The organism is Mucilaginibacter rubeus, assembly GCF_014643835.1.
Taxonomy (GTDB): domain Bacteria; phylum Bacteroidota; class Bacteroidia; order Sphingobacteriales; family Sphingobacteriaceae; genus Mucilaginibacter; species Mucilaginibacter rubeus.
In genome coordinates, this window is record NZ_BMKD01000001.1 from 57672 (window position 1) to 173014 (window position 115343).

A 115343-nucleotide genomic window follows, 5' to 3' on the forward strand; every position below is an offset into this window, starting at 1 on the left:
ATGCATATCAAGCGGTTCGCTCCAATGCTCGCCGTCGGTGCTGGTTTTGGCCCACAAATGGGTGTTATTGCGATGCTTGTCATAGTCGCCGTAATAGGCTACTAAGGTCCCTTCATATTGATAAAGCCCGGCGGCGGTGAGCACCGTGAGGGTATCGTTGATTTTGCCCGGAGTGGCTAATGTTTTTAACGTCGACCAGTGTTTAAAATCTTTAGAAGTGGCGTAAACCACCCTTTGCCCCGGCGAGTCCTCATCGATCATTCCGTTGCTCCATATTGCCACAAAGCGGTCTTTAAAATGAATGATAGATGCATGATGGTTATAGAGCCATTCTTTATCCGGCGAGTAGATCATTGATCGTTCGATGGTTAGCTTTGGCACTCCGGCTTCGGTTTGGTAATTGTTGCGAATAGTCGAGGTTTGAGCATGGGTATTAAGAACGGATAAAAAAAAGCAGGTAACAAAAAGGAGCTGGAATTTTGCAGACATGATCCTAATTAACGCAAATTATCCGGTAAGTGAAAGTGGAGTTGAGGTGCCCGCGTTTGTTTATCCAGAAAATCATCGTTATTAATATGCGAAAATTTTATAACAAAATCGTGGCAATCCTTTTATCCCATAAATCAAGGTTCTTTTACTAAATTACAGGCTCTATCAACATACATCATTTATGAAGCTAGCCTTATTCCTTATACTTACGCTTTCTGCCGCCGTTAATGTATCTGCCCAACAGAAAAAAGCTTTAAAACCTGCTGATGTTTATCGGATCCCAACGGTAAGCGATCCCCAGTTATCGCCCGATGGCAAGTGGGTGGCTTATAGTGTTTCTGAAGTTGATACTGCAAAAGACCGCCGTGTATCACACCTGTGGATGCAGAGTTTTGATGGCAAAGAGTCTATCGAACTGACCCATGGTGAGGAGGCTGCCTCGTCGCCGCGCTGGAGCCCGGATGGTAAGTATTTATCATTCCTTTCCTCGCGCGATTCAAAAACAGGCTCACAGGTTTGGCTCATCGATCGCCGGGGTGGCGAAGGAGTAAAACTGACCAATATTAAAGGCGATTTGAGTGACTACGCCTGGAGCCCTGATGGCAAGCGTTTGGTAATGGTGATAGGCGACCCGGAAAATAAAGGCAAGGAAGAACCTAAAACCCCCAAGCCCATAGTTATTGACCGTTATCATTTTAAACAGGATATAGTTGGGTACCTTCAGCACCTGCATAACCACCTGTATTTAATTGATGTAACCACAAAAAAACTGGATACATTAACCAGGGGCGATAAAGATGAAAGTTCGCCGGTATGGTCGCCTGATAGCAAAACCATTGCATTTGTGAGTAACCGCAGTGCCGATCCCGATAAAAATCAAAATACCGATATTTTTACCATTGATGCCCGGCCAGGCGCCAGCATGTTGCAGCTAACCACCTGGAAGGGGAGGGACGGTAACCCGCAATGGAGCCCAGATGGCAGGTATATTTCCTACCTGCGCTCAACCAGTGATGCGGATTATATGATGTACGATCAAAATGTGGTTTGCATAATGGATGTTGTGGGGCAAAATAACAAACCGCTTACGCTGCAGCTTGATCGCCCCGCCGGGGCGCAAACCTGGGCCAAAGACAGTAAGAACATCGTATTTATAGTAACGGACGATCGTACCCGCTATTTGGCTAATATCAACATCAACACTGGCAAAATCACGCCGATTAACAAGGGTGATTATGTTTTCAACGATATAAACACCAACCTTTCGGGCAACTGGGTAGTACAAAAAACAGACCCGTATACCCCCGCCGAATTATTCGCTTTGGAAGATAGGAAGCTTCGCAGGTTAACTTTCCACCATCAGGCCTGGTTAAACACTGTACAACTGGCTTATGTCAAAGGTTTTGAATCAACCAGTGTTGATGGTACAAAAGTATCTGGTATCATTTTAACGCCCGACAGCGTTCCCAATAAAAAATATCCGTTGATCCTTTTTATTCATGGCGGCCCGGTAGGACAGGATGAATTTGGTTTTGATGCTACAAGGCAAACGCTGGCTGCTGCCGGTTATGCTGTAGCTGCTGTGAACTACAGGGGCAGTAATGGCCGCGGGCTGGATTATTGTAAAGCCATTTATGCCGATTGGGGCAATAAGGAAGTAAAAGATTTGCTTGGAGCGGTCGATCAACTCGAGAAATTAGGCATCGCCGATCCTGATAAGCTGGGCATAGGTGGCTGGAGTTATGGCGGCATCCTTACCGATTATACAATAGCCTCCGATACCCGCTTTAAAGCAGCAGCCAGCGGAGCGGGCAGTGCGCTGCAGCTTTCGGTTTATGGTAGCGACCAATATGTGTTACAGTACGAAAACGAAATAGGCGTACCGTGGAAAAATGTTGATAAATGGATCCAGATTTCGTACCCGTTTTTTCATGCTGATAAAATAAAAACCCCGGTATTGTTTATGTCGGGCCTGAAGGACTTTAATGTGCCGACCATTGGCAGTGAGCAGATGTATGAAGCATTACGCACACAAGGTATCCCAACCGAATTGATATTATATCCCAATCAGTTTCACGGCCTTACCAAACCAAGCTACCAGGTTGACAGGTTGCAGCGCTATGTGGAATGGTATGATAGGTATTTAAAAAAATAATATTTTTATGCCCTCGAAACGGTTTTTTATCGTATTTTATGAAATATGTCCTGTTGATTTTAGGCGGATTGGCTTCTTTACCGTTGATTGCTCAAACTGCGAAAAAGCCACTTAAACCTACCGATCTGTATAAACAGCCAACGCTGATGGCGCCGCAGCTTTCTCCGGATGGTAAATGGGTGGTTTACGAATTATCTGAGGTGGATACAGCTAAGGATAAGCGTGTGTCGCACTTGTGGATGCAGAGTTTTGACGGCAAGCAATCCATTCAGCTTACTTATGGTGATGAGCCGGCATCCACTCCTAAATGGACGCCTGATGGTAAGTTTATTTCTTATCTGTCCGAAAAGGATTCAAAGAACGGCGGGCAGGTTTGGCTGATGGACAGGCGCGGTGGCGAGGGGCACAAGCTGACCGATATTAAAGGTGAACTAGAAGAGTATGTTTGGTCGCCGGATAGCAAAAGGCTGGCATTGATCATTAAAGATCCCGAAAACAAAGGAAAGGAAGCTCCTAAAACCACGCCTCCTATAAAAATAGACCGTTACCATTTTAAGCAGGATATTGAAGGGTATCTGCAACACCGGCATTCGCATTTGTATTTGTATGATGTGGCCGCAAAAAAGCTGGATACCCTGACCAGCGGTAATATGGACGATAGTTCCCCGCAGTGGAGCCCAGACGGAAAAACGATTGCCTACGTAAGTAATCATACAGTCGATCCGGATCGGAATGAAAACACAGACATCTTTACGATAGAAGCTAAGGCCGGTGCTGAGCCTAAGCAGCTTACTACTTTTACCGGCCATGATATTAACCCCATTTGGGGTCCTGATGGTAAGCATATTGCCTATCTCCGCTCAACAAGTGATGCTGATTATTTCATTTATCAGCATGATGTATTGTACCTGATGGATGCCGACGGGAAAAATAATCGTCCGTTAACAGATCAGTTGGACAGGCCGGTTAGCAATATTGCCTGGAGCAAGGACAGTAAAGACCTCGAGTACGTAGTAAGTAGCGACAGGATCCGCTATATCAACAGGTATAATTTACTTCTCCGCAAATCTGTGTTGGTTTATAAAGGAAACGAATGCAGTTTTTCTGATATAATGAGCCATTCGTTAGGTGTATGGGTAGGGAAGATGACCACGCCATACATGCCGCATGAGCTGGTGGCGATTGAAAACGGAAAAATCCGCCGTTTAACTTTTCACCAGGAAAAGTGGCTGAATGAAGTTAAGCTGGCCTATGTGAAAGGCTTTCAGTCGTTCAGCAGCGATGGCACACTGGTTTCGGGGATACTTTATACGCCCGATAGTGTAGTTACTAAGAAAATGCCCTTCATTCTTTACATTCACGGCGGCCCTACCGATCAGGACGAGTTTGAGTTTGATGAGATCAGGCAAACGCTGGCTTGTGCCGGGTATGCTGTAGCCGCTGTAAATTACCGCGGCAGTACAGGACGAGGCATTGAATATACCAAAGCTATTTATGCCGATTGGGGCAATAAGGAAGTGAAAGACTTACTGGGTGCTGTAGATGAACTGGTTAAACTTGGGATAGCCGATAAAGACCGTCTCGGCATTGGCGGTTGGAGTTACGGGGGCATCCTTACCGATTATACCATAGCTACTGATCCCCGCTTTAAAGCCGCATCAAGCGGGGCGGGCAGTGCCTTACAGTTAGCCATTTATGGATCAGATCAATGGGTGATGCAATACGATAATGAATTGGGCCCGCCCTGGAAAAATGCTGATAAGTACATTAAGCTATCGTACCCGTTTTTTCATGCCGATAAAATAAAAACGCCAACCCAGTTCATGTCGGGTTTAAAAGATTTTAACGTGCCCACTGGCGGAGGCGAACAAATGTATGAAGCGCTGAGATCGCAGGGTGTGCCAACGCAACTGATACTTTATCCAGGCCAATATCATGGCATCACCGTACCCAGTTACCAGGTTGACCGACTGAAGCGCTATATTGAATGGTTTGATAAATATTTGGCCCCCCAATCCCCTAAAGCGGGAGCTTTTTGATAGGCTAACTTAAAATTTGAAAAGGATCGAGCTGTTTAACCCGATCCTTTTTAAATTCTTCAATTCCTCAAATTCGGAGAAATTCGGGGTCAGACATTCTGATTTCAGACAACCAGCTTTCCCTCTACCGAATCATCAATAGTTTTGCCGATAGCAGCACCGGCTAGCCGTTTTACAAATGCAACGGCATTGCCATGTTTATTGTCCCAGTAATAGCCTTCAGTTGGTTCAACTTTAATAACGCTGATGCGCGGATCGTCGATACCTTCGGTAAACCACACTTTGAGTGTCGGTTCCCATAGTTCTTTGATCTTTTCTTTATCTTCGGTAATGGTGGCTATCCCATAAAGATTTAAAAAGTCAGAATATCCGGAACCCTGGAAAAGCAGATGAACAAAGGGGTCTTTAGCCAACTCCTCATTTTTATGGCTATCATTAGCGCTCAGAAACCAGAAATTGCCCTCATCGTCAATTTTCTGTGCCGACATTGGCCTCACTGAAGCGGGTACGCCTGTTTTAAGACTGCTCACAAAGAAGCAACTTTTTGCGCTTTCGGCAAGTTCTTTAATCTTGGCCAGGGCTTCAGGTCCATTCAAGTCCTTCATATTATCCTCGGGCTGTTGTTGATTGATACTATCCATTGTTTCAAGTTTTTGTTGGTAAATGTTATAAGAGTAACCAATCAAAAACTCAATTGTGTGGATTTATTTAACTTAGTAGATAATTATTTAGTTAGAAGTTTTTATTAGAGGGGATAGTCTACCCAAACACCACCATCCTGTCCGGATATTTGGAAGCATAAGTTGCTACAATATTTTTGATATAGTCATTCCCCGGATAAGGTGTGAGATAGCTTTTGAGTTGCTGTATATTATTGGCATCAAAATAATGGGAGATATAGCCCATGCCATAAAACTGGCCTTTTTCCACCAAAATACAGCTGTGTTCATCACCGGTACGGCCCTCATCCCTGATAGCGTACGTTGGTAAAGCTTGCTTAAGCTGATCGATGGCATTGTTAACCTTTTCGTTATAACTGTCGGGAGGTTCAACACCTTCGCAGGCACAGGTACTTCCTGCTGCACTGACGCAGGGCTCATTGTTTTTTTGTATAAAACAAAGCTTAGGGCACAGGTCAAATGCTTCTATCAGTTTGTTGAGCAGGTTATAGCCATCAAGCAGGGAATTGCAGGTGTATATCGGGTCGCTGTATTTGCGGTATTTATCAACTGCCAGGCGAATATACCCGCGTTGATCTTCAAAAGCGTAAAGACAGAAAGCATTTTCAAAGCGTTTTAACGAGCGATTATATTTGGGCCATAAGCGTTTGATCTCAATAGCTTCCAACACAAAGGCGATGAGCTCGGTGCCGCAAACCTGATAGCTGATCTGGTATATATTGCGTAAAAATTCCTGGCGCTGAAAGCCGGGGTTGTTGCCTGTAAAGTGGCTGCTTACCCTTTTTTTAACGTTTTTGGCTTTACCTACATATATCACTTTGCCTTTTTGATCATGAAAGTAATATACGCCCGGTGTATATGGCAACTGGTCAATGTCTTTTTTGGATAGGTTAGGTGGCAGCACCTGATCTTTTGAACCTTGCTTAAGGGATTGTTTAATGTGATTATCGGTATCACTGTTCAGCAGCAGGGTAAACAGTTCGGCTGTAGCTTCGGCATCGCCCATAGCCCTGTGGCGGTTTTGATTATCGATACCCAGATGTTTGCATAGCCTGCCCAGACTGTATGAGGGTAATCCCGGCAATATCTTTCGGCCAAGCCTTACAGTGCAAAGCTTATTGGTTTGCAGATCGTACCCGGCAGCGGCGAGGTGATATCGAACAAAAGAAAAATCAAAATTTACATTGTGCGCTACAAAGATTTTACCGTGAATGAGGTGGTAAATATCAGCTGCCACATCCTCAAAAGGGGGGGCATCCTTTACCATCTCGTTGGTAATACCTGTTAAGGCGCTGATGTAAATAGGGATCTCGCGCTGCGGGTTAACAAGTGTTTCAAACCGCTTTACTACTTTTTTTCCATCATGTATGCATATGGCTATTTCGGTGATACCATTAGCGCTGGCATGCCCCCCTGTAGTTTCTATATCGACAATTGCATACATGATATTTCAAATGTAATATAAATTTGCTAATTATTTTAGTGTTGTTTAAAAAAGTCGGGAAGTCGGAAAGTCTGCAGTCGGAAAGTCGGAAAGTTTTTTGTTTAAAAGGGATTGCCCAGCTTATAAAAACAGAAATAAGGCAAAAGAAAAAGCCCCTGAGAAACTTTCCCAGGGGCTTAAATATCTTTCGGACTTTCCGACTGCGGACTTCCGACTAAAGACTTAAGACTTCTTATTTTTATTAGCCTGTATCTGTTGTTGCTGGCGCATCATCTCCTCCATTTTGGCGCCAAAGCCTGATTTTTTCTTCTTAGTATCTTCAGGTTTCTTTTTGTTTTCCTGGATCTGGGCATGGATTTTTTTATCATCAACCATGAATTTGATCAGGTATTGCTGTAAAAAGGTGAACATGTTGGCCAAAAAGTAATAATAGTTCAAACCGGCAGGGTAGCTGTTCAGCGTGAAAAGGAAAATCAGCGGAGTAATGTAGCCAATGTATTTCATTTGCCCTGTAGCACCGGAGATCTGGTTGTTGAAATAAGTATAGATCAACGTTGAAATAGTCATCAGTAGACACATTAAGCTAATGTGGTTAACACCGCCAAGGAAAGCTATCGGAGCAAATTTAATAACCGAATCATAAGTTGAAAGGTCATGCATCCACAGGAAGCTTTCGCCCCTTAGCTCAAATAGGCTTGGGAAAAAGCGGAAGAACGCGATAACTATAGGCATCTGGATGAGCAATGGTAAACAGCCGCCCAATGGGTTAACACCTGCTTTTTTGTAAAGCTTAAGATACTCCTGTTGTAATAATGTAGGGTTATCCTCACCAACTTTAGCTTTGATCTCATCCATTTCGGGTTTCAGCACACGCATTTTGGCCATTGAAAGGTATGACTTGTAAGTAAGCGGTGATAACACCAGCTTAAGCAATACAGTCAATACCAGGATGATCAAACCATAGTTCCAGTTAAACTTGTTAAGAAAGTTAAATACCGGCAATACCGCGAAACGGTTGATGTATTTTAACGGTCCCCAGCCCAGGTTAACCAGTTTATCAAGGTCATGCCCCTGGTCTTTAAGCGTATTAAAACGGTTAGGTCCAAAGTAAAACTCCAACGGTAAAGAACCATCAGTGCCGCGGCTAAGCGACAGGTCGGCTTTCATTTGTTTTACATCGGTGGTATCGTTAAAATCAGTAGCAACAGCAATATCTGTTTTGGTAATGCCGCCTTTAGCTATCAGCACATTTGAAAAGAAGTGCTGTTTAAAAGCAACCCAGGCCATTTTTTTATCGCTGATGCTTTTTTGATCGTCTTTGCCTTCGCTTAGGTAATCAGCATCCCCATCGGTATTGTAATAGTACACCGTTGAATACTGACGCTCCATTTTGATGTCTTTTTCCTGTTTGCGCAGGCTGGTGGCCCAGTTAAGGTTAATGGTGCTGCTGTTGGCAATAACGCCGTCAAGGCCGGTAGGCTTAATGGTTAATCCAAGTTTAAAACCATCACCTTTTAAGCTGTATATATAATCAATATATTGGGTAGGGCTATAGCTTAAACGCATAGTAACCGAACCGGAATCTTTTTCGGCTATGTTAAGTTCTTTTGCACTTGGGGTAAAATAGTAATTGTTGGTATTGATATTGGCAACACCGGCGGCAAACTTCAATCCAAATTGGTTATTGTCGCCGCTGAAAAGGACCAGGGGCTTCTTATCAAAAGTTTTGTAGTTTTTTAACTCAACAGAAGCTACTTTGCCTCCATGGGTGCTTAATTTAATAAGCAACTCTTTATTACCAATGGTAACAAACTCTTCTTTACCAACAGATGCGGCGCCAAAAGGCATTTTTAACAAGGCCGAATCAACTTTGGCTGTTTTGGCGGTATCAAACTTGGGTGTGGTTTTAGCAGCAGCGGCAGCTACAGCGGCGCCGGCTTTTTTCAGCGAATCCTGGTGCTGTACCTCGCGCTCTTTTTTAAGGTCGGCTTCCGATGGCTTTAAAAAGTATATCGAGCCGGCAATGATCGCCATGATCAGGAATAATCCTGTAAACGTATTTTTATCCATTATCTAATTATCGTACAATTACTTATTTTTTGCGGGCATAAGCCAGCGAAGCGGCGACAAAGTTAATAAAAAGTGGGTGCGGATTAGCAACTGTTGATTTTAATTCGGGGTGAAATTGCGAACCGACAAAAAACGGGTGGTTTTTAAGCTCTACAATCTCCACCAGGCCATTGTCAGGATTAATGCCAGATGGGGTAAGGCCCGCAGCCTCATATTGCTTAAGGTACTCGTTATTAAACTCATAACGGTGACGGTGCCTTTCCGAAATATGGTTTTTTCCGTAAATAGCCGCCGCTTTAGTGCCTTTTTTAATATCGCAGGGATAAGCGCCTAAACGCATGGTACCGCCTTTGTTGGTGATATTTTTCTGATCTTCCATCATGCCGATAACCGGGTAAGGGGTTTCGGGGTTCATTTCGGTACTGTTGGCATTCTCAAATCCTAATACATTACGGCCAAACTCAACTACCGCACATTGCATACCTAAACAGATACCAAAGAAAGGGATATTATTTTCACGCACATGGCGGATAGCCTGGATCTTACCTTCAAAACCACGCTCGCCAAATCCTGGGGCAACCAGTACGCCGTGCATGCCCTTTAATTTTTCAACAGCGTTTTCGGGCGTAAGCTGTTCCGAAGGGATATATTCAATCCGCACTTTACATTCCTGTTTAGCACCTGCATGGATAAAGGCTTCGGTAATAGATTTATAAGCATCCGGCAGCTCCACATATTTACCAACCAGCGCAATACGTACATCGGCGGTCGGGTTTTTCAGGCGGCCAAGAAACTCTTTCCAGTTTTCGAGGTTTGGTTCGTTTTTGTGCGGAAGTTTTAATTTAGTCAATACGGTTTTGTCAAGCTGTTCTTTCAGCATTAACAGGGGTACATCGTAAATACTTGGTGCGTCAATCGACTCAATAACAGCATTGATATTCACGTTACAAAACAGCGCTATTTTTTTGCGGATATCGTTGGTAAGGTGGTGTTCGGTACGGCAAACCAGGATATCGGGCTGGATACCATACTCTAATAACATTTTTACCGAATGCTGCGTAGGTTTGGTTTTTAATTCGCCTGCTGCTGCAAGGAATGGTACCAGTGTAAGATGGATAACTAAAGAGTTAGCCGATCCAATTTCCCAGCGGAATTGCCTTACAGCCTCAATGTATGGTAATGATTCAATATCGCCTACAGTACCGCCAAGCTCGGTGATCACGATATCGTAATCGCCGCTTTCGCCCAATATGCGGAAGTTTCTTTTTATTTCATCGGTAATGTGGGGAACTACCTGTACAGTTTTTCCTAAAAAAGCTCCTTCACGTTCTTTATTAATTACATTTTGATAAATGCGGCCGGTAGTGATGTTGTTGGCCTTTGAGGTAGGAGTGTTCAGGAAACGCTCGTAGTGGCCAAGGTCAAGATCGGTTTCGGCACCATCTTCGGTAACATAGCATTCGCCGTGCTCATAAGGGTTAAGCGTTCCCGGATCAATATTGATATAAGGATCAAACTTTTGGATGGTTACGCGGTAACCGCGCGATTGAAGGAGTTTGGCTAAAGAAGCAGAGATTATACCTTTTCCTAACGATGAGGTAACACCGCCCGTAACAAAAATATATTTAGTCATGATTTTTTTTGAAAATGACCGGGCTTTTATACCGCGGCCAATTGTTTCTGTACGGGATACAAAAGTACGAAAATTTTCACGCTTCGGCGCATCTGTTTTTAAAAAAGGGAACTGTTAATGTAATTTATTTGTAAGTGTTTTATAGAGAGCGCTTTATGGGGATTTCTTGTTCCTTGTGGGCATACGCCCAGAGTTTTAACAGACTTCGGATACACGATAATCATCTCTCTTTGATTTAGCGACGAATATTTATAGATATATTATTAAATTTGTCGTCGATATATCAACCTAAACCGATGAAATACTTATCTAAACTATTTTCACTTTTAATTTTGTGGACTTTTTGCATGGGGTGTACCAAGCATGGAGAGTCTGATGTTCTTATACCAATTGTAGATACTATTGCGCCCAATGTGGGCTCCGCGGGAGATCAGATAAATATTATTGGTTCCAATTTCAGTACAAAAATCAAAGATAATGTCGTTATTTTTGGAGTCGGGCAACCTGCAGTGGTTACAGCAGCTACGCCTACACGGCTAACAGTAACGATACCAGAAGCATCAGACGGAGCCTGGGTTTTGATGCTCAGGGTTAAAAACAGCCAAACTATTAGAGCTGGATTGGTAACAATAGTATCCCTACCCACTATTACCAGCATGTCACCAGTTACTGGACCGGCCGGCACACAAATAACACTTAATGGTACGAACTTTAGCTCCACGATTTCTGATAACGTTGTGAAAATTAATGGAGTAGATGCCACTATACAGAAGGTTAGTGATACGCGTTTAACGGCTGTTATACCACCTGGGGCTACCAGTGGTCCGGTAACTCTTACCGTAAGGGGTAAAAATGCAACTATGATAGCCGGAAGTAACTTTAATAACTTCAAGATCGTTCCGGCTTCTGAATTTGGAACGCCAGGTCAGGCCTATGACATCAGTAGTACAGTATCATTTGATTATGCTAATGCAATTGACACCGATGGAAACTTATGGGGTATTAATTCGAAAGACGGCCAGATATACCAACTTTCATACAAAGACGGCAGTGTACTTAAAAAGGTTAGCATAGCTGATATTGGCTTTGATAATACATTAAGTAGTTATGGCGGCGTTGGTATAACCCGGGATTCCAACGGTAGGTTACATGCCTATATTGCTGGCGCTTCCTCAACAGGATCAAAAGCTTATGTTGTATCCATCACTAATACAGGTGTTGTAACTAAGGATTTTGCAACGGTGTTGTTAGGCAGTTCCGGGCTAACGGCACATGATTTTGTTATACTTAGCACGGGCGAGGTATTGACGACAAATGGTACAGGTTATTCAACGGATGATAATGACCTGGTTCGGCTAAATACAAACGGCACTTATGATATTTATTACGAAGGTGCTCGTGCAAGAGATTTGGTAGTTGAAGGTAAAGAATTGTATGTGTTAAGATATTTTAGAGGCGTCCCTACCCATGTGTTAATTGAATTTTATAAACTGGATCATAACAAAGTTAAAACAACAATAGGTTTCCCTTATTCTGCTCACAACGCCTCATCGGTTAATTATGTAAACGGTCCGCTAAATTCTGCCGTGTTTTGGCAGTTAGAGGCTTTTACAATGGCTAATGGTGATATTTACACGGGAGAATCCTATAATCAACTAATACGTAAGGTAGATTTACATACCAGCACACTTGAGGTAACCAAAATAGCTGGGATAGACCCATATACTCCCTTCCCGCGTCCTTTCCAGGTTTTTACCGGTTCATTTGATAATGTAACACTACCAATGATTACCAGCTTATTATATGACGATAAGCACAAAGTAATGTATGCTTTCGGTTTTGATGGAAAAATAACAAGATTGGCGCTTAATTAAGAGAATTTCCTTTAATTAAATTTAAGGGCATTGTATCTATGAAGTTAGTAAGTTGGCCTTACACACTTTCTCTTTGCCTGCTATACATATCTATCTTACGGTGCAACTCGTTAGGATTAAAAGGCTTGCTTACATAATCGTTCATACCTACGGTAAAGGCCATATCCTGGATATCAAGCATGGCAGATGCAGTAAGGGCTATAATGGGCAATTTTTTGTACTTATCATCAGGTAGTTCACGGATAGCGCGGGTAGCCTGGTAACCATCCATTTCGGGCATTTGCAGATCCATCAAAACCATGTCATAGTCATGGGTTTGCACCAGCATCAGGGCTATCTCGCCGTTTTCGGCAACATCACATTCAACTTCCCATTGTTTCATGAACTGTTTGGCCAGTATCACATTGATCTGGTTATCTTCGGCAATTAGCAGCCTTGTACCCTTAAGACTTTTTAAGCGATAAAACTCATCACTATCGGCTGTGCTGCTTAATTGTTTTTTGCTGTTTTTAAAGGTAAGGGTAAAATTAAATACCGAGCCTTTGCCATATTCGCTTTCAACGGTAATGTCACTACCAAGCAGTTGCAGCAGGCGTTTGGTAATAGTTAAACCCAAGCCTGTACCGCCGTATTTGCGGGTTGTATCTGAACTGGCCTGGTTAAAGCTTTCAAAAATATGATCAATTTTATCGGGCGTTATACCTATCCCGGTATCGGATATCTCAAAATCAATGGTTGATGAGTCAGTTGTGTTGCTTGCTAACGATGCGGTTACCGTTACTCTTCCTTTATGGGTAAATTTAACAGCATTGCTCATCAGGTTGGTGAGGATCTGGCCCAGGCGCACCGGATCACCAATGATGGCATTGGGCAAATCCTGGTCCATCATCAGTTTTATCTGGATGTTTTTTTCGTTTGCCTTTTGCAGCAGGGCAAGACGGATATTTTTGATCAGATCGGTAAGACTAAAGTCAACGCTTTCAAACTCAACTCCGCCAGCCTCTATCTTGCTGAAATCCAATATGTCATTGATGAGTACCAGCAGATTTTCGGCCGAAAACTTCAGGAAGTTCAGAAATTCCATTTGCTCGGGCTTGGGGTCCTGGTGTATGAGCAGGTGAGTAAAACCAATAACGGCGTTCATTGGCGTACGGATTTCGTGGCTCATAATACTCAGGAATTGCGCCTTAGCCATGGCCGCTTTTTCAGCAAGCTCTTTTGAGTGGATCAGGGCAACTTCCAGTTCTTTGGCTTTAGCTATGCGCTCGTGCAAAAAGCTGATGATATGGATCAGGTCATCGTCTGAGTCGGAGATGTTTAACTCCACATCGGGATTAAGTGCCCTGATGGCTTCTTTCAATTGTGAGATGGAGCGCTGTTTGATCTCATTTTGTAACCGCAGGTTATCAGTAACCGTTACATATTCACGCTCACTTACATTAAAGGCATGGTCTGCAAGCTTTATCGATTTTTCAAAGTTTTTGAAGCTATTGTTTACTGCATCTAAAAACTGCAAAATAGCGCCATCTTCCAGGCATTGTTCGGGGAGCAATTTTTTTATCTGCTTATCCAATAAGTGATGGTACTCCATAATCAGTGTTCGGTAAAGGTTGTGATGGTCATGGTTTGGTTATGCAACTCACAATTTGACCCCTTATTAAGGGGTGACAATTCTCCGTATGAATAAAAGCCCGCCATAATGGTTTTATTGCCGAAGATGTGTTTAGCTGCCATTAATTCTTCGTCTGTACGGTCGTTAAGTACCAGTTTTCGGCCCACGCAGCTAATCAATATAGCCAGATCAGTATGCTCCGGGCCGGTTACGGCATCGGTAGCGGCCGATGATGAAGCACCGATCAGTTTTTCAAAATTGGCTTTCATCAGGCGTACTTTACTTCCTTCGGGTAAATTGCCGGCAAAGGTCATTGATTTTTTGTCTTCGTTAACGCTCAATATGGTTCGCACCAGCTTTTTGTCAGAGCCTTCAATGCTTAATGATAAAGGGAACAGCAGGGCCGAACCGGGCAGTTCTTTAGCATACTCACCTAAATATTCTTTATAAAGATCGAGCGCGCTTTTCCCATCTATCTCAAAAAGTACATTTTTATCCGACCTGGTAATGCTTCGCTGAGGCCCAAACTCTTCCCAGCCCCCGCTTGAGCCGTGACTGATATGCAGGCTATCACCATAAAAGCCTATGGCTATCACATTTCCTTGAGCGGGAACGGCATTAAGACTGGTAAATGTGCTGTTAAACCGCGCTGCATCGCCGGCCAGGCCTCCGGTTACTGGAACCTTGCCCGGATTATCGCGGTTAAAGCCATCAACCAGTTCACTTCCGTTTATAAAAGTGCCATCGGATATAATGAATACACAATTTAAGCCTTTTTTATCCAATTGCGCCATCAGGAAGGCTCCTGTTTCGGCACTGTTGGCCTGTTTGTTTACATGGGTAGCAGTACAGGTTATGGATGATCTTTCTAACTCAACCGCGGTTACAACAATGCTGTCGTCATACACATCACTGCCTATGATTTCGCCAGCTGTGGAGGCAAAAACTACATTAGCATTAGGATAGCTCTTTTTAAGATAATCATAAATTTCAGGACCGGTAATTAACTTCGGTGCACCGAAAGCAAGTACCAACTGACATTTTTCAGCACTAAATTCAGGGTCTGTAAAGTAATTTACCCAACCCTTGTTTACAAAATGATGCTGCCTTATCTTCATGATGATTTTAGGTTAATAATATGGTGATGCTACAGATGAAGTTAATAAATTAAGAAACAAAAATTGCTTGAAATATGAAAGTATTAAACAGCTTATTGTTTACATAAAATTCATTAATTATAAATATTGGAATTGTGTTTTAATAGTTTAAATCGGACTTTAATACAGTACGCTTAATCTTATACGTATTAAGAATAACAAGGTTATCAGTACGGAAAGTGTTAATCTATTGGGAGAATTAAATCAGAAACTATATATCAAATTTCAACTTTTCCAGATCCTCCGGTACATCAACGGCATGGGTTTCCAGTTCGGTTTCGGCCACTTTGATACGGTAACCATTATCTATCCAGCGAAGCTGCTCCAGGCTTTCGGCCTTTTCAAGCGGGGATACCGGTAGTTTGGTAACTTCCTGCAATATATCTGCGCGATAACCGTAAATGCCAATGTGTTTAAAAAAGGTGTGAAATTCGAGCCAGTTTTCGGGCTCCTGGCCGCGGATATGGGGCAGGGTAGCACGGGAGAAATAAATAGCTTCGGATAATTTATTGATCACCACCTTGGGCGAATTGGTATTATGCAGTTCCTGTTCGGTCAGGATCCTTTTTATAAGAGTGGCCAGTTGGGTTTCCGGATCGTTAAAGCAGGCTGTTAATTTGGTGATCTGCTCAGGGTCAATAAAAGGCTCATCGCCCTGGATATTGATGATCACGTCATACCCGGGGTGCAGGCGGGCAACTTCGGCACAACGGTCGGTGCCGCTTTGGTGGTTGGCACCTGTCATTACCGCAACGCCGCCGAAACCGTTTACGTGGTTAAAGATCCGGTCGTCATCGGTAGCCACGACAACTTCGCTCAGGCTCCGGCATTTTTTTGCCTGCTCATATACGCGTTGGATCATAGTTTTACCGCCGATATCAACCAATGGTTTACCGGGAAAACGTGACGATGCGTAACGGGCTGGGATAATGCCTAAGATTTTCATTTAAAAAACTATTAAAACAACCCGTTAATCTCCCTTTCAATCAAGTTCACAATGGTAGCCATGTCCTCGGTATTGTTAGCAAAATCAAGATTGTCTTTATCAAGGATGAGGAGTTTGCCCAATTTATAATTGTTGATCCATTTATCATACTTTTCGTTCAGTTTTGAAAGATAATCTAAACGGATACCTATTTCATACTCACGGCCTCGGCGCTGAATATTGCTTACCAGGGTAGGCACGGATGCTTTAAGGTAAACCAACAGATCGGGCGGTTTAATAAACTCGGTGATATTTTGAAAAATTGATTCGTAGTTTTCGTAATCGCGCGTGGTCATCAGGCCCATATCATGCAGGTTTTCGGCAAAAATATAGGCATCCTCGTAAATGGTGCGGTCCTGTATAATATTATGCCCGCTTTTTTGGATATCGATGATCTGGCGGTAACGGCTATTCAGGAAGTAGATCTGAAGGTTAAAGCTCCAGCGCTTCATGTCGCTGTAAAAATCCTCTAAATAGGGGTTGTTATCTACTGCTTCATACAAAGGGTCCCATCCGTAATTTTTGGTCAGCATCTCGGTAAGGGTGGTCTTTCCGGCGCCTATATTTCCTACAATAGCTATGTGCATATATTTTAGTTCATGGGTTATAGTTCATGGTTCATAGCTGATGTTTTTGACGAAGAACACCCGCTGTTTTGAAATGAACTCCGACTAATATACACTATGAACTATGAACTATCAAAGCCCGCTATTTAAAATTTCCGGAAGCCGATGATCTCTCTAACTTCTCTTATCGTTCTTGACGCGCTTTCCCGGGCCTTTTCGGCACCCATTTCGGCTACTTTACGCAAGTAATCGGCGTCGCTGGCAATGGCGTTGATCCTGTCGCGGATAGGGGCTGTTGCAAGTACCATATCTTCGGCAAGCTGCTTCTTTAAATCGCCGTAACGGATAGCCATTTTATTATAAAGCCCGTCAAAGTGGGCAAGGGTATCAGGAGAGGAAACAACCTTCATTAAATCAAACAGGTTTTGGATCTCCTGTGGTTTTTGCTGGTTTTCAACGGTAGGGCCGCTATCGGTTACCGCGCGCATTACTTTTTTGCGGATGGCTTCGGGTGTATCGCCCAAAAATATGGCATTGCCTTCGCCCTCCGATTTGCCCATTTTCCCCTTTCCATCCAATCCCGGAATTTTTACCAAACTTTCGCCAAAGCTAAAGGCAAAAGGCTCGGGGAAATAATCATGGTTATATAGCCTGTTGAAACGGTTACCAAAAGTGCGGGCCATTTCAAGATGCTGCTCCTGATCTTTACCTACAGGCACTTTAGTAGCTTTGTGGATAATAATATCCGCAGCCATTAAAACCGGGTAGGTAAGCAGGCCGGCGTTCACATTTTCGGGATTGGCGCGCACTTTATCTTTAAAAGAAGTTGCGCGTTCCAGCTCGCCCAAATAAGCGTTCATGTTCAGGTACAAGTATAATTCGGTTACCTCCGGAACGTCGGATTGCACGTATATGGTAGCCTTTTCCGGGTCGATACCCGCGGCTAAATATTCTATCAGCACCTGTTTTACATTGCCATGTAAATTGGCAGGCGTAGGGTGTGTAGTTAACGAGTGGAGGTCGGCAATAAAGAAAAAGCAGTTGTATTCATCCTGCATTTTTATAAAGTTTTGCAACGCCCCGTAATAATTTCCTAAGTGTAAGTTTCCGGTCGAACGGATGCCACTAACAACAGTCTCCATAATGTGGCGAAAGTAAGGAATTTTTCTATTTTTGGTAATGATGAAAATGATATTGAGAAAAGTACACGTTTATCTTTATATCTTGAGCGTGGCCCTGGGCTACGTTATATTATGGCCTTTTTTCTATTATTTTTCGCGTAAGCCTGAACGCTATCATACGCTCAATTTATTCAGAAGGGTTTGGGGATTAGTGAGTTCTGCTTTTGCAGGCATATTTTACCATTTTGAATATGAACAACCGATTGACTGGAGCAGGCCTTATATCATTTGTCCTAATCACACCTCAAACCTTGATATTTCGGCTATGTGTATCCTGGTTAAAAGCAATTGCTGTTTTATGGGTAAACATGAGCTGGAAGATGGCCTGGTAACTGGTCTGTTTTTCCGTACGGTGGATATTCCTGTTAACCGTGATAGTAAAATGTCATCGTTCCGGGCGTTTAAAAAAGCATCCGAGAAATTACGGGAGGGCATTTCTCTTATCATTTTCCCCGAAGGCGGTATTTCGGATCATTATCCCCCGCAGCTTTGCCCGTTTAAAAATGGTCCTTTCAGGCTGGCTATTGAGCTGAATATACCTGTCATCCCGGTATCGTCGGCCAATACCTGGCAAATACTTTGGGATACCGGCATTAAGCACGGCAGCAGGCCAGGAATCTGTAAATTTAAGGTTCATAAGCCTATTGAAACGGCACACCTGAGTATTGACGATGCTGATGCTTTACGGGATGAGGTATTTGAAATTATGAACAATGATTTAAAGTTTGAAGGCGCTGTTTCTACCCTGGCTTAGGCAATAATATGACAGCAGACCGGGAATTTGTAATATATTTGTGCATAAACCCATTGAAGCGGCCCAGTTAAGCATAGATAATGCCGGCGCTTTGCGAGATGAGGATCACGCTATTATAAAATAAAAACAACAGGCATGACCATTGATAAAGAAACCGTTGAAAAAGTAGCCCACCTGGCCCGCCTTGAACTTACTGAAACCGAAGTGCAGGATGCGATGAAGGATATGAGCAAGATCCTTGATTTTATGGCTAAATTGAACGAGGTGGATACCACAGGTGTTGAACCGCTGGTTTATATGACCACCGGTGCCAACGTGCTGCGAGAGGATGTGGTGAAACAACAAATTACACACGAAGAAGCCTTGGAAAATGCCCCTAAGCACGACGAAGACTACTTTTTAGTAGCCAAGGTGATTGAGAAATAGTTTTTTGTCCGAAAGTCGGGAAAGTCGGTAAGTCGGAGAAGTCCGAAAGTTAAGACGGTAGTAAGTTAGACTAAAAACTTGCGGACATCGGACTTACGTACTACCGACCACTAAAAATAAAAACCACTGTAACATTCGGCACCCCAGTGCAGTCCAAACAAAAAATAATTCATGGAGCCAATAAATACTGCCAAGCCGTTAATAACCATAAAAGATATCGGGCGTAAATATGTAATAGGTGCCGAGGTAATCCACGCACTTAAATCAGTTTCGCTTTCTATTAACAAAGGCGAATTTGTGGCTTTAATGGGGCCTTCCGGCTCCGGCAAATCAACCCTCATGAATATTTTGGGCTGTTTGGATACCCCAACCAAAGGACAGTATATCCTTAACGGAATAGATGTGAGCCACATGACCGATAGCCAGCTTGCCGAAGTACGTAACTCGGAAATTGGTTTCGTGTTCCAGACTTTTAACCTGCTGCCCCGTAATACCGCTTTGGATAACGTAGCGCTGCCACTGATCTACGCTGGTGTCAATAAAGAAAAACGTAAGGAACGTGCCGGCAATGCATTGAAAAATGTTGGTCTTGGTCACCGTATGGATCACAAACCAAACGAGCTTTCGGGCGGGCAAAGACAGCGTGTTGCTGTGGCAAGGGCGCTGATCAATAATCCATCCATTATACTGGCCGATGAGCCTACAGGTAACCTTGATACCAAAACATCCATCGAGATCATGGGCCTTATCGAAGATATCCACGCCAAAGGTAACACCATTATCCTGGTAACACACGAAGAAGATATTGCCCTGCATGCCCACCGCATAGTGAGGATGCGCGATGGATTGATAGAGAATGACTACGTTAATACCAATGTTCAAACCGTTGACCGCAGGGTAGAGGAGGTGTAAGCCTAAGTTCTTTTTATATTGTATTTTTGTAGGTATGGATGCTAAAATATTGAACCTATATTTGGATACATCCGTATTTGGCGGATATCACGATATTGAATTTGAGGAAGAAACAAAAGTTCTTTTTGAAAAGATAAGATTAGGTCAATTTATTATAATGTATTCAGATATTACTGAATCGGAATTATCAATGGCTCCTAAAAAGGTACGTGAACTGTTAGCAGACTTACCGGATCATTTGAAAGTGAAGGTTGAGCTTACAGAGGAATGTGTTAATTTGGCCGATGCTTATCTTTCTGAAAATGTAGTTGGTAAAACAAGCAGAACGGATTGTTTTCATATTGCAATGTCTACAATCAATAATGCTGATATACTTGTAAGTTGGAATTTTAAGCATATAGTAAACGTAATCAGAATCAGAGGGTACAATGCTGTTAATCTTAAATTTGGTTATCAGCAGATAGATATTCGTTCACCTAAAGAAATTATTTACAATGAAAACTAAACAGATAACAACAAAAGATTTTGATGCTGTGAAGTTTATGCGTGATACCCGTGATAAAATTGATGCAGAAATTCAGCATATGGATTTTCAGGAGTTGAAGAAGTATTTTGAAAAGAAACAGCCAAAGTTGTCTAAATAAGTTAGAGTACTATCTCCGTGAAACAACTACAAACAGGCAGCTTCTACGGACAAACCAATCAAACAACGCATTTACATGGTATCACCATAACTGACACCGAATATACCCTTGATAAGGTGGACTGGCATTACCATGAAAATGCCTATTTTACTTTTATATTGGCCGGTAATGTTATTGAAGGCAATAAAAAGGAAGTTTATCATTGCCCGGCAGGCAGCCTGCTGTTTCATAACTGGCATGATCCGCACTATAACATCAAGCCCAAAGGCTTTACCCGCGGCTTTCATATTGAATTGCAAAAGCGCTGGTTCGATAACCTGGACTTGAAACAGGATAAACTGGAAGGCAGCTTTGCCATTCAGGACCCGGATGTGAAATTTCTTTTATACCGGATTTTTAAAGAATCAAAGATTTGTGACGAGCTGACCGCAATGACTGTAGAAATGTTATTGCTGCAAACGCTTAATAAAATGCAGGTAAACAACGCCGGCATGTCACGACAAATTCCTGCATGGGTTGGCAAGCTGAAAATGTTGCTGGCCGATGATCCTGCACGGAAGCATACGCTTTCCGAACTTTCCGGGCTATTACAGCTCCACCCAGTTCATTTATCCCGTGATTTTTCCAGGTATTTCAATTGTACTATGGGCGAATATATCCGCAAGCTCAGGATTGAAAAATCGTTCGCTTTATTGGCAGATGGCGGGTTATCCTTAACAGATATCGCCTTTACCTGCGGATTTGCCGATCAAAGCCATTTTTTACGTTGTTTTAAGCAATTTGGCTGTGATAGCCCGTCTGCATATCGTAAGCTTTTATTGAAAAAGCATGTTAATCCTGTTCTATTTTGAATGTATTAATTGGGGCAGTTTTGTAAATATCTAAACAGACAGCAATGAAACATTTTCTCCTTATATTCTTTATAATAACTGCAACCATTTGCAGGCTATCCGCTCAGGTGGGCAATATCATCGAACCTGACCCTATAACCTCCGCTCTTCAAAAAGCCAATATGGGTAAGGTTGTTTTTGAGGCGGATACAATCCCGCTTGAAAAACTGGAACAAACCGATCTGTTAACAAGCTATGAGGCTAAACCTGCCAATAATTTGTACATGCGGCTTTTGCTGGCCAATTCATTAACCAATTACCAGCATAGCTTAGCGCCGTCGTTAAGTGTTGAACAGCTGAACCAGGGTAATTTTCAGTTTGTTTTTTATATAGATGGCAGGCAGGTTTACCAGGAAAACCTGCATAAAGGGGCCAATTTGCCTATCGTAAAAAATACAAAGACCACCATTTTTGTTCCGCTCATTAGTAACCGGGGAGAAGATTCATGGGGGCGTTTTTTATGGGGAAGGTTTATGGCCCATGGCGGGGAAGATGCACTTACTACAGGTACGCACCGGCTCAAAATTGAAGTAAGGCCCTATGTTGCTGTCCCTGATTTGAAAGTAGGTGAGCTGATAGCACAGGGAGAGATCAGGGTTACCGTACCGGCAATTGATTTCAGAGACGCCGAACTGCAAAATATAAAACCGGGCAGCGGCTGGCAGGTATCAAAAGAAGATTTTGATAAAAAGAAGATCATGGAGATGAATGCCCTTATTGCCGGCAACAGGTTTAAACAGATCACCAGCGTGGTAGTGATCAGCAACGGAAAGTTGCTAATTGAGGAGTATTTTAAAGGTAGCGCGCGCGATTCATTGCACAATCCCCGTTCGGTTGGTAAAACATTTGCTTCAGCCGTGATGGGGATAGCAGTTCATGATGGCTATATCAAAAGCGTTGATCAAACCTTAAAGGAGTTCTATGACCTTAAAAAGTTCAGTAACTACTCACCTAAAAAAGAAAATGTAACACTAAAAAGCCTGCTTACCATGAGCTCTGTTTTTGACGCGGATGACAATCAAAGTGATTCGCCGGGGAATGAAGAAAATATGTACCCCACCGATGATTGGGTTAAATTTACGCTCAACCTTAAAACAGACAGCAATAAAAGGGCAGGTAAACAATGGAATTATTTTACAGCCGGCGTGGTGATATTGGGCGACATCCTGAATAAATCAGTGCCCGGCGGGCTTGATAAATATTCGGCCGAAAAGCTGTTCAAGCCATTGGGTATCAGTAATTATCGCTGGCAATACACGCCGCAGAATGTACCCAATACCGCGGGCGGCCTGCAAATGCGCTCGCTTGATTATGCTAAATTCGGGCAATTGTATAAAAATGGCGGTGTTTGGAATGGCAAACAGGTAATTTCGCAAAACTGGGTTAAGGAATCATTTACCAAACACCTTACGTTACCAAAAGATGTGGTAGGTGAGGGCTTTTACGGTTACCTGTTCTGGAACAAAACCTATTGGGTAAACAACGAAGCTTACGAAACTTACTACTGCTCAGGCAATGGCGGCAACAAGATCTTTGTTTTTACCGATGAGCCACTGGTAGTTGTTATAACCGCCGAGGCCTACAACACGCCCTACGCGCATTCGCAGGTTGATAGAATGATGAAAGATTATATTTTACCGGCGGTATTAAAATGATTTTCTGTTAGGGTGCATCACATGCGTCTCCGAATATGCAAATCAAAATTGTAACACAGGGAGGCGCATGTAATGCGCCTTTACCTTTTTATAGTTATTCAATCTTTAATCGAAATATCAAATTATCCCGTCTGCAATCGAAGTAATAGAAATCAAGATTTTTTAGATGATAATACGCTTTTGTGGCCATGATGTAATTTAGATAGACTTTTAGTGGCTGGTTTATTTTGACTGAAGTTATTGAGATCCGTTTTTTATCGTTACTTAATATATACAGTCCTTTATCACCCTCATAGCAAGGTGTGTCATTACCATATTCAACAGTTAATATATCTGTATCTTTTATTCGTTGCTTTTTGATAACAATTGGCTTTTTATCAAAAGCGGTATATTCAGCTATTATTTTATTGTTGTATTTAACATGCCAGTAATCAACAGTATCGGGTTTGAAATGAGCATGGGTGTTAACAGCGACAGCCAAAATTAGTGCGAATAGGCTCATATGGTATGGTTTAATATAGGTAAAGCAGGGCTAATAGCCTTACTCGCTCAATCGCAGGTGGTACACAGCCTCGAAACAAACTCTGCCAGGTGCATAGCTTTTTCTGCAGATATGGCGTGGGTATTACCGATAATGAGGGTATGCTCAACAATCTCTATTACAAAATCATCCAGCCTGATATCCATTACCACGTTGCGGAAATTACGGTCGGCACCGGTAATTGCTTTTTGGCGGTCGCTTACCAGCATATAAAAAGTGTCACTAAAGGCTTTGTCTTCGGCAAAATCAAGCTCAACCGGGTGGATCAGTTCAATGATCTTGTCAACCAATGTTTCGCGCCTGATGAGTATCCGGCCAAAATCATGCTTTAAATAAGCCAGTGCCCAGGTTTGATATGGCGTGTAGGTTACAGCCTTGCCGTGATGATGCCCGATATGTTTTGACTGGCATTCGGTGAACAGCATATAGCTATCGTTATTTTTATTTTTTATAGCGTATGATTCTTTTACACTAATGTTGAGATAGTCTTTGAAAATACTAAACTGCTCTAAATGAAAATCAATATGCCCGGTTTGCTCAATCCTGAATCTGTTTTTCAGGCTGTCCAGGATATCACCGAACTGGTCGGTAGCCGGGGGATACAAACCGGCGTTTTCAATAGTGGATTCCAAATGTTAAAGTTTAGTGTTGTATAATGCTAATACAATAATAACTTTTTTGCTTTGAAATTCAAAAATACAGCTGTTAATAATGATAAGGCTTCATTTTACCGCATGAACAAGCGCAATTAGCATCAGTAATCCCTAATTTCTTCAGGAAAAACTGGTAAAAGCCAATCCTGTCGTTCATATTATACATGTTTTCGCCCTTATTGCATTCTACTTCGCCGTTCACAATATTAATGGTCATACCAAAACCAGGCGTGCGGCCTGCGGCTTTATCTTCTGCATTGGGTTGCCATTTGCCTGTCATTACAGCATGCGCCGATGGTTTGTGGGTTTGAGGCGTCATCCAGAAATAGATGGCGGTTTTAAAAGCCATCACCGGGTCGGTTTCTACCATCTCGGGATTTTGGAGCAGTATTTTATCATCGCCTAAAATACAATCCGAAGCATAGCCGTAATTGCCGTTATAGCTCAATTGCATCGGCCCGCGGCCATAGTATTTTTTACCGGCCACAGGTGGGTATTCATCATTTTCGGCAACGTAAGGCAAGCTGGTATTGCTTTCGTGGATCAGCATTAGGCCATCGGTATATGTAGCATTCATGCCATGACGGGTTTCGTGCGCAATGTGCGCAAAAAAGGCAGCGAGTTCCTTTTTATTTACATCGGCACTGTATTCGGTGCAGAAATTGCCATAGTCAATGGTGTAGGTGCTATCTGGTTTGGCTTTGGCCCATTCTTCGTTCCAATCAACATCCTGGCGTACAACGGCCTTTTTGCCTGTTTTTTTATCGGTACGTATCAACTGGTAAACGGATGTTGCCCGGCGGGTTACTTTTATACTGATCATGCCGAGCTCATCGGCTGCTTTGATAAAGGCAGCATAAGTATAAAATTTATCACGTTGCGGAAAAAGATCATTAAATTGTTTTTCGCTTAATAAACTGGCCATGCTTACTTTAGGAGGGGCCGGTTTATCTGCCACCGCCTTGTTACTGTCGCTGCCACTGCTACTTTTACTGTTGCCGCCGCAGCTAAAGCCGGTTGAAAGCAGGATGATAAGCGATAAGGAGAGCAGCTTGGATGATAATATGATCGGTTTCATGAGTTTCACGCTAAGTATGTTTGATGATATCACGGATGCAAGTTTAAGCGAACATATTAAAAATTACACTTTATTGGCAAAAAATATGCTAAAGTGTTATGAAATACAAAATTTAAGATGATAGATTTGAAATAACACCAATCATGAAAAAAAGATTTATCGGGCTTGGTTTTAATTGCTTGATAATCAGAGTTGGCTTTTTTGTAGCCTGATTGTTGGCGGCTTATTTGTTAAATTAAGTATGAAAATATATACTAAAACGGGCGATAAAGGGTTTACCTCATTAATTGGCGGTACGCGCGTGCCCAAGCACCATATCCGCATTGAAAGCTATGGTACGGTTGATGAACTTAATTCGTACATCGGGCTTATTGGTGATCAGGATATTGATGCACATGATAAGGAGGTATTGAAGCAGATACAGGACAGGTTGTTTACAATTGGCTCTTCACTGGCAGCCGACCCTGAGCGGTCACGGATGATTATTCCGGACCTTCACATGAGTGATGTGGAAATGCTGGAAACGGAAATGGATACCATGAATGAAAGCCTGCCGGCGCTTAAACATTTTATTTTACCGGGTGGCAGTAATGTGATTTCATTTTGCCATATTGCAAGATGTGTTTGCCGCCGTGCCGAGAGGATAACCGTTCAGCTTGCCGAAGAAAGTACAGTTGATGAAAAAGTGAATATTTATCTGAACAGGTTGAGTGATTACCTGTTCACTTTGGCCCGCAAAATTGCTGATACTAATAAAATAGCTGAAAATCAGTGGATACCACGGGTTTAAAAAATTGAAAAAAAATATTGATATTCAATTTGAAAATGTTATACTTTTGCGAAAAAGTAAATTTTACTGATAATTATAAATATAAATAAAAACGATGTATTGGACACTTGAACTGGCATCGCACCTGGAAGATGCACCATGGCCCGCAACTAAAGATGAATTAATTGATTATGCTATCCGTTCAGGCGCTCCTGTTGAGGTTATCGAAAACCTTCAGGCACTTGAAGACGATGGCGAACCGTACGAAAACATAGAAGAGATCTGGCCGGATTATCCGACTAAAGACGACTTCTTCTTTAATGAAGACGAGTACTAAACACGATAATGAAACCCTTAGCAATGAGGGTTTTTTTATTAACCGCTAATTTTGGAATGGTTTTGGTATGGGTAATTACACATTTACTTAACTACTAAAAACATAACAAAATGAGAGGTTTATTGTACATTATCGCTGTTATCCTGGTTATAGGATGGCTGTTTGGAGCATTTATACACCCATTTGGGGGTGGTTTGATTCACATACTATTAGTAATAGCTATTATAGCTGTACTTTTAGGTGTAATCAGACGGGCATAACAAATTTAACCTTGTATTGCAAATCAAAAAAGCCGCAGACTTTATAGCTGTGGCTTTTTGCTTAAAAGCAGTTCGGCAATGGCGATATCTTCGGGGAAGGTGATCTTGATGTTGCTATGATCGCCTTCGGTAAGTTTTATTTCGGCGCCATATTGCTCAACAACGCTTGCATCATCTGTAAACCGGGTATCAAATGGTTGTTCATAAGCTTTTCTTAATAGCGAAGCCCTAAAGGTTTGCGGGGTTTGCACCAGGTAAATCTCATCCCTGACCAGGCTTACCGAGCGGCCTTCTTTTATCTGGCGTATCGAATCGCGGCTTTTAACGGCCACTACCGCCGTGCCATGCTTGGCGGCGCATTGGTAAGCTTCATCAATAATATAAGGTGAAGTAAGCGGCCGTACGGCATCCTGTACGGCAACCAGGGCTTCCTGATCGGTAATCAGGTCAAGCCCGTTTTTGACCGAATGAAAACGGGTTTCTCCGCCCGTAACCAACTGATGGGAAATGGTAAATGAATATTCCTGAATCAATTGCTGCCAGTAAGCATGGTAAGCTGCTGGTAAAACCAGTATAATGGCTGGTTTCGCCTCCGATTGCTCAAAGGCTTCAATGGTATGCATTAATACGGGTTTACCGTTAAGCAGTAAAAATTGTTTAGGTACCGCCGATCGCATCCGGCTGCCCGAACCTCCTGCTACTATGATAACGTAGTTTTTGTTTTGAGCTGTGAGATGTGAGATATGAGATGTGAGATTGGAGGCTGTCATGACTTTATTCGACTAATATCTAACAAAATTGCCTGCAAAAAAAATGAGATATTAGACTATTGTCTAACATCTCAAATCTCATATCCGCTATTCTAAATTTATCCTGTCAGATACTTAGAACGAAATGAACCTCAGGGTCCTCTGCGAGAGACCCTGAGGGGACATGAATATCTAACAAAATTGCTCGTAAAAAAATGAGATCTGAAAACAAATAGAATGTCTCAAATCTCACATCTAACGTCTCAGACCCAATAAACTACAAAAAAAATGAGATATGAAACCATAGCCTCATATCTCAAATCTTATATCTCAAATCTAAGAAGATTAGATGATCAGCATCGCATCCCCGTAGCTGTAAAAACGATATTTTTCTTTTACTGCAATTTCGTATGCATTCATTACGTGTTCGTAACCGCCAAATGCCGAAATCATCATCAACAGTGTTGACTCAGGGGTATGGAAGTTGGTGATCATTGAGTTGGCAATGCTGAAATCATACGGCGGGAAGATGAACTTGCTGGTCCAGTCGTTAGCAGCTTTCAAAGTTTTGTTTGCCGATACAGCCGATTCAATGGCACGCATTGAAGTTGTGCCAACTGCACAGATCCGTGCTTTGCGTTCAATACCGCGGTTTACAATATCAGCTTGTTTTTGTTCAATGATAAATTGCTCCGAATCCATTTTGTGTTTGGTTAAATCCTCAACCTCAACCGGGCGGAAGGTGCCTAAACCAACGTGCAAAGTAACTTCCGCAAAATCAACACCTTTTAATTCAAGGCGTTTCATAAGCTCACGGCTGAAGTGTAAACCTGCAGTAGGAGCAGCAACGGCGCCTTCATGCTTAGCAAAAATGGTTTGGTAACGCTCTTTATCTTCGGCGGTAGCTTTGCGTTTAATGTATTTAGGCAGTGGTGTTTCGCCTAAAATTTCAACGTTACGACGGAATTCTTCGTCGGTACCGTCAAATAAAAAGCGGATGGTACGGCCGCGTGAAGTGGTGTTGTCAACAACTTCAGCAATCAGCAAATCGTCATCGCCAAAATATAATTTATTACCTACGCGTATTTTACGGGCCGGATCAACCAGTACATCCCATAAACGCAATTCTTTATTCAATTCACGCAGCAAAAATACTTCGATGGTAGCACCGGTTTTTTCTTTGTTGCCATATAAACGGGCAGGGAAAACTTTAGTATTATTAAGGATCATTACATCCTTATCATCAAAATAATCCAGCACGTCTTTAAATATTTTATGCTCAATTTTGCCCGAATCTTTGTGTAAAACCATTAAACGTGATTCATCGCGGGTGGCAGAGGGTGTATGGGCGATAAGAGATTCAGGTAAGTTGAATTTAAATTGAGATAATTTCATGCTTGTTTTTATGAATTTTCAAGGGCGCAAATGTACGAATTTTTTTGTTAATTTAACGGATTTTTTTAAGAAGCAGTTTTATTACACTACCGTTATATTAATTGCAAAATACTGTAACTTAAATCATGTTCTGTTGTCTAAAAAAATATTGGCAGGCGGCTTAATGTATCAGTAATAAAAACGCCCGTTATATTATTATTACCTCCACGCTTTAACCGTGCAATTAAGATTGATTAACAAGTAAGATCAAAATAAGTTATATGCTTTTTTTAAAACTTTTAAGGGAAAGTTTTTTGTTTGCCGGCGATGCCCTGCGGCAGAACAAAACACGTACGTTGCTGTCATTGCTTGGGGTAACTATTGGTATATTTACTATCATAGCTGTACAATCGGCAGTTGATACCCTGCGTAATAATCTGCAAAATAGTGTTAATAAGCTGGGTAATAACAGTATATATGTGCAAAAGTGGCCCTGGGTAGGCGGTAGCGATTTCCCCTGGTGGAAATACCTGCAAAGGCCTGAATCTGACCTTCGCGATTTTAACGAACTTTCGCGCCGTATTACAACCGCCGAGGCATTATCATACGAAATAAATATTGATAACCGCACTATAAAGTATAAGAGCAACACGGTTGAAGGCGCCCAGGTAGACGCTGCATCACAGGATCATGACAAAACCTGGAATTTTGACCTTGAGAGTGGTCGTTACTTTACCGAAATGGAATCAAAAACCGGTGCGCCTATAACCGATATCGGTTATGATATAGCCCAGGCCCTTTTCCCCGATGGCGATGCCGTAGGTAAGCAGATTAAGGTGATGGGGCGGTATGTGACCATTGTAGGCGTGTTTTCAAAACAGGGTAAGGATATGCTTGGTATCTCTACAGATAAGGAGGTGCTGCTGCCCCTTAACTTTGCCCGCAACTTAATTGATATACAGAGTTCAAAATATGGTCCTTCAATTATTGTGCGTGGTAAGAAAGGCATCCCGACCGATGATGTTGAAAGCGAAATCAAAGGACTTATGCGTTCTATCAGGAGGCTGAGGCCCGGAGCCGATGATAATTTTTCGCTAAACCGTACAACCATGATCACCCAGCAGCTCGACGATCTTTTTAAAGTGGTTAACATTGCCGGTGCTATCATTGGCGGGTTCTCGATTTTAGTTGGTGGTTTTGGTATCGCTAATATCATGTTCGTATCGGTAAAGGAACGCACCAATATCATAGGGATACAAAAATCATTAGGGGCTAAAAACTATTTCATATTATTGCAGTTTTTAATTGAATCGGTTTTGCTTTGTTTTGTGGGCGGGATCATCGGGTTGTTTTTTGTATATCTGGCCACGTTTGCCGTAAAGGCCGCTTTAGATGTACAGGTAATACTTGATGCTGCTAACGTTACACGGGGCTTAAGCTATTCAATTATAATAGGGGTGATAGCTGGCATTATTCCCGCGTATTCGGCCTCGAGGCTGGACCCGGTAGAAGCTATCCGTACAAACTAATTGTAATATGAAAATAATTAAAGGATTTTGTTTTTTAGCGGCTTTAGCTGTTGCCGCTGCATGTAATCAACCTGCCAAACAACAGGATACTGCTAAAGTGGATACGACTGCTGCTGCCAAGCCTGCAGCCGAAGCCCAGGTTGCAGATACAGGTAACACCAGTGATGTTTTTAAGGCTTATATCGCTTTAAAGGATGAGTTTATTAAATCGGACCCCGCTGGCATAAAAACAGCCGCCACAGCTTTGGAAGGTAAGCTTTCGGGTATAAAAGGTTGCAGCGAGACAGCTGCTGTAGCACACCAGATAAGCAATGCAGCAGACATTAAAGCCCAGCGCGAGGCGTTTTTGGTATTAAGTAAAGATGTTATCGCTTTGGTAAAAGGTGCTAAATTCAAGTCGGCGCCAATTTATGTTGATTTTTGCCCGATGGCCGATGGGGGAAAAGGAGGGTACTGGCTTTCAGCAACAAAACCTATCGTAAACCCGTATTTTCCCGAGCACATGAAAGAGTGCGGAACGGTGAAGGAACAGATTAACTAAGACCGTTGATCCTTCTTGATTACGCTGATTGCGTTGATGATATTTTAAAGTACCAGGTGATACCTGTCGCTTTTTTATTTTGAACCATGATTTTGATGATAGAAGGATTTTATGATATTTTAAAGCGATTTGCATACTGATCGCTTCGCTGCCCGTAGACTTCGTCTACGGACGATTTATATATGTTATATATGTGGTTTGCAACCACATATATAGGCTATTGTGACATGATTTCATTAGTGTGTAGGGCAGTTACAAACTCCAGGCATAGTTTATTCGAAGTCATAGGCTTCGAATAGCGGGGACTTCGAATAGCGGAGGTTTTTAAACCTTTAGCCTTTTACCTTTCGCCTTTCGCCTCGACCCGAAATCGAACATCCGAACTCCGAAATTATACTGATTGCCTGATATGTTTTGCCAATTTGCTGTACAGTACTTCAGGAACAAAAGGTTTAGTCAGATAATCACACATACCCGCTTCCAGCGCTTGTTGGTAGGTTTCGGGCATGGCGTCGGCCGTGAGGGCTATGATAGGTAAATCGGGCTGGGTTTGTTTAATCACCGCCGTTGCTTCAAAGCCGTTCATAACCGGCATTTGCAGGTCCATAATAATAAGGTTATAAGAATTTTGGTTAGCCAGGTCTACAGCTATTTGCCCATTTGATGCTTCCTGAACCTGGGCATTCCAGCGCCTTAAGAATTTGCCTGCTATCATCAGGTTCATTTTGTTGTCATCAACAACTAAAATATTCATGCCCTGTAAGTTGTTGTCTGGAGCATTCGCCGTAACAGCAACCTGTTTCAGAGCGGCGGCTTCGGGAGCGAGAGCGAAATTTATAGCAAAACTAAATGTGGTGCCCTTACCCAGTTCGCTTGATACAGCAATTGTACCTTTATGCAGCTCAACCAGCCGTTTGGTAATAGCGAGGCCTAAACCGGTACCTCCATAGTCATTATCAATTACCTGTTGGTCCTGCATAAAAGGATCAAAAACAATGTTGAAACTTTCGGGCGAAATGCCTATGCCTGTATCGGTAACCGCAAATTTAATATTAACGGTGTTTGGGGTTATCACATCTTTATCCAACCGGATAATAACCTTACCCGTATGTGTAAATTTAATAGCGTTGCTGATCAGATTATTTAGTACCTGGCTCAGCCGCATGGCATCGCCCATTAAATCTCCGGGAATGGTATCATCTGTTATTAATTCAAGCGTTAGTTTTTTTTCGGCCGCCTTCGGCTCAAAAGATTGCTTTATTTTATGGATTAGCTGGTGAATGTTGAACCTTGAGTTATTCAGTTCCAGCTTGCCGGCCTCAATCTTATTATAATCTAAAATGTCATTGATAATGGCCAGCAGGTTTTCGCCCGAAAACTTGAGCGTATTGAGGTATTCCATCTGTTCGGGCCTCGGGTTTTCGTCAAGCAGCAGGTTGGTTGTGCCAATAACCGCGTTCATCGGCGTACGGATCTCATGGCTCATAATGGATAAAAATTCCGACTTGAACTTAGACGACTTTTCGGCCATTTCCTTAGCCCAGATCAGGTCCTGCCGTGCTTTCTCCTGGTCTGTTATATCTTCGCCAAGCGCTGTGGTCTCCTTAAAAACACCGTTATCATCATAAAACACCGTATTTTGCCAGCTTATGATCCGTTGTTCGCCGTTACGGCAAATAATAGGGTTAATATAATGCGGTAAAAAACTGTCATTTATAAACCAGCTCCTTAAAAAATCTTTCAGGTCATCGGGAATAAAATTGTCCATCCAATTCATGCCAATGATCTCGGCCTGGGTATATCCTACCAGGTTTGCCAGGTATTTATTGCAAAAGGTAACAATACCACTGTCGTTAATCGTTATAGCTATCATATTAACAGTTTCTAACACCCGCCGGTATTTGCTCTCGACGCTTCTGAAATCAAGCTCAGCCTGTTTGCGTTCTGTAATATCCTGCAGGGTGCCTATAATTTTACGCACACTTCCGTCTTCATTATACAAACGTTTGCCGGCTATAATACTCAGGTGCTTAATATTGCCGCCAGAAGTTATAATGCGGTATTCACAGGATGAATCCATGTTGCTTAACCTGTTACGCAATAAATTCCTGACAATAAACCTGTCGTTAGGATGTACATGCTTAAGCAGCAACTTTACAAAACAGCGCTGGCACGATAAGGTGCCCTGATCAAGCTCATAAATGCTGTTTAACTCTTCCGACCAGGAAAGGCGCCGCGCCGCCACATCATATTTCCAGTTGCCTATTTTAGCGATGGCCTGGGCTTCCATCAGTTCAAGCTGGCTTAGTTTAACCGCTTTATCGGCCAGGCGGGCCTCGGTAATATCCTGGATAATGCCAAATGTACGTGTAACTGTGTCTGTCGGTAATTTCTTTTCGCCTCGTTGGATCCTGATATATTTTAAGTTGCCTGCCGGTGTGATAAATTTATGCTCGAGTTGGTTTTGTGTTGTTGTACGGATGGATGCGAGGTATTCAAAAACGTTCTCCCTGTCGTCAGGATGTACCAGGCTCATGTAATATTGAAAGCGGTTCATGCCGGCAGGAATATCTTCAATCCCGAGCAGGTCATTGAGGTTGGCCGACCAAAATGTTTCCTTAGTCTCATGGTCGTACCACCAGTTGCCTATTTTTGCGATGTTTTGAGCTTCAAGTAACAAGCCTTCGTTTTCCTTAAGGGCCCGTTCATATTTCTTTTGCTCGGTTATATCCACCACCGAAGCCGAGGTCCGGCCGGTATAACCCGTTGTTTTATCAAAAACAGGAGTAAAGTTAGCTGTAAAGGAATGCCCGCTATCATAGTCAGATAAAAACTCTATTGATATGGGTTTGCGGTTTTCTATTACGTAGTTTAAAGCGCTGTCATACTTTTCGGCTTTTTGCGGGCCCACTACCTTATCGAGTGTTTTGCCAATCGCTATCCGCGGATCAACTATGCGCTCGGTCATTTCATTAAACCAAACATTAATACAGGTTTTGCTTTCATCAAACTCAAAAATGATGTCATTTAACGAGTTAATGAGCGCGTTGAGATGATTACGACTTTCACGCAGCTTGGCATCATTAACCATAAGGCTTTGGTTAAGCTTCATTACGTTATCAACAGCATTTTTTAGCTGATATTGATAAGCCATCACCACTAAAAATGAGACATAAGCTATTACAGTGAAAACCAAAATAAGTACTATCAGCACTGCGGGCGAAATGGCAAGCCTGGGCGCGGTAAAATAGGCGGTTATAATAGCTGCAAGGTTAGCTTCGCAGATAATTATGAATTCCCTGCTTTTTTTGCAAAAAAGGGTTAAGGCAATAAAAATGGTTATCGCGCTAAACAGGTACACATGTTCAAACCCGTTTTTGCCAAGTAAAATGCAGTTGTTTATGACCAGGAAAGACAATACGGTAGCAAAGATCCCTGCTTTATAAAAAACCTTATTGTTAATGAAAGAAAAAAATAGCGTAATAGCACAAAAAAAACAGTTTATAGCCCTTAGCCAAAAAGGATCATAAGAATTGTTGAGGCAAAGATAATGTAACGAGGGGCTTGCGATAAACAAGCCTATGAGTAAAAGGCGGTAAACGGTAGCTTCGTTTTGGATCATTACCAATGAGTTACCTTTTAACGACATGTTTTGCAGTAATTTTTTAATCAATTATTAACGTCTATAAGCACAAATACAGGTTGTAAAATAATAAATTTGGCCGAAAATTTTTACAAACAGTAAATTATATTAGCGGTTATTAATACGCAGATTTATTTACATTTGTTGCAGATACAAATTTCTATGGCGGAAACAGCACAACTAAAAATTGGTGATAAAACATTTGAGCTCCCGGTAATTGAGGGCACTGAAGGTGAAAAGGCAATCGATATTTCTAAGCTTCGCGATCAAACCGGTTATGTAACACTTGATATCGGGTACAAAAATACAGGCGCTACCAAAAGCGCCATTACTTTTTTAGATGGCGAGCAGGGAATACTTAAATATCGTGGTTATCCAATTGAGCAATTGGCCGAAAAATCATCATTTATTGAAGTTGCTTATTTGCTGATCTATGGCGAGCTGCCATCTGCCGAAAAGCTAAAATCATTCCAGTACGAGCTAAGCCGCCATACTTTGGTGCATGAGGATATGAAAAAGTTTTTTGATGGCTTTCCATCAAAATCGCACCCGATGGGGCAGCTGTCGTCATTGGTATCTGCATTATCGGCTTTTTATCCCGAATCATTAAAGCCATCACAAACCACCGAAGAGCTTAACCAGAGCATTATTAAAATGCTTGCTAAAATGGCTACCGTGGTTTCATGGATCTATAAAAAATCGTTAGGGCACCCGGTTATCTATCCTCAAAATAAATACGATTACGTTACCAACTTCCTGCACATGACCTTTGGTCAGCGTACAGAGGAGGTGGAGATTGATCCCGTGGTTATCGACGCTATGAACAAGCTGTTGATTTTACATGCCGATCATGAGCAAAACTGTTCTGCTTCTACCGTTCGCATCGTAGGTTCGTCCGATTCTAATATTTATGCTTCAGTATCTGCAGGTATTTCAGCGCTTTGGGGGCCGTTACATGGCGGCGCCAACCAGGCTGTAATTGAAATGCTGGAGAAGATCAAAGAAGATGGTGGCGATACTGATAAATGGATTGCTAAGGCGAAAGACAAAAACGATCCTTTCCGTTTAATGGGTTTTGGTCACCGCGTTTATAAAAACTTTGATCCGCGTGCAAGGATCATTAAAAAAGCCTGCGACGATATTTTAGAAAAGCTGGGGGTTAATGACGAGGTACTGGAAATAGCCAAAAAACTGGAAGAAGTTGCCCTGAAAGATCCATACTTTGTTGAGCGTAAACTTTATCCTAACGTTGATTTTTACTCCGGTATCATTTACCGCGCCTTAGGTTTCCCAACCGATATGTTCACTGTGTTGTTCGCCCTTGGCCGTTTACCGGGATGGATTGCTCAATGGAAAGAAATGAAAGAAAACAAAGAACCTATCGGTCGTCCGCGCCAGATTTATGTAGGTGCAACCTCTAAAGAATATGTTGATATAGCAAGTCGATAAGTATATGGTTCATAGTTGATGGATCATAGTTCATAGAAGAAATATTATATAAAATAGGAAGCGATGGGGGATGACCTCATCGCTTTTTTTACCGCTGATTTTTGATTTTGATTAATATGATTACGCTGATTTGCTAATCTTATTATTTAATAATACTAAACGGAGGAATCAGCGAAATCAGCGTAATCATTCGTCAAAAATTCAGCGGTCAAAAAGAAGCCCCGCCGGTTTTCACCATGCGGGGCCATATAAATAAATCAATCAACTGCAGTTTTTGTGCTTATAGCTTTGTAATAGTGAACGTGTTAGCCTTAGTATCTAATACTATTTTGTACGTACCGGCGGTTGTAATGGTGTAATTAGCTCCGCCTGGAGTGAGTGCACCTGGCGTACCGCCCAAGTTTAAATCCCAGCTGTGATTAAACCTGAATTTTATATCCTTGCCCCCAATTAAAGCAGCGGTAACGCTCCAGGTTTTGGTAGTAGCGTCATAAAGCATATCGGTGTCAGTGCTCCAGCCGCCCGGAGTAGCATCGCCAATAATGCTCCAGAACACAGGGGTAGCCGTAAATGTGCCTTTTGTTTTATCGTTTTGATCAATAACAGCATGCAATGCATAGTATCCTGCGGCAGGTACTGAAAGGTTACCGCCGGTAGTACTTATTTTTCCGCTGCCTGCATCTCCGTATGCAACGTCCCAAACCTTTTTAGGAGTAAGTTTAAATTCAAGCTTACCTGCAGGGAAACCGATATAACCATCATACACACCGTCATTATTTGGCGAAGTAAGACTGTCGGCAGTTTTGGGATCCCATCCCTGGTAAGCACCGGGAACATAAATATAGCCTGTACCCTGGTATGGTAATACAGTTAATGTAATAATGTTTGAGTAGGTAGCAGCCAGGTTTGGAGCCGCTGATGATTTAATGCGCACCTCAACTTGCGATGGGTTGTCATAAGATAGCTTCAATGCTGTTAACATATCGTTAAGCACACCCACTTTAAGCGTTTGGGTAAGCTTGTCGGTGCTTACTTCTCTTGCGTTTTTAAAACTATTACCTTTTACATCTAACTGTATAGTATAGGTAATGGGGGCATTGTAACCAGTTACCGGGGTTGCGGCCCAGCTAAAGGTAATAGCATCATTATTGGCATTGGGTTTAGATAGTGCGGGAGCGGTTGTTGTTGAAGTTAAAGCACCCACTTTGCCCACGTTTGCTACAACCTTTACTTCATCCTTTTTACATGACGCCAGCATCAGCAGCGCTATGCCACCGAATGCCAGGAGCGTGGTAAATATTTTTTTCATATCCTTTTTAGGTTTTATGGTTTTACGGGAGATACTTTAAGAGCATCTCCCGGTATATTATTAATATCCTGTATTTTGTTTCAGATTAGGGTTAGCTGTAACATCTGCCGATGGTAACGGATATACCGTGCGAAAGCTTTCAACGCCTTTTCCATCTTTTGAACCGCCTTTAAACGGCCACAAATAGGTAGCCTCTACAAACTTTTTGTAACGGATAAGATCCGTACGGCGGAAACCTTCCCAGTACAGCTCACGTCCTCTTTCATCAAGCAACAGATCGGTTGTTAAAGCGGTTAACTGGCCGGTGGTAGCACTTTGGTAGGCACGGGCCCTTAATTTGTTAACATAGCTTAAAGCAAGTGTGGCATCGCCGCCACCGCCGCGTGTAGTAGCTTCAGCATAGATCAAATACTGCTCGGCTAAACGGAAAATAGGAAGGTCCATATCTGCATAATCCAAACTTTGCGGGGGGGCACCGTTTATCTTAACATCTTTGAATTTACTGATAGCGTAGCCATCGGTAAAGCTACTTATGGTATTGATATCGATATTTTGGCCATCGGTATAAAACTGGGCACGTTTATCAGCACTCGAGGCGCCTCCCGGAAACAGGTTTACAAAAGCTTTGGTAGTACGTAAACCGGCCCAGCCGCCTGAAATACCATAATCAGCAGCAGGCATTGAGCCACCAACGGGGGCATGGGTCATAAATGTGGCACCACCATAGCTTTGGGTATGTAAGCCATCATAGTTAATGGTTAAAATAAACTCATTTTTATTGAGGTTGTTATCAGCGCGCATTAATTTGGAATAGTCACTAACTAATGAATAACCGGCATCAATCACCTTTTTTGAATAGGTTACCGCAGCTGCATAATTAGCTGTACCGGTATAAACCTCAGCATTAAGATAGATCCTGGCTAATAATGCCCATGCAGCCGCTTTATCTGCGCGGCCATATTCGTTAGTGCGAGCATCAGCAAGGCCTCCATCAATTGCTTTAAGCTCGCCTTCAATATAGGTAAACAGATCTTTACGGCTTATTTGCTTAGGCAAAGCACCACCCAAAGCATCGTTTTCGGTAACGAATGGAGGGTTTCCAAATAAATCCATTAAAATCGAATATTGATAGGCTCTTAAAAAGCGCGCCTCAGCAACATATTGATGAACTTTATCAGCATCGGCGCCGGTAATTCCCCTGCTGCTTAGTTTAGCATCAGACGACTGGCGGATAAAATCATTAGCCAATGTAATCTGATACATACAACGATAGTATAAACCTGTAAGGAACAGGTTGCTTGATGACCAGGTCATGCTGTGAAAATCCGGCAGCCCCACATCTCCCCAGCCAACAACAGCTTCGTCGGTCGGTAATTCCTGAGCACACCACATCAGGCGGAAAAAATCAGACGTGCCTTCGTCAATACCTTGTACGTCGCCGTTGCCGGCAGGCCCTGTATTACCGGTGAGCGCGTATGCTGCATAAACCTTGGCAAATGCTTGTTTGTAACCCTCGGGCGAGCTGTAAACCTGCTCCGCCGTTACATCATTGGTAGGAAGCAAATTAAGCTTCTTGGTGCACGATGTTAAACCCCCGGCTATCAAACCGGTTATTAATATATATTTTAATGAATTTCTTTTCATGTCAATCTTTTTTGCGTTATCAGCTTTATATTATAATGAAAGGTTTAAACCTAACACATAGGTACGCGGCCTTGGGTAAAAATTGTTATCAATGCCGCTGCTAACTTCGGGGTCAAGACCTTTATATTTGGTAATGGTAAATACGTTTTGTACGTTAGCACTTACGCGCAAATTGCCGGTGTTGCCAAACACTTTGCCAAAGTTATAGCCGAGGTTAATGTTATCCATTTTTATAAACGACGCGTTCTGTATGTAGTAATCGGATAGCCTCATCTTATCAGAAGAGCCCACTATACCAGTTTGAAGCAAACTTGTAGAAGCGTTGTTCAAAATTCCGATGCCGTTAAATACGCTTAATTGTGTGCCCGAGCTTGCAAGCACGTTGTTGTAAGCATAATTACCTACACTTGCCCTTGCTGAGAAGCCCGCCGACCATTTTTTATAATTGAAGTTTGAATTAAGACCGAAGTATGCCTTAGGATCTGAGCTTTTATATCTGTAAAGGTCGCTGCTATTGATAATGCCATCCTTATTGCGGTCAACAAAAACGCCGTCAAGCGGTCTGCCATCGGCACCGTAAACCTGTTGATAAACGTAAAAGGAAAGGCGGGGATAATTAACCGAATTGATTTGGATTGTATTACCGGTGCCGCCTGATATGCCCCCCGTTAACACACCGGGATAGCTTGGATCAGGAGCCAGGGTAAGCCGGGTAATTTTGTTGGTATTGTAGGTGGCGTTAAAGCCGATGCTCCAGTTCATATCCTGTGATCTGATCACATCTGCATTAAGGCTTAATTCAACACCCTTGCTGGTTAAATCGCCAATGTTGGCCACAATGGTATTTGAAAAGTTAGTACCTGCTGGCTGGGGTATGCTGTTAAGTAGTTTTGATGTTTTGCGGTAGTAAAAATCAAGGGTACCGGTAATGCGATTGTCAAGAAATCCAAAATCAAGCCCGGCATTTGATGATGCTGTTTGCTCCCAGGTACGTTGTGAATAATATCCGCCCGGACGGTACAGGTTGTATAAAATATCGCCTAATTGATATTGGGCGGCGTTACCACTAAGATTATAAAACGATATCACATCATAGTTACCAATGCCATCCTGCTGGCCGGTTATACCGTAACCCAGGCGTAATTTAAGATCAGATAACGCAGTTATTCCCTTAAACATTTGCTCTTGTTTTAATTTCCAGGCAAATGCTACAGAAGGGAAAGTACCAAATCTTCTATCGGGGTTAAATTTTGATGAACCATCGCGGCGTACAGTACCGGTTAGGATATATTTATCTTGAAATACGTAATTTAAACGACCATAAACGGATATTAACCTGTTTTCTGGTTCATCAAAATTAAAGTTTGGATTAGAGCCTGGTCTTTCGGTTCCGTCAAATGCATAGGATCCGTAAAAGTAATTTTTTGTGCTAAAATCCTGGTATGAGTAACCGGCAACCGCATCAATATGGCTTGCGATATTTTTTAGATCTTTAGCATAGCTGAAGTAACCTTCAAATATAGTATTTGATTGTGTGCCTCTATACGGGTTTCGCTGGCCGCGGTGAGTGATCCCTTTACCGTCCTGAAATCCGTTATAGTTTGAAGCCGCACTATCAGGAATGTTCACACTGCCCGAGCCTTTAGATACATCGTAGCCTAAGTTAACATTTGCATGCAATTCGGGCAAAAAGTGAAACTTATAATCCAATTGGAGGTTGCCTATACTACGATAAACATTACTGCGGTTGTCTTGCTCCTCAAGTAAGCCCAATGGATTAAGCGTGGCTAACCCTTTAAGCTGGCTTGTAGCCGGTTTTGATGGATCATTCAGCCATTCATAATAGCCACCAAAACGATTGCTGCCCGAGTAAACAGGTTTGGTAGGATCAAAGCTAACTGCCGCACCGATTGCCCCCTCATTGGCAAACCGTTGTTTCACCTGCGAGCCTTTAGCATTCAGGGTTACTTTCAAATGGTCCGTGAAAAAGCTTGGGCTTAAGTTAATTGCGCCGGTAAACCGCTGTAATGAACTGGTTTTTAAAATACCTGTCTGATCAAAATGCCCGGCAGAGATGCGATACGGCAGGTGTTTCGTTGCACCTGATATACTGATGTTATTGTCGGTAGTGATGCCTGTTTGGTAAATTTGCTTTTGCCAATTGGTATTTGCCGTGCCAAGCTGTGATTTTTGTATAGCTGTGCCATTGGCATTCACATAATCGCGTATTTGATCGCCTGTAAGTACGTCAACATATTTGTTAAGCTTGCTGGCCGAAAATTGAGTGCTGAAATCGATAACCGGTTTACCGCTTTTGCCCTTTTTAGTAGTGATCAATATAACGCCGTTTGAGGCCCTGTTACCATAAATAGCAGCAGCCGACGCATCTTTCAGAATGGAAAACGATTCAATATCATTTGGGTTAATCAAGCTCAACGGGTCTGCAACGCCCGGTATTTTCGATGTGCCATCACCGTTACGCGGACGATCGATAGGTACACCATCAATTACGATCAAAGGATCATTGCCTGCTGCCAGTGATACACCCGCACGCACGCGAATCGTACTACCTGCACCAGGCGCGCCGCTGTTTGATATTACGGATACACCTGCAACCTTACCGGCAATTAATTGCTCGGGGGTGGTAATAACGCCTTTTTGGAAATCTTTGGCGGTTACGTTGGTGATTGCGCCTGAAAGATCTTTTTTGCGCTGGGTACCGTAACCTATAACCACTACCTCGTTAAGGCTTTTGCTTTCGGGAGCGAGGCTGAAGTTTTCGACCGTTGCGCCGTTAACGGTTACTGTTTTTTTGATGGTAATATAACCGATAAATTTTATACTTAGGGTGTAAGTACCGGCTTTAACATTGTTAATGGCATAGTTACCATTAGGGTCGGTAGTTGAACCAATAGTGGTACCATCGACGGTAACCGTAGCACCGGGGAGGGGCTGGTTGGTTTCGTCAGATACCTTTCCTTTAATACTCCCGGTTTGTGAAAACGCCATGAATGACATCATCAGGAAAGCACAAAGAAGAACATACTTTTTTGAGTAATTTTTTCTCATTTACTTATTGATTTTTATGAATAAAAAAAGGCTTATTTTGCCGTCTATAATTGGTTTATTATTGTGGCCGAAACAGCATGCGACTAATTTACATTTACAAATATCAATTGCAAATTTTATATAAAAGATAATTTTAAAGCGTTTAATTAAGTCTTTTTTAACTGTAAAGAAATATTGAAATTTATTAAAAAAGTGGGGAAAAATTATTGTTTTTATGCGAAATTTGGATTTAAACACATATTTGTGAAATAAGTAAGTGTCATGTTTACACAATATGTGATTTTACTTTAATGCAACCCATTCCCGGGAACGTTCCCGGAAACGTTCCCGGTTTTTAGCTTTTTATGATGATGAAAAAAATAATTTTCTGCGCGTTTTTGCTTTTTGGCCGAAATTTTTTGCTTTTTAGCCAGGTGAAAATCTCCTTTTTTACCGGCAAAATAGCAGCGTTGAAAAGCCCGTCTGAACACCTGTTCCTGGCAGGTGATTTTAATGGCTGGAACCCTGCCGATAAGGCCTGGGAACTGGTTAAAAATGAGAAGGGAAATTACGTGATAAACAAAGACCTGCCGGCCGGGATTGTTCATTTTAAAGTGACCCGTGGCAGTTGGAGCACCGTTGAATGCGATGTTGCGGGTAAGGCCATTAATAACCGCAACCTAAAAATAACCGCAGATACAACTATTAAGCTGGATATTGAAGCCTGGCAGGATAACTTTGGCGTACCTGAAAAGAAACATACCGCTACAGCGAGGGTACATGTGATCAGCGAAAACTTTGAAATACCTCAATTAGGCAGGCAGCGGAGGGTTTGGATCTATTTACCGGCCGGTTATGAGGCAGACAAAAAGAAATACCCGGTAATTTACATGCACGATGGGCAAAACCTTTTTGACGATTACACCTCAAGTTATGGCGAATGGGGTATTGATGAATTGATGGATAAAATACCGGCCCGGCAGGAAAGTATTATAGTAGGTATCGATCATGGAGGTGGGTACCGCATAACCGAATATGACCCGTATAATTCAAAATATGGTGAAGGCAGGGGAGACGATTATGTTCAATTTTTGATTAAAGAGCTTAAGCCATATATTGATGGTCATTACCGTACCCAAACCGATGCCGCGCACACAACTATTGCGGGCAGCTCCATGGGCGGACTTATCTCGATGTATGCCGCGCTTAAATACCCCGGGGTGTTTGGAAATGCAGGGGTATTTTCGCCCGCATTCTGGATCGCGCCGCAGATTTATGACCAGGCGCAACAGGCTACAATAAATAAAATGAGCCGATTTTATTTTGTTTGCGGCGATGCAGAAAGCGCCAGTATGGTAGCCGATATGCAAAAAATGGCCAATTTGCTGAAATCAAGAGGGGTAAAACCCGAAAATGCCCCCGTTACTATAATCAAAGGCGCATCCCACAATGAAAAGCAATGGAACGGCGACTGGCCTGGGTTTTATAAATGGTTGATGGAGTTTTGAAGGAGTCGGAAAGTCTGAAGTCCGTAAGTCGGGAAGTCCGTGAGTCTGCAAAGGCAATTATCGAAAAAGCTTTAATGATCTTTCGGACTTACGGACTTCCCGACTTTCGGACTAAATTTGCGGACCTCCGACTTTCGGACTAAATTACACCCCATGACCATCGAAGAAATATTAAAACAATACTGGAACCATGACACCTTCAGGCCCATGCAGGCCGAGATCATCCAGTCTGTTTTATTAGGAAATGATACTTTGGCGCTGTTGCCTACCGGCGGCGGTAAATCAGTTTGTTTCCAGGTGCCGGCGTTGGCTAAAGAGGGGATCTGTATAGTGGTGTCGCCGCTTATTGCGCTCATGAAAGACCAGGTTGAAAACCTTCGGGCCAAAGGCATCAACGCGATATCCATAGTATCGGGAATGGGTCGCCGTGAGATAGACCTGGCGCTGGATAATTGCATTTATGGTTCGGTAAAGTTCCTGTACCTGTCGCCCGAGCGCCTGCTGAGCGAATTGGTGCGCGAGCGGGTGAAGTACATGAAAGTAAACCTCTTCGCTGTAGATGAAGCGCATTGTATTTCGCAATGGGGTTATGATTTCAGGCCGCCGTACCTGCATATTGCCGATCTGCGGGAGCTGCATCCCAACGTGCCCGTGCTTGCGCTTACAGCAACAGCTACCGCCGATGTTAAGGCCGATATTCAAGAAAAGCTGAAATTCAAAAATCCGGTAGTTTACCAGCAAAGTTTTGAGCGGCGCAATATCAGCTACGTGGTACAGCATGAGGAAGATAAGTTTCGTAAAATGCTCAATATCGTACGCGGTGTCAAGGGAAGCGGCATTGTATATGTACGGAGCAGGAAGGAAACTTTTGAGATAGCGAAGTTCCTGACGGATAACGGTATAAGGGCCGATTATTACAACGCAGGCCTGACTGTTGACCAGCGCGCCGAAAAGCAGGAGGCCTGGAAAAATAACCGGGTACGGGTGATCGTAGCTACCAATGCTTTTGGTATGGGGATAGATAAACCGGATGTACGGTTTGTGATCCACAAGGATATTCCCGAAAGTTTAGAAGCCTATTATCAGGAAGCCGGCCGGGGCGGCCGCGATGGTAATAAAGCTTTTGGCGTACTGCTATATAACCCTGCCGATAAGCTGAAACAGGAAAAGATGTATGAGCTTAATTTTCCATCGGTTGAGGAGATTAAGCAGGTGTACCATAGCCTGGCCAATTACTACCAGGTAGCTTATGAGGCCGGCGAGGGTTTAAGCTTTGATCTCGACCTTGGCGAATTTTGCAGCCGCTTCAAGCTCGATGCTATTAAAACGCTCAACGCCCTTAAGTTTTTAGAGCGTGACGAATACCTTGCTTTTAACGAAAGCGTATTTTTACCCTCGCGTTTTCAGTTTGAGGTAGTTAACGAGCAACTATACAACTTCCAGATCCAGAACGCCGGCTGGGACCCTTTTATCAAAACCCTGCTGCGCTCATACGGGGGGGCTTTTGAAAATTATGTGCGTATAAAGGAGTTTGATATCGCAAGGCGAACAGGTTTAAGCGTTCAGCAGGTTATTGAAGGGATGTTGCAATTGCAGCAGTATGGATTGCTTAGCTATATGCAACAAACTGATAAACCCCAGGTTACCTATTTAAAACCACGGGTACAGGGAAGCCACCTCATTATCGACAGGAAATATATAGAGCAGCGCAAAGAAGTGTACCGTCAAAAAATGGAAGCTGTTTTTGCCTACGCTATTCATAAACGCTGCCGGAGCCAAATGTTGCTGGCTTATTTTGATGAACCAAATGGCCGTAAATGCGGGATCTGCGATGTTTGCCTTGAGGAAAAACGCAGGGTAAATCAAGACGAAATTTTCGACAACATCACCACCGAAATAGTACAATTGCTCAGCATTAGCAACCCCGATATCGGCGGACTGATAACCGGGATCAACATCGGTACCGAAAAAGAAAAAATGGAGGCCGTACGCCTGCTGCTCGATGCAGGGAAGATTAAAACCGATGGCGAGGCTTATTATTTGAGTTGATAGGTTGTATAACAAGGGTTTTCACCCGTCCACCATGCCCAGAAACTCTAAAGGAGAAATAACAATATAAAAAAGGGGCCTGTCACCCTGAGCCTGTCGAAGGGTCGCGCGCAGAGGCCTGCCCACGATGCTTCGAGTGCCTCAGCATGACCCCATTTTTAATTGTGTCGTGCTTCGATCTAATTTATCTTTCTTTCCCTCAAATTCTCCACCCCATTTCACCGGGAAAAATCACCCCTTTACCGACAAAAACCTGCCCTACAGCTAATTAGCCCAAGCCTGCTGTAACGTTTTTTATTTGAGATCGTCATATGTATGTATTCAATGAAATAAAATAATAATCACTTGACAATCAAAATATTAATACCATGAAAACTACATTAACCGCCATCGCTACCGTACTGTTTATGGTACTTGGCTTCGCAAACATCGCATCTGCAAATACTGCTAAAACTGATGCAGGCATCATTTTAACCGACATCAGCAAAATCAACAAAATTGAAGTTTACGGCAATGTTGAACTTTATATATCAAGCGGCCCGACCGACCAGGTGAAAGTTTACAACCGTTACTATTCTGAAAACGCTCTGGTTCAGTCACAAAAAGGCGTATTGCGCATCTCATCATATAAAGCCGAAAAATTGGTAGTTTGGGTAACTGCAAACCAATTAAGCGCCATTAACGCCTATGATAATGCCGAGATCAAATCATTCGGTTGCCTTTCAGGTATCGAGCTTGATGTTAAATTGAACAACAATGCATCTGCAAATCTTAGCCTGGATACTTACAGCGCGAGCATCACCCTAAGCGGTAATGCAAAAGCCGAGCTTAAAGGTAACACCAACGAGTACAGCCTAACCCGCAACGCAACATCAAATGTAAACAGCAATGGTTTAGCATATGCCCACGCCACCGAAACTTTGAATAAAGAAACCAGGCCGAGGGTCAATGACTTTGCAACTTTATAAGCGCCATTTTTTTGAGTCAATTATATATAGTGTAGCCGCTCCGAAAGGGGCGGCTTTTTTGCGTGCTTTTGCGTTGCAAACGAGCGCGTGTTAAAAGATGCTTTACTATTATTACCAATAAGATAACTAAAAAGTTATTGTTATGTTGAACTTGTTTCAATAATCTGCAGCGTTTATTTCAGGCGATATTCGCCATCTGCAACACCTTTATTGTTGATCTCAACAAAGTCTTTCTGCTCTGCCTCGTTCAGCCTTTGGCGATGAACTGCCATGGTAATTTGAACTGACCTCAAATTGTTTTCTGGAGCGTCGTTGCCTTTAATAGGTTGGCGGCGTTTTTTGTTTTTTATTGCATAAAACTATTTTCAAAAAATACTTGCGCAAGTAAATGCTTGCATTTATATTTGCAAGTACTTACTTGCGCAATTATGAAAGCCAGACGAGATGTTTACCAGGCGATAGCCGACCCCACCCGAAGAGCGATCATCAATATGATTGCTGCACAGCCGCATAACGTGAATGCGATAGCTGCAAACTTTGATGTTACACGCCAGGCAATTTCACTGCATATCCAGATCCTGGCCGATTGCGGTTTGATTAATGTTAAACAACAGGGTCGCGATAGGGTCTGCGAGGCCCGGCTCGATCAGCTTAGTGAAATATCAGTTTGGGTTGATCAGTATCGCCAGCATTGGGAAAATAAATTGGATAACCTTGAGAAATATGTAGTAAACCTAAAAAATGAAAGAAATGGAAAACAATCAAAGTAGCACTACAGATCGCGAATTGCGCTTGACAAGAACATTGGACGCCCCGGTTGAGCTGGTATGGGAAGTTTGGACCCAACCCGAACATATTGCCCAGTGGTGGGGGCCCAACGGCTTCACCAATACCATTAGTAAAATGGAGATTAAACAGGGAGGGGAGTGGGATTTAGTGATGCATGGCCCGGATGGTACCGATTATAAAAATAAGAGCGTTTTTAGAGAGGTCATTCCGCTTAAAAAGATAGTATACGAGCATGTCAGCAGTCCAAAATTTGTTGCAACCATTGAGTTTGACGAACGGGGAGAGCAAACTTTCCTGAGCTGGCACATGCTTTTTGAAACGCATGAGCAGTTTGTACAGGTAGTAAAAACATTTAAAGCTGATGAAGGCTTAAAGCAAAACATCGAAAAGTTAAACCTGTATTTAAAAGATGTGAGGAAGGGATAAACTCTATCGAAGGTCACATAGATCTTCTTTTGTTAATGTATAAAGCGTTATTGAACAATAACGCTTTGTGCGTTTATAGCAGCCCCAATTAAAGAGGTTTCGAATGGCATTAATAGCATTGCCGTCATCACTTTTCATCTGCACATCTGAAATCTGCACATTTATAATCAAAAATTCTTCCGCTGTTTACCGATATAAATCCCCCGTTCGCCGACTAAAACCCGGTGTACATCTAATTTGCCCGAAACCGCTGTAACGTTTTAAAAATGGGGGCGTCTTATCTGTGTATTAAGTGAAATAGGAACACAAATAATTGACAATCAAAATATTAATCATCATGAAAACTACAATATTAACAATCGCAGCCTCTTTAGTTTTAGCACTTGGAGTATCAACTGCAGCTAACGCAGCAACCAAAAAAGATAACGGCGCAGCCGTAGTTTTAAACAACGTAAGCAAGATCAGCAAGATCGAAGTTCGCGGCAATGTTGAGGTATATGTATCAGCAGGGCAGAATGACAATGTTAAAGTTTATAACAAGTATTATTCAGAGAGCGCATTGGTACAAAACAACAACGGTACCCTACGTATCACCTCGTACAAAAACGAAAAACTGGTAGTTTGGGTAACTGCAAATGATTTGAAAGCCATCAATGCTTATGACAATGCCGAAGTTAAATCATTCGGAAAACTTGCAGCCCTTGAGCTTAACGTTAACCTTTACAACAATGCATCTGCTAAATTAAATGTTGAAGCTTACGCTGCCACAGTAAACGTTAATGACAAAGCTAAAGCCGAGTTTACCGGTACTGCCGATGTTTACACTCTGAACCATACCCGCGAATCATTTGTAAATAACAACGCTTTTGCAGCAGCAAACTTTACCGATAAGGTAACCAATGCCCCTGCTAAATACACCGTTGAAAACGAATTTGCAGGTCTTTAATAGTTCACTTTCTTAAAAGTCTCTTATATATTCAAAAGCTATCACTCAAAATGTGATAGCTTTTTTTAATTTTGATGTAACACTAAACTGCCAACCGGCGTCATAACAACCATACTATGAAAAAATACCTTTTTACCTTCACTATAGCAGGCGCGTTAATAACTACAGCCATATTATCATCATGTAATTACAGATGCGTACATGGTTCGGGAAACCAGACTACAGAGAAACGCAAAGCTGAAGACTTTAAAAAAGTTGAGATCTCGGGCGCGTTTAAAGTACACCTGAAACAGGATAGTTCGTTAACTATCGATATCAAAGCTGATGATAACCTGCTCAAATATATTTCAACTTCGGTTGAAGGTGGTGTATTACATATTAAATCAAAAAAGAATTTCTGCGATCCCGGTGATATGGTGATCAACATCGGCGTGAAAAACCTTGAAGAAATTAAAGCTTCGGGCGCGGTTGAAGTTAATTCTGACGGCAAGCTCAACGCTAAAGATTTCAAGCTTGATCTTTCAGGTGCTACTAAAGTAACACTTGACCTTAACGCGGCCAATGTTTCAACCGATGGCAGTGGCGCCACAGAAGTACATCTTACAGGCCAGGCCGCATCACACAAAATTGACCTGAGCGGAGCCGGTAAAGTAGATGCCTTTGATTTTGTTGTTGGTGACTATGATATCGAAACATCGGGCATTGGACATTGCAAAATCAATGTGCTTAAAACACTGAATGTACATACCAGTGGTGCTTCCGAAATTCAATATAAAGGCTCGCCATCTACTGTAAACAACGATAAATCGGGAGCCTCATCTATCAAAAAAGTTGACTGACCGACCTTATAATAATTAGCGAAGAGGCCGGGGATATAATTAATTCGCGGCTTTTTTTGATTCTATAACCTATCACTATTAAAAATTTGAATGAAAAAGTTTTTAAAATGGACGGCCTATGCAATTATAGCGCTTGTTCTTGTCGCTGTTGCCGGCATCTCCTACATAACCCTGGCATTGCCCAATGTGGGCCAACCCGAAGCTATTAAAGTTGATGCTACGCCACAACGCATTGCCCGCGGTAAGTATCTGGCCAATAATGTAACGGTTTGTCTGGATTGTCATTCTACCCGTAGTTGGGATAAATTTGCGGGCCCTTCAGATTCTACAGTTTCCGGTGCCGGCGGTGAAAAATTTGATGCTTCAGCAGGTTTCCCCGGTACTGTTTATTCACCTAACATTACCCCGTTAAATTTGAGTGGGTGGACAGACGGTGAGATCTTCAGGGCAATGACCACTGGTGTTAAAAAAGATGGGTCGGCTATATTTCCGATAATGCCATGGCCTTATTATGCAAAAATGGATAGGGAAGATCTTTATTCCATCATTGCATATATACGTGCATTAAAACCCAGCGGCAAAAATTATCCGGGCCACCAGCTCGATTTTCCGCTGAATGTTATTGTGCATACCATGCCGCAAAAGGCTGCGTTGGGTAATATCCCCAATCCGGCAGATACGGTAAAATATGGAGCTTATTTATTAAATGCAGCGGCCTGTAAAGAATGCCACACACAATCAGATAAAGGTAAATTGAATGAGGCAATGGCTTTTGCCGGCGGACAGGGTTATATAGTACCCGGTGGAAGCAAAGTGTTTTCGGCCAATATTACGCCCGATAAGGAAACAGGCATTGGCAGCTGGACAAAAGAGCAATTTGTAAGCCGCTTTACTCAATTTGCCAATGGTAAAATGCAGCCGACACCGGTAAAACCGGGCGAATTTCAAACCATTATGCCGTGGTGGAGATATGGCAGCATGAAAGTGTCCGATCTGGAAGCAATTTATGCTTATTTGAAAACAATAAAGCCCATCAGTAACCATGTTGTAAAATTTGAAAGGAATTGGAAATAGAGATTAGAGGTTGGTTGGGTTTAACGCCCGGTTTTACGGATAGTGCGTTAGCCGCGTTAGGGATTGAAGCGTAAAGCCCGCAGCGAGTGTTGGATTGCGGGCAAGAAAGGCGAGGACTTGCAGCGTAAAGCCCGGGCCGCAGGCAACGCCCATATTATTGTCTGAACCCGAATTTATTGAATTAAAGAATGTACCAGAAATGATATGCAAGTTCAATGTTTTCATCAACTTTAAAAAATTGTTTAATTCTGGTTCAGACAAACACAGGTTCAGACAAATATTTATGCTGTTATCATGTTGCCTTGCCGTTCAACCCGTTTAAAAGCTGCTTCATTTTCCTTGAAAACAATATAAAATCAAGCGCTAATTAAAAATAAATTCATACTTTTGCGCCTCGAATTTTGTATAGCACGGATTAGGTTTTAGGCTATATTTCAAAGGATTAAATTAAATACCCGGTAAAAAGATGAATATTACACAGGAAAAAATTAATGACCTGAACGCAGTTGTTAAAATTAACATCAACCCTGAAGATTACCAGCCACGTGTTGAAAAAGCTATAAAGGAAAACGCTAAAAAAGCAAAAATTCCTGGTTTTCGCCCGGGCATGGTGCCTGCATCGCACATCAAAAAAATGTACGGTAAAAGCATCCTTGTTGATGAGATCAACAACCTGTTACAAGATACTTTAAATAACTATATCGACGAGCAAAAACTGGCCGTATTGGGTCAGCCATTGCCTGCTGCAGATGATAACAAAGAATACAACTGGGATTTTGCCGATAACTTTGAGTTTAGCTATGAATTAGGTTTAGCTCCTGAGTTCAGCATCGACTTTTCATCAAAAGATAAATTAACCCAATACGTAATCAAAGTTGATGACGAAACGCTGGCTTCAAGGATCAAAAACATCCGCCGTAGCTATGGCAAAATGACAAATCCTGACGTATCGGCAGATGATGACGTTCTTTACAGCGAATTGGTTCAACTTTCGGCTGATGGTAGTGTTTTTGAGGGTGGGATAACCAACACGGCGTCTGTACGTTTAGATCAGATCAAAGATGAAGCAATCAAAGCTTCATTGATCGGTTTGAAAAAAGGCGATGTGTTAACATTCGATATTCGTAAAGCTTTTGATAACGACGCAGCTAAAATTGCCGGTTTATTGAAAATTGAAGAAGACGATGCAGCTGATTTAAGAGGCGATTTCCAATTAACTGTTAAAAACGTTAACCGTTTAGAAGAAAGTGACCTTAATCAGGAGTTCTTTGACAAATTATTTGGTGAAGGTACAGTGACTACCGAAGAGGAGTTCACAGCTAAAATTACTGAAGAACTTGAAAGCATGATGGTTCAGGATGCCGACCGCAAATTGCAGGACGACATGTACAAACTGGCTATCGCTAAAGTTGATTTCGCGCTTCCTGATGAATTTCTGAAACGTTGGTTAAAAGCAACTAACGAAAAACTGAGCGATGAGGAATTAGAAGGCGGTTACAACGATTTTGCTCAAAACCTGAAATGGACTTTGATTGAAAACAAGATCATTACTGATAACACAATCGAAATTAAATATGAAGATGTGTTTGAATTAGCTAAGATCCGTTTAGATCAGCAGTTCAGGATGTACAGCCCTACTGCTATCCCTGAGGATCAGTTGGGCCAGTACACTGTTCAGTACCTGCAAAACAAAGACAACGCTAACAAGATATTTGAAGAGGTAAAAGCATTAAAGGTATTTGACTATATCAAAAATGTGATCACTTTAGATAAGCAGGATATCCTTTACACTGATTTCAGTGCATTGGTATCTGCAGCACAGTAAGCTTCTTTCAATCGCCCTTATTAGGGTAGATTTTATAGTATATTCACCAAAAGCAACTCATCGGGTTGCTTTTGGTGTTTTATGAGGTCTTTACCGTATCGCATGCTATTTGCTCTCGCGCTCGTTTGTAACGAGTGCGTAACTGGGTTTGCGTTTATAACGCCTCCGGCCCGCGCGATACAATCGCGAAACCACTTTAAGCACTCGTTGTAAACGAGCGCAAGAAGCATAATCCTGGGTAATAGCCGTAAAATAAACCTTTGTGTAAGTATCATGTAACTTTCGGACTTTACTGACTTTCGGACGTCTGACTTAAAAGAGGCCTTATCAAAAAATTACGTAATAAAAACTATCTTGCAAAAAATCTATTGAACTAAAAACTATATTTATCGCGGGTAAGACGCCCGCATTTCCTAACGAACAACAAACAAAAACCATGAGCAGTAATATCGATAAAAACGAATTCAGAAAATATGCTGTTAAGCATCACCGTATTAACAGCCTTTATGTAGACAAATATATTGCAGGTGTTGAAAGAGGCAATATGCCAACAGGCGGTATTACAACCGTACCAACCGGCATGACACCATACATTCTTGAAGAACGCCAGCTTAACGTACAGGCCATGGACGTGTTTTCACGTTTGATGATGGATCGTATCATTTTCCTTGGCGATGCCATTTATGATAATATTGCAAACATTATCCAGGCTCAATTGCTTTTCTTACAATCGGCTGATGCTAAACGTGATATCCAGATCTACATTAACTCGCCAGGTGGTTCGGTTTATGCAGGTTTAGGTATCTATGATACCATGCAGTTTATATCAAATGACGTGGCTACCATCTGTACAGGTATGGCGGCGTCAATGGCTGCAGTACTGTTAGTAGCTGGTACTGAAGGTAAAAGGGCAGCGCTTCCGCATGCAAGGGTGATGATCCACCAGCCATCTGGCGGTGCACAGGGCCAGCAGTCAGATATAGAGATCACTTACCAGGAGATCACCAAATTGAAAAAAGAGCTGTACCAGATCATTGCAGATCACAGCGGTGCACCTTACCAAAAAGTTTGGGATGCATCTGACCGTGACTACTGGATGATTGCAGAAGAAGCCAAAGAATTTGGTATGGTTGACGAGATTTTAAGAGGTAACAAAGGAAAGTAATCTTGAGTCCGCAAGTCCGATAAGTCGGAAAGTCCGGAAGTAAGTATGTTAAAATCAGAAAGTATCGTTGCTTTCGGACTTTACGGACTTCCCGACTTACGGACAATACTTTGTTTTTTACCACTAATTTTTTAACTTTGAGTAAGAAGACAAATCAGATGAATAAAAACAGCAAAGAGATCAGGTGTTCATTTTGCGGTGCCGGTAAACAGGATTCCCTGATGTTAATAGCAGGACTTGATGCACACATTTGTGACAAATGTGTGAACCAGGCCAATGAAATATTGGCTGAGGAGTTGAAGGTACGTAAAGTGAAGTCATCGCCTCTGGCGCCGGCCCTGCTTAAGCCATCAGAAATGAAGGCACATCTTGATCAGTATGTTATTGGACAGGATGATGCCAAAAAGATACTTTCGGTAGCTGTATATAATCATTATAAACGCTTAAATCAGCGTATTGATAAAGATGAGGTTGAGATTGAAAAATCAAACATCATCATGGTAGGTGAAACAGGTACGGGCAAAACCCTGCTTGCTAAAACACTCGCCAAAGTACTTAACGTTCCGTTTTGCATTTGCGACGCTACTGTGCTAACCGAAGCAGGCTATGTAGGGGAGGACGTTGAAAGCATCCTGACCCGCTTACTGCAATCGGCCGATTATGATGTAACCCTTGCCGAAAAAGGTATTGTTTACATTGATGAGGTTGATAAAATAGCCCGTAAAAGCGATAATGCTTCTATCACCCGCGACGTATCTGGAGAAGGTGTACAACAAGCACTATTGAAGATATTAGAAGGTACCATGGTTAACGTACCACCACAAGGTGGCCGCAAACACCCGGATCAGAAAATGATCACGGTAAATACCAGTAACATCCTTTTCATTTGCGGAGGCGCCTTTGATGGTATTGAAAGGAAGATCGCCAATCGACTGCGTACCCAAACTGTTGGTTACAAGTTTAAGCACGATGAGGGCGATATCGATACTAAAAACTTCTATAAGTATATTACACCGCAGGATTTGAAATCATTTGGTTTAATCCCAGAGCTGATAGGCCGTTTGCCGGTGCTTACCTACCTCAACCCGCTTGATAGGGAAGCATTGCACAATATCCTTACCGAGCCTAAAAACTCATTATTGAAACAGTACAAAAAACTGTTTGAATATGAAGGTGTAAAGCTTGATTTTGAAGACGAAGTACTGGAGTTTATTGTTGATAAAGCAATGGAATTTAAACTTGGCGCGAGGGGCTTACGCTCAATATGCGAAGCTATCATGATTGATGCTATGTTCGAGTTTCCGTCTAAAAAGGATGTGAAACGGTTGAACGTAACATTGGATTACGCACGCGAGAAGTTTGAAAAATCGGATCTGAAAAAGTTAAAAGTAGCTTAACGCACAGTATATAAGCAAACACTTATATTTATTAAAAAATAAAGCGCGCCCTGGTTCTCATACCGGGGTTTGCTGTATAAAAAGAAATCATATGAACGAAGAATTAAACATTAAAAAGGACGGAGATGCCTTACCACCGCCGGTGAAAGAAGTGCAATCGCCCATAAAATCAGGATTAAAAACAAAAGAAGCAATTGTTGCTAACTGGTTACCGCGTTATACCGGCCGACCGCTTGAAGCATTTGGAGAGTATATTATCCTCACCAATTTTTCAAAGTATATCCAGCTGTTTTCGCAGTGGAATGATAACGCGCCTATTATGGGGCTTGAAAAACCAATGCAAAGCGTTACAGCAAACGGTATTACCATTATTAACTTTGGTATGGGCAGTTCGGTTGCGGCTACTGTTATGGACCTGCTCACAGCCATTCACCCCAAAGCTGTCATATTTTTGGGTAAATGCGGAGGCCTTAAGAAAAAGAACAACGTAGGCGACCTGATCCTGCCGATAGCCGCCATCCGTGGTGAAGGTACATCAAATGACTATTTACCGCCAGAGGTCCCTGCCTTGCCATCATTCGCACTGCAGAAAGCCATCTCAACTACCATCCGTGATTATTCACGTGATTACTGGACCGGTACCTGCTACACCACTAACCGCCGCGTTTGGGAGCATGATAAAGTTTTCAAAAAATACCTGAAAGATCTGCGTGCCATGGCCGTTGATATGGAAACAGCTACTATTTTTACCACCGGTTTTGCCAACAAGATTCCTACAGGTGCGTTGCTGTTAGTGTCAGATCAGCCGATGATTCCTGAAGGTGTAAAAACCGCCGAAAGCGATTCGTCAGTAACAGAGCAGTTTGTTGAAACACACCTGCACATAGGTATCGAATCGTTAAAGCAGTTGATCAATAACGGGTTAACGGTTAAGCATCTTAAATTTTAGTCATTTTATTCATTGAGTCATTTTGTCATTAGGTCATTTTTTTAATAGCTTAATGAATAAAAGACTTACGAAGTTTTTGAAACTTCGTAAGTCTGACAAAATGCAAAAATGACTTAATGACCTGATGCCCCAATGACCACTTGTTTCATCCCCTCTCTGCCGTAAAATACCGGAAAATACATCATTTCGGCTTTGGCCGGATTTAGGGTGTATTTACCGTTGTAACGGGGGATGAGATTTACGGTGAATGTATATTTGCCCTGTTTAAGGCTTCGGCAAAATATGCTTACTTTCTCTTTAAAATATTCGCGGTGTACTTCATTGTTGTCCCATTGCTGCTCCTTACTCTCGTACGAGCATCCGGCAGGTATCGGGATCTCTATCATCACAAAATCAGCATCGCCGCGGGCTGTTACTTCTGCTTTTAATAATACAGGTTCACCGCCTTTCAGGGTGGTTATTGTTTTTTCCTTGCGCTCAAACCAGGTATTTACTGTAAAATCTTTACTTACTTTTTCGGGCTTGTTGTTCCAAAACTGCTGATAGCCGGTAATGTATACAGGCAGGCTGCCTGTTTTACTGATACTGATTGTTTTATCAGTTAGCGTTGCCGAATAAGGGAATTTGTCGATCGTTTTTGTATCGGTGCCTGTAAGCCTGATCTGCGATGGTTGAACCTGTTTATTTTCTGTCAACAGATCTGGCAGAATAGTTTCCAGTATCAGCGCCGATTCATAAGTATTACGCCAATCTCCAAGACGGCGTTGTTCAAGGAAGTAGCCGCGGATCTTGGTTAATAGCTCGGGATGCCTGCCTTCGTTTTTGATAATGCGGTAGGCTAATACACTCAACTGTACCGAATTATCAAAAAAGCGATAACCGTCTTCGCCCCAATATAGGTTACCAAACATAGTATGTTTGCTTGTGTTGATTAAACTGTCCATTTTTATGGATAGGGCAGATTCCTGCCGCAATAACATCATTCTTAACTTATCATAACCCGACAACTTATAGTCGAAGTTTTTTTGTTCCTTAACCTGCTCTTTTTCAATGTCTGTTACATACTTCTGGTAATCAACTTTAGCTTTCAGTTTATGAAGTAACTCAAGGCAAAGTATTTTGTCCCTGCGTTTGTAACTTTCAAGCTGAAAGACGAGATAGTCGGTTAATTTTTGTTTATCCAGTTCAACAGCGTAACCCTCTTTTTGCACATCTATCAATGCTTCTACCACATGCAGGCTAATCCAGAGTTCTTCGTTACTATCCTTCCACCAGCCCCAGGTACCGTTACTTTTGCGGTTTTCCTGTAGCTTTTTAATTACGTCTTTTATATTTCTCTCGTATTTAAACTCTTCGCCCAAAAACTTTTTAATGTGTCGTTCCATGAGCAGGCCTTTCAATTTTGAAGCCAGCTGCTCATTGCACAGATACTTGTACTCCCTCAGCTTACGGGTTTCTTCAGTCAACGCAGGCAATACAGAAGCCTCTGCCCGGAAAGTGACAGGTCCCAAAGCCGGATCAAATTTCATGTTCACTGTGGTATCGCGGTCAAGTGCCTCAAAAACTCCTTTGGTTTCTTTAACACCCTGCGGCATTACCGGGATCCTGCGTTGCTCGCCGTCAAAATAGCCGTTATCCCGTTTAATGGTGTATTCAAAAGTGAGGCTGTCGGTAGGATTGGTAGAAGCAGCGGCAGTAGCAGTAATGGTAAGTGTGTCAATTTTAGAGTTTTTAACTTCCAGCTCGTCTTGTTTCAAAGTCTGGCCGTTGTATTTAAAAATTCGGGTAAGCTTCGCGGAGGTATTGTTGTAGTTCATTACCTTACCAATCAAGTTCATTTCGTCGCCGGCTATGGCAAATTGCGGTGCGACAAAATTTGCGCTTAATGGTTTATATGATTTGATACTGCTTTCGGTAAAGCCGGTTTGCTTGTTGCCCGTTATGCCGATGATAAATGTTCGCCAGTTGGTGATATCATCAGGGTAATTAACCATGAAACTTGCTTTGCCATGTTCGTCAGTAGTCAGTTTAGGTTGCCAGTAGGCATAATCAGAAAAGTTTTTACGCATGGTTTGCGAACTGCCGGTTTGTGTACTGTCGGCCCTTTGGCCTCCAGCCAAACCCGGTTTAGCTTTGGTCCGGATCACGATGACGCCATTTGCACCACGCGCACCATATATAGCAGTGGCGGCGGCGTCTTTCAATACACTAATTTCTGCAATGTCTTCTTTATTTACGTCAGATAGTTTATCAACAATCTCGCCATCCACCACAATCAGCGGCTGGGCCGACGGTGATGAACTAATGCCCCTAATCATGATATTGGCTTCGTTACCTACTGTCAGGCCAGCAAGCCCGCCTTCTAAGGAAGATACGGTTGCTATCGATCCGGTCATTTCCGCTTTTCGTTGCACGCCATACCCAATAACCACTACTTCCTGCAAGGATTTTGAGCTGGGTTTTAAGACTACCTTGATAGTTGCACCGGGTTGTATGCTTAACTCCTGTGTTTCGTGCCCTATAAAGCTTACAATGAGTTTGCCGGTTTTGGGTACTTTTAATTTAAAGCGCCCTGCTATGTCAGTTTGCGTACCTGTTGATGAACCCTTTACCCTTATGGTTACGCCGGGTACAACCAATTTATCATCGCTGGCGGTAACTATTCCGCTCATCATATCGCCGAAGTTGCCGGTATCAAGGTATTTATCATTAAACGCTTCTTTTATTTTCAGGGCATCGTTTTCTATTTCCCGGTCACCGTGATTATAGCCGCCCGTCCTGTTATTGATAATGTTGCTGATCCGGACACCTACCGAATCTTTGCCATGAGTGGGCAGTACCTCAAAGCTGTAAAAATTAGTACCGCCTGTTTTTATGGTTACATTTTCTTTAATATCATAACTATCGCCCTTAAGCAAAAATAAAAGCCTGTAGCTGCCGGCGTTTAGGTTGTTAATGTATGTGGTATTGCCGGGATAGATCAATAAAAAGTCCGGGTCATCATATTTATAAACGATCAGGTTTTTAACCAGCAGTTTTTTGCCCTTAGGTTGATCGATGCTCATACTTAGTTTACCTGTTTCGCCGGTGATGGTAGGGTTTACAAAAAGCGATTGCGTGTTGCTGCGCAGGTCAAGATATTGCTGCCAGATACTTTCGGCCTCGGGTTGGGTAAGTACCTGTTGTGTATAATCATCGGCCGGGCCCTGGTATGACGATAGTGTGGGGTTGAAGGGATAAGTAGTGGGGATACTTTTTTGTTTAATAAGGCCGGGCTCAAACTGAAATGAATAACCTGGTTCGGCAACAAAACGTCGTGATCCGCTGCCTTGTACATCTAAATTGGCAAAGTTTTCGGCCGACGGACCTATGAGTACGCTGTTGTTCCGGTAACCATAGTTCGGGTCGGGATTGATCATGAATACCTTTTCGTTTTGGGTAAGGAGGGCCATCTTCCAGCCAAAATTATTGATAACGGTAATCAGGTAACGGTTGATGAGATCGCATTCATAGGTACTCAATGTATCCAAAACCTTTGTTGAGTGCGCATTATCCGCATTAATGCTGAAGATCAGCTTTTTCGATTCTTGTACATCTACACTATCTACCCAAATGTTTTGATGGCTGGTCCTGAACCGGAACATGTGCCTGCCCGGCGATACTGCGAAGCTGTAGCGTTTAAGCTGCTGTGTTTGGTCGAAGTACACCGGCCGGTCATCAATATAAAGGATATGTACGGGCAGTACATCGCCGTTTTTAATCACAAAAGGCGCCACCTGGGTTAGCGAGTCTTTGGCGTCTTCTTCAACCCGGTAAATTTTGTTAGGGTGAGTAAACTGGTAGTAAGCAATACTGTCAAGCCCCATTTCCTTACTCCAGCGCTTCCAGTTGAGCTGTAATGACCCATCGCCATTTATATTGCCGGTATTAAAACCCATTTTTTGCTTGCGATACGGAAAACCTTTGCCAAGGTAGGGCACATACGGCGCCTTGTAGTCGGCAAACTTACTCGTCATTGACCAGGCCGTTAAATCAGCATTGGCTACAGGCTGGCCTTTGGCATCGGTAACCACGATGTCGGTTTTAGCTTGCTGCCCGGGATAAACGGACACCGGCTGACGAACGTTGATGGTCAGCAGCTTATCGCGGTACATGATATCGGTGGCTTCTGTTTTGCTTTCGCCTGCCCAGATATAATGCACCTGAAAGTTTACAAGGTTTTGATCATTGTAAGTACGTACATAAAACAGGTTATTGGCCTGCCCCGCATCAATTAATTTGTTGCCGCCAAATACCGAATACCAAAAATGGAGGTACCGCGGGTTTTCAACCTTTACAAACAGTGAATCGGCGGTGCGGTAGCCTGATAGCGAGATGTCTGCGCTATTATCTTTTAGGGCAAGATCGGCATAAGCGCTGTCTGTTTCAATGTCGTAGCTATCGGCATACGGGTTAATAATGGTTTTTGCCGGGAGCATTACCCTGACCCTGTTTATGATATCATACTTTGCGTTAAGGGTGCTGATGGTAGCCATAGTTTGTATGGCCTTGCCATTGTCAAAGGCGTTACTGATTAGTGTATCACCGTTTAATTTGGCGGTAATACTAAACCGGCTGTACCGATAACTCATATCGTTATTAGCTGATTGCTGTTCATTATTGCTGTTCAGAAATTCTGAATTAATGGTGTAAGTGACATCTGCCTTAGGAAAGATGGAATCGGGGATAACTAGCCTGGTTTCACCAACCGGGTCAAGCTGTAGCTGGTGTGTCCAAAGCTGGTCGGGCACAAAAGTGTAGCTTTGCCTGCGCGTGCCGGTGCCACGGGTATTGAATGTAACAGTAACCCTGCCATCCGTAACCGGCAGGTTATTTTCGTCAACTGCTTTTAAATATAATGTAGCCGGATTTCCGGGCCCGTGTTCTTCTTTATCAACCCTGGTGCTGAACGTAATTGATTTAAGCTCGTATTCTTCATATTTAAACTGGCCCGTCAGAAAAACCTTGCGTTTGGCTAAAAAGCCCTGATCGTCATCGCCGTCATAATCATCAAGTTTGTATTTTTCGCTCGACGGATCTTCGAGCGAGATGGTATAATCTTCATCAAGAGAAAGGTCAAGACTATCTGTGAGGGCGAAACTATATTCATAAGCTCCTTCGCGGTAACTGTTTACTTTGCCGATGATCTTACCGTCATCCTCATACCGTTCTTTGAGCCGTACTAAAAGCTGAGTTGTGGTTACAGGTTGTTTTGATTTTTTATTTAGGATGATCGCCTTGAATTTTACCGTATCATGTGGTTTATAAATGGCCTTGTTAAAAACCATGAAGCCTTCGTAATTATCTGCGGGCTGATGGCTGTAATATTTATCGTGCCCCTTAAACAGGTTTTTAAAGCGTTTCCAGGTAGCTTTAAAAAAACTCATATGGCGATACGGATTGTAATGATAATAAGATGAGCGCTGCTGTTTTTTTATAGCGTAGTAATTGGTTACGCCCGCGTAATCAACTTTTAGTATGGTATCCCTTTTTGAAGGGTTAGCTATATACAAGCCGGCTTTTGAATCATAAGTAACGGTATGATTGTTAAACTGCACTAAAGCGTTGTTAATGGCTTTACCTGTCTGATCAACTAAAATAAAGCGGAGGTCATAGTTATTAGCCAGCAGTTTTAAATTGGCCGAGCGGTTTTCGATAAGCGAATAGCTTAGCACGTTCTTTTTTGCAGCTACTTTCAAATAGTTACCGGGAGGGAGGGTATTGTTCCATTTATCGTTTGTTTTAAACGAATCAATGGGGTTGTGTAATATTTGCTCATCAGGTTTTTTACGTGGGTAGCGATAAAATTTAAGCACATCACCATCCGTTATTTTATATATGTAGGTATAATAACTGCTTTGCCGGCTTGGGGTAAGCGGCTTTTGCCCCAATGCGGCAGTTATACAAAAACTTAAGAAACTAAAAAATAATAACGATTTTTTTATTGGTGCCTGCATGTTTAGGTATATTTTGTGGTAATTGTCACCCGTTTAAATTTATTACATTTATGCTTGTGTGTTTATAGGATGCATATCTATTTACTATTCCATAAAAGAAATATCATTTAAGAAACTTATTTTTGAGGCGTAACCCTGCTTTATATACCGGGTTAGTAGAGATTTAAATTATGTGGTACAATAACATACTCGATACCATTGGCAACACGCCGCTGGTAAAACTGAATAAAGTAGCAAAAGACATCCCTGCTACCGTTTTAGCCAAGATAGAGACAACCAACCCCGGCAACTCCATAAAAGACCGTATGGCCCTTAAAATGATTGAGGACGCCGAAAAAAGCGGAAAACTTAAGCCCGGCGGAACCATTATTGAAGGCACATCGGGCAATACCGGTATGGGCCTGGCCATTGCAGCTGTGATAAAAGGCTACAAGTGTATTTTTACCAGCACCGATAAACAATCAAAAGAAAAATTTGATGCATTGCGCGCCTTTGGTGCGGAGGTAATTGTTTGCCCAACCAATGTGGAGCCTGAAGACCCGCGATCATACTATTCGGTATCATCACGCCTGGAGCGGGAAGTCCCTAACTCATGGAAGCCCAATCAGTATGATAACCTGAGCAACTCGCAGGCGCACTATGAAAGTACCGGTCCCGAAATTTGGGAGCAAACTGAGGGCAAGATCACGCACCTTATTGCCGGTGTTGGCACCGGTGGTACTATCTCGGGCATCGCCCGTTATCTGAAAGAGAAGAACCCTGCTATCCAGGTTTTGGGTATTGACACTTACGGGTCTGTATTTAAAAAATACAAAGAGACAGGTGTTTTTGATAAAAACGAGATCTATCCATATATCACCGAAGGTATCGGCGAAGATTTCCTACCGCAAAACGTTGATTTTAGCCTGATAGATCATTTTGAGAAGGTGACAGATAAGGACGCTGCCCTCATGACCCGCGAGATTGCACGTAAAGAAGGGATCTTCTCAGGTAACTCAACCGGCTCAGCCGTGGCGGGTTTGCTGCAGATGAAGGATAAGTTTAAAGAGGGCGACGTGGTGGTGATCATCTTCCCGGACCATGGTACCCGCTATCTTGGAAAAATGTATAATGACGACTGGCTGCGCGACCGCGGTTTCCTGAAAGACGAAAAACTAACCGCCCGCGATATCATCAGCAAAAAAGAGGTGCAGGAGATCATCACTATTGATTGTGAGAAGAGCGTGCTGGAAGCCATCAACACCATTAAATCGCTCAATATATCTCAGATCCCGGTTACGCAAAAAGGCATGGTAATTGGAAAGATCACCGAAAGCGATATCCTTGATTCGCTAATCGAAAACCCTTCGATCAAATCGCAGCCGATCAAAAACATTACCACTGCACCGTTCCCGTTTGTTGATCTGAACACTTCGATAGACAGGATCTCGGCCATGATCAATAAAGATAACATTGCTGTGTTGGTTGAAGACGGGCAGGGTAAAATCGAGATTATTACCCAGTATGATATTATAAACGCCATTTCTGCCTGATTTTAAGGCGAAAGGATAAAGGCGAAAGGTGTTATGTGATAAGCATGGCGCCTTTTTTTATATTTAGAGCATGAAACATTTTTTCGTTTTTACATCCATATTTCTGTTGCCGTTTATTAGTCATTCTCAAAAACACACTATACTCGGTGCCGAGGTAGCAAAGGAAGAACTAAAAAAAGCATTGACGGAGAAAAGGGAACGACAGGTAATTGTTGATAAGGTTATTACAGACAGACAAACTGCTATAGCTGTTGCCGAAGCGATTCTATTTAAAATATATGGGAGAGCGCAAATAGTTAATGAAAGGCCTTATGAGACTTATTTTATAAATGGCTATTGGGTATTAAATGGTACGTTGCCCGAAAAAATGTTGGGCGGCGGATTTTTAATTGTGCTCAATGCTAAAGACGGTCGAGTTGTTCGACTAACGCATTATAAATGATCAAAAACCTTTCGCCTTTAACCTTTTGCCTTTCACCTCAGAATTACTCCAACCTCTTCTTCGCTAACTCAGGAGAATACCGTTCATTTAACCGATAATTTGGCGTGATAATAAACACAGCCGTACCTTTTTCGCGGGCAAGCGGATTAGTTACTTCGCCTACTTTCGTAAAACTGCCTATCATTTTCCCTTCCACAAACTCCTTAATATTTTTTCCGCCGTTTTCATCTACATAAATCAGGTATTTGCTTTTGAGGCTATCTGGTGCCCAAAGGGTAAAGCTGCTGTTCAGTGATATTACATCGGGATAGCCGTATTGCTTGCGGTAATGGTGGATTGCACCGGCTTCACCGTAGTTATCGGCATAAACCATAGTCTGTTTTTGATCTTCAGGGTTTAAGCTTTTGTAAGCTTTATCAACCAATGCCGCCATATCATCCCATCCCAGCATGTCGGCATAATCCTGTGTGGTAGCATGTTTTTTACCGTCTTCCCAGGTCATCGAAAAACGGGCAGCCGGAAGGTGTTTATCGGCAAATCGAAAAAAAGCCAGGGTTTGGTCCATTGGTAAAATGGGCAATAAGATTGGCAGTAACAAAGCATTGGGCAACGTAAACAATATTACCAGGGCGGTACGCAAAACATAGCCAGTGGTTTTTAATAAACGCTCAAAACCAAAGGCCCCTGCTGCAAACAACATGGGGTAGGCTCCAAATATGTAATAGCTTTTACCATCCATCATCAGTAAAAAAAAGAAGATGAGCGCATAAGCCAATGCCAGAAACTGGAAATTACGCAGCCTGAATGAAAATATCAGGAACGCCAGTCCGTTAAGCCATACAAATAACGCTATGCCGTTGACCAGTAGTTGCTGCTTAATAAAGTCGGTTGGGGTTATGTAATCCAGCTGCTGCTCGCGCAGGGCTTTCATATGCGTAAATACAGGCATGTGATGTGTTATTTGCCAGATGAGGTTAGGCAGTACGATAACTATTGTTATCAAGGCAGCACCAAGAATATGCTTATTGAACAGTAATTTACGCTGCTTGCTAATAAGAATCCCAATAACCAGCGAAGCTGCGAAAAATAGCATGGTGTACTTGGTAAGTACGCCAAAGCCAACGGCTGCCCCCAGCCAGTACAGGTACCTTACATCGGTAGTGTTGAGGTATTTTACGAGCAGCCAAACGGTTAATACCCACCAAAACTGATCGAATACTACAGGCTGAAAAAGATAGTCACTTGCTGCAAAGGCAGGCGCAAAAATGAGTGATAAACACGCAAGGGTTATAGCAAACTTCTTTCCACCAAATTCTATTACTATAAGTCCGGTGAGCAGCACAATAAGCCCACCAAACAGGGTAGGGAACAATCGCGCCGCAAAAACCGAGTTGCCAAAACAAGTTATAGAAATTTTTGCCAGGATGGCTATAAATGGCGGTACTTCCTTATATCCCCAATCCAGGTGGTCGGCCAGTACAAGGTGCAAAAACTCATCCCTGTGGAAACCAAAATGCGATATGGCGAAAAGATTAAGAACAACTTTAATAAATACAAATATCAGTACAAAATAAACGTAGGTAGATTTCCGGTTTTTGTAAGGCATTGTTTATAGAATGGTTTTTTAAAGGTAGTATTTTTGAGGTGAAAGGTAAAAGGTTAAAGGCGAAAGGTCTTTAAAAAGTAAATTATTAATGCCGCTTTATACGCAACTATTTAAGTATTTCCCGGTTAAGTACTATATTTTGATAGAAAAAGTTCTAAAATAAAAAAAGGTTAAAGGCTTTGCTAAGTGCAGCTACCTTTAACCTTTAACCTTTCGCCTTTAACCTAAAACTTAGATCCGGGTTATATCAGCGCCCAAAGCTTTAAGCCTGGTATCAATATGCTGATAGCCGCGTTCAATTTGTTCAATGTTATAAATGGTTGACTGGCCTTGTGCCGAAAGTGCGGCGATCAATAAGGAAACCCCGGCGCGGATGTCCGGCGAGGTCATAGAGATACCGCGCAGTTTAACCTGGTTATCAAGGCCGATAACGGTTGCACGGTGCGGATCGCAAAGGATGATCTGCGCGCCCATATCCAACAGCTTATCCACGAAAAATAAGCGGCTTTCAAACATTTTCTGGTGGATTAGTACCGAACCTTTAGCCTGGATGGCGACAACCAGCACGATACTTAATAAATCGGGTGTAAAGCCCGGCCATGGCGCATCGGCAATGGTCATGATACTGCCGTCAATAAAAGTTTCTATTTCATAGTGTTCCTGGGCCGGGATAAAAATATCATCACCTCTAAGCTCCAGTTTAATGCCCAAACGCCTGAAAACATCAGGGATCATGCCCAATTCTTTGTATTGAACATCTTTAATGGTGATTTCAGAACCGGTCATGGCTGCAAGGCCGATAAATGAACCAATCTCGATCATATCGGGCAGTAAACGGTGTTCTGTACCGCCCAGTTTTTCAACACCTTCAATGGTTAACAGGTTTGAACCGATACCGCTGATTTTAGCACCCATACGGCTCAGCATTTTACAAAGCTGCTGCAGGTAAGGCTCGCAGGCGGCGTTGTAAATAGTGGTGGTGCCTTTAGCTAATACCGCGGCCATTACCACGTTGGCTGTTCCTGTTACAGAGGCTTCATCAAGCAGGATATAGGTACCTTGCAGGTTGGAGGCATCTACATTAAAGAAACCATTTTCGGGATTGTAATTAAATTGGGCCCCCAGTTTCTCGAAACCCAGGAAGTGGGTATCCAACCTGCGGCGACCAATTTTATCGCCACCCGGTTTAGGGATAGATGCTTTGCCAAAACGTGCCAGCAAGGGGCCAACTATCATGATAGAACCACGTAAGCCGCCGCCCTTTGATTTAAAAGCTTCAGACAAGAAAAAATCCTGGTTGATATCTTTGGCCTCAAAGGTGTAAGTATGCTCGTTGATACGTTCAACAATAACGCCCATATCGCCAAGCAGCTCTATCAGTTTGTTTACATCCTTTATATCGGGGATGTTGCTGATGGTTACTTTTTCTTCAGTAAGCAATACGGCAGATATAACCTGTAAAGCTTCGTTTTTTGCACCCTGCGGGGTTATTTCACCTTTTAGCGGTTTGCCGCCATTTATTACAAATGCGTTAGTCATGCGGAGTTTCGGATAATTGATATAATCACCAATGATAAACTGTAAAAGCTATGATCGGTTTTGCCAAATAATTTATATGGGGCAAAGATTAGAAAATTAATGGAAAAACCTTGCTAAATATCCTGTACCAAAAGATACTTTTATGAAAGAGGGAAAGCAGAAGAAAAGCAAAAGCCCTCCCCTGAAGGGGAGGGTTGGGTGGGGTTAATATTTTTTTGCGCCGCCGTTGTTACGGTTGCGGTTTTGGTTGTTGTTGCGGTTTTGATTATTGTTTTGCCTGCCGCCATTACCGCCGCCACGGTTTTGATTGTTTTGGTTATTGTTGCGGCCGCGGTTGTTATTATTGGTATTGTTTTGCTGAAAGTTATTAGGGCGGAAATCAACACGGTTAAGGTTGATGTTCTCTTCCAGTTTCAATGTACCGCCCGATAAAGCATACAGATCAGACAGGATGCTTTCGTCGCTCACGGAGTCTTTGTTCCATTGTACATAGGCCATTTTCATGAAATTGGCTATAGCCTGGATCATGTGGCGCTTACGTTCAGGTTCCTCAATGGCTTTAGCTTTTTCAATCATCAGCTCAATGGTTTTGCCATAGTGCTTGTATTTGATACGCTGATGAGGATAGTTTAACGGTGCTGGTTTAATATGCACAGCATCCGGCGATGGTTTGGGATACGGTGAATCCACATCAATCTGGTAATCAGATATGATATGCAGGTGGTCCCAAAGTTTGTGCTTAAAATCGGCTACATCGCGCAGGTGGGGGTTAAGGAAACCCATCAGGTCAATAACTACCTGTGCGTAGCGGTTACGTTCTTCTTTAGTTGGCAGCGCTACAATATATTTAACCATATTTTGTACGTTACGGCCATATTCAGACAGGATCAGTTTATTCCTGGTTGAGTTATAATCAAAATTTGCAGGCGTGTTTTCTTTAGCCATGGTAATAATTTTTTAAGAAAGTTGAAAGTTAGCCAGGCAAATTTCCCTGATTGGAAGGGCAAAAGAGGCTAAAATTGAATTGTTACTTGTATTGAAGTAGTGCAAATATAAACTAATACTTATAATACGCAAATTACGTTGGTTAATTGTTGCAAATATTTGTTTTATTTTAGCTTTTAAACATCTACAATTTGGAAAATCAGCAAATTACTATCACGCATACAGAGATCTACCGCTTCAGCATCCCGATGGAGCCCTTTACCATTGCCACCGGAACATTATCTCACGCCCAAAATGTTTTTATCCGTGTGCATACCGATGCCGGTTTTTACGGTGTAGGGGAATGCTCGGCTTTCCCGATGATTGTTGGCGAAACGCAGGATACCTGCCTGATTATGGCGCGTGAGTTTGCCCGCTTATGGAAAGGCAAAGATGCGCTTGATATCGAAGCCCGGCTTGGCGAACTTCACAGTTTTACTGCCGGTAATACCACTATAAAAAGCGCCTTTGATAACGCCCTGTTTGATATAGCAGCAAAAAACGCGGGCTCGCCATTATACCAGTTTTTGGGCGGCGAAAGACGTGTTGTTGAATCAGATATTACGATAGGGATTGCCGGGCATCATACCATGGCTTTAAAAGCGCTTGATTTTAAAGCTTCCGGGGCTAATATATTAAAGGTGAAGCTGGGCAAAAACGCCGTTGAGGATGTAGAGCGCATTAAACAGATCCGTGAAGCCGTTGGCCCGGGTATGAAGATCCGTATTGATGCCAACCAGGGCTGGACTTTTAACGAAGCGGTTTTTGCCTTGCAGTCAATTGCGCAATATGATATTGAATTTTGCGAGCAGCCTATACGTACCTGGTATGATGACCGGCTGCCTGAACTTATGCAGTTGTCGCCGGTTAAGATCATGGCCGACGAAAGTGTGTATAATCATCATGATGCCCGCAAACAAATCAACGCCGGGGCGTGCCATTATATCAATATTAAAATGGCCAAGTCTGGAGGTATTTATGAGGCTAAAAGGATTCACGACGTTGCTGCTTCATACGGGATACCCTGTATGATGGGAGGGATGCTGGAAAGCCGGATAGCATTAAGCGCCAAATTACACTTTGTATATGCCAGCCCCAATATCCGGTTTTATGACATGGATACCTGTAAACTGGGGCATTTGGTTGACCCGTGTGTTGGCGGGGCCATATATGATGGATATCATTTAACCATCGACGACGCGCCAGGCATAGGCGCCGATGCCGATGAAGTATTTTTGGCCGATTGCGAACGATTTACTATTTAACAAATATGCTGATCAGAAAAGCTACCATTGAAGACCTGCCCGTATTGCTTCAATTTGAGCAGGGTATAATTACTGCCGAACGCCCTTTTGATAGCACGCTTAAACCCGATCCTATCAGTTATTATGATTTGAAGGCGTTCATAACCTCAACAGATGTGCAGGTTTTGGTAGCCGAAATTGACGGGGAGATAGCGGGCAGCGGATATGCCCGAATTAAAAAGAACCCGGACGCGTACTATGACTTTGAAAAATATGCTTACCTGGGTTTTATGTATGTGCTGCCTGAATACCGGGGTATGGGAGTAAACCAGGCCATAATAGAAGAATTGAAGAAATGGACAGTTGAGCAGGGGTTGACCGAAATAAGGCTCGAGGTATATAATGATAATATTGGAGCCATTAAAGCCTATGAAAAGGCAGGATTTAAAAAACGTATGATCGAAATGCGGATAAGGCTGTAATTGAATTATATAAAACGAGCCGGTAAGTTTCCCTTGCCGGCTCGTGGGGGTGTTATACATATTTTATAACAGAGGCTTTCGCTTCATTTTATTTTCGCTTAAGGCTTTAGCTGTTTTTGTTTTTTCCTGTTTTGATGATTTTAGATCGCGCAACTGCTTAGATGCATCGGTCTTTTCTTTGTCCAATTCTTTAGTTGCCATGTTTTTGATTTTTGTATAGTTAGATAATATCATAAATATATTATTTGTTTTACCCAAATCAAAAAATAACTGCCGTTATCGCGCAAATTAAAGCTTCATGACATTAGTTTGATAACTCCGCAAAGTATTTGTGAAACAGCGGAATGGTTTCTATGCCTTTATAATAATTGTAAATATCATATTTCTCATTAGGCGAGTGCAGGGCATCGCTATCAAGCCCGAAACCCATCAATACAGTTTTTAAACCAAGCTCGGCTTCAAACAAAGCAACAATTGGGATACTACCCCCACCCCGGGTTGGGATAGGCTCTTTACCAAATGATTCGGCAATGGCTTTTTGAGCAGCACGGTAAGCCACACTGTCGGTTGGGGTTACAGCCGGTTCGCCGCCATGATGCGGGGTTACCTTAACCTTAACATAGGGAGGTGCAATACTTAAAAAATGGTCGGTAAAGAGTTTGGTTATAGCTTCTGACGTTTGGTTGGGCACTAAACGCATAGAGATTTTGGCATTGGCTTTTGAAGGCAACACTGTTTTGGCGCCTTCGCCTATATAGCCGCCCCAAATGCCGTTTAGCTCAAGAGTAGGACGGGTGCCTGTACGTTCAAAAGTACTGTAGCCCTTTTCGCCCCAAAGCTCGGCTACATCAAGGTCTTGTTTGTATCCGGCTTCATCATAAGGCGCTCTGTTAAGGGCTTTGCGTTCTGCTTCGCTAAGCGGTACCACATCGTTATAAAAACCGGGAATGGTGATATGATTGTTTTCATCATGCAGACTGGCAATCATCTGGGCCAGGATGGTGATAGGGTTAGCTACAGCGCCGCCGTAAACACCCGAATGCAGGTCGCGGTTAGGGCCGGTTACTTCTACCTCAAGATAGGAAAGGCCGCGTAAACCTGTTTCAAGTGAAGGATGTTCCATGCTGATCATCGAAGTATCAGAGATCAGCACCACATCGGCTTTCAACTTTTCCTTGTTGGCTTTCACAAAGATGCCCAGGTTGGATGAACCCACTTCTTCTTCGCCCTCAATCATAAACTTAATATTGCAAGGAAGTGTACCGGTTTGCATCATCAGCTCAAAGGCTTTTACATGCATGTAAAACTGTCCTTTATCATCGCAGGCACCGCGGGCGTATATTTTTCCATCCCGAACAGTTGGTTCAAAAGGAGGTGTTTTCCACAGTTCCAACGGATCTGGCGGTTGTACATCGTAGTGCCCATAAACCAATACGGTAGGTTTGGAAGCATCTATGATCTTTTCGCCGTATACAATAGGGTAGCCGGCGGTTTGGCATATTTCAACATTATCAGCTCCGGCATCGCGGAGCTTTGCTGCCACATAATCGGCAGTTTTTAATACTTCAGGTTTGTATTTTGGATCGGCACTAACCGATGCTAAACGTAACAGGTCAAATAACTCATCAAGTAAACGCTGTTTGTTTTGCTCAACATATTGCTTTATGTGCTGCATAATATTATTGTTTGCAGCAAATATAGTTAGTTCATTGGTTCACTCGTTCATTAGTTTATTGGTGAATGAAATTAACCGCGAAAACCAGTAATTCACCAATTCAATAATTCCCAAATTGATTATTAATCTGCCGAACCCAGATCTGATTTTGGTGTATTGACAGCCTTAGTGGCAAACTCAACTTTCTCGACTTTTATTTTAGCTTCTTGTTTAGGCGCTTTATGAGTTAATGATACAGCGGTAAGGCCTGTAGCTATTAAAACCGCTGCTGCAATGATGAATTTCTTCATGTTGTCAACTATTCAAATTTTAGTTTATAACATATGATTTTATAATAGAAGAGTTGTTGATTATGCCATAAAATCAGCAGAGCCTAAATCTCTTTTTGGACCAGGACCAGACATAGCAAAATCAGCAGAGCCTAAATCTCTTTTTGGACCAGGACCAGACATAGCGAAATCAGCAGAACCTAAGTCTCTTTTTGGACCAGGACCAGACATAGCAAAATCAGCAGAGCCTAAATCTCTTTTTGGACCAGGACCAGACATAGCAAAATCAGCAGAGCCTAAATCTCTTTTTGGACCAGGGCCAGACATAGCAAAATCAGCAGAGCCTAAATCTCTTTTTGGACCAGGACCAGACATAGCAAAATCAGCAGAGCCTAAATCTCTTTTTGGACCAGGACCAGACATAGCAAAATCAGCAGAACCTAAATCTCTTTTTGGACCAGGGCCAGACATAGCGAAGTCAGCAGAACCTAAGTCGCGTTTTGGCTGAGGACCGAAAGCGAAATCAGCAGAACCAAGATCACGTTTTGGCTGAGGACCGAAGGCGAAATCAGCAGAACCTAAGTCGCGTTTTGGCTGAGGACCGAAAGCGAAATCAGCAGAACCAAGATCACGTTTTGGTTGAGGACCGAAGGCGAAATCAGCAGAACCTAAGTCGCGTTTTGGCTGAGGACCGAAGGCGAAATCAGCAGAACCAAGATCACGTTTTGGCTGAGGGCCACAGGCGAAATCAGCGGAACCAAGATCACGTTTTGGTTGAGGACCGAAAGCAAAATCAGCAGAACCTAAGTCGCGTTTTGGCTGAGGACCGAAGGCGAAATCAGCAGAACCTAAGTCACGTTTTGGCTGAGGACCGAAAGCAAAATCAGCAGAACCAAGATCACGTTTTGGCTGAGGACCACGGGCAAAATCAGCGGAACCAAGATCTCGTTTTGGTTGAGGGCCACGAGCATCAGCAGAACCTAAGTCACGTTTTGGTTGAGGGCCGTTAGCGGCATTTGCTAATGTGGTGGCCGATAATATGGTGCTTAATGCTAAAGTTGCTATTAGTGTTAAATTTTTCATGATGTTTTTAATGTGGGGGTACGTAAATATTTTTTGTTTATTAAATCTCTTGTTCGTTAATGTCTTTTTTTAGTCGGCGCTGCCTAAGTCTCTTTTAAAACCGGTTGTCAGCGAGTTCACTGGTGCAATCACCATTTTGGTTTTGTTTTCATTTTTGTTTGTAGCTGATGATAATGCACCTGCACTAAGGGCTACTGTTGCTATGAGGATGAATTTTTTCATGTTGTTTTATGTTTTATTGATCTTGAATAGATAAATCAGTCCGCACTTCCCAGGTCTCTTTTGTAACCGGTTGCGAATAAGTGAAGGTTAGCAAACTCAGCTTTTGGTCTTTCCTTTTTGCAGGATGAAATGACCCCGGTGAACAGAATTGCTAAAGCGATGGTGATTATCTTTTTCATGATCGTGTTATATTATCGATGTGGAACTTCCTGTATGATTTAATTGGATTTCAGTCGGCGCTTCCCAGGTCGCGTTTAAAACCTGCCGGCGTTTTGTTGAAATTGACAGCTGTTGGCTGTACGTCTTTTTTTGCCGATGATGACAAAACTGATGACGATGAGAGCACTCCGGCGCCTATGGTAAGGAGTACAAAAAACACTGCTTTTTTCATATTGATTAATTATTGTATTTAATATTCTATTTTTTAAATTAATACGATATATAATATTTATTAAAATCCGTTAAGCTTATTTAAAGCTTATCACAAATATTTTAAAAGTTTGATTTTACTCTCTGTTTTTTAAAAACTCTGTTTTTCTAAAATTTTAAAAAAGATTCTCTGTTTCGTATTTTTATACTGTTAATTATGGCGTTAAATTACTAATTTTAAATGTAATATCATCTGGATTAATTACCGGTATGGTATACAATTTATTGCACGATTTTCACATTATTTCATTTATTTGATATACAAACTGTAATTATATTGTAAATCTCAGGATATATGTTGCAATATTATTGTAATTGCCTGCAATTTATTTGAAGTGATATTGTATAGGGTGTTTTTTTATTTAATATATTGTTTTTCAGATATTTAACAATGCAAATATAAATATGTTTTTAATAGGAGTAAAAAACATATGAAAATAATTTTCCACAATGTTTTTTATTCTTAACATTAAATATAATTCAGCATTATTTTATAACTTTCACCCCAACAGAACGTAGAAGTGTTTCAATGAAAAAAATCGGCACATTTATATTATTCTTTTTATTATCGCTGTCGGTATACGCGAATGATATAATTGATGTTGCTGCAAAAGACACTAATGAGGTAATAAGCCTGAATACCAGCGCTTATTCAAACAGGCTGACAAATCCGGAGCAAACCGTTGAAGATGCCACCAGGGCGCTGAAGCTATCTACCAAACTCAATTATATTAATGGTATTGCAGAAGCTTACCGTGTTATAGGTATTGGTAAATACTACCTTGATCAGCCTGAAAAGGCTATTGAAAATTATCTGAACTCCCTTTCATATTTTACCCGCAACAATAACCTGAGGGGCGAAGCCAAGGTTTATAATAATATCGGCATCCTGTTTCGTGACCACGACTACGAACGCTCCCTTACCTATCTTAACCGATCGCTGGAGATAGCACAAAAAATAAATGATACCAAGTTGGTGGGCTCATTGTATTTAAATATAGGCAACGTTTACACGCGTAAAAATAACCTGTATATGGCGCTTAAGTTTTATGATAAAAGCTTTCCTATATTTCAGAAACTGAGCGATTCGGTAAACCTGATCCAGTGTTTGCAAAATCGTGGTGTTATTTATTTTAAACTTAAAGATTACGATAAGGCCCTGGGTTTACTACTGGAGGCTAATACCGGTGCAAAAGCACGTGACCTGAACGAGTCAGTAGCCAGTGTTGACCTTACGCTGGCAGCGCTTTACATGACCAAAGGCGATTTTAAAAATGCGGAAAAGATGGTACGGGAGGGGACCGCTTATACACAATTAGTAAAGGACCCTAAGCTTGACTACGATTACAAATACACCACATACGAACTGGAGTACAACAAAAAGAATTTTGCCCGTGCGGTAAATTTACTAAGGGAAATATATACCCAGGATAGTGTTACCTATAAAACCAACGTATCGGCGCAAATGAACCTGGTTGAGGCCAAACGCAGGCAGGAAGAGCAACTGAAAGAAAACGAAAGGATTGCAGAACGGCAGGCTTACGACCGGTCGAAATTTTGGGCGGTAACGGTAGTTGCCGGTTTGATGCTTGTGGTAATTGGTTTGCTGATCAGCAATGTAAAACGTAAAGCCAAAACCAATGCACAGCTTACATTGCTAAACGGTGAGGTATCCCGGCAAAAAGATAACCTTGATAGGATCAATCATCATCTTGAAGAGATCATTGATGAACGTACCAAGGATCTGCAGTTAAAAAATAAAAAGCTTTCTGAGCATTCGTCATACCTGTCACATCAAATCAGGGGGCCTATAGCTACGTTACGCGGTTTGATCAACCTTGAAAAAGAAGGCCTGGTTGACCAGGCCGAATGTTTGGATATGATGGACAAATGTGTATCTGAAATTGATGAAAAGATCATCGAAATGAGCGACATGCTACATAACCCGCCAAGAGTTTAACCGGCGCCCGGTCCTCCTTCAGGTTTAACTAAAGTGTACAGGCAGGCTGGAGTGGATCTGTGCTTCTATAAGCCCCAGGTAAATACAATACCACGATATCATTTGTAAAACCAGCAGCTGCCTGTGTTTATTATAGCCCTGTGTTTCAAAAGCCAGTGTTGTTTCATCGCCGGCAGTTACAAAAAACCTTACTTCGCCTTTACTCGGTTTAAAACGTGCCCGCAGCAAATCAAACGCCTTAACTTTTAGCTTACTTTTAGGATCATGGATGATACCGTCGCTCGAGGTTTCGTTTTTTGATATGGAAATAAGATAATTTGACATACAATTTGCTTTAGTAATCTGCACGCCACAATTATTACTCCAAAATCGCTATAAAACGCTCATTATGGATAAATTAGCTAATACACCGGGAAGCTTTTTTGTCTGAATTTCCTTTTGTTAAATATTGTTAACTACTATTTAATGTAGTGGGTGGAACAGGCCACTGATGCGAAGCAAACAATGTACACTATCGGTAAATTGTAATGTTTACTGCACACCTTTAGATAGCTACACTTAGATAGCCACACTGGCCTTATTGCGCAGCTCTTCATAAAGTAATATTACCTTACGTTGTAAACTGGCTATTTCTGATTCGCGGTCTATCAATTTTTTCTGTGCAAGGCTTAAACTCGACGGCTTCATATCAGTTTCGTCAGTATCAAGGGCCAGTATGTTTACCACGTTTACATCAAAAATATTGGCAATTTGTTCAAGACGCGAGAGGTTTATATCGGTTACTCCTGTTTCAATTTTTGAAAACGCAGGAATAGAGATGCCCAAACGGTTAGCCACATCTTCCTGGCTCCATCCATGCTGATGGCGTAATGCCCGGATGTTTTTACCAACGGATTTGTTTGTTTGTTTTTTAATAGTATCGCTCATATCAATTAAATATTAATTAAGGAAAGGGGATACTTATGCAATCCAAATGGTATGCCATCATTAAATTACCTTTAAATTAGTGTTATTAAGGCGATTTAATGATGGACTGTGGCGAGGCTTGGGGAATCATTTCCTCAAAGTAGGGATTTTAACTCTTGGTTTATGTTTACTGAACTATGTAAAGTTTCGCAAATTTTAATAGCAACTGCTTTTGACCAATCTCCTTAAAGAAGATTGTGGCTTTTATATCGGGCTTATTACCCTCAAGAGCGAGTACTTTGCCAAAGCCAAAACGTTCGTGTTCAACCTCCATGCCCACTTGTAAACCGGATGTATCAGAAGGTTTGAAATTGGCCGAAGGTACATGCGCCTTGGCCAGTATCGAAGTGGTTTTTACCGGTGCTGCAGCTGCCGGTTTTGGTCGCGAAAATGTGTCGGGCTGCTTATCTCTGCTCCATGCTTTACGCTCATCATCAAAAAATGGATTATTGCCCGAAGCGGGTTTGGCAGTGTAGTCGAGCTCGAGATATTTTGCGTCAATTTCGTCCAAAAAGCGGCTTGGCTCGCAATTAATCAGTGTTCCAAACTTAAAACGCGAGGTGGCGTAACTGATATGGAGCTTACTTTCGGCACGCGTAACGGCTACATAAAACAGGCGTCGCTCTTCTTCAAGATCGCTGCGTGAGTTAAGCGACATCTGCGAAGGAAAAAGGTTTTCTTCCAGTCCTACAACATAAACCTGCGGAAACTCAAGCCCTTTTGACGAGTGGATGGTCATGAGCGATACCGTATCGGCATCTTTGTTTTTGTCATTATCATCGTTGGTTAACAGGGCCACATCCTGCATGAAAACATCAAGGCCTTTTTCTTCAATATCTTCCCGCTCTGAAAACTCTTTGATCCCGTTTAAAAGCTCCTGGATATTTTCGTAACGGTTAAGCCCCTCTACCGATTTATCTTCATAAAGGTCCTTCAATAAGCCCGAATGCTGCGCGATATACAAAGCCGACTCATAGGCAGACTTGGTTTTGGTAAGCACCTGGAAGCTTTGGATCATGGTAGCAAAAGTGGACACTGCCCCCGATATTTTACCCTCGAGGTATTTGCCCGGCTCAACAATAACTTCCCAGGGCGTTATACCATGCTGATCGGCAGCTACAATGATCTTATCAACCGAGGTATCGCCAATACCGCGTTTAGGATAATTGATAACGCGTTTTAAAGCTTCTTCATCATTAGGGTTAAAGGTGAGCCTGAAATAAGCTATCAGGTCCTTAATTTCCTTACGCTGATAAAACGAAAGCCCACCATATATTTTATAGGGGATGCCCAGCTTGCGCAAAGCCTCCTCCATAGAACGCGACTGCGCATTGGTGCGGTAAAGGATAGCAAATGCCGACCATTTAAGCCCGTTTGAGCTGCGGTCTTGCATAATAGCTTCGGCTACTATTTTGCCTTCCTCGTTATCGCTGAAAGCCCGCATCACCTTGATCTTATCGCCCGATTCTTTTTCGGAGAATACATTCTTTTTAAGCTGGTCTTTATTATTGCGGATGATGCTGTTGGCTACATTCACAATGTTTTGAGTTGAGCGATAATTTTGCTCCAGCTTAAACACCTTCAGGTCCGGGTAATCCTTCTCAAAGTTTAAGATGTTTTGAATGTTGGCACCGCGGAAAGCATAGATACTTTGGGCATCATCACCTACTACGCACAGGTTTTCGTTAACAGCGGCAAGCTTTTTAACAATCAGGTACTGCGAAAAGTTGGTATCCTGATACTCATCAACCATAAGGTATTTAAACTTGTGCTGGTATTTGTTGAGCACGTCGGGGTGCAGTTTCAGGAGCTCGTTGGTTTTATACAGCAAATCGTCAAAATCCATGGCACCGGCGCGGTAGCAGCGGGTGGCATACATCTCATAGATCTTACCCATTTGCCCGCGGCCGCTCGAAAAGTCGTCGGCCTGGATCTGCTCGTTCTTGTTATATTCCTGCCACGAGATCAGGTTATTTTTTGATGCCGAGATGCGGTTAAGTACAAAGTTTACATTGTACAGCTTATCATCAAGGTTCATCTCTTTTAAAATGGCCCTTAAAACGCTCTTGCTATCGTCGGTATCGTAGATGGTAAAGTTGCTTGGATAACCGATTTTTTCGGCCTCAACTCGTAATATTTTCGCAAACACCGAGTGGAAGGTACCCATCCAAATATTTTTAGCTTCGGTACCAACAACGTGGGTAATACGCTCGCGCATTTCACGGGCGGCCTTATTGGTAAAGGTAAGTACCAGTATGTTAAATGAATCAACACCCTTGCGTATCAAATGCGCCACGCGATAGGTAATAACCCGTGTTTTGCCCGATCCTGCACCGGCAATAATCATTACCGGCCCCTCAGTTTGTTCAACCGCTGCCCTTTGTTCGGGGTTTAATCCCTGTAAGTAATCCAAAATCTTTTCCTCTTTGCTATGAGCCAGCGAAATTAAGGTTTTGGGGCGAAAGGGTGAAAAATTTCGGATATCGAATTTGAGATTTCGGAATTGGATTCATTATAATTGAATAATGAAGTTTGATAATTTAAAATGGATTGTAGTTACAATAGTAGCGTTGTTTTGGGCTATTGTTTTAACCTGCGACGCACTGACTACTGATTTTAATGCGGATAACGTTGTTGTTAATGTTTTGCATCTGAGCGCTATAAAGAAAAATACTGGAGGGAGAGGGAGTTTAAATTATGACCTTTATGTGCAAGAAAATGATAAGCATTATAAAATTGGTGCCGATTGGACTGACTGTTTTTACTACGATATCTTTGTTGATAACGTAAAGCCAGGACATGTTATAAGATTGTCTGTTTTAAAGACCAATGGTTTGATTAAGAATAATGATTTGTTGGAGGTTGTAGGCATACAAGTAGATGGGGTAACTTACTTAAATCATGATTGTGTAATAAATAGTGTGAAGGATCAGAGAAAAATATTACCATTTGCATGGCTTTTGGTAATTGGCCTTGTTGCGTATTGGTATTTTAAAATATCTCGTATAAATAAAATAAAGTAAGTCATCCTGCAGTTAATACTGCAATTAAGGTTCTATAAACGTATAAAGATAGTATAATGTTAATTCAAAAACCTGTTAATGGTCTTTACCAGTTTATTCACATCAAAGGGCTTGGGTACAAAAGCGTCATAACCAAAGTTAACCAGGGCAATGGCCTGTTCATGGTAAGCCGAAATCAGGATCACCGGAATATGCCGGGTATCTTCGTTGCCTTTAATAAGCTGGCAAATGCGGCCGCCGTTGAGACCGGGCAGCATATAGTCGGTTAATACAAGATCGGGGTTGTACGCTTTTACAGCACCAATAATATCATCAGTACGGTCAAGACCGGTAACCTCAAAATCATGAAAGGTGAGCACTGTTTCAAGTACCCGCAAAATTTCAGCGTCATCTTCAATTATGAGTATATTTCTTGCCATAGTTAACATGCTAATTGTAATTTGCTATTAGCCTTTAATATTAAAAATAAACAAAATGTTTTATAATTAAAAATATTTTCCAGTGTTTAATTGAAGTCGATATAGGTTTGTATTAGTGGGTATATTGCTTATTAACAGTTGGATATAGTGTTTTTTTAAGGATATTTTATGGTTTTTTAAAGGGTGCATAATTTTACACTGACCGCGATAAAAACAACTCACAGTTAAGTAAACACAATCATCAAAAAAAGCGATGAGCCCAAACACCCATCGCTTTTTGAAGTTCCCTCTAATCTCTAATCTCTAATCTCTAATCTCTAATCTCTAATCTCTAATCTCTAATCTCTAATCTCCTCACAAATCCGAAATCGAAATTCCCAAATCCCAAATCAAAATCACTCTCCCCTGTAAACGTTGTTTTTCAGGTCAACGTCAGGTAGTTGACGATCAGGGTCTATTTCCATGCTTTTAATAGCCGATGTTGAGGGGTATTTAAATTTCCAAACGCCGTCGCGCTGCCAGATATTTACCGGCAGGTGAATAGTTTCGATTTTGCCGTTAGCCTGAACAATTTTAAGATCAACAGGCATAGCCATTTTTTCATTATTGGTAAGTGTGATCAGCGCACCTTCGGCCGGGTTACCTTTGATATAGCTTACCGAACTAATGGCCTGGTCAAGCTTCCAGGTGGTGAAGAACCATGATTTCCAGAACCAGTTCAGGTCCTCGCCGCTGGCATCATTCATAGCCCTGAAAAGATCGTAAGGAAGCGGGTGCTTAAACGCCCAGTTCTTAACATACTCGCGGAAAGCATAGTCAAAGCGCTCGGGGCCAAGCACTACGTTGCGCAATATATCCAAACCTAACGCGGTTTTGGTATAATACTGACCGTAATCATTGAGACCAATGGCTTCAGGAGCGGTCATGAGCGGGTCTTTGCTGTTGCGGTAGCCGGCTAGTACATTTTGCGCCGAACCACTTTTCTCAACATATTCGCCTTTATTAAATTGTTCGGTAGCGTACTCATTAATAAAGGTGTTAAAACCTTCGTCTTGCCACATGTATTTGCGCTCGTTTGAGCCTACAATCATCGGGAACCAGTTATGGCCTATCTCATGGGTAACATCACCCCAAAGCTGTCCTTTTTTCAGGTTGCTGAGGCAAAAGATAGCGCCCGGATATTCCATGCCTAATGCCACGCCCGATACGTTAACTGCCGAATTCCAGGGATATTCAAAGTATAAGTTTGAATAGATCTCCATGCTGTTTTTCAGGTATTCGGTTGAGCGGCCCCAGCCGTCATTGCCCGAACTTTCAACCGGGTAGGCCGACATGGCAATACCCTTGCGGCCCGATGGGAAATTAACCCTTGCCGCGTCCCAGATAAAAGCGTCAGAAGCGCCCCAGGCAATATCGCGGGTATTCTGCATTTTAAAATGCCAGGTAAGCGTACCTTTAAACGGCCGGGTCGAGCCTTTGCCAACTTCACCTGCACTGATGACGGTTACCGTTTTATCGCTGTTGCGGGCTTCTGCCAGCCTTTTTTGTTGTGCTGGAGTAAGTACATCTTCAGGGTTTTGCAAATCGCCCGAGCCAACTACTATTTTGTTGGCGGGAGCAGTGATATAATAGTCAAAATCGCCGTATTCGCAATAGAACTCGCCCAGTCCCATGTAGGGCAGGGTGTTCCAGCCTTCTACATCGTCATAAACGCACATGCGTGGGTACCATTGGGCAATTTCGTAAACATAGCCCTGTTTAAACTTTTTACGGCCCATACGGTCGGCGCCATAAAAGGGGATTGCAAAATCATAATTAACCTTGATCTCTATTTTTTCGCCTTTGCCATCCATTGGGGCATTAAGGCGTAACTGCATCCGTGCATCCGTAATGATAGGATCAACCTTGTAGGTTTCGCCTTTATAGGTAATCTCAACAGAAGCGATATGATAACCACCGCGACTAAATCCACGAACGTCAAACCTGTCGCCGGTGTATGGCGTTACCGCCGCTCCGCGCGAATCTGGTTTAAACAGGTTTTGATCCAGTTGCAGCCACAGATAATCCAACTTATCAGGGCTGTTATTGGTGTAGGTAATGGTTACTTCGCCGGTTATGGTAGTATCCTTGCCTTCATTAAGAGCAGCTTTGATTTGGTAATCAGCGCGGTTTTGCCAGTAATTTGGTGAGGGCTTGCCTGCAGCCGAGCGTGTACCGCCACTGGTAACGGGCCAGGTAATTGGGCCAAAAAGGTCCTGGTGATTGTATTTTGTGGTGTCGGTAGTTTGGGCCGATGCCGGTCGCGTTAACGGCATCAGCGCCACGGCGCATAATAAATAATTCAGTTTTAAACAGTTCATCTTAAATTTTTGATAACAAGGGGGCAAATAAAGGGAAATAATTTGTGAGTTTGATAATTTTTAGGACTGAAAGGGTTGGAGATAAGTGATTTTGACTTATTGGGGGCGGAGTGTTTTGGGGTTGTTGCTTCAATAAGGAAATTATAATTGTTGACTTGTCTTTAATTTAATAAAAGTATCTTTATCTATACCTAACATTATGCCCCACCTTTTTAAGTGTTTCTCATTTCTATTGTTCTTCGTTATCGAAACTGCAGTTGTAAAAGCCAATACGATTGACAAGTTGAAAACAGACAAAGATGTTTTTGATTTGCTCATAAATATGAAGGCTTTTGGCAGTAGTGACGCAATAGAAGTAGTGCCTTCAGATATGTTGCTCAAAAGACTGGACTGTAATGATGTTGCTATAAATTGGAAGGTAAAGTCCTGGGAAAAAGTTGATTTCAATCATGATAAACTCACCGATTTGATAGTTACCGTAAAAGACAACAACAGGTTGTTATTCATATTTGCTGTAATTGATAAAGGGAAAGGTGGACTTAAATGTCTTGAATTGTCTAATAACCGGGGTAGTTATTGCCAATTAGTTAAGCCTATAACGGTAGACGGTATACAAATGATCGCTTATTATTCTAAAAGGTTTAGGATGATTAACCAACAGCTTGAATTGAACGAAACAGAGCAAACTGATACGCTAATTTATTTATTTGGTGGTTTTGTTGAATATAACCGCAAGCCACTTGATTATAACATCAAATCGATCTCTATAAAAGTTACTGATTCAATTAGGGTTACCAATCAGGGAAAAATATTTTATAGTCCGGGCTTGAGAAGAATGTTTCGCGATACGTTGGAAATGAATCTGGCAATTGATAGCAGCCACAATACCTACGTTAGTGATGTGCCGCTAAATAAATTGAACAATATAAAAGCGCTGATAAATTATATTAATATCAAAAAAATGAAAACAAGCTACAGCGTTTTGTGGACTGACGACGCAGAGGCCAATTTAATAGTAGAATTTGCCGATGGAACCAAAAAGAGAATAAAAGACTATGGCATGATCGGCTCATTTGGATTAACCCGTCTGTATCTTACATTACTTGATTTAAAGAATTCGTTGACGTGGAAGTTAGCCCGAAAGTAGTATTGTCCTAAAACTTTTCTAAATAAATTCCATTTAACTTACAGGTGCAATTATATCTGCATTTTTGCAGCAAACACACAGCTATATGAATCGCCTGGCCAATTCCACATCGCCCTATTTATTACAACATGCCAATAACCCGGTAAACTGGTACCCCTGGGGCAAAGAAGCCCTTGATAAAGCCAAAGCCGAAAATAAGCTTATCCTGGTAAGCATCGGCTACTCGGCCTGCCATTGGTGCCATGTTATGGAGCACGAAAGCTTTGAAGATGAAGCTGTAGCCGCCGTAATGAACGAATATTTTGTTTGTATTAAGGTTGATAGGGAAGAACGCCCCGATGTTGACCAGATTTATATGAGCGCCGTACAACTCATGAGCGGCAGGGGCGGATGGCCGTTAAACTGTATCTGCCTGCCCGATCAAAGGCCTATTTACGGTGGTACCTATTTCCGTAAAAATGATTGGACTTCGCTGCTCTTTAATCTGGCCGATTTCTACAAACAAAAGCCCGAAGAAGCCGAAGACTATGCCGTTCGCCTTACCGAGGGCATTCAAAAATATGAGTCGATAGAATTTGTAGTGGCACAGGCAGAACATACGCGGGACGATCTGCAAGCCATCGTAAGCAACTGGAAACGATATTTTGATAAGCAGGAGGGTGGCACCGGCAACGCGCCCAAATTCCCGATGCCAAATAACTGGCAGGCTTTAATGCGCTATGGCTATTTAATGAAAGATGATGAAGTAGCGGCGCAAGTGAAACTTACTTTGCATAAAATGGCTTTCGGGGGAATTTACGACCATGTTGGCGGTGGATTTGCCCGCTATTCGGTTGATGGGCACTGGCATGTACCGCATTTTGAAAAAATGCTGTATGATAACGCCCAGCTTATTAGCCTGTATGCCGAAGCTTACACCTGGCACCCGGATGAATTGTACAAACAGGTAGTTGACGAGATCATCACTTTCAGCACCCGCGAGCTGATGTCACCTGAGTATGGGTTTTATTCGGCGCTTGACGCGGATAGTGAAGGAAAGGAAGGCAAGTTCTATATTTTTACCAAAAATGAGATTGAAGAGATTTTAGGCGATGATGCCGGTTTGTTCAGTATCTACTACAATATTACGGAGGATGGCAACTGGGAAGAGGAGGAATCGAACGTATTGTTCCGGAAGGACAGCGATGAAGATCTGGCCGCAAAATTAGGGCTGCCTGTTCATGAATTGCTTGCCAAAATAGCTGCATCCCGTCAAAAAGTTTTTGAAGCACGCAGTGTACGCGTACGGCCGGGATTGGATAACAAGATCCTGGCATCGTGGAATGGCCTTATGTTAAAAGGACTGACCGATGCTTACCGTACGTTTAATAAGCCGGAATACCTTGAACTTGCACTGAACAATGCCGGGTTTATTTTAAATAACCTGCTTGGTCAAAATGGCAGGCTATCACGGGTTTATGGTGTCACATCGTCGCAGGATAAGCCTGTTGCTTTTTTGGATGATTATGCCAATATCATTGATGGACTTATTGCTTTGTATGAAGTTACCTTCAATGAGCATTGGCTGCAGCAGGCCAAAAGCCTTGCCGATACAGCCATAGCCCACTATTATGATGAAGCAAGGGGTATTTTCTTTTTTACGGCCGACGATGATGAGCAGCTGATTGCCCGCAAATCTGAAATTATGGATGGGGTGATCCCTGCCTCTAATTCGGTTATGGCACGGGTGCTTAAAAAGTTAGGCTTGCTTTTTGATAACGAAAGTTACATTGAGGTTTCGGCACAGTTATTACGTAATGTAATGCCGCAGCTGGCAAAATATGGTTCGGCCTATTCAAACTGGGTGATGCTTTTGCTGGATGAGGTGTTTGGAATAAACGAAATTGCGATAACGGGAGCCGGAGCGGAAACTTTCAGAAAGGAAATGGAAAATAATTACATCCCCAATAAAATTATGTTGGGCGGTAATACAGGAAGTTTACCTTTGCTGCAGGATAAGTTTGGTGCATCAACGCAAATTTTCATTTGTAAAGATAAAACCTGCGGATTACCTGCTAATAACCCGGCAGATGCCCTTAATGAGGTAGAAGCCAGATTTTACAACTAAAAACAATTTACAATGAAGATTGCACCACAACACGTAGTATCATTAACCTACGATTTGTACGTAGACCGTGAAAACACCGGTACCGAAACTTTGGTAGAAAGTACCACCCAGGAACAGCCGCTTACCTTTTTATTTGGTGCAGGACAGATGCTGCCTAAATTTGAGGATAACCTGAGCACACTTTCAACAGGTGATACCTACGAGTTTCGCTTATCTCCCGAAGATGCCTATGGCGTATATGATGAAGAAGCAGTAGCTAACCTGCCTAAAGAAATGTTCCAGGGTACTGAACTGCCTGAAATTGGCAGCATTTTGCCTTTACAGGATAACCAGGGCCACCGTTTCCAGGCTATGGTAGTTTCAATTGCCGAAGATGCCGTTATTGTTGATCTTAACCACCCGATGGCCGGTCAGGAACTGCACTTTAAAGGTAATATCCTTAACGTACGCCCTGCAACAGCCGAAGAGTTATCGCACGGCCACGCGCACGGCCCCGATGGTCATCACGCTCACTAAGCCCCACCCAACCCTCCCCTAAAGGGAGAGGGCTTTAAATAAAAAGGTTCATTTTGGATAATGCAAAATGAACCTTTTTTATTTTGTTGCTATTAAAGTTTCCCCTTCCGGCGGAGATTTAGAGGGGGCTTGCCTGCTTAATAGAATTCCAGCCCCCCGTCGTTTCTGAATGCGCACTTAATAAGCACACGGCAACCAACTGCTTCGCCGTTTACAGTAGCCGGTACAAAGATTTTATCGGCAGGGTCGGGTACGTCAATGCTCATATTAAAGGTTTTTTTGTACGAACCGCTGTATACATGTACCTTGAATGATGCAAGCCTCCCCAGCGGACTAATCAACAACTCCACTGCACCAAACGATACATTTGGATTAAGGTTCATTAAATCGGGCGGAAGCTTAAAGAGGTTCAGATAGGGGAGGTATCCAAAAAATCTGCCGCCTACTTTAAGTGGTTTGGTTGTTCTGGCCGAATCATTAAGTTTTACATCAACAAAATACTGCAGGTTTGAAGTACTGTCTTCAGGTGCTTCATAGGTGATCTGGTTGGTCCTGTAGTCGAAATTTTGTACCAGGTGTCCGCGGTTGTCGAAAAAGTGCCAAACGCCCGTCCGTTTATCATTATCATAGTAACCGCTGGCCAGGGCATAGTTTTTTTGATAAAGGGCCTGGTATAGCCCCTGCCTTATGCCTCTGTTCGTTTTAAGCACGTTAAACCGTTCAACTACCGAATCGGTGAGGCGACGTTTTACAACAACGGTTTCCGGGGCAGTTTTTGCAGCGGCAGCATCCTTGGTTTGCGCAAATGTGCTGCCGATAAATATTATCGATATAAAGGTTAAAATAAGCTTTCTCAATGCAGGAATATAGATTGTTGTAAATATATAACAGCGGCTCACGTATCTCCAAAAAAAGCGGGATACAAATTATCCTCTGCCACCACGACGACCGCCGCCAAAGCCACCAAAGCCCTTGCCGCCGCCGTTACGCCCGCCCTGCGGACGGCTGCCGGTAAATTTTTGAAGCCGGAGCGTAAAGCTTAACATAAAATACCTGCCCAGCCGGTTGGTGCGCGTATCAATGATCTGGTTACCTACTGCTGTACGGGTTATGCCTTTGTTCTGGTCAAAAATATCAAAAGCCTGGAACCTAAGCGAGGCTATATGTTTGTTTAAAAACTGGTATTCCAGGTAGCTGCTCAGCAGGGTAGGGTTCGCTTTCACGGTACTGCTGAAACCGTGATTGATGGTTTGAGTTAAGCTGTAACCGAGCACCCAACTGTAAAAAAAGTAATTGCGGCCGTCGAGCCCTAATGTCCAGGTTTGGGCATCGGTATTTAATGAGGATGGCAGGCTGTAACGGGTGGTGTTAATGCTGTAATTGGCGCTGATCTCGCTATCCATAATGCTGTCAAGATCAACCCTAAGTTTAACACCCTGGTTAAGCACCCAGTTTTTTCCCTCATTGCGCTGATTTTCAATATATGAAATGTTGTTGTTGTAGCTTGCGCCGCCGTTTAAGGATACAGTGTACTTGCGTTCGGCAAATGGTTTTGAAAAGGAATAGTTGCCGTTTACATTATAAAAACCGTTGGTGTTAATATAGCGGGTTGCCTGTATGGTATTGTTGCCTTTTGTGCTTTGGGTGCTATCGGTAACAGGGGCCGAATTGGTAACTATTTTATCCTGGGTTTCGGCAAATGATAAACTGGCGAACAGTGAATTGCCGCTGGCAATATCAAACTGGTTATAACGCACATTAAAGCTGTTCGTGAATTCGGGTTTCAGGTCAGGGTTGCCATAAACCCTGTTTTGAGGGTTTGAATAATCGGGCTGAAGCTGCAGCTGACTAAATGAAGGCTGGGCATTGGAGCCACTGTAATTAAGTGAAAACGAGTGGTTTTTTGAAAAGTTATAGATAAACCTCGCCGTAGGGATAATATTAAAGGTAGATGTGGAGGTATGAAAATTATGCGATTCCCCCTCGAGCTTTGAAGGCTGAACAGCCAGGCCCAGCGTATAATTATATTTAGGTTGTATCCCGCGAAGGTTTAAACCGATACGATTGGTGATGAACTGGTAGTTATACAAAGTACTCAATGAATCAACGTAGGTTTGATTGCCTGTTGCAGGATCAACCCGGTAGTTGTAGCGGTTATTATCAGTGTTCGAATAATTATAACTGTAATTGCTTTCCAGGTAAGTTGTTTTGCCAATTGGTTCGATATATGAAAAATGCAGGCTTACCCTTTGCGATTGATTATCAGAGTTGATCTGCTGAAACAATGGCGTTACCACAGTATCCTGCCGGGTGGTGTATTTATCGTTCAGGTCCTGATCGTTTTTAGAATAGCTTACATTGGCATTGACGCTGAAATTCCGTCCTTTTTTATGGAACTTGTGGTTATAAAGTACATTAAGGCTGCCTGTTTGTGATGAGTTATTGGTGAGGGCCAGCTCATTGCCGGTAACTAAACTTTGGTTACGGGTATTGCTGAAGGTATCGGTACTCATGTTTTCAGCCGTAGCGTATGAAAAGCCCGGGTTTATTTTGATATAGTTGGATGTATCTATTTTGTACTCGATATTGAAATCAAAACGGTGATTGATACCATGGTTATGGTTAGTGCTGTTATCCATATTAATGATATTACCCGATTGATAAAGATTTTGCTGCAGGGTTGTACTGTTGATATCCCTGTCTTTATCGGCAAAACTATAGCTGCCATAAACCGTTACTTTTTTGCCCCAGTCATCGCGGTAATTGGTGCCTATGGAGCGGTTGGTAGTAATACCGTTGGCCGTACTCACCCCGCCTGCGCTGCTGCCGCCACCCCCGCGCCCTGCCCGGCCTCCGCCGCCACCGCTGCTGCCAAGGTTGAAGCTATTGGTGTTATTGTTATTCCAGGTGCCGATAACCGCCAGCTGCCTTGCATCATAAAATGAATTGGCCGAAAGACGGGCCTGGTACCGGTCATCATTACCAACGCCAACGCTGCCCTGGCCAAAATTACCTTTGCTTTTTCCCTTTTGTATGGTGATGTTCAGGATCTTGTCTGGGTCGCCGGTTTTGATGCCGGTAAGATTGGCCTGGTCGCCGTAATCGTCAATCACTTGTATGTTTTCCACAATATCGGCAGGCAGGTTCTGGGTGGCGGTTTGTACATCGCCGGTAAAATAATCCTTACCATTAACCCGCACCTTGGTAACCTGTTTGCCATGCGCGGTTACATTGCCGTCTTTATCAACACTTACGCCGGGCAGTTTTTTAAGTAAGTCTTCCACCGGCGATCCTTCCCGTACCTTATAGGCGCTGGCCTTATATTCTACGGTATCCTCCTTAATCGTGATAGGGATCACTGCCGAAACAACTACCGTATTTAGCATATTGGTTTGTACCTTTACTTTGATGGGGTCGAGGTTAATGGGTTTGGTATCATTATCCATTACGTAACGGCGGGTAAAGGGCTGGTAACCGATACCGCTGATGGTAAGCTTAAAGTTTTTGGAGGCAACGGCGGGGAAATAAAATGCCCCGGCAGTGCTGGTTGCTACCACTACGCTGTCTTTGTCGGATATCAGTTTTACCGTAATTCCGGGTACGGCGCCCACGCTGTCAACTACCGTACCACGCACTTCGCGGGCTTGCTGGGCATAGGCAGTTGATAAAAAAAGAATACCGATAAACGCGAGCAGTAAGTGTTTTTTCATAGTTTAGGGTCAATTTAGGTTATTGACCATTAAAGTTTAACGAAGGTTTAACTATTTAACCCTATGTAATACTAATGTTGCATATATTGTATTTTAGTGCTTAACCTTATACTATATTACCATATATTATGAACCCCTTACCCGATATAGACGGCTATAAAAGCGTGGCATTTTCGCAGGCCACCATTACCGAACTGATGATCCCTTCGTATTCCAATTTTGGCGGAAAGATCCATGGAGGGATCTTGCTTTCGCTCATGGACAAAGTAGCCTATGTATGTGCCGCCAAACACGCCGGTAATTATTGTGTAACAGCATCTATCGACACTGTGGATTTTTTGCAGCCCGTGGAAGTAGGGGAACTGGTATCGCTTATGGCATCGGTAAACTATGTAGGCAATACTTCGCTGGTGGTAGGGATTCGGGTGATATCTGAAAATATCAAAAACCATTCGGTAAAACATACCAACACCAGCTATTTTACTATGGTAGCTAAAGATGATTTTAACAAGCCGGCCAAAGTGCCCGGCCTGGTTTTGGAAAACCGGGAACAGGTAAGGCGTTTTATTGAAGCCCGCCGCCGTAAAGAGATTAAGCAGAGTTATATGAAAGAGGTTGAACAAATTCAAATGCCCGATAACTACGAGAATTGTATTGAACTGCTGCAGGGCGAGCGGTGCATTGTTGCCGGATAGCTATTGCCTATATTAAGTTTATTGTTAGATTGCAGTCTGAAACTGTTAGCGAATGACAAGGCCCCTTGGTTTATTATTGCTGTTATTAATGCATAGTACTGTTTATGCGCAAAAAACAAGCGGAATTGAGCCGGAAAAATCGCCGTCACTAATCAAAACCATCGACAGCCTTAACAAATTGGTTGAGGAAACCTATGTTGGTGCCCCCTACGAGGCAAGGGTAAGAGCTGAGCATGCCTTGCTGCTTTCGGAAAAAATAAAATATAATGAAGGTACTGGCGCCGCTTTTTTAAATTTAGGGCATGTGTACTGGTCGCAGTCATACTATCCTATCAGTTTGTTTTATTTTAATTCGGCTTTAAATTATCTGCCCAAAAACAAGCCGCTGTTATTGGCCCACTGTTATAGTTCTGTTGGCAGGGCTTATACAGATTTGCAAAACTATAGCAAGGCTATAAAAAATTTAGACATCGCGGCCCGGTTTGCCGGTCATGATCCTAAAATGCTTGCCGAGGTTTATAACGAGCGTTCATTTGTTTACGCCAGGCTTAAACAATATGATAAAGGCATTGCGCTTGCCAAACTTGCCATGCAGCTTAGCCGTACGATAAATGACCGGCCTGCGATATGTATATTATATAGCCGGCTGGCTAATGCTTATCGCTTAAAGGGGCAATATCAACAGGCACTTTCTTATTCAGACACTGCCCTGCAAATGAGTTATATTGTTAATAACAGGCGTTTAAGGGCTATCTCATTTATTGAACGTGCTGTTATTTACAATTTGTTAAACCAGTTTGACAAAGCCATTAACCTTGCAAAAAAAGGTGCTGCTTTATCCGATAGCATCGGTGTTATGGATGGCATCTCGTCGGCTTACAAAACCATGGCCTACGGCTTTGAGCAAAAGCATGATATGGTACAGTCGTTAGCTTATCAGAAAAAGTACACCCAGGCGCTCGATAGCGTTAGCGCTGCCAATAAGCGTAAAAGCACCGAGCTCATCCAGAGTTATTTTGAGCTCAACAGCCGTCTTAATGCTATTGCCGCGGTTGAGGAAAAGGCAGGGCAATACCGCGAAAAAATTCATTTGCAAAAGGTTATAATCATTACACTGCTTATTTCATTGCTGGTTGTAATATTGGCTTTGTCGGTTACCTATTACCTTTATAAACAAAAGCGGGTTTTAAATAACCGGATGCGCAAGCAGCATAAAGCCTTATTAATTCAAAAAGAACTGATAGAAGACCAATCGGCAAACCTGGCAAATATTAATAATCTTAAAGATAAGTTACTGGCTGTAATAGGGCATGACCTGCGTACACCGCTTGCTAATCTGAATTCTATATTACGTTTATACAACACCCGTGTTTTAAGCGATGATGAAGTTCAGGACCTGATGAAGGAAATAGAGCCGGTAGTACAGGGTGCCGAATTAACCCTTTCAAACCTGCTTGAATGGGCGGGCAGCCAAATCAAAGGTGTTAATCTTGAAGCATCAGCAGTCGATATTTATTTAATTGGCAATGAAATCGGGAGGATTTTTAGTTACCTTTTTCAGCAAAAAAATATCAGGTTTGAAAACATGGCTCTACCCGGGATGTGTGTACAGGCCGATGAAAGGCATGTAAAAGTAGTTTTAAGTAACCTGGTTAGTAATGCTATTAAGTTTACGGGCAATTACGGTATTATTAGTTTGCTAAGCACCGTTGATGAAGGTATGGTGGTGATTAGTGTTAACGATACCGGCAACGGTATTCCTGCAGAAAAACTTGGTAAGTTATTTAGCTTTAATACGAAATATACAGCAACAGGTACTTCCGGCGAGAAAGGCACCGGCATTGGTTTGTTTTTATGCAAGGAGCTTATTGAGTTTAACGGCGGCAGGCTTTGGGTAAATTCAGAATTGAACAGGGGCAGTACCTTCAGTTTTAGTCTTCCCTTGGTAACGGATTAAACTTTCCTCAAAAATTATTCCTATTTTAAATTAATGGTCTGCTATACGATTAATGCTTATTAAGTAATATGTAGCTGATATTAACTTTTATAATTTCTTATAAAGAAATTTAATTATTTTGAAAAAGTTTTAATCATTTGTTGGGTAATTTAAATCTATTTATCCCGTTGTTACGTATAAGCAGTAGGTACTTTTTACTATATTGTGACAATTTATAACAATTCTCCGACAATTTTAAACTAATCTCCCAAACACTTAATGGCATTTTTAAACACTGTGCTCGAACCACCTGCATATGGTTGGACAGATGGACTTGGCAACCTCTCAAAACCTACTAACACACAAATTGTAAAAGAATTTTTTAAACGGCTAAATGTATTCAGGGATAAAAAAAACTGGCTTTCGTTTTTAAGCTGGTCGCTGGTGCTGGCTTTAGTGCCGTTCCTGGGGCTGTTCATCTTTAAATATTTCAGTATCACAGGTCTCATTGTTGCCTTTGTGTATGGAATGATCATTATGGGTACCCATGGTACAATCTGGCACCACCGGTATTGCACCCACGGAGCTTATAGTTTTAAAAATAATTTCTGGCGTTTTTTTACCCAGAACCTTACATTGAAGATCATCCCTGAAGAGATCTACGCCGTATCGCACCATGTGCACCACGCTTTATCTGATCAGCCGGGCGATCCTTACAATGCACAAGGTGGTTTTATGTATTGCTTTTTAGCTGATGTTAACCACCAGCCCATAGCACGAAACATGGACGAAGCCACTTACAAAAAATGTGTTAACCTGATGAAACACACCGGGGTAAATACAAATACTTACAAGCAGTATCAAAAATGGGGTACCCTGGCTAATCCAACCCGAACCATAATTGGTATTATACTGAACTGGGGCTTTTGGTTTACAGCTTTCTACCTTTTAGGCGGACCGGCATTAGCCTGTGCTGTATTTGGCTCTGCCGGCATTTGGGCAGTTGGTGTACGTACATTTAACTACGAAGGTCATGGAAAAGGAAAAGATATGCGCCGTGAAGGTATCGACCATAACCGCGAGGATATGTCAATCAATCAGTTGTGGCCGGGTTATGTAGCAGGTGAGTGGCATAACAACCACCATTTATATCCTAAAAGTGCCCGCTCTGGCTTTAAGCCATATCAGTTTGATTTGGCTTGGTGTTATATTAAAATGATGAGTATGCTGGGAGCCGTAAGCTCATACCGCGATTCAAAAGCTGATTTTTTGAAGGAATATTGTACACCTGTTCCGGTAGCAGTACCTGCAGCTGTACAGGTTACCGAAATATTAGTAGCTGCGGAGTAAGCTGTTATTAAATACATTAAAAGGCCATAGCAAGATAAGTGCTGTGGCCTTTTTGTTTGGTTTGCCGCCGCTTTGGCTGCTGTTAGTATTGTCATCGTCATCTTGTGGAAAGAAGAAAAGGCGTGGGATTGTGCGATTCCCTCCCCTGGGAGGGTGTAGGGAGGGGTTTCGTCGATGTGCCTATACCGGAAATAGCAGATGAACCCCTCCCTGCCATTACACATTTCCATCACACCCCTCCCAGGGGAGGGAATTGAAAAACTTTTGCCGTTGTTGGTGTTGTCACCAACAACTATGCGCTGTGCAATTCAACTGGTGATCTCCGCTCTATGTCATCCGATGCGTTAACCTATCTGGTGGTTATTGGTGACAACACCAACAACGGCAATGTGACAATACCAATAACAACGGCGTCCTGTTTTAACCTCCACTCCGTGTTGAAAATACACTTTGTAAAAATCTGGCTATATATCAAAAATGTGGAGAATTGTTAAAATAGTACTATCTTAATAGCGAATTGATTATATACCTTAGTGAACCGATTATAGTGTACACTAAACACCAAACCAATGCGCTGTAAAATATTAAATGTTGTGTTATACATGGCTTGCATTGCCTTGTTTTCTGCTCGCGTTAGTGCTCAGGGCGTAGGAATATTTGAAGGTCAAACCGATGTTGGTACGGTCAAGCATCAGGGCAGCGGTGTATATGACGCTAAATTACAGCAATATACGCTTATTGGTTCAGGCCAGAATATCTGGGCTACGCATGATGATTTTCACTTTGTGTGGAAGAAAATGAAAGGCGATTTCATTTTGCGCACCAACGCCGCATTTATAGGTAAAGGTGTTGAAGCGCATCGCAAGGTTGGACTAATGGTTCGCACCACGCTTGATTCAAATTCAAAACATATCAATGCTGTTGTTCATGGCGATGGCTTAACCTCGTTGCAATACCGTAAAACGGTAAGCGGTATCACCGAAGAAAAGAAGGCATCCATTACCGCGGCCGATGTGATCCAGTTGGAACGCAAAGGTAATACCTATACCATGTCGGTAGCACGAAAAGGTGATTTGTTTGTGAGCGAGGAGGTAACCGGTCTTGACCTGGGTGATGATGTTTATGTAGGCATCTTCATCTGCTCGCACAATGCTGATGTTACCGAGAAAGCGGTATTCAACAATACACGTATCGTCACACCCGCTCCGGCCACATTGATACCTTATAAACAATACTTAGGCAGCGCCATTGAGTTACTTGACCTCGAAAGTCAGAACGCGACAGTGGTTTATCAGTCGCCAAAATCACTCCAGGCCCCAAACTGGACACTTGATGGCAAATCACTTATTTATAACAGCGAAGGTTCACTTTTTAAATTCGATCTTAAATTGCATACACCAACGGTACTCAATACCGGCATCGCTAAAAATAATAATAACGACCATGTGCTTTCCTTCGATGGCAAAATGCTGGCTATCAGCAGCGGCGATGGTGGCCCATCAATAGGATACACAGTTTCGTCGGCCGGTGGCGAGGCTACACGGGTAACCCAAACCGGGCATGGGGCAAGTTATATGCATGGCTGGTCGCCCGATAATAAATACCTCGTTTTTTGTGGCGAGCGCAATAAGGAATTTGACGTTTACCGCATCCCGGCAGGAGGAGGGCCCGAAGAAAGGCTTACTACCACACCTGGTTTAGATGATGGTCCCGAATATTCGCCCGATGGAAAATACATCTACTTTAATTCGGTGCGCAGCGGCCTGATGCAGGTTTGGCGCATGAAAGCCGATGGCAGTGAGCAAACCCAGCTTACTAATGATGATTATAACAATTGGTTCCCGCATATCTCGCCCGATGGTAAATGGATAGTTTATATCACCTTTCTTAAAAGCGAAGTATCCCCCGGCGACCATCCTTTTTATAAGCATGTATATTTAAGGCTGATGCCGGTAGGCGGAGGCCCTTCAAAAGTGGTAGCTTATTTATACGGTGGCCAGGGTACTATCAACACCCCGTCATGGGCGCCGGATAGCAAGCACCTGGCATTTGTAAGTAACTCTGATTTATTGTTCCCTGTATTTCCTATTGCAAAATAACCTTAAACATATAACCATGTATACATCACGCAGATCATTTTTAAAAACCGGCGCAATGGCAGTAGCCGGGGCGGCGCTACTTCCTGATAGTTTATTTGCCGCTACGGATAATAAACTTAAACGGGTAGGGGTGCAGCTTTATAGTGTACGCGATGCCATGAAGGCCGATCCGCAGGGAACGCTTAAAAAGATAGCTGATGCAGGTTATGCACATGTGGAGCATGCAAATTACATCGACAGAAAATTTTACGGCTATACCGCCAAAGAATTTAAAAAGATCCTGGCCGATCTTGACCTTAAAATGCCAAGCGGCCATACCGTAATGACACCTCAGCACTGGGATGCAGCCAAAAATGATTTTACCGATGCCTGGAAGTATACTGTTGAAGACGCGGCCACTATGGGGCAAAAGTTTGTGATAAGCCCCTGGCTTGATGAAAAGGTACGTACAGATACCGATGCCCTGAAACGCACTATGGAGCAGTTTAACAAATGCGGTGAGCTTTGCAAGCAATCATCCATGATGTTTGGCTACCATAACCACAACTTTGAGATCAGTACCAAAGTAGGGGATATTACCCTTTATGATTATATCATCCAAAATACCGATCCGGCTTTGGTGGCCCAGCAAATAGATATCGGTAACATGTACACTACCGGTGGCAGGGCGTTGGAGTTTATCAATAAATATCCCGGCCGTTTCCAGTCCATGCACGTAAAGGACGAAATTAAAGTACCGCCACACGGTGGCGATGATACTGAAAGCACCATTTTAGGTGCCGGGATCCTGCCAGTTAGGGATATTGTAAAGGCCGGGGCAAAAAAAGGCGGCACCTCTTTGTTCATTATTGAGCAGGAAGCATACCAGGGCAAAGACCCAATCGATTGTGTAAAAATTGATTTACAAATCATGAAAAAATGGGGCTATTAATAGTATAAGACTAACTTACACCCGTGAAGATTTAATTTTTACAGCCTTTGATTTTGAATTGTAATTATTAAGTTTGGGAGCACATTATAAATCATATTAAGCCTTTCTCGTTACCTGTTCAGTAAACTAAAAGTTTTGTGACAGATAAATGGGCTTCGCTAAAACAATTTAGTTTAAACAATGGACCGGCGTACCGTCATCAAAAATCTGGCTTTGATAATAGGAGGGGCTGCATTGCTCCCGGCCTGTTCGCAGGATAAAGCAAAGTCGAAGGTTGCACTCAAAAATATTGATATCACTGCCGATCAGGAACAGTTGATAGGTGATGTTTCGGAAACTTTTATTCCTAAAACAACAACACCGGGCGCTAAAGACCTGCTATTGCATTTATTTGTGTTGAAAATGGTGGATGACTGCTATAAAAAGGAAGATCAGCAGGCATTTGTAACTGGCATGGGCCATTTCGCAGATCAATCTCAAAAATTATATAGTAAAACGTTTGACCAGCTTGATACTAAAACCCGCGAAGCATTTTTGCTGGATATAGAAAAGGAGGGCAAGGCGGAAGACGAGGCGGCCAGGAATAGTGGTGATAAAAAAGATGCTGCATCGGCCACGCCTCCTGCCGGCAAATATTCGCCCGAGCTTAAGAAGTTTTACGGCATGGTAAAAAGACAAACCATAAACGGTTATACCAATTCAAAATATTTCATGACTAAAGAGGTGGTATATGAGCTTGTGCCGGGCAGGTACAATGCGCATTTCCCTTACAAACAAAAGCAAGCAGTATAAGTAATGGCTAATTTAAATATCGACAGCGTTAAAGAACGCACTTTCGACGCGATAGTAATTGGCTCGGGAATGAGCGGGGGATGGGCTGCTAAAGAGTTTGCGGACAAAGGACTCAAAACACTGATATTGGAGCGTGGCCGCGATGTTAAGCACATTAAGGATTACCCGACTACCAACATGTACCCCTGGGAGTTTGAACACCGGGGCGAATTGCCGATGGCGGTACAGGAAGCCAATCCTATTGTAAACCGCTGTTATGCTTTTGGAGAAAGCGCCGCGCATTTTTTTGTTAAAGATGCAGAGCACCCATATATTCAGGATAAACCCTTCGACTGGATCCGCGGATACCAGGTTGGCGGCAAATCCCTGCTTTGGGCACGTCAAACCCAGCGTTGGAGCGATTTTGATTTTGAAGGCCCCGCCCGCGATGGTTTCGCGGTAGACTGGCCTATCCGTTACAAAGATATTGCACCATGGTATAGTTATGTAGAGAAATTCGCCGGCATTTCGGGTAACCGTGATGGTATTGCCGAATTGCCGGATGGTGAGTTCCTACCCGCATTCCCATTAAATACTGTTGAAGAATATTTTAGAGATCACGTAAAAAGCAAATATAAAAACCGCCACGTGATCAGCGCACGTTGCGCCCACCTGTCAACCCCTAATCAAATCCACCTTGATCAGGGCAGGGTACAATGCCAAAGGAGAACGATCTGTGAGCGTGGCTGCCCCTTTGGTGGCTATTTCAGCGCTAACGCTACCACTATCCCCTGGGCTTTAAAATCTGGTCACGCCACATTAAGGCCGTTTTCGGTAGTGGAATCTATTATATATGATGATAAGCTGGGTAAAGCTACCGGTGTGCGGGTTATTGATACCAATACCAAAGAAGCTATCGACTACTACGCCAAAGTAATATTTGTCAATGCAGCGGCGTTAAATACCAACCTGATATTGCTTAATTCTAAATCACACCGCTTCCCTAATGGTTTGGGCAATGACAGCGGTGTGCTGGGTAAATATGTAGCTTTCCATAATTATTCGGCCCATATTGGAGCCGAGTATGATGGCGCTAAAGAATGGACAACAGATGGCCGTAACCCTGCCGGCGGGGGGTATATCCCAAGGTTCAGGAATGTGTACAAACAAGAAACCGACTTTTTACGCGGTTATGCTTCAGGCTTTGGCGCTTACAGATCCCCGCAGCGTAGTTGGGACGGCGTAGGTAGCAGTCTGAAAGATAACCTGGCTAACAAAGAGCTTGGCCCGTGGCGTGTAGGGTCGCACATGATGGGCGAAACCATCCCGAAGGAAAGCAATTTTGTAAGTCTTGATGACAAGCAAAAAGATGCCTGGGGTGTGCCGTTATTAAAGATGAACATTGATTACGACGATAACGACGAGAAGATGAAGAAGGATTATGTGGAGCAGTTAACTGAGATGTTCACCAGCGCGGGCTTTACTAACATTAAAGCAAGTACCGATAAACGAGCACCGGGGCTTGATATTCATGAAATGGGCGGTGCCCGTATGGGGAATGATCCTAAAACATCGATATTAAACAAATGGAACCAGGTGCATAGCGTTAAAAACGTATTTGTTACCGACGGCGCCAGCATGACATCAACCTCGTGCCAAAATCCGTCACTAACTTATATGGCCTTTACGGCAAGGGCCGCCGATTATGCCATGAGCGAGATGAAGAAGGGGAACCTCTCCTAAATCCTCTCCAAAGGAGAGGACTTAAAAAGGGCGGCGTAAGGGGGGCTCCCTCTCCTTTGGAGAGGGCCGGGGTGAGGTCCTTCGTGTAAAAAAAACACAATGTAATATTTGGAAAATGAATTTTATTCATACATTTAACGACACAACCAAGTACTAAACAAATTTAACTAATCATATTATTCGTATGTCTGCAAACACTTATGACGCAATAGTCATTGGCTCAGGAATTTCAGGCGGGTGGGCTGCCAAGGAACTAACACAAAAGGGTTTGAAAACCATCATGCTTGAGCGTGGCCGTAATATTGAGCACATTAAAGATTACGTAAACGCAACCAAAGATCCATGGGAATTTCCGCACAGAGGCGGCCGTACCCAGAAAATGATTGATGATTACCCGGTTCTTAAACGCGACTATCCGTTAAATGAAACCAACCTTGACTATTGGGCAAGTGATAAAGATAGTCCTTATACAGAGATTAAACGTTTTGACTGGTTCCGTGGTTACCACGTGGGCGGCCGCTCGCTGATGTGGGGACGCCAATCGTACCGCTGGGCTGATGTTGATTTTGAAGCCAACTTAAAAGATGGCATCGCTGTCGACTGGCCTATCCGCTACAAAGACATCGCTCCGTGGTATAGCTACGCCGAGCAGTTTGCCGGGATCTCCGGTAATAAAGATGGTTTACCTATCCTTCCGGATGGCGATTTTATGCCGCCTATGGAAATGAACGTGGTTGAAAAAGACGTTTCAAAACGTTTGAAAGAATTTTATAAAGAAGCGCGTCACATGATCATCGGTCGTACGGCTAATATCACTGTACCGCATAACAACCGTACCAACTGCCAGTACCGTAACAAATGCTGGTTAGGTTGTCCGTTCGGTGCTTATTTCAGCACACAATCGGCTACATTGCCTGCGGCCATGGCTACCGGTAATTTAACCGTTCGCCCATGGTCTATCGTTACCAAAATATTGTACGATAAGGATACCAAAAAAGCCAAAGGCGTTGAGGTATTGGATGCTGAAACCAATAAAACTTATGAATACTTCGCTAAGATCGTATTCGTAAACGCATCAACCATTAACTCGGCCTGGATCCTGATGAATTCAGCTACCGACGTTTGGGAAGGCGGCTTGGGCAGCAGCAGCGGTGAGCTTGGCCACAACCTGATGGACCACCACCTTAATGTTAGCGCTTATGGCAGGATTGAAGGTTATGAGGATAAATATTATTTCGGTCGCCGTGCAAATGGTTTCTATATCCCTCGCTACCGTAACCTTAACGGCGAAAAGCGTGATTACATCCGCGGTTTCGGTTACCAGGGCTCGGCAAGCCGCGAAGGCTGGAGCCGTGACATTGCCGAACTGAACATTGGCGGCGCGTTTAAGGATGCATTGACCGAGCCAGGTTCATGGCATATAGGTATGGGAGCTTTTGGTGAAACATTGCCTTACCACGAAAACAAGGTTACCATCGACAAAACCAAAAAAGATAAATGGGGCTTGCCTGTTGTTGCCATTGATGCCGAATTGAAAGCAAATGAGCTGAAAATGCGTATCGATATGGAAAAAGACGGCAAAGAAATGCTGGAAGCCATGGGTGCTAAAGACGTGCAAACTTCCAGTACTAATCCGTTCCTTGGCCGTGGCATCCATGAAATGGGTACCGCGAGGATGGGCCGCGATCCGAAAACTTCAGTATTGAACGAGTGGAACCAGGTTTGGGATGCTAAGAACGTATTTGTTACCGATGGCTCATGTATGACTTCGGCTGCATGCCAAAACCCGTCGCTTACGTATATGGCATTAACCGCACGTGCGGCCAACCATGCTGTTGAGATACTAAAAAAAGGTGAAATTTAACCAACATCACATAAAAACAACCTAATAAAAACACCTATGACTGAAGAAAAGGACAAAACCCCAAACCCGTCGAGACGGCAATTTATTAAAAGCAGCGCCATAGCGGCCGCTGGTTTTATGATAGTTCCGCGCCATGTTTTGGGCGGTAAAGGTTTTATAGCTCCAAGCGACAAGTTATTGATTGCCGGCGTAGGTGCCGGTGGTAAAGGGCAAAGCGATATTGCTAATTTTTACAAAAGCGGCAAAGCCGAGATCGCCTTCTTGTGCGATGTTGACGACCGCAGAGCAGCAAGATCACGCAGCGATTTTCCTAAGGCAAAGTATTATAAAGACTGGCGCGAAATGTTTGACAAAGAACACAAGCATTTTGACGCGGTATCGGTTTCAACACCCGATCACAACCATGCCATTATTACCTATAATGCTATGCAGCTGAACAAACACGTTTATGTTCAAAAGCCGCTAACGCATGATATTTGGGAAGCTCGTTTATTGACAGAGGCTGCCAAAAAATATAAAGTGGTTACACAAATGGGTAACCAGGGTTCATCAAATGACGGTACACGCTTAATGTCGGAATGGTATGATGCCGATCTGATTGGCGATGTACACACCGTTTACTGCTGGACAAACCGCCCTGTTTGGCCTCAAGGCATTGCATGGCCACCGCCACAACCAAATATTCCTAAAGAGTTGGATTGGGACCTGTGGTTAGGAACAGCACCTAAAAAAGATTACGTTGATAAACTGGTACCATTTAACTGGCGCGGCTGGTGGGATTACGGTACCGGCGCCCTTGGCGATATGGGATGTCACCTGGTTGAAGCTCCTTTCCGCGTGTTGGGTATTCAGTATGCTAAGGATGTACAGGCCAGTGTTGGCAGTGTTTATGTAGATGAGTTTAAAGAAGGCCATTTCCCTGAAAGCTGCCCTCCATCAAGCCACATTACCTTAACATTCCCTAAAACTGAAAAAACTAAAGGCGATGTTACCCTGCACTGGATGGACGGTGGTATCCAACCAGAAAGGCCTGCTGAATTATTAGCGAGCGAAGATTTTGGCGGTGAAGAAGGTAACGGTACACTGTTTATCGGTACAAAAGGTAAAATGTATGCGAGCACCTATTCTGATGCAGCGACATTATTGCCGAAATCGCTTACCAAAAGCGCTAAAGCTCCGCAGAAATGGGCACGTGTACCTGGCGGCGCTAACGGCCACTATGCACAGTGGGTTGAAGGCTGTATTGCTGGTTACGGTAAAACAGAGCTAAGCTCATCGTTTGATAAAGCTGGTCCGCTTACTGAGGCTTTATTGATGGCTAACCTTGCGGTTCGCGGTCATGAGCTAAATGGCGGCAGGGTAAAATTAGTTTGGGATAACCAGGCTATGAAAGTTACCAACTTTGATGCTGTTAATCAATATATTAAACGCGATTACCGCGAAGGTTTCGTGTTAAAAGCGTAAACAAAATAATTAGTGAATTAGTGAGTTAGTGAATTAGTGATTGAAAAATTGCTGTCACTAATTCTCTAATTCCTCAATTAATTAAAATCACTAATTCATTAATTCACTAAATCAATACTAATTTATGAATAGAAGAGAAGCGATAGGCAGGGTAGGTTTGATCCTTGGCGGTACCATCATCGGCGCCGAGTTTTTCATCTCCGGATGTAAACCATCTTCGCCGAAAGTAAACGACCTTTTTACACAGGATGATGTGGCCCTGATGGATGAAATCGGTGAAACCATTTTACCTGCAACTTCAACCCCGGGTGCTAAAGCTGCCGAAATTGGCAAATTTATGACCGTAATGGTACAGGATTGCTATACTGCCGATGATCAGAAAATTTTCACTAAAGGCCTTAAAGACCTGAATGATGCGAGCGACAAAAAATTTGGCAAAAAGTTTTTAGAGGCTACACCTGAGCAACGTACAGAACTGTTAACCGAGCTTGACAAAGAGCAAAAAGCCTATACCAAAACAAAAAAACCGGAAGATCCTAACCATTACTTCAGGATGCTGAAGGAATTAACCCTGCTGGGTTTCTTCACTTCAAAACCGGGTGCCACACAGGCCTTACGTTATATAGCCGTTCCTGGTAAATATGACGGTAACCTGCCATACAAAAAAGGTGATAAAGCCTGGGCAACCTAAAAAATTGCAATATCAATTGATTATACCTTTGATTTTTATAAAATTTGAATTGCTATCAAAAACAGCATTATGTAATAATGCTGTTTTTGATGTATACAATCGATTGAGAAGCGTTTAATCATCAAAAAACATCAACCCCAACAAAAACAAATGAAATTAAGATTAGGAATGATAGGCGGCGGACAAGGTGCCTTTATTGGTGCCGTACACCGCATAGCTGCCCGTATTGATGGCGAATATGAACTGGTTTGCGGTGCTTTTAGCAGTAATGCCGAAAAATCGCAGGCCAGCGGTCTTTTGCTTGGTTTACCGGCAAGCCGCTCATATAGCTCATACCAGGAACTTATTGAAAAAGAAAAGCAACTGCCCGAGGATGAACGTGTGCAGGTGATCAGCATTGTAACGCCCAATCATGTGCATTTTGCCCCAACCAAAATGGCACTCGAAAATGGTTTTCATGTGGTGCTTGATAAACCGATGACCTTTTCACTTGAAGAAGCTAAGGAACTGGAGAAAGTAGTAAGTGCATCGGGTAAACTTTTTTGCCTTACGCATACTTACACCGGCTATCCAATGGTTAAAGAAGCCAAGCAACTGATCAAAGCAGGTAAGATAGGAACCGTTAGAAAAGTTTATGTTGAATATCCGCAGGGATGGTTGAGCAGCTTTTTAGAAGGAGAAGATAACAAGCAAGCCTCATGGCGTACCGATCCGGGTAAAAGCGGGATTGCAGGTGCCATGGGCGATATCGGTACACACGCATTTAACCTGGCCGAGTATGTTACCGGCTTACAGGTTACTAAAATTTGTGCGGATATTAACATCGTAGTTGAAGGCCGCAAGCTTGATGATGACGGCGCGGCGTTGTTAAAATTTAACAATGGTGCAAGCGGCGTGCTCACGGCTACCCAAATTGCAGCCGGCGAAGAAAATAATGTGAAGATAAGGGTTTATGGTGAAAAAGGCGGTTTGGAATGGCACCAGAGCGATGCTAACTCGCTTACGGTGATGTATACTGATAAACCTGCCGAAACCTGGCGCACCGGTGGTGGTTATACCAGCTCATTCGCGCAGCATAATACACGTACGCCTGCCGGTCACCCCGAAGGTTATCTGGAGGCATTCGCCAACCTGTACCGTAATTTTGCTTTGACTGTTAAAGCCGGTTTAGAAGGTAAGCAGGCCACTCCCGAAGAACTTGATTTTCCGGGTATCGAAGAAGGCGTTCGGGGAATGGCCTTTATCGAAAATGTGATAGCATCAGGTAAATCGGACGTTAAATGGACTGATTTCACTATTTAATCCACCATCTATTTAAAACAAAAAACATGACTACTATAAAAGGACCTGGCATATTTATAGCACAGTTTATAGGCGACGCGGCACCATTTAACAGCCTGGAATCTATTTGCCAGTGGGCAGCGGGTTTAGGCTACAAAGGTGTGCAACTGCCAACAAATGATACCCGTTTCATCGATTTGCAAAAAGCAGCCGAGAGCAAAACTTATGCTGACGAAATTAAAGGTATAGTTAATGCCGCGGGGTTAGAGATCACTGAGCTATCAACCCACCTTCAAGGCCAGCTGGTAGCGGTAAACCCGGTTTATGACGATCTGTTCGACGGTTTCGCACCCGAGCATTTACGTGGTAACCCGGCCGAAAGGCAAAAATGGGCTGTGCAGCAATTGAAATATGCTGCGCAGGCTTCAAAAAATTTAGGTTTAAATGCTTCGGTTACCTTTAGCGGCGCCCTGCTTTGGCCTATGGTATACCCATGGCCGCAACGCCCTGCCGGGATTGTTGAAACCGCTTTTGGTGAACTGGCTAAACGCTGGACACCGATACTGGATGTGTACGAAGAAAACGGCATCGACCTTTGCTATGAAATTCACCCGGGCGAAGACCTGCATGACGGTATCACTTACGAAATGTTCCTTGATCATGTAAAAGGCCACAAGCGTGCTAACTTGCTGTATGATCCGTCGCACCTTGTATTGCAATGTTTGGATTACCTGGAATATATCGATCTGTACCATGAGCGCATAAAAATGTTCCACGTTAAAGATGCTGAGTTTAACCCAACCGGGCGTCAGGGTGTTTACGGCGGCTACCAGAGCTGGGTTAACCGCGCCGGCCGTTTCCGCTCATTAGGTGATGGACAGGTTGATTTTAAATCGATATTTAGTAAATTAACGCAATATGATTATAAAGGATGGGCTGTGCTTGAATGGGAATGCGCGCTTAAACATCCGGAAGATGGTGCAAGAGAAGGCGCTCCATTCATTAAAGATCATATTATCCGTGTAACTGAACGTGCTTTTGATGATTTCGCAGCATCAGGTTCTGATGATGCTTTCAACAGGAAAACGTTAGGGATCTAATTTTCGATTTCGGAATTCGGATTTTCGATTTCGGATTTATTGAATTTAAAAAACGCGTCATGCCGAACTTGTTTCGGCACCCCATAAGATAGGTATGCGAGTGCTTAGTATGGCTGCCTGGCAAGTGGGATGCTGAAGCAAGTTCAGCATGACGACATGAATTCAGACTTACGAAGTTTTTAAAACTTCGTAAGTCTGGATCTACAAATGCCAGATCAAAAACGGGTGTCATGGGTAGCCTGTCGAAGCATAGTGGGTTAGGCCTCTGCGCACGACCCTTCGACAAGCTCAGGGTGACATGCCTGCGCCCTGGTGTAATTAATGATTCGGCCTGTAAAGATGGGATTTACCAACCGGCGAATACAGCTGAAACAATTCAGTAAAAGCATTTTGATACAGCCAATTAACCAATTATCAAATAACCTTAAATAATTTAAAATGCAAACTATTAACCGTACACAGCTATTCAGGGCAAGCTGCCTGTCGTTGCTGGTAACCTCATTATCATTCGGTATCCGTGCCGGGATTTTGAATGACCAGGGCGTAAGATTTCATTTGAACGCTTCGCAACTGGGTACCATTGCAGCAACCGCTTTCTGGGGCTTTCCGCTGGCTATCATTGTAGGCGGCTTTATTGTCGATATCATTGGTATGAAAAAGCTGCTGGTGTCAGCCTTCGTATTTCACCTGGTGGGGATCCTGCTTACCATTTTTGCCAATGGCTACTGGACGCTGTTTCTTTCTACCTTAATGATTGGTATTGCTAATGGTACGGTTGAGGCTTCATGTAACCCGCTTGTAGCTTCGCTATATACAGATAATAAAACTACAAAGCTTAATCACTTTCACCTCTGGTTTCCGGCAGGCATAGTAATAGGTACTTTAATAGTATTCGGTCTGGATACCACTTTGGCCCATGGCGTATCGCCCAAACCATACTGGATCTCGCAGGTTGAAATTGCTTTGATGCTGATCCCTACCATTGCTTATGGGTACCTGTTCTCGAAATTGGATTTCCCGGTTACCGAGCGTGTATCTGCCGGTGTAAGTACCGAGGATATGTATAAGGCATTGATCAATCCCTTGTTCCTGTTCATGATCATTTGTATGTTCGGAACAGCTATTACCGAATTATTCACCAACCAGTGGACTGACGTTTTATTCAAAACAGTTACGGACAACGCCATCCTTATTTTAACTTTTGTTGCCTCGGTACAGGTATTGGGCCGCGCGTTTGCAAGCCCGATAGTTCATCGTTTGGCACCTCAGGGAGTGCTGCTAATCTCGGCCATATTATCGGCATTGGGCATTTATCTGATGGTACACCTGCATGGTGATGCTATTTACTTCGCAGCAGTAGTTTTTGGTTTAGGGGTAGCGTTCTTTTGGCCTTGCATGATAGGCTTTGTGGCCGAAAACCTGCCGCGTACCGGTGCTGTAGGCCTAAACCTGATGGGCGGCGCGGGCATGTTCGGAGTGTCTATTTATATGATATTTATGGGCGGTTTTTACGATAAAATAATGGCTTCGAAATTACCGGCAGGTGCCAGTCTGGATGCTTACCGTTCGGCGCCGGCTGGCTCTGAAATGGCGAAGGCGTTCGATGCCGCACGGTCGGCGGCCGGTCCGGAAGTGTTAAACACAACCCTGATTATACCGGTTGTATTAATCGTGGCATTTATAGGATTGGTAATTTACATGCGCTCACGTAAAAAAACTGCTTCATTAGGCGCTATATCGGTTTAATAGGGTTTTAATTATGATAAAAAATTGTAATTTTCGCCTCATTAACCAACCCAATTAAAATTACATGATGAAAAATAGCAGGAGCTTTGTTAAGGAACAGATTTTCTGTTAGGTTATCATCGAAAACAACAATTAAACTCTTATGAAAAAAGTATTCGTTATTCTTTGTATCAGCGCGGCTTTTGCTGCCTGTGGCGGAAATTCATCAAAAAACACCGGTGGCAGCGACAGTACCCAGGGTGCAAATCAATCTGCTAAAGCGGCAAATTCTGATGCAGATACAGTTGTAGCTAAAACCGGTACCGAATCAACAGGCGGTTCTGCAGGTTCAGCAACCGGCGAAAAATTAATAGCAACGTTAGATTGCAGCACCTGTCATAAAGTTGATACCAAAGTTATCGGCCCTGCATTCCAGGATATCGCTAAAAAATATGATGCTTCACAGGCTAATATCGATATGCTTGCCAAAAAAATCATCAGTGGCGGCAGCGGTAACTGGGGCAACATAGCCATGACCCCGCACCCTTCATTACCTGAAAGTGATGCCAAAGAAATTGTACAGTACATTTTATCATTAAAAAAATAATAAGGGTAATTAAATCCGACCTTAAAGTATAATTATGACTATCGGAATTAGGGTAAAACTTTCAACAATGATGTTCCTGGAGTTCTTTATCTGGGGCGCGTGGTTTGTAACAATGGGCACTTATTTAACGGTTACGTTAAAAGCTACCGGAACGCAAAATGCTGGTGCTTACGCAACGCAATCATTAGGTGCCATTATCGCTCCTTTTGTGATCGGACTTATTGCTGATAAATACTTTTCGGCACAAAGGATCCTGGGTGTACTGCACCTGTTGGGCGCTGCCTCACTTTATTATGCAACTACCATAGCTGATTTTGATAAGTTTTACCCTAATATCCTGTTTTACATGATCATTTACATGCCAACACTGGCACTGGTAAATTCGGTTTCATTTAAGCAGATGCAAAACCCCAGTAAGGAGTTCCCTTTAATCAGGGTGTTCGGCACAGCCGGGTGGATCGTTGCAGGGATAGTTATCGGCTTATTAGGATGGGAGAAAAGCGGAACGCTTGTGCTCACCTTCAAAATGGCATCAATAGCATCTCTCATATTGGGTTTATTGAGCTTTACATTGCCTGATACCCCTCCGGTAAAAAGAGGGCAGAAGACCACATTTGGCGATATCATTGGCTTAGATTCAATCGGCTTGTTAAAAAACAGGTCGTATTTAATTTTCTTTTTGGCGTCGGTAGCTATATGTGTACCATTGGCGTTTTACTACAACTTTACCAACCCTTTTTTAAATGAAGTGGGCGTTAAAGCCGCTGCCGGTGTACAGGCCATGGGGCAGGTATCCGAGCTGGCGTTCATGGCAGCGATGCCTTTGTTTTTTGTGCGGTTCGGTGTAAAAAAAATGCTGGCTATCGGTATGCTGGCCTGGGTACTGCGGTATATATTCTTTGCCTACGGCGACGCAGGTTCAAGCTACTGGATGCTTATTGCGGGTATAGTAATGCATGGTATCTGTTACGATTTCTTCTTTGTAACCGGGCAGATCTATACCGATAATTTAGCGGGCGAGCGTTTTAAAAGCGCGGCCCAGGGCTTTATTACCTTAGCAACTTATGGCGTAGGAATGCTTATAGGTTCGTACATTTCAGGCCCTATTGTTGATCATTGGAAAGTATCAGATACATCACATAACTGGCAAACCATTTGGCTTATACCGGCAGGTATTGCCGCTGTGGTATTGATATTATTCCTCGCTTTATTTAAAGATAAAACAAGCATGGCCACAAAACCAGGTTTGGATATTCAGGAACCATCAGCACAAACCGAAATATAATTATGGCATCAAATCAAAACAGGCGGTCGGCTATTAAAAGCATGATCGCGGGCACGGCCGCAATTGGCGCGTCGGGTGTATTATCTTCATTTACCACCGAAACTGAAAAACATATGCAGGCTGATGATAAGCTCAAAGGCAATATTAACCATGCTGTATGCCGCTGGTGTTACGGCGATTTTACGGTAGATCAGCTTTGTGCCGCCGCTAAGGATATCGGCATAAAAGGGATCGACCTGGTTGGCCCTTCAGACTGGCCTACACTAAAAAAATATGGCTTGTTCTCCTCAATGTGCAACGGTGCCGAGATCAACCTTACCGATGGTTTTGGCGATAAACAGTTTCATGCCAAGCTGCATGAAAACTATACCAAAATGATCCCGCTGGTGGCAGAAGCCGGTTATAAAAACCTGATCTGCTTTAGCGGCAGCCGTCGCGGTAAAACCGACGAGGAAGGCTGGAATAACTGCGTTGAAGGCCTTAAACCTATGGTAGCCCTTGCCGAAAAACACAACGTAATATTGGTAATGGAACTGCTGAACAGCAAAATTGACCATAAAGATTACCAGTGCGACAGGGTAGAGTGGGGCGCGGAACTTTGCCGCAGGCTCGGTTCGGAAAACTTTAAATTGCTGTATGATATTTATCACATGCAAATTGATGAAGGCGATGTGATCCGCAATATCCGCGCTAATCATCAGTATATCGCTCATTACCATACCGGCGGTGTTCCCGGCCGTAACGAAATTGATGAAACACAGGAACTTTACTATCCGGCCATTATGCGTGCCATTGTTGAGGTAGGGCATAAGGGTTTTGTAGCGCAGGAGTTCATCCCGAAACAGAAAGATAAAATAGCTTCGCTTAAAAAGGCGGTGCATATTTGTGATGTTTAAACCTTACATCACCTTATCACTCTAAAAAGCTAAACTAATAAAACAAATACATGACAACCAGAAGAACATTTTTAGCACAAGCCGGATTAATGGCAGCAGGCGCAATGCTTGCACCGAAATTGGTATCGGCGAAAGCTTCAAATAAAGTGGGCCTGCAATTGTATAGCCTGCGCGATCAATTACCCAAAGATGTAAAAGGTGTTATTGCACAAGTGGCAAAAGCCGGTTATAATGAGGTTGAAACCTTTGGCTTTAACAAAGAAACAGGATATTGGGGATTAAAAGGTAAAGAATTTAGTCAGCTATTAAAAGATAATGGCTTAACAACTCCAAGCGGTCATTACGGACTGGACGAATACTTTGGCTCTGGTAAAACTGACGACCTGAACGCATACATTGAGGTTGCCAATACCATTGGCCAGTCGCACATTATTATCCCTTCTTTAAACCACAACTTTATTAAAACGGTTGACGACTGCAAAGGCGTTGCCGAGAAAATGAATAAGATTGCCGAGATACTGAAAGCATCGGGCTTAAAATTAGGTTACCATAACCACAACTTTGAGTGGGCGCCTGTCGGTGATACTACTTTTTACGATGTAGTACTTAACAACACCGACCCTAAACTGGTGGCCATGGAAATGGATCTTTACTGGGTAGTACGCGCCGGTAAAAACCCGGTTGAGATTTTTGAAAAACACCCCGGCCGTTTCGCTTTTGTGCATGTTAAAGACAGGGATAAAACCAATGCCGAACTAAATACAGAAATAGGTAACGGTGATATCGACTTCAAAACCATATTGGGTAAAGCTAAACTTGCGGGCATTAAGCACTTTATTGTTGAGCAGGAAAACTATACCAATATTGATCCGTATGTGAGCATTGCAAAAAGCGCTTCATATCTTAAAAATACGCTTCACGTTTAAACCAATTATTTTAGAGAGATGAAATATCCATTAATACTAACCGCCCTTTTAGCAGGAAGCTGCTTCATGGCAAACGCGCAAAATGCCAAACCTGAAGACACCGAGATTTGGGAACCGGTACCTAAAGTAGTTACGCCGGGCAAAAATTTAGGCGATGCCCCTTCAGACGCAATTATTTTGTTTAACGGTAAAGGCCTTGACGAGTGGGTTTCTGTTGAAGATAAAACCCCGGCTAAATGGCTGGTTAAAGGTGATGTACTTACCGTAAATAAAGCTACCGGTAATATTGAAACCAAAAGAACTTTCAGCAATTACCAATTGCATATTGAGTGGAAAGTGCCTGCTAACATTACAGGCAGCGGGCAGGCCCGTGGCAACAGCGGCGTGTTCTTAGCTTCGATAGGTAAAGGTGATGCAGGTTATGAGCTACAGGTTTTAGATTCGTACGAAAACAAAACTTATGTTAACGGCATGGCAGGCAGCTTGTATAAGCAAGTGATCCCACTGGCAAACCCTGGTCGCAAACCCGGCGAGTGGAATGTTTATGATGTAATTTGGACCGCTCCTGTATTTAACGAAGACGGTTCATTGAAATCGGCAGCAAGGGCTACCGTATTTTTCAATGGCGTGTTGGTTGAAAACAACTTTGAGCTGCTTGGTCCTACTCAATACATCGGCAAACCATCTTATGAAGGTAAAAAACATGGCCCGTCGCCAATTAAGTTACAGGCCCATGGCGATAAGAGCGAGCCGCTTAGCTTCCGCAATATTTGGGTAAGAGAGCTGTAAACAACGCTGCTATTGTTGAAAATATGATGAGCCTCCTGGTAATGCCGGGAGGCTTTTTTTATGGTACCGTATTTAATATTCTAATGGCAGAATCTACGGTTGCTCAACGCTGTATTCGTTTTATATATAATCTATTTACTAATTAGCTTATTAGCTTTAGTTTGGCGCATTCCGCTTTCAGTTTTATATGATTGGTTTTTTTTGTCAACATTAAACTTATAAATATTATAGCCGTATAAGCTAACTATAAACCATTTCTGTTTCTCTTTTGGAGCGGATTTTCAGGAACATTAAAACTCAACACAGCCTGTTATTTTGAATATCTATAAATATTTGTTTGTTGTGGTTGCCTTGCTGAGTGCCCGAAATGGGTTTTCGCAGGATAGGAACCTTAAGTTTGAACATATCGGTACCCGGGAGGGCTTATCACAAATTAATGTAAGTACCATAATTCAGGATAGCCGGGGTTTTATGTGGATAGGTACCCGCGACGGCCTTAACCGGTATGACGGGTACGGCTTTGTGATATATAAGCACAGTATCCAGGATGATAATTCATTAAGCAGTAACCTGATATCAGATATTGCCGAAGATAAAGAGGGCAACATATGGCTCGCTACACTTTTTGGCCTAAATAAACTCGACCGTAAAACAGGTAAGTTTATACATTACTTTCATGACAGCGCCAATTCAAACAGCATCTCGAGTAATTTTGTAAACAGGCTGATATTTGATCATGATGGTATTTTATGGATAGGCAGCCAAAAAGGCGGGCTCGACAGGTTTGATATCTACCAAAATAAATTTACCCATTACAAACACAACGAGGCCGACCTGTCGTCATTAAGTGACGATGATGTTACCGCGTTAAAGGAAGACTCCAAACACCGTTTATGGGTTGGTACCCTGAGCCACGGCCTTAACCTTTTTGACAGAAAGAAGGAAACTTTTACACGATATCAAAGCCAGCCGGGGGTAAATACCAGTATTTCAGGAGGGTATGTAAGTACTATTTATGAAGATATTGCGGGCAGGTTATGGGTAGGAACCGAAGATGGCGGGCTTAATTTATTTGACCCGGGAAAAGGCACATTTAAACATTACCTCCAGAATAAAAAAGATTCGGGCACCATCTCGGGCTATACTGTTTTGGCATTAAGCATGGACCTGAACGGTAATTTGTGGGTAGGTACCGAAAATAATGGCGTTAATATCCTGAACCCGGTTACCGGAAAAATAACAGGCTATAAGCATGATGATATTGACAGGGGCAGTATGAATGGTAATTCCATTTACAGTATTTGCCGGGACAGGATGGGTAATATGTGGCTGGGGGCATTTAGTGGCGGTATTAACCTGTATAAGCGCAGTACCGAAAGCTTTTCGCATTTCAGGCATAGCTCATCGCCAAACAGCCTGGCCAATAATTTTGTACTTTGTCTGCATGAAGATCAGGATAGTAATATTTGGGTAGGTACCGACGGGGGCGGCGTTAATGTGTTTAACAAGGATGGTACTGTTAAACACTATGTGAATGATCCGGCTAATGCCAATAGTCTGGCAGGAAATTATGTATTGAACATCATCCAGGATTTTAAGGGTGACTTTTGGATAGGTACCTGGGCTGATGGCTTGTGCCGGTTTAATCCCACCACGGGCAAATTTACCGGCTTTAAACATGACCTGGCAAAACCCGGCAGCTTAAGTAATAATAATGTTTATGCCCTTACCCAAACCCGCGATAACCGCATTTGGGTAGGCACCTATAACGGCGGCCTCGACCTGTACGACGAAAAATCGGGTACATTTTCGGCTTTTAATTATGATCCTAATGATCCTAAAAGTATCAGCAGCGATAGGATCTATTCCCTGCTTGAGGATCATAACGGCAATTTTTGGGTCGGCACTTTTGATGCCGGCCTCAATTTGATGGATAGGAAAACAGGTACCTTCACCCGGTTTCAGCACGACGAGAGGCGTAACAGCATCAGCAATAACAGCGTCCCCGATTTGTTTGAGGATAGTAAAGGCCGCATCTGGATTAGTACACTTTCGGGGCTTAATCTATTTAACCCGGTTACCAAACATTTTACGGCGTTTACAACCAAAAATGGCTTACCAAGCGATGTTATTTATGCTGTGCGCGAAGATAAGTTGGGCACCATATGGGTTAGCACCAATAATGGCTTATCCAACTATGATCCGGTTAAGAACACCTTTAAAAACTATACTATTGAAGATGGTTTACAGGATGAAGAGTTTAAATCACATTCGGCCCTGCAAACTAAGGATGGCAGGATCTTTTTTGGGGGGATTAATGGTTTCAATTCCTTTACACCCGCACAGATCTTAAAACCATCCGCCTTTATGCCCCTGGTTATCACCAATTTTCAATTGTTCAATAAAACCGTGAAAATTGCTCTCGGCAAGGATGACCCATCTCCCTTGAAACAAGATATAAGTGATACCAAATCAATCAAATTATCCTATACTCAATCTGTAATTACATTACAGTATGCGGCGCTTGATTACTCTTCATCGGATAAAAAGAAGTACAGTTACATACTCGAAAACTTCGACACAGACTGGAACAACGTGGGAAGCCGGAATACCGCTTCATACACCAATTTGCCACCGGGCGAGTATACATTTAAATTAAAGTATCAGAATACGTCAGGGTTATGGTCGCCGCCTTCAGCGGGATTAAAAATTACCATTGTGCCGCCGTTTTGGTTAACCTGGTGGTTTAAATTAATTGCCGCGGCAACCATAATTGCTTTGGTATACTTTATTTTTAAATACCGGATTAAATTTCTGAAGGCACAAAAAACCGTACTGGAGCGCCAGGTAAAGGAACGTACCGAAAGCCTGGTAAAAATGACAGCGAATGAACGCCTGGCCCGCGAGGCATCAGAAAAAGCCCGTGAAGAAGCCGAAAGCGCCAATAAGGCCAAGAGTATTTTCCTGGCTACCATGAGCCACGAAATCCGGACACCTATGAACGGGGTTATCGGTATGGCAACATTGCTGGCCAGTACCCGGCTTACCAGCGAGCAGGAGGAGTATACCGAAACTATAAAAAATTGCGGCGATGCCCTATTAACGGTTATCAATGACATTCTTGATTTCTCTAAAATTGAATCGGGCAATATGGAGCTTGATGAAGAGGATTTTGACCTGCGTGATTGTATAGAAGGCGTTTTGGATGTTTTTGCCGAAAAGGCTTCGCGGTTAAATCTTGACCTGGTTTACCAGGTTGAACATAATGTGCCGGTACAAATTATTTCCGATTCGATACGTCTTCGACAGATCCTGATTAACCTGGTAGGCAATGCGGTGAAATTCACAACCCAGGGCGAAGTTTTTATACTGGTAGGGGTAAAAGAGCAAAAAGATGACGACCTTGAATTGATCTTTAAAATAAGGGACACAGGCATCGGCATTGCCGAGGATA

At 42.7% G+C, this 115343-nt stretch carries 94 protein-coding genes (2 of these 94 cut by a window edge); 56 read left to right on the forward strand and 38 right to left on the reverse strand.

Annotated elements, in window-relative coordinates:
- Positions 1–489 carry the 5' portion of an exo-alpha-sialidase gene (locus IEX80_RS00280; protein WP_188831576.1) on the reverse strand. It extends 660 nt beyond the left edge of the window, so only the first 489 of its 1149 coding nucleotides appear in the window; the start codon lies at positions 487–489; the stop codon falls past the left edge of the window.
- A gap of 181 nt (positions 490–670) precedes the next feature.
- Between IEX80_RS00280 and IEX80_RS00285 the strand changes: the two genes are divergently transcribed.
- Complete coding sequence (locus tag IEX80_RS00285) at positions 671–2644, forward strand: alpha/beta hydrolase family protein (RefSeq protein WP_188831577.1); 1974 nt, start codon at positions 671–673, stop codon at positions 2642–2644.
- 38 nt (positions 2645–2682) lie between these two features.
- Positions 2683–4683: an alpha/beta hydrolase family protein gene (locus IEX80_RS00290; RefSeq protein ID WP_188831578.1), complete on the forward strand. Its 2001-nt coding sequence runs from the start codon at positions 2683–2685 to the stop codon at positions 4681–4683.
- Between the two features lie 104 nt (positions 4684–4787).
- Here the strand turns inward: IEX80_RS00290 and IEX80_RS00295 are convergent, their stop codons facing one another.
- The 4 genes from IEX80_RS00295 to pyrG all read right to left on the reverse strand — a co-directional run bounded on the left by IEX80_RS00295 (position 4788) and on the right by pyrG (position 10510).
- Positions 4788–5324 carry a pyridoxamine 5'-phosphate oxidase family protein gene (locus IEX80_RS00295; RefSeq protein WP_188831579.1) on the reverse strand — a complete coding sequence of 179 codons (537 nt, stop codon included), beginning with the start codon at positions 5322–5324 and terminating at the stop codon, positions 4788–4790.
- Between the two features lie 118 nt (positions 5325–5442).
- Positions 5443–6807 (reverse strand): exonuclease domain-containing protein, encoded by a 1365-nt coding sequence (locus tag IEX80_RS00300; RefSeq protein ID WP_090524459.1) that lies wholly within the window; start codon positions 6805–6807, stop codon positions 5443–5445.
- Positions 6808–7029: 222 nt separating this feature from the next.
- A complete protein-coding gene (gene yidC, locus IEX80_RS00305; RefSeq protein WP_188831580.1) occupies positions 7030–8877 on the reverse strand; it encodes a membrane protein insertase YidC in 1848 nt (615 codons plus the stop codon).
- 22 nt (positions 8878–8899) lie between these two features.
- Complete coding sequence (pyrG, locus tag IEX80_RS00310; protein WP_090526164.1) at positions 8900–10510, reverse strand: CTP synthase; 1611 nt, start codon at positions 10508–10510, stop codon at positions 8900–8902.
- A 296-nt stretch (positions 10511–10806) separates the two neighbouring features.
- Here pyrG and IEX80_RS00315 point away from each other — a divergent pair, with 296 nt between their 5' ends.
- Entirely contained in the window at positions 10807–12384 is a 1578-nt protein-coding gene (locus tag IEX80_RS00315; protein WP_188831581.1) for an IPT/TIG domain-containing protein, read from the forward strand.
- Positions 12385–12442: 58 nt separating this feature from the next.
- Here the strand turns inward: IEX80_RS00315 and IEX80_RS00320 are convergent, their stop codons facing one another.
- The 5 genes from IEX80_RS00320 to trpS all read right to left on the reverse strand — a co-directional run bounded on the left by IEX80_RS00320 (position 12443) and on the right by trpS (position 17846).
- On the reverse strand, positions 12443–13975 hold the full coding sequence (locus IEX80_RS00320; RefSeq protein WP_188831582.1) for an ATP-binding protein: 1533 nt from the start codon (positions 13973–13975) through the stop codon (positions 12443–12445).
- 2 nt (positions 13976–13977) lie between these two features.
- Positions 13978–15114, reverse strand: a complete 1137-nt coding sequence (locus IEX80_RS00325) for an FIST signal transduction protein (RefSeq protein WP_188831583.1) — start codon at positions 15112–15114, stop codon at positions 13978–13980.
- Positions 15115–15364: 250 nt separating this feature from the next.
- Positions 15365–16099: a 3-deoxy-manno-octulosonate cytidylyltransferase gene (gene kdsB, locus IEX80_RS00330; RefSeq protein ID WP_188831584.1), complete on the reverse strand. Its 735-nt coding sequence runs from the start codon at positions 16097–16099 to the stop codon at positions 15365–15367.
- 11 nt (positions 16100–16110) lie between these two features.
- A complete protein-coding gene (locus IEX80_RS00335) occupies positions 16111–16725 on the reverse strand; it encodes a deoxynucleoside kinase (protein ID WP_188831585.1) in 615 nt (204 codons plus the stop codon).
- 125 nt (positions 16726–16850) lie between these two features.
- The gene (trpS, locus tag IEX80_RS00340) at positions 16851–17846 is read right to left on the reverse strand and encodes a tryptophan--tRNA ligase (RefSeq protein ID WP_188831586.1); all 996 of its coding nucleotides are present in this window, start codon (positions 17844–17846) and stop codon (positions 16851–16853) included.
- 37 nt (positions 17847–17883) lie between these two features.
- Between trpS and IEX80_RS00345 the strand changes: the two genes are divergently transcribed.
- The 7 genes from IEX80_RS00345 (at position 17884) to IEX80_RS00375 (ending at position 23166) form a co-directional block, all read left to right on the forward strand.
- The gene (locus IEX80_RS00345) at positions 17884–18639 is read left to right on the forward strand and encodes a lysophospholipid acyltransferase family protein (protein WP_229701469.1); all 756 of its coding nucleotides are present in this window, start codon (positions 17884–17886) and stop codon (positions 18637–18639) included.
- A gap of 135 nt (positions 18640–18774) precedes the next feature.
- Entirely contained in the window at positions 18775–19065 is a 291-nt protein-coding gene (gene gatC, locus IEX80_RS00350; protein ID WP_090526165.1) for an Asp-tRNA(Asn)/Glu-tRNA(Gln) amidotransferase subunit GatC, read from the forward strand.
- Positions 19066–19236: 171 nt separating this feature from the next.
- On the forward strand, positions 19237–19977 hold the full coding sequence (locus IEX80_RS00355) for an ABC transporter ATP-binding protein (protein WP_090524482.1): 741 nt from the start codon (positions 19237–19239) through the stop codon (positions 19975–19977).
- A 34-nt stretch (positions 19978–20011) separates the two neighbouring features.
- A complete protein-coding gene (locus IEX80_RS00360; RefSeq protein ID WP_176623771.1) occupies positions 20012–20482 on the forward strand; it encodes a PIN domain-containing protein in 471 nt (156 codons plus the stop codon).
- Positions 20472–20621 carry a hypothetical protein gene (locus IEX80_RS00365; RefSeq protein ID WP_176623773.1) on the forward strand — a complete coding sequence of 50 codons (150 nt, stop codon included), beginning with the start codon at positions 20472–20474 and terminating at the stop codon, positions 20619–20621. Before IEX80_RS00360 ends, IEX80_RS00365 begins: the two co-directional genes overlap by 11 nt.
- 17 nt (positions 20622–20638) lie before the next feature.
- Positions 20639–21472: a helix-turn-helix domain-containing protein gene (locus IEX80_RS00370; protein ID WP_090524484.1), complete on the forward strand. Its 834-nt coding sequence runs from the start codon at positions 20639–20641 to the stop codon at positions 21470–21472.
- 44 nt (positions 21473–21516) lie between these two features.
- The gene (locus IEX80_RS00375) at positions 21517–23166 is read left to right on the forward strand and encodes a serine hydrolase domain-containing protein (RefSeq protein ID WP_188831587.1); all 1650 of its coding nucleotides are present in this window, start codon (positions 21517–21519) and stop codon (positions 23164–23166) included.
- 94 nt (positions 23167–23260) lie between these two features.
- Here the strand turns inward: IEX80_RS00375 and IEX80_RS00380 are convergent, their stop codons facing one another.
- The 3 genes from IEX80_RS00380 to IEX80_RS00390 all read right to left on the reverse strand — a co-directional run bounded on the left by IEX80_RS00380 (position 23261) and on the right by IEX80_RS00390 (position 25438).
- Positions 23261–23668 carry a hypothetical protein gene (locus IEX80_RS00380; RefSeq protein WP_090524489.1) on the reverse strand — a complete coding sequence of 136 codons (408 nt, stop codon included), beginning with the start codon at positions 23666–23668 and terminating at the stop codon, positions 23261–23263.
- A 47-nt stretch (positions 23669–23715) separates the two neighbouring features.
- On the reverse strand, positions 23716–24339 hold the full coding sequence (locus tag IEX80_RS00385) for a hypothetical protein (protein WP_188831588.1): 624 nt from the start codon (positions 24337–24339) through the stop codon (positions 23716–23718).
- 73 nt (positions 24340–24412) lie between these two features.
- Entirely contained in the window at positions 24413–25438 is a 1026-nt protein-coding gene (locus IEX80_RS00390) for a chitinase (protein WP_176623781.1), read from the reverse strand.
- A 241-nt stretch (positions 25439–25679) separates the two neighbouring features.
- On the opposite strand from IEX80_RS00390, the gene IEX80_RS00395 reads away from it, so the two are divergent.
- The 3 genes from IEX80_RS00395 to IEX80_RS00405 all read left to right on the forward strand — a co-directional run bounded on the left by IEX80_RS00395 (position 25680) and on the right by IEX80_RS00405 (position 26804).
- On the forward strand, positions 25680–26228 hold the full coding sequence (locus tag IEX80_RS00395; RefSeq protein ID WP_090526166.1) for a cob(I)yrinic acid a,c-diamide adenosyltransferase: 549 nt from the start codon (positions 25680–25682) through the stop codon (positions 26226–26228).
- A gap of 94 nt (positions 26229–26322) precedes the next feature.
- Positions 26323–26544, forward strand: coding sequence for a DUF2795 domain-containing protein (locus IEX80_RS00400; protein WP_002996718.1), 222 nt, complete (start codon positions 26323–26325; stop codon positions 26542–26544).
- A 110-nt stretch (positions 26545–26654) separates the two neighbouring features.
- The gene (locus tag IEX80_RS00405) at positions 26655–26804 is read left to right on the forward strand and encodes a lmo0937 family membrane protein (RefSeq protein WP_110585189.1); all 150 of its coding nucleotides are present in this window, start codon (positions 26655–26657) and stop codon (positions 26802–26804) included.
- A 41-nt stretch (positions 26805–26845) separates the two neighbouring features.
- On the opposite strand, the gene IEX80_RS00410 is transcribed toward IEX80_RS00405, so the two are convergent.
- Positions 26846–27574, reverse strand: coding sequence for a 2-C-methyl-D-erythritol 4-phosphate cytidylyltransferase (locus IEX80_RS00410; protein WP_188831589.1), 729 nt, complete (start codon positions 27572–27574; stop codon positions 26846–26848).
- A 324-nt stretch (positions 27575–27898) separates the two neighbouring features.
- Positions 27899–28948 carry a tRNA preQ1(34) S-adenosylmethionine ribosyltransferase-isomerase QueA gene (gene queA / locus IEX80_RS00415; RefSeq protein WP_090524496.1) on the reverse strand — a complete coding sequence of 350 codons (1050 nt, stop codon included), beginning with the start codon at positions 28946–28948 and terminating at the stop codon, positions 27899–27901.
- Positions 28949–29208: 260 nt separating this feature from the next.
- On the opposite strand from queA, the gene IEX80_RS00420 reads away from it, so the two are divergent.
- Together IEX80_RS00420 and IEX80_RS00425 are read left to right on the forward strand one after the other, a co-directional pair.
- Positions 29209–30456 carry an ABC transporter permease gene (locus tag IEX80_RS00420; protein WP_091171548.1) on the forward strand — a complete coding sequence of 416 codons (1248 nt, stop codon included), beginning with the start codon at positions 29209–29211 and terminating at the stop codon, positions 30454–30456.
- Between the two features lie 7 nt (positions 30457–30463).
- A complete protein-coding gene (locus IEX80_RS00425; protein WP_188831590.1) occupies positions 30464–30997 on the forward strand; it encodes a DUF3347 domain-containing protein in 534 nt (177 codons plus the stop codon).
- 391 nt (positions 30998–31388) lie between these two features.
- Here IEX80_RS00425 and IEX80_RS00430 read toward each other — a convergent pair whose 3' ends face one another.
- Positions 31389–34670 (reverse strand): PAS domain-containing hybrid sensor histidine kinase/response regulator, encoded by a 3282-nt coding sequence (locus tag IEX80_RS00430; protein ID WP_188831591.1) that lies wholly within the window; start codon positions 34668–34670, stop codon positions 31389–31391.
- Positions 34671–34802: 132 nt separating this feature from the next.
- On the opposite strand from IEX80_RS00430, the gene IEX80_RS00435 reads away from it, so the two are divergent.
- Complete coding sequence (locus tag IEX80_RS00435) at positions 34803–36089, forward strand: citrate synthase (RefSeq protein ID WP_188831592.1); 1287 nt, start codon at positions 34803–34805, stop codon at positions 36087–36089.
- Between the two features lie 280 nt (positions 36090–36369).
- Here IEX80_RS00435 and IEX80_RS00440 read toward each other — a convergent pair whose 3' ends face one another.
- Genes IEX80_RS00440 through IEX80_RS00450 form a run of 3 tightly spaced genes read right to left on the reverse strand, consistent with a single transcriptional unit; the run spans position 36370 to position 42111 of the window.
- Positions 36370–37398, reverse strand: coding sequence for a SusE domain-containing protein (locus tag IEX80_RS00440; protein ID WP_188831593.1), 1029 nt, complete (start codon positions 37396–37398; stop codon positions 36370–36372).
- Positions 37399–37458: 60 nt separating this feature from the next.
- Positions 37459–39042: a RagB/SusD family nutrient uptake outer membrane protein gene (locus IEX80_RS00445; protein ID WP_188831594.1), complete on the reverse strand. Its 1584-nt coding sequence runs from the start codon at positions 39040–39042 to the stop codon at positions 37459–37461.
- Positions 39043–39072: 30 nt separating this feature from the next.
- On the reverse strand, positions 39073–42111 hold the full coding sequence (locus IEX80_RS00450; RefSeq protein ID WP_188831595.1) for a SusC/RagA family TonB-linked outer membrane protein: 3039 nt from the start codon (positions 42109–42111) through the stop codon (positions 39073–39075).
- Positions 42112–42461: 350 nt separating this feature from the next.
- Here IEX80_RS00450 and IEX80_RS00455 point away from each other — a divergent pair, with 350 nt between their 5' ends.
- The 8 genes from IEX80_RS00455 (at position 42462) to IEX80_RS00490 (ending at position 50689) form a co-directional block, all read left to right on the forward strand.
- Entirely contained in the window at positions 42462–43598 is a 1137-nt protein-coding gene (locus IEX80_RS00455; RefSeq protein ID WP_188831596.1) for an alpha/beta hydrolase, read from the forward strand.
- 153 nt (positions 43599–43751) lie between these two features.
- A complete protein-coding gene (locus IEX80_RS00460; RefSeq protein ID WP_188831597.1) occupies positions 43752–45647 on the forward strand; it encodes a RecQ family ATP-dependent DNA helicase in 1896 nt (631 codons plus the stop codon).
- Between the two features lie 368 nt (positions 45648–46015).
- A complete protein-coding gene (locus IEX80_RS00465; protein ID WP_188831598.1) occupies positions 46016–46615 on the forward strand; it encodes a GIN domain-containing protein in 600 nt (199 codons plus the stop codon).
- A 428-nt stretch (positions 46616–47043) separates the two neighbouring features.
- The gene (locus IEX80_RS00470) at positions 47044–47385 is read left to right on the forward strand and encodes an ArsR/SmtB family transcription factor (protein ID WP_176623802.1); all 342 of its coding nucleotides are present in this window, start codon (positions 47044–47046) and stop codon (positions 47383–47385) included.
- Positions 47366–47830, forward strand: a complete 465-nt coding sequence (locus IEX80_RS00475; protein ID WP_176623804.1) for an SRPBCC family protein — start codon at positions 47366–47368, stop codon at positions 47828–47830. Before IEX80_RS00470 ends, IEX80_RS00475 begins: the two co-directional genes overlap by 20 nt.
- A gap of 337 nt (positions 47831–48167) precedes the next feature.
- Positions 48168–48776: a GIN domain-containing protein gene (locus IEX80_RS00480; RefSeq protein ID WP_176623806.1), complete on the forward strand. Its 609-nt coding sequence runs from the start codon at positions 48168–48170 to the stop codon at positions 48774–48776.
- Positions 48777–48892: 116 nt separating this feature from the next.
- Positions 48893–49615 carry a head GIN domain-containing protein gene (locus IEX80_RS00485; RefSeq protein WP_090524528.1) on the forward strand — a complete coding sequence of 241 codons (723 nt, stop codon included), beginning with the start codon at positions 48893–48895 and terminating at the stop codon, positions 49613–49615.
- Between the two features lie 90 nt (positions 49616–49705).
- Positions 49706–50689, forward strand: a complete 984-nt coding sequence (locus IEX80_RS00490; RefSeq protein WP_176623808.1) for a cytochrome C — start codon at positions 49706–49708, stop codon at positions 50687–50689.
- Between the two features lie 33 nt (positions 50690–50722).
- Here the strand turns inward: IEX80_RS00490 and IEX80_RS00495 are convergent, their stop codons facing one another.
- A complete protein-coding gene (locus IEX80_RS00495) occupies positions 50723–50914 on the reverse strand; it encodes a hypothetical protein (protein ID WP_176623810.1) in 192 nt (63 codons plus the stop codon).
- Positions 50915–51155: 241 nt separating this feature from the next.
- Here IEX80_RS00495 and tig point away from each other — a divergent pair, with 241 nt between their 5' ends.
- The 4 genes from tig to IEX80_RS00515 all read left to right on the forward strand — a co-directional run bounded on the left by tig (position 51156) and on the right by IEX80_RS00515 (position 56025).
- Positions 51156–52514 (forward strand): trigger factor, encoded by a 1359-nt coding sequence (gene tig / locus IEX80_RS00500; RefSeq protein ID WP_176623812.1) that lies wholly within the window; start codon positions 51156–51158, stop codon positions 52512–52514.
- Between the two features lie 436 nt (positions 52515–52950).
- The gene (locus tag IEX80_RS00505) at positions 52951–53679 is read left to right on the forward strand and encodes an ATP-dependent Clp protease proteolytic subunit (RefSeq protein WP_090524532.1); all 729 of its coding nucleotides are present in this window, start codon (positions 52951–52953) and stop codon (positions 53677–53679) included.
- Between the two features lie 158 nt (positions 53680–53837).
- Positions 53838–55076 carry an ATP-dependent Clp protease ATP-binding subunit ClpX gene (clpX, locus tag IEX80_RS00510; protein ID WP_090524534.1) on the forward strand — a complete coding sequence of 413 codons (1239 nt, stop codon included), beginning with the start codon at positions 53838–53840 and terminating at the stop codon, positions 55074–55076.
- Between the two features lie 91 nt (positions 55077–55167).
- Complete coding sequence (locus tag IEX80_RS00515; protein WP_090524536.1) at positions 55168–56025, forward strand: AMP nucleosidase; 858 nt, start codon at positions 55168–55170, stop codon at positions 56023–56025.
- Positions 56026–56138: 113 nt separating this feature from the next.
- On the opposite strand, the gene IEX80_RS00520 is transcribed toward IEX80_RS00515, so the two are convergent.
- Positions 56139–62021 (reverse strand): alpha-2-macroglobulin family protein, encoded by a 5883-nt coding sequence (locus IEX80_RS00520; RefSeq protein ID WP_188831599.1) that lies wholly within the window; start codon positions 62019–62021, stop codon positions 56139–56141.
- 170 nt (positions 62022–62191) lie between these two features.
- Here IEX80_RS00520 and IEX80_RS00525 point away from each other — a divergent pair, with 170 nt between their 5' ends.
- Both IEX80_RS00525 and IEX80_RS00530 read left to right on the forward strand, forming a co-directional pair.
- Complete coding sequence (locus IEX80_RS00525) at positions 62192–63553, forward strand: cystathionine beta-synthase (protein ID WP_188831600.1); 1362 nt, start codon at positions 62192–62194, stop codon at positions 63551–63553.
- A gap of 70 nt (positions 63554–63623) precedes the next feature.
- Complete coding sequence (locus IEX80_RS00530; RefSeq protein ID WP_188831601.1) at positions 63624–63995, forward strand: NTF2 fold immunity protein; 372 nt, start codon at positions 63624–63626, stop codon at positions 63993–63995.
- A 43-nt stretch (positions 63996–64038) separates the two neighbouring features.
- On the opposite strand, the gene IEX80_RS00535 is transcribed toward IEX80_RS00530, so the two are convergent.
- The 3 genes from IEX80_RS00535 to IEX80_RS00545 form a co-directional block, all read right to left on the reverse strand.
- Positions 64039–65601 carry an ArnT family glycosyltransferase gene (locus tag IEX80_RS00535; protein ID WP_188831602.1) on the reverse strand — a complete coding sequence of 521 codons (1563 nt, stop codon included), beginning with the start codon at positions 65599–65601 and terminating at the stop codon, positions 64039–64041.
- Between the two features lie 231 nt (positions 65602–65832).
- Positions 65833–67140: a UDP-N-acetylglucosamine 1-carboxyvinyltransferase gene (gene murA / locus IEX80_RS00540; protein ID WP_090524545.1), complete on the reverse strand. Its 1308-nt coding sequence runs from the start codon at positions 67138–67140 to the stop codon at positions 65833–65835.
- Between the two features lie 204 nt (positions 67141–67344).
- A complete protein-coding gene (locus tag IEX80_RS00545; RefSeq protein WP_090524547.1) occupies positions 67345–68085 on the reverse strand; it encodes a DUF4290 domain-containing protein in 741 nt (246 codons plus the stop codon).
- Positions 68086–68291: 206 nt separating this feature from the next.
- On the opposite strand from IEX80_RS00545, the gene IEX80_RS00550 reads away from it, so the two are divergent.
- Together IEX80_RS00550 and IEX80_RS00555 are read left to right on the forward strand one after the other, a co-directional pair.
- Complete coding sequence (locus IEX80_RS00550; RefSeq protein ID WP_090526168.1) at positions 68292–69389, forward strand: mandelate racemase/muconate lactonizing enzyme family protein; 1098 nt, start codon at positions 68292–68294, stop codon at positions 69387–69389.
- 5 nt (positions 69390–69394) lie between these two features.
- Complete coding sequence (locus IEX80_RS00555; RefSeq protein ID WP_188831603.1) at positions 69395–69850, forward strand: GNAT family N-acetyltransferase; 456 nt, start codon at positions 69395–69397, stop codon at positions 69848–69850.
- Between the two features lie 63 nt (positions 69851–69913).
- Here the strand turns inward: IEX80_RS00555 and IEX80_RS00560 are convergent, their stop codons facing one another.
- The 7 genes from IEX80_RS00560 to IEX80_RS00590 form a co-directional block, all read right to left on the reverse strand.
- Complete coding sequence (locus IEX80_RS00560) at positions 69914–70051, reverse strand: hypothetical protein (RefSeq protein ID WP_188831604.1); 138 nt, start codon at positions 70049–70051, stop codon at positions 69914–69916.
- Between the two features lie 103 nt (positions 70052–70154).
- The gene (locus IEX80_RS00565) at positions 70155–71525 is read right to left on the reverse strand and encodes a dipeptidase (protein ID WP_188831605.1); all 1371 of its coding nucleotides are present in this window, start codon (positions 71523–71525) and stop codon (positions 70155–70157) included.
- A gap of 122 nt (positions 71526–71647) precedes the next feature.
- Complete coding sequence (locus IEX80_RS00570; protein WP_175489903.1) at positions 71648–71815, reverse strand: hypothetical protein; 168 nt, start codon at positions 71813–71815, stop codon at positions 71648–71650.
- 60 nt (positions 71816–71875) lie between these two features.
- Positions 71876–72877 (reverse strand): hypothetical protein, encoded by a 1002-nt coding sequence (locus IEX80_RS00575; RefSeq protein ID WP_188831606.1) that lies wholly within the window; start codon positions 72875–72877, stop codon positions 71876–71878.
- 69 nt (positions 72878–72946) lie between these two features.
- Positions 72947–73099 (reverse strand): hypothetical protein, encoded by a 153-nt coding sequence (locus IEX80_RS00580; protein ID WP_167516176.1) that lies wholly within the window; start codon positions 73097–73099, stop codon positions 72947–72949.
- 35 nt (positions 73100–73134) lie between these two features.
- Positions 73135–73278: a hypothetical protein gene (locus tag IEX80_RS00585; protein WP_175489904.1), complete on the reverse strand. Its 144-nt coding sequence runs from the start codon at positions 73276–73278 to the stop codon at positions 73135–73137.
- 50 nt (positions 73279–73328) lie between these two features.
- The gene (locus IEX80_RS00590) at positions 73329–73490 is read right to left on the reverse strand and encodes a hypothetical protein (RefSeq protein WP_175489905.1); all 162 of its coding nucleotides are present in this window, start codon (positions 73488–73490) and stop codon (positions 73329–73331) included.
- Between the two features lie 567 nt (positions 73491–74057).
- Between IEX80_RS00590 and IEX80_RS00595 the strand changes: the two genes are divergently transcribed.
- Positions 74058–75488, forward strand: coding sequence for a tetratricopeptide repeat protein (locus IEX80_RS00595; protein WP_090524554.1), 1431 nt, complete (start codon positions 74058–74060; stop codon positions 75486–75488).
- Positions 75489–75512: 24 nt separating this feature from the next.
- Here the strand turns inward: IEX80_RS00595 and IEX80_RS00600 are convergent, their stop codons facing one another.
- The 3 genes from IEX80_RS00600 to IEX80_RS00610 all read right to left on the reverse strand — a co-directional run bounded on the left by IEX80_RS00600 (position 75513) and on the right by IEX80_RS00610 (position 78867).
- Complete coding sequence (locus tag IEX80_RS00600) at positions 75513–75812, reverse strand: hypothetical protein (protein ID WP_090524556.1); 300 nt, start codon at positions 75810–75812, stop codon at positions 75513–75515.
- Between the two features lie 234 nt (positions 75813–76046).
- The gene (locus tag IEX80_RS00605) at positions 76047–76415 is read right to left on the reverse strand and encodes a helix-turn-helix domain-containing protein (RefSeq protein WP_090524558.1); all 369 of its coding nucleotides are present in this window, start codon (positions 76413–76415) and stop codon (positions 76047–76049) included.
- A gap of 166 nt (positions 76416–76581) precedes the next feature.
- Positions 76582–78867 (reverse strand): ATP-dependent helicase, encoded by a 2286-nt coding sequence (locus tag IEX80_RS00610; RefSeq protein WP_112657936.1) that lies wholly within the window; start codon positions 78865–78867, stop codon positions 76582–76584.
- 112 nt (positions 78868–78979) lie between these two features.
- On the opposite strand from IEX80_RS00610, the gene IEX80_RS00615 reads away from it, so the two are divergent.
- Positions 78980–79477, forward strand: coding sequence for a hypothetical protein (locus tag IEX80_RS00615; protein ID WP_188831607.1), 498 nt, complete (start codon positions 78980–78982; stop codon positions 79475–79477).
- Positions 79478–79536: 59 nt separating this feature from the next.
- On the opposite strand, the gene IEX80_RS00620 is transcribed toward IEX80_RS00615, so the two are convergent.
- Complete coding sequence (locus IEX80_RS00620) at positions 79537–79896, reverse strand: response regulator (protein ID WP_188831608.1); 360 nt, start codon at positions 79894–79896, stop codon at positions 79537–79539.
- A 395-nt stretch (positions 79897–80291) separates the two neighbouring features.
- Positions 80292–82256 (reverse strand): M1 family metallopeptidase, encoded by a 1965-nt coding sequence (locus IEX80_RS00625; protein WP_188831609.1) that lies wholly within the window; start codon positions 82254–82256, stop codon positions 80292–80294.
- 199 nt (positions 82257–82455) lie between these two features.
- Between IEX80_RS00625 and IEX80_RS00630 the strand changes: the two genes are divergently transcribed.
- The 3 genes from IEX80_RS00630 (at position 82456) to IEX80_RS00640 (ending at position 86026) form a co-directional block, all read left to right on the forward strand.
- Complete coding sequence (locus IEX80_RS00630) at positions 82456–83403, forward strand: DUF6438 domain-containing protein (protein ID WP_188831610.1); 948 nt, start codon at positions 82456–82458, stop codon at positions 83401–83403.
- 85 nt (positions 83404–83488) lie between these two features.
- Positions 83489–85510, forward strand: a complete 2022-nt coding sequence (locus IEX80_RS00635) for a thioredoxin domain-containing protein (RefSeq protein WP_188831611.1) — start codon at positions 83489–83491, stop codon at positions 85508–85510.
- A 12-nt stretch (positions 85511–85522) separates the two neighbouring features.
- Positions 85523–86026 (forward strand): FKBP-type peptidyl-prolyl cis-trans isomerase, encoded by a 504-nt coding sequence (locus IEX80_RS00640; RefSeq protein WP_090524571.1) that lies wholly within the window; start codon positions 85523–85525, stop codon positions 86024–86026.
- A 137-nt stretch (positions 86027–86163) separates the two neighbouring features.
- Here the strand turns inward: IEX80_RS00640 and IEX80_RS00645 are convergent, their stop codons facing one another.
- On the reverse strand, positions 86164–86883 hold the full coding sequence (locus tag IEX80_RS00645) for a toxin-antitoxin system YwqK family antitoxin (protein ID WP_188831612.1): 720 nt from the start codon (positions 86881–86883) through the stop codon (positions 86164–86166).
- Between the two features lie 69 nt (positions 86884–86952).
- On the reverse strand, positions 86953–89736 hold the full coding sequence (locus IEX80_RS00650) for a TonB-dependent receptor (protein ID WP_188831613.1): 2784 nt from the start codon (positions 89734–89736) through the stop codon (positions 86953–86955).
- Positions 89737–89864: 128 nt separating this feature from the next.
- Between IEX80_RS00650 and IEX80_RS00655 the strand changes: the two genes are divergently transcribed.
- From IEX80_RS00655 to IEX80_RS00745, 19 genes are all read left to right on the forward strand, one after another.
- Positions 89865–90431 carry an acyl-CoA thioesterase gene (locus IEX80_RS00655; protein WP_090524579.1) on the forward strand — a complete coding sequence of 189 codons (567 nt, stop codon included), beginning with the start codon at positions 89865–89867 and terminating at the stop codon, positions 90429–90431.
- A 52-nt stretch (positions 90432–90483) separates the two neighbouring features.
- Entirely contained in the window at positions 90484–92388 is a 1905-nt protein-coding gene (locus tag IEX80_RS00660) for a tetratricopeptide repeat-containing sensor histidine kinase (RefSeq protein WP_188831614.1), read from the forward strand.
- 258 nt (positions 92389–92646) lie between these two features.
- Positions 92647–93717: a fatty acid desaturase gene (locus IEX80_RS00665; RefSeq protein ID WP_188831615.1), complete on the forward strand. Its 1071-nt coding sequence runs from the start codon at positions 92647–92649 to the stop codon at positions 93715–93717.
- 569 nt (positions 93718–94286) lie between these two features.
- Positions 94287–95816 (forward strand): TolB family protein, encoded by a 1530-nt coding sequence (locus tag IEX80_RS00670; protein WP_188831616.1) that lies wholly within the window; start codon positions 94287–94289, stop codon positions 95814–95816.
- A gap of 16 nt (positions 95817–95832) precedes the next feature.
- A complete protein-coding gene (locus IEX80_RS00675) occupies positions 95833–96747 on the forward strand; it encodes a TIM barrel protein (RefSeq protein WP_090526169.1) in 915 nt (304 codons plus the stop codon).
- A 180-nt stretch (positions 96748–96927) separates the two neighbouring features.
- Entirely contained in the window at positions 96928–97539 is a 612-nt protein-coding gene (locus IEX80_RS00680; RefSeq protein ID WP_188831617.1) for a gluconate 2-dehydrogenase subunit 3 family protein, read from the forward strand.
- Positions 97540–97542: 3 nt separating this feature from the next.
- Complete coding sequence (locus IEX80_RS00685) at positions 97543–99261, forward strand: GMC oxidoreductase (protein ID WP_090524589.1); 1719 nt, start codon at positions 97543–97545, stop codon at positions 99259–99261.
- Between the two features lie 184 nt (positions 99262–99445).
- Positions 99446–101125 carry a GMC oxidoreductase gene (locus IEX80_RS00690; protein WP_176623859.1) on the forward strand — a complete coding sequence of 560 codons (1680 nt, stop codon included), beginning with the start codon at positions 99446–99448 and terminating at the stop codon, positions 101123–101125.
- A 36-nt stretch (positions 101126–101161) separates the two neighbouring features.
- Positions 101162–102589 (forward strand): Gfo/Idh/MocA family protein, encoded by a 1428-nt coding sequence (locus IEX80_RS00695; protein ID WP_188831618.1) that lies wholly within the window; start codon positions 101162–101164, stop codon positions 102587–102589.
- Positions 102590–102713: 124 nt separating this feature from the next.
- On the forward strand, positions 102714–103280 hold the full coding sequence (locus IEX80_RS00700) for a gluconate 2-dehydrogenase subunit 3 family protein (RefSeq protein WP_090524595.1): 567 nt from the start codon (positions 102714–102716) through the stop codon (positions 103278–103280).
- A 150-nt stretch (positions 103281–103430) separates the two neighbouring features.
- Positions 103431–104582 (forward strand): Gfo/Idh/MocA family protein, encoded by a 1152-nt coding sequence (locus IEX80_RS00705; protein ID WP_229701470.1) that lies wholly within the window; start codon positions 103431–103433, stop codon positions 104580–104582.
- Positions 104583–104608: 26 nt separating this feature from the next.
- The gene (locus tag IEX80_RS00710) at positions 104609–105661 is read left to right on the forward strand and encodes a sugar phosphate isomerase/epimerase family protein (protein WP_176623863.1); all 1053 of its coding nucleotides are present in this window, start codon (positions 104609–104611) and stop codon (positions 105659–105661) included.
- 438 nt (positions 105662–106099) lie between these two features.
- Positions 106100–107407, forward strand: coding sequence for an MFS transporter (locus IEX80_RS00715; protein WP_090524599.1), 1308 nt, complete (start codon positions 106100–106102; stop codon positions 107405–107407).
- 142 nt (positions 107408–107549) lie between these two features.
- Positions 107550–107993: a c-type cytochrome gene (locus tag IEX80_RS00720; RefSeq protein ID WP_090524602.1), complete on the forward strand. Its 444-nt coding sequence runs from the start codon at positions 107550–107552 to the stop codon at positions 107991–107993.
- Positions 107994–108027: 34 nt separating this feature from the next.
- Positions 108028–109278 (forward strand): nucleoside permease, encoded by a 1251-nt coding sequence (locus IEX80_RS00725; RefSeq protein ID WP_090524604.1) that lies wholly within the window; start codon positions 108028–108030, stop codon positions 109276–109278.
- 2 nt (positions 109279–109280) lie between these two features.
- Entirely contained in the window at positions 109281–110174 is an 894-nt protein-coding gene (locus IEX80_RS00730) for a hydroxypyruvate isomerase family protein (protein WP_090524605.1), read from the forward strand.
- A 50-nt stretch (positions 110175–110224) separates the two neighbouring features.
- Positions 110225–111100: a sugar phosphate isomerase/epimerase family protein gene (locus IEX80_RS00735; RefSeq protein ID WP_090524607.1), complete on the forward strand. Its 876-nt coding sequence runs from the start codon at positions 110225–110227 to the stop codon at positions 111098–111100.
- A gap of 18 nt (positions 111101–111118) precedes the next feature.
- Positions 111119–111889 (forward strand): 3-keto-disaccharide hydrolase, encoded by a 771-nt coding sequence (locus IEX80_RS00740; RefSeq protein ID WP_090524609.1) that lies wholly within the window; start codon positions 111119–111121, stop codon positions 111887–111889.
- Between the two features lie 315 nt (positions 111890–112204).
- Positions 112205–115343 carry the 5' portion of a hybrid sensor histidine kinase/response regulator gene (locus tag IEX80_RS00745; RefSeq protein WP_188831619.1) on the forward strand. The gene runs 1052 nt beyond the window's last position, so the window shows 3139 of its 4191 coding nt (coding positions 1–3139); its start codon is at positions 112205–112207; its stop codon lies off the right edge, out of view.

Excerpts from the sequence above, each read along its gene's own strand:
- tig (WP_176623812.1), top strand. The coding sequence starts at position 51,156 with ATGAATATTACACAGGAAAAAATTAATGACCTGAACGCAGTTGTTAAA.
- IEX80_RS00535 (WP_188831602.1), bottom strand. The coding sequence starts at position 65,601 with ATGCCTTACAAAAACCGGAAATCTACCTACGTTTATTTTGTACTGATA.
- IEX80_RS00695 (WP_188831618.1), top strand. The coding sequence starts at position 101,162 with ATGACTGAAGAAAAGGACAAAACCCCAAACCCGTCGAGACGGCAATTT.
- IEX80_RS00675 (WP_090526169.1), top strand. The coding sequence starts at position 95,833 with ATGTATACATCACGCAGATCATTTTTAAAAACCGGCGCAATGGCAGTA.
- IEX80_RS00730 (WP_090524605.1), top strand. The coding sequence starts at position 109,281 with ATGGCATCAAATCAAAACAGGCGGTCGGCTATTAAAAGCATGATCGCG.
- murA (WP_090524545.1), bottom strand. The coding sequence starts at position 67,140 with ATGACTAACGCATTTGTAATAAATGGCGGCAAACCGCTAAAAGGTGAA.
- IEX80_RS00505 (WP_090524532.1), top strand. The coding sequence starts at position 52,951 with ATGAGCAGTAATATCGATAAAAACGAATTCAGAAAATATGCTGTTAAG.
- IEX80_RS00515 (WP_090524536.1), top strand. The coding sequence starts at position 55,168 with ATGAACGAAGAATTAAACATTAAAAAGGACGGAGATGCCTTACCACCG.
- IEX80_RS00615 (WP_188831607.1), top strand. The coding sequence starts at position 78,980 with ATGAAGTTTGATAATTTAAAATGGATTGTAGTTACAATAGTAGCGTTG.
- IEX80_RS00525 (WP_188831600.1), top strand. The coding sequence starts at position 62,192 with ATGTGGTACAATAACATACTCGATACCATTGGCAACACGCCGCTGGTA.
- IEX80_RS00470 (WP_176623802.1), top strand. The coding sequence starts at position 47,044 with ATGAAAGCCAGACGAGATGTTTACCAGGCGATAGCCGACCCCACCCGA.
- IEX80_RS00315 (WP_188831581.1), top strand. The coding sequence starts at position 10,807 with ATGAAATACTTATCTAAACTATTTTCACTTTTAATTTTGTGGACTTTT.
- pyrG (WP_090526164.1), bottom strand. The coding sequence starts at position 10,510 with ATGACTAAATATATTTTTGTTACGGGCGGTGTTACCTCATCGTTAGGA.
- IEX80_RS00390 (WP_176623781.1), bottom strand. The coding sequence starts at position 25,438 with ATGAAACCGATCATATTATCATCCAAGCTGCTCTCCTTATCGCTTATC.
- yidC (WP_188831580.1), bottom strand. The coding sequence starts at position 8,877 with ATGGATAAAAATACGTTTACAGGATTATTCCTGATCATGGCGATCATT.
- IEX80_RS00710 (WP_176623863.1), top strand. The coding sequence starts at position 104,609 with ATGACTACTATAAAAGGACCTGGCATATTTATAGCACAGTTTATAGGC.
- IEX80_RS00405 (WP_110585189.1), top strand. The coding sequence starts at position 26,655 with ATGAGAGGTTTATTGTACATTATCGCTGTTATCCTGGTTATAGGATGG.
- IEX80_RS00595 (WP_090524554.1), top strand. The coding sequence starts at position 74,058 with ATGAAAAAAATCGGCACATTTATATTATTCTTTTTATTATCGCTGTCG.
- IEX80_RS00400 (WP_002996718.1), top strand. The coding sequence starts at position 26,323 with ATGTATTGGACACTTGAACTGGCATCGCACCTGGAAGATGCACCATGG.
- gatC (WP_090526165.1), top strand. The coding sequence starts at position 18,775 with ATGACCATTGATAAAGAAACCGTTGAAAAAGTAGCCCACCTGGCCCGC.
- IEX80_RS00345 (WP_229701469.1), top strand. The coding sequence starts at position 17,884 with ATGATGAAAATGATATTGAGAAAAGTACACGTTTATCTTTATATCTTG.
- IEX80_RS00420 (WP_091171548.1), top strand. The coding sequence starts at position 29,209 with ATGCTTTTTTTAAAACTTTTAAGGGAAAGTTTTTTGTTTGCCGGCGAT.
- IEX80_RS00665 (WP_188831615.1), top strand. The coding sequence starts at position 92,647 with ATGGCATTTTTAAACACTGTGCTCGAACCACCTGCATATGGTTGGACA.
- IEX80_RS00295 (WP_188831579.1), bottom strand. The coding sequence starts at position 5,324 with ATGGATAGTATCAATCAACAACAGCCCGAGGATAATATGAAGGACTTG.
- IEX80_RS00625 (WP_188831609.1), bottom strand. The coding sequence starts at position 82,256 with ATGAACTGTTTAAAACTGAATTATTTATTATGCGCCGTGGCGCTGATG.
- IEX80_RS00480 (WP_176623806.1), top strand. The coding sequence starts at position 48,168 with ATGAAAACTACAATATTAACAATCGCAGCCTCTTTAGTTTTAGCACTT.
- IEX80_RS00380 (WP_090524489.1), bottom strand. The coding sequence starts at position 23,668 with ATGAGCCTATTCGCACTAATTTTGGCTGTCGCTGTTAACACCCATGCT.
- IEX80_RS00630 (WP_188831610.1), top strand. The coding sequence starts at position 82,456 with ATGCCCCACCTTTTTAAGTGTTTCTCATTTCTATTGTTCTTCGTTATC.
- IEX80_RS00335 (WP_188831585.1), bottom strand. The coding sequence starts at position 16,725 with ATGCACATAGCTATTGTAGGAAATATAGGCGCCGGAAAGACCACCCTT.
- IEX80_RS00680 (WP_188831617.1), top strand. The coding sequence starts at position 96,928 with ATGGACCGGCGTACCGTCATCAAAAATCTGGCTTTGATAATAGGAGGG.
- IEX80_RS00590 (WP_175489905.1), bottom strand. The coding sequence starts at position 73,490 with ATGAAAAAAGCAGTGTTTTTTGTACTCCTTACCATAGGCGCCGGAGTG.
- IEX80_RS00575 (WP_188831606.1), bottom strand. The coding sequence starts at position 72,877 with ATGAAAAATTTAACACTAATAGCAACTTTAGCATTAAGCACCATATTA.
- IEX80_RS00375 (WP_188831587.1), top strand. The coding sequence starts at position 21,517 with ATGAAACATTTTCTCCTTATATTCTTTATAATAACTGCAACCATTTGC.
- IEX80_RS00735 (WP_090524607.1), top strand. The coding sequence starts at position 110,225 with ATGACAACCAGAAGAACATTTTTAGCACAAGCCGGATTAATGGCAGCA.
- IEX80_RS00660 (WP_188831614.1), top strand. The coding sequence starts at position 90,484 with ATGACAAGGCCCCTTGGTTTATTATTGCTGTTATTAATGCATAGTACT.
- IEX80_RS00325 (WP_188831583.1), bottom strand. The coding sequence starts at position 15,114 with ATGAAGATAAGGCAGCATCATTTTGTAAACAAGGGTTGGGTAAATTAC.
- IEX80_RS00685 (WP_090524589.1), top strand. The coding sequence starts at position 97,543 with ATGGCTAATTTAAATATCGACAGCGTTAAAGAACGCACTTTCGACGCG.
- IEX80_RS00650 (WP_188831613.1), bottom strand. The coding sequence starts at position 89,736 with ATGAAAAAACACTTACTGCTCGCGTTTATCGGTATTCTTTTTTTATCA.
- IEX80_RS00520 (WP_188831599.1), bottom strand. The coding sequence starts at position 62,021 with ATGCAGGCACCAATAAAAAAATCGTTATTATTTTTTAGTTTCTTAAGT.
- IEX80_RS00440 (WP_188831593.1), bottom strand. The coding sequence starts at position 37,398 with ATGAAAAAAATATTTACCACGCTCCTGGCATTCGGTGGCATAGCGCTG.
- IEX80_RS00620 (WP_188831608.1), bottom strand. The coding sequence starts at position 79,896 with ATGGCAAGAAATATACTCATAATTGAAGATGACGCTGAAATTTTGCGG.
- IEX80_RS00725 (WP_090524604.1), top strand. The coding sequence starts at position 108,028 with ATGACTATCGGAATTAGGGTAAAACTTTCAACAATGATGTTCCTGGAG.
- queA (WP_090524496.1), bottom strand. The coding sequence starts at position 28,948 with ATGAAATTATCTCAATTTAAATTCAACTTACCTGAATCTCTTATCGCC.
- IEX80_RS00690 (WP_176623859.1), top strand. The coding sequence starts at position 99,446 with ATGTCTGCAAACACTTATGACGCAATAGTCATTGGCTCAGGAATTTCA.
- IEX80_RS00475 (WP_176623804.1), top strand. The coding sequence starts at position 47,366 with ATGGAAAACAATCAAAGTAGCACTACAGATCGCGAATTGCGCTTGACA.
- IEX80_RS00395 (WP_090526166.1), top strand. The coding sequence starts at position 25,680 with ATGAAAATATATACTAAAACGGGCGATAAAGGGTTTACCTCATTAATT.
- IEX80_RS00560 (WP_188831604.1), bottom strand. The coding sequence starts at position 70,051 with ATGGCAACTAAAGAATTGGACAAAGAAAAGACCGATGCATCTAAGCAG.
- kdsB (WP_188831584.1), bottom strand. The coding sequence starts at position 16,099 with ATGAAAATCTTAGGCATTATCCCAGCCCGTTACGCATCGTCACGTTTT.
- IEX80_RS00495 (WP_176623810.1), bottom strand. The coding sequence starts at position 50,914 with ATGAAAACATTGAACTTGCATATCATTTCTGGTACATTCTTTAATTCA.
- IEX80_RS00460 (WP_188831597.1), top strand. The coding sequence starts at position 43,752 with ATGACCATCGAAGAAATATTAAAACAATACTGGAACCATGACACCTTC.
- IEX80_RS00490 (WP_176623808.1), top strand. The coding sequence starts at position 49,706 with ATGAAAAAGTTTTTAAAATGGACGGCCTATGCAATTATAGCGCTTGTT.
- IEX80_RS00450 (WP_188831595.1), bottom strand. The coding sequence starts at position 42,111 with ATGAGAAAAAATTACTCAAAAAAGTATGTTCTTCTTTGTGCTTTCCTG.
- IEX80_RS00435 (WP_188831592.1), top strand. The coding sequence starts at position 34,803 with ATGGCGGAAACAGCACAACTAAAAATTGGTGATAAAACATTTGAGCTC.
- IEX80_RS00465 (WP_188831598.1), top strand. The coding sequence starts at position 46,016 with ATGAAAACTACATTAACCGCCATCGCTACCGTACTGTTTATGGTACTT.
- IEX80_RS00720 (WP_090524602.1), top strand. The coding sequence starts at position 107,550 with ATGAAAAAAGTATTCGTTATTCTTTGTATCAGCGCGGCTTTTGCTGCC.
- IEX80_RS00580 (WP_167516176.1), bottom strand. The coding sequence starts at position 73,099 with ATGAAAAAATTCATCCTCATAGCAACAGTAGCCCTTAGTGCAGGTGCA.
- clpX (WP_090524534.1), top strand. The coding sequence starts at position 53,838 with ATGAATAAAAACAGCAAAGAGATCAGGTGTTCATTTTGCGGTGCCGGT.
- IEX80_RS00700 (WP_090524595.1), top strand. The coding sequence starts at position 102,714 with ATGAATAGAAGAGAAGCGATAGGCAGGGTAGGTTTGATCCTTGGCGGT.
- trpS (WP_188831586.1), bottom strand. The coding sequence starts at position 17,846 with ATGGAGACTGTTGTTAGTGGCATCCGTTCGACCGGAAACTTACACTTA.
- IEX80_RS00740 (WP_090524609.1), top strand. The coding sequence starts at position 111,119 with ATGAAATATCCATTAATACTAACCGCCCTTTTAGCAGGAAGCTGCTTC.
- IEX80_RS00600 (WP_090524556.1), bottom strand. The coding sequence starts at position 75,812 with ATGTCAAATTATCTTATTTCCATATCAAAAAACGAAACCTCGAGCGAC.
- IEX80_RS00445 (WP_188831594.1), bottom strand. The coding sequence starts at position 39,042 with ATGAAAAGAAATTCATTAAAATATATATTAATAACCGGTTTGATAGCC.
- IEX80_RS00290 (WP_188831578.1), top strand. The coding sequence starts at position 2,683 with ATGAAATATGTCCTGTTGATTTTAGGCGGATTGGCTTCTTTACCGTTG.
- IEX80_RS00635 (WP_188831611.1), top strand. The coding sequence starts at position 83,489 with ATGAATCGCCTGGCCAATTCCACATCGCCCTATTTATTACAACATGCC.
- IEX80_RS00425 (WP_188831590.1), top strand. The coding sequence starts at position 30,464 with ATGAAAATAATTAAAGGATTTTGTTTTTTAGCGGCTTTAGCTGTTGCC.
- IEX80_RS00585 (WP_175489904.1), bottom strand. The coding sequence starts at position 73,278 with ATGAAAAAGATAATCACCATCGCTTTAGCAATTCTGTTCACCGGGGTC.
- IEX80_RS00485 (WP_090524528.1), top strand. The coding sequence starts at position 48,893 with ATGAAAAAATACCTTTTTACCTTCACTATAGCAGGCGCGTTAATAACT.
- IEX80_RS00655 (WP_090524579.1), top strand. The coding sequence starts at position 89,865 with ATGAACCCCTTACCCGATATAGACGGCTATAAAAGCGTGGCATTTTCG.
- IEX80_RS00565 (WP_188831605.1), bottom strand. The coding sequence starts at position 71,525 with ATGCAGCACATAAAGCAATATGTTGAGCAAAACAAACAGCGTTTACTT.
- IEX80_RS00530 (WP_188831601.1), top strand. The coding sequence starts at position 63,624 with ATGAAACATTTTTTCGTTTTTACATCCATATTTCTGTTGCCGTTTATT.
- IEX80_RS00670 (WP_188831616.1), top strand. The coding sequence starts at position 94,287 with ATGCGCTGTAAAATATTAAATGTTGTGTTATACATGGCTTGCATTGCC.
- IEX80_RS00545 (WP_090524547.1), bottom strand. The coding sequence starts at position 68,085 with ATGGCTAAAGAAAACACGCCTGCAAATTTTGATTATAACTCAACCAGG.
- IEX80_RS00570 (WP_175489903.1), bottom strand. The coding sequence starts at position 71,815 with ATGAAGAAATTCATCATTGCAGCAGCGGTTTTAATAGCTACAGGCCTT.
- IEX80_RS00640 (WP_090524571.1), top strand. The coding sequence starts at position 85,523 with ATGAAGATTGCACCACAACACGTAGTATCATTAACCTACGATTTGTAC.
- IEX80_RS00300 (WP_090524459.1), bottom strand. The coding sequence starts at position 6,807 with ATGTATGCAATTGTCGATATAGAAACTACAGGGGGGCATGCCAGCGCT.
- IEX80_RS00410 (WP_188831589.1), bottom strand. The coding sequence starts at position 27,574 with ATGACAGCCTCCAATCTCACATCTCATATCTCACATCTCACAGCTCAA.
- IEX80_RS00360 (WP_176623771.1), top strand. The coding sequence starts at position 20,012 with ATGGATGCTAAAATATTGAACCTATATTTGGATACATCCGTATTTGGC.
- IEX80_RS00320 (WP_188831582.1), bottom strand. The coding sequence starts at position 13,975 with ATGGAGTACCATCACTTATTGGATAAGCAGATAAAAAAATTGCTCCCC.
- IEX80_RS00605 (WP_090524558.1), bottom strand. The coding sequence starts at position 76,415 with ATGAGCGATACTATTAAAAAACAAACAAACAAATCCGTTGGTAAAAAC.
- IEX80_RS00455 (WP_188831596.1), top strand. The coding sequence starts at position 42,462 with ATGAAAAAAATAATTTTCTGCGCGTTTTTGCTTTTTGGCCGAAATTTT.
- IEX80_RS00555 (WP_188831603.1), top strand. The coding sequence starts at position 69,395 with ATGCTGATCAGAAAAGCTACCATTGAAGACCTGCCCGTATTGCTTCAA.
- IEX80_RS00355 (WP_090524482.1), top strand. The coding sequence starts at position 19,237 with ATGGAGCCAATAAATACTGCCAAGCCGTTAATAACCATAAAAGATATC.
- IEX80_RS00365 (WP_176623773.1), top strand. The coding sequence starts at position 20,472 with ATGAAAACTAAACAGATAACAACAAAAGATTTTGATGCTGTGAAGTTT.
- IEX80_RS00715 (WP_090524599.1), top strand. The coding sequence starts at position 106,100 with ATGCAAACTATTAACCGTACACAGCTATTCAGGGCAAGCTGCCTGTCG.
- IEX80_RS00285 (WP_188831577.1), top strand. The coding sequence starts at position 671 with ATGAAGCTAGCCTTATTCCTTATACTTACGCTTTCTGCCGCCGTTAAT.
- IEX80_RS00705 (WP_229701470.1), top strand. The coding sequence starts at position 103,431 with ATGAAATTAAGATTAGGAATGATAGGCGGCGGACAAGGTGCCTTTATT.